We start from the raw sequence: 115,343 nt of genomic DNA, 5'->3' as shown, positions 1-115,343 counted from the left end.
CATGAAAATCCAGCCAGGGTCAGCTGGATTAAAAAATAATGATCTATAAGACAGACTTAAAAGCTTTCACCTGCTATGTACACGTTTCAGGTATGATAGACATAATGGAAAGAAAGGTTGGTGTTCTATGATTATCTCTGAAAACATATTCACCGTTCGTGACTTGACCTATCGTATTCGGTCTGCTGCAATTGGCGATGCCAAGCAGTTATCAGCGCTCAGACTGAAAATTGATGGTGAAACAGAATATTTAGACCGTGAACCAGGCGAAGCCTTTCTTCATGAAAAAGATTTTGAGGTGTTGATTCAAGATGATACCAAAAAAAGCAGGCATTTATTTTTGGTCGCTGATATTGAAGGAGAAATTGTTGGTTTCTCCAGATGTGAGGGACATTCACTCAAGCGCTCTGCTCACAAAGTGACTTTTGGGGTCGCCATTCAAAAGGATGTTTGGGGCTATCACATTGGCAAAGAGCTTTTAGCCGCTTCTATTGACTGGGCTGATCAGCAAGGCATCCAGAAGATGTCACTTCAAGTGCTAGAAACGAACCAAAAAGCCATTCGGTTATATGAGCACCATGGCTTTCTGATTGAAGGGGTATTAAAAAAGGATAAACGTCTGGCAGATGGACTTTATTACAATACTGTTGTGATGGGCAGGCAGCGGCCAAGCTTCTGACTACTTACATCACATAACCCCATACCATTGAAATCGCACTGTATATTAGAAGCAGCCCCATGACATACTGGAACGGTCTTTCATAAGCAGTCAAAAAGCGCTTATACAAAGAGCCAAATAGGCTCCAGCTAAATGTACCGAGAAATCCAATAAGTGCGAGAATCAGCGTCCATATGACATACTGCATATTCGATTGTCCATATGGCAAAACAAATGTTGAAATCACAGTCAATCCATACAAGATCGCTTTTGGGTTGATAAATTGCAGCATCATACCAGGGACAAAATGATTGTAACGATCAAGTGTTTCGTCATCCCCGCCTTTACTTTTCATGATTTTGACCGCTAAATAAATCATGTATGCAGCTCCGATGAACGCCATGACCCAGCCTATTTTCGGCATCACTTGATAAAGAATGATATTAAAGAAGCAACTCAAACACAAAATAACGAGAAATCCGATACCCACACCTAAACAAAATCGAAATGTTTGCTTGACCCCATATTTATTCGTAAAGACCATGGCCATGATGTTGTTTGGCCCTGGGGTAAAGCTGCTCACAAAAGCATAGATCAACATAGAAAGAATCATAGTTGCCGCCTCCCTTGTACGTTATTAAGACTTTAATTACTTTATTGCGTATGTTACGTTTTATTGTAACGTTCGGTCTTTATAAAGTAAATAGAGAAAGGAGTTTTTTTCATGGAAGATGTACAATCGATTATTTCTAAAAATGTGAGGCTTCTTAGAGACCAAAAGAAATTAAGCCTCGAAAAGATGGCAGAATTAACAGGTGTCAGCAAAACCATGATTGGACAAATTGAAAGAGGAGAATCAACCCCTACCATCACGACTTTATGGAAAATCGCCAACGGATTAAAGGTATCTTTTAGTGAGCTCATTCACGCACCACAGCCTGAAATCAAAGTAGTACGCAATGAAGATGCACAGATTTTAACGGAAGATGATGGGCGATATCGCGTATATACGACTTTTCCTTTTGATAACCGGGGGAAATTTGAAGTGTACCGAGTAGAAATTGATCCTGGCGGGTCGCTGCATGCAAATGAACACATTGGCGGGACAGAGGAATTGATTACCGTTTTTGAGGGAGCGCTTGATATATCCATTGGAGATGAGCAATACAGCTTAAACGCCGGCGACTCCATTCGTTTTAAAGCGGACCGTACGCATGCATATAAACAAACCGGAGAACAAATGGTCCGGCTGCAAATGATTCTTTATTATCCTCATGAAAAAAGCTGACAGGCTTGTCCACCTGTCAGCTTTGCATTTTATTTAATTAAATCCTGGATCGCGTACCACTGTTCCAGTAAATGTGACACTATATTTTCCTAATCCCAATTCTTTAATAGAGGTTTGTTTTAAAATACCGACCCAGCCATCCTCTGCATATACAATACTTTCTGGGATGTTTGATGTCGTATATGTTCTTGTTACTGAAACAGTTCGACTGGCCTGAGCCGTTATTTCACTGTTTGTTTGCTCCTTTGCTTCCACTGGAGTAGTTGTGACCCCAGCACCCGTTAAGACAATTGCTCCAACCAAAACAGAAGACATGACCTTTTTCATAAAAAAATCCCTCCCTTTTTTTGTAGAACATAATAACCATACCATAATTCAGTACTTATATAAGATATTTTTTCATTTTTTTGAAAATTATGATATGATTGTCTTATGTTGGATAGAGAGTGTTTTATACTTCTGTGCTTTTATCCTCATCTCATTCCGTCAAACAATTGTGAACGGAGGTGATTTCATGAAAAAATGGCTCATCTGTTTTCAACTTGTTTTTCTCTTCACCTTGACGACCACACCACTTGCTTCTGCTGCTTCATGCCCTTCAGTGAAACCTTGTGTCATTGATCCTTAAGCATCAAAAAGGTCGATCAAGCCTATTCACTTGATCGACCTTTTTCGTTATGCTTGCTCTGCTTCCCAGCGGGCAACCTCTTCTCTTACTTTAGGAGCGACTTCTTTTCCAAATAGCTCAATGGCTTTTAATACTTGATCATGCGGCATTGAACCAACTGGTACATGAAGCATAAAACGCGTGATTCCTACATTTTTTCTTAGGTGAATCACTTTCTCTGCCACTGCATCTGAATCTCCTACATACAGCGCGCCTTCTAACGTTCTCGCTGCATCAAATGTAGAACGAGTATAAGGTCCCCAGCCTCGCTCTCTTGCTAACGTATTCATCACATGCTGTGTGGAAGGGAAGAATTGGTCTGCTGCCAGTTCTGTTTCTTCCGCAACAAATCCATGCGAATGTGACGCCACGGTTAATTTCTCTGGGTCATGTCCAGCGTGCACTGCCGCTTGCTTGTACAGCTGAACGAGCGGTGCGAACTGTCTAGGACTTCCGCCAATGATGGCAAGTACTAAAGGCAGTCCCAATAATCCAGCACGTACGACAGATTCACGGTTTCCTCCACTGCCGATCCAGATTGGAAGCGGATCTTGAACAGGTCTTGGATATACGCCGACATCTTGAATAGCTGGGCGATGCTTTCCGCTCCATGTGACACGCTCAGACTGCTGTAATTTGAGCAACAAATCAAGCTTTTCTTCAAATAATTCTTCATAGTCATCAAGGTCATAGCCAAAGAGCGGGAATGATTCAATAAATGAACCACGGCCTGCCATAATTTCTGCACGCCCGTTTGATAGTCCATCTAGCGTTGCAAAATCCTGAAAGACACGAACAGGATCTGCTGATGAAAGGACTGTCACTGCACTTGTCAGGCGGATATTCTTTGTTTGTGTTGCCGCAGCCGCTAAGACAACAGCGGGATTCGATGCTGCGAAATCCTCACGGTGATGCTCACCTACGCCAAATACATCAAGGCCGACTTGATCTGCTAAAATAATTTCTTCGACTACTTCTCGAATACGCTGTGCGTGACTGACTGTTTTTCCTGTTTGAAAATCAGGTGTTGTTTCTACAAATGTACTAATTCCTAGTTCCATGAGTGGAACCCCCTATCTTATAAGTATGTTACGAATTCAGAGACTGGCTTTCGGTAGCCTCTCGGTTGTCTGCTCTCTACTTTTTCTTTTCCTAGTGTGATCATTAACACGGGAACCAAATCCGACTCGATGTTGAGCACCTTTTTCATGACATCAGGGTCAAAGCCGATCATTGGGCACGTGTCCCAGCCCTTGTTTTTGGCGGCGAGCATAAACAGCATCGCAGATAATGAAGCATTGCGGATTGCCTCTTCTTTCTGAAAATCCGATCCTCTCTGTTCATAAAAGCTCATCGTCTCTCTGACCATTTCTTCGTATTGCTGCGTGTTTAAAATGCCAAGCATTTTCAGACCTTCATAAATGTTCGCCGCTTGCTGATAAGCCTTTGTGTCTCCCAGTACAATGATCGCTGCTGAGGCGGAATGCACTTTATATTGTCCAAATGCAGCTTCTCTTACTTGTTCTTTAAGACCTTCTGTTTGGACGACGACATATTGTGTGTGCTGTAAGTTAAAAGCAGATGGTGCCATTTTGACCTCTTCAAAAATGCTGTTAAGCTCTTCTCTCGAAATCGAGATATTTGGCAAAAAATTTGATGCGGATCGTCTTTCACGTACCAATGTATCAAAGCTGAGAGTCATCTTGTTTCCCCTTTTCGTGAAGTTGTTTTGCACCTAAACCGACTTTTTTTAATAATTCAATGAGCTGTTCTTTTTCTTCTTTTTCAATAAAGGATAGGTTTTGTGAAATGACATCTGTGTGTTTAGGAAAAATGTCGTCAAACAATTGCTTTCCTTTTTCCGTCAGTAATACATGAAATACACGTTTATCAGAGGGCGCACATTGCCTTTTCACGAGCTCTTGTTTTTCTAGTTTGTTCACGACATATGTCATACTTCCACTTGGGATTGACAGGATGTCGCTGATTTTTTGGACGGGATGTGGCCCCTTACTATAGAGCAATTCAAGGATCTGAAAGTTTTCAAATCCGATATCATAACGTTCAATGTCTGTTTGAATATTTGTAAAAAGAGCTTGATAGGCTTTCATCCACACGCGGAATAGCCTTAAGTCTAATTCATGTTCATGCTGCACCATGGCAACTACTCCCTTTTTAAGAAATCCTAAAACTAGGATAAATTTATCCTAACACTAGGATATATGATTGTCAACGAGTTTGTTTCATAAAAAAAAGACCACCTCAAATCAGTGATCTTCTTCTTTTAAGACAAAATGCAATTCAGCTATCTGCTTGTATTGTTTGACTTCTTTTAATGAAAACCTGGATTCTATATCTGCTGGGGAAAACAGGGGAATGCCTCTCCCAATCATGACAGGAGCAATTTGAAGATAAAGCTCATCAACCAATCCTGCTTTTATGAAAAACTGAAGCAGTTCCCCGCCGCCGACAATCCAGATATGCTGACCTTCTTCATGTTTTAATTTTTTCATAAAAGATAAGATATCTTCACGAATGATATGGGTTCCTTTCAAACTGTCTTGTAAAGTACGTGACATGATATAACATGTCTTTCCTTCATAAGGAAACTCATCTGGTGACAGCTGTAGAACCTGCTCATATGTATTTCGCCCCATGATCAGCGTATCAACTGACGCATAAAAGTCATCATACCTCGTTTCTTCTTCGCCCTCTGTTCCTATTAACCAATCGAGCCTGTGATCCTCTCTCGCTAAATAGCCATCGATACTCATTGCCCCATAAAAAAGCAGCTTCCTTTTCTGACTCAATTCCATCACTCCCTTACCTTAAATGAGAACATATATTCTATTTTAATTGTATCAGAAAGGAAAGACAAAGTATATATGGATTTTTCATCATCCGTTTTCATGCCTTCAACACCGTGATTCACTAAGGTATCCTCTTCAAGTAATGATATAATAAAATCAGTTCAATCAATGATCATACTTGGAGGAGAAACTGATGATACGACGACTTGATCATATCGTGTTGACTGTACAACATATGGAGGACACCATTCGCTTTTATACAAACGTATTAGGAATGAAGGAAGAAACCTTTGGAGAAGGCCGTAAAGCGCTTCGTTTTGGTTTACAGAAGATCAATATTCATGAAGCTGGTCATGAATATGAGCCGGCAGCGGCTCACCCACTTCCAGGCTCTAGTGATTTGTGCTTTATCACCGATTTAGATATGGACAGTTTGCTCCTGCACCTTCGCAAGCAAGTAGTTCCTATTGAAGAGGGGCCTGTCAGGCGCACAGGTACATTAGGTCCGGTTGAATCTGTTTATATCCGTGATCCTGATCTGAATTTAATTGAAATATCTCGATATATAGAGGAGGGTGATCCGTCATGACCCGCTTATTTTTGAGACCGATTGAAGAACAGGATTATCTGGGTATTCAAAGAGGATGCCAGCATGAAGAAACACTTTACATGACTGGCACACGAAAAACGTTCACACTAGAAGAAATTCGTTCAGCCTACACCCGATTTTTACAAGATGACAGCAGACGAGATTTCGCCATTTGTCTGTTAGACACGAAAGAAATGATTGGGGATGCGGCGATTGTGGATATTGATCCAATCAATCATACGGCAAGCTTCCGCATTGCGCTTCATGGACCAGAACATTTCCAAAAAGGCTATGGCACCGAAGCTGTCCGAATGGTTCAAGCATTCGCCTTTGAGACATTAGAACTCAATCGCCTTGAGCTCGAAGTCTTTTCCCACAATCCGAGAGCCTTCAGAAGCTATGAGAAAGCCGGATTTCAATATGAAGGAAAAAGGCGCCAAGCGCTTTATTTCAATGGTACCTACTCAGATGTGATCATCATGGGCATCCTTCGTGAAGAATACAATCAGATGAACAGTGGAGATGCCCCTGCTTAAGAAGGGACATCTTTTTTTAAAATTTGAATCGCTGTGACGATGATCAAACAAATCATGGAAGAGAGAACGATAGAGACGCTTGATATACTAAGCGCCATGCCTTCCCATCTGCCAATGAAGAAACTCGCTATCAATAAAACCAATCCAAATAGAATAAAGCATATAGGGAGGATCAGACCCGCATGACGGTTTCTGCCTTTTTTCCCTGCCCACCATGAGAGACACAATACAACGATTGTAAAAATAGCGGTTTGCAGCCAAAACATGTTGTTTCAACTCACTTTCTCTTTTTTTATTTTATGACGATGGAGGTACTTCCAATGAACATGAGACCCATTGAGCAAAAAGACAACCCGTATATCGCAGCGATTATCCGCCAGTCACTAGAATCGGCGAATCTGGCGATTGAAGGAACCGCCTACACTGATCCCCACCTTGACCAGCTGTTCGAATACTATCAATCATTGACTCATGCAGCCTATTGGATTGCTGAAGAGAATGGCGATATTCTGGGCGGCGTAGGCATTGCTCCATTTACTAACGGAATATGTGAATTACAAAAGCTTTATCTGAGTCCAAATGCTCAAGGAAAAGGTGCTGGCAAAAAACTGATGGATACAGCGCTGCAATATGCCTCTACATACTATGAAGCATGTTATTTAGAAACCCGCCAGGAATTAACTGCAGCCACCGGCCTTTATCAGCGATATGGCTTTTCTCTTCTTTCAGAGCCGATTGAAGGCTCTGAGCATTCTGCAATGGATGCTTGGTATCTCAAAACCTTCTCATCATGAGCTGTAAAACAATCGATAGGTTTTTGTCCGCTGAAAGCCTAGCTTTTCTGCCAGTTTGATCGAAGTTAGGTGATGGACATCGCAATCCCAATGCGGTGTCCTCTTATTTTCAAGACAATTCTTGATCATATGCTGACCCGCCAGCTGCGCTAAACCTTTCCCCCGGCAGGCTTCTTCTGTCCAAATATCTATCTCTACACGATCTTCACTTGAAAAAATGGAGACACATTCACTCACCACGTTCTCACCATCTAAGATGGCAACTCCGATTCCTTTTGATAGAAAGCGCGCCGCTCTCCCCCAATAGGCTTCGTAATAGCTAGGCGTGAAAGCCCTGCTTGCATTGATCACCTGTTCTTTTGTCCGCTCTACTCTGTAGCCTGAATGAGACGCAGAAACATAAGATTGTGCTTGCGAAAAAACGTACGCATGTCTTTCCATCTCTTTCAGATGTGATCCAAGACAATTTTTCATCATCACATCTGTCGATTGATTCGCTGAAAATATGGTAAATCGGCCGTTTTGTCTTTTCTGCCTTTCGTAAATATCCACAATAAACGCCGAGAAGTGTGACAGCTCTTCTTCTCTCTTGCCTGCAACATAATAAATGCCGCATGCTGTTTCGAGAAAATAAATACGAGGGTGCACTGCATCATCTACATAAAGATTCCCTTGTATGAAACCATCCATGACCGCATCTACAAACACTGGATATGCCGGATCGATCTGGCGAATCCCTTCTTTTATCGATGCTGTCCTTTGCTTTTCCAAAAGATGCATGGCGCTCCCCTTTTCCAAACATGTTCTTTCCTTCCATTATATATAAAAAAATGCGCGCATGCAGTGACTCTTTGCAACAAATAAAATTCTTTCTCATTTGCTTTCCTCTATTGCTATGCTCATTGTGAAAGGAGGTTTATGAATGAGGGTTTGGTTTTATTTAGAAACAAGAAAAGGTTGTGAAAAGTAAACGTCATCAACCATCCACATGGCACAGGCATTAAAACACCTGAAGCCGCAGTCTTAAAAAAAGAGACCTCGTTTAAAAGGTCTCTTACTTCTTCATTCATTATTCTGCTGCTGTCTCTTCTGTCGCCTTCACCTTCCAAATAAGGGGTAAGCCTACCTGCGAATAAAAATGGGACATGAATATTTTGATCGGATAATATGCCGCCAAGTGCCGGGTCAAAGATCGTACCATTACTTATGTAGGCAGAGTTCATTTTCCTACACATACTGAAACCGCAGTGGAAGAGATAATAAATCACTTGACGCTGAAACTTAACAGAGCAATGTTTCTTGTCATCTTCTCATATGATCATTCTCTCTCTCTAAAAATGAATCACCCCTAATTCTAATGCTGCTTTAATTGCTTCCGCTCTTGAAGTGACCTCCAGCTTTTGATAAATATTTGTTAAATGAGCTTTGACAGTTCTCTCGGAAATCCCCATATCAAATGCAATTTCCTTACTTCGTAATCCTCTAGCCACTGCTTGCAAGACAAGCATCTCTTTTTCAGTCAGCATGTTTATTTCTTTTTTCAAATGGTTCGGAGTCACTTGATACTCTGTTGATTCAAATACCTTAGCAGCGACGTTTGCTTGAAGAAGAATATCTCCTCTGATAGCTGCTTCAATTGTATAAAATAAATTTTCCCTGCTGGCATCCTTTAAAAGATAGCCCTTTGCTCCAAGTTGCAGCCCTTCAATCATTAATTTCTCTTCGTTATAGGTAGTGAGAATCAGGACCGGTACTTTTAATTGAAGAGACTGCATCTCTTTTAGCATCTCAAGCCCACTCATGTTAGGCATGTTGAGGTCAAGTAATACAAGGTCTGGAGCCTTCTCTTTCAAGACATCTAACCCCTTTGCCCCATCCTCTGCTTCACCAACAACATCAAATCGTTGATCTGTCTCAAGAATTAATTTTAATCCTTCTCTAACAACAAAATGATCATCGACAATCACAATTTGATAAGACATTGTTTTTACTCCTTTTTCAAAGGTATGGTTACCGTCACTTGTGTACCTTCATTTTTTTCACTTTTTAAGTGTAGCTGTGCATCAAGCAGTCGGGCTCGTTCTGACATACCTATTAGACCGTAATGCCCGGAAGTGGATTCTTGTTTTTTCTCATCAAAACCCACTCCATTGTCTGTGATTTGCAAGGAGATGTGATCTTCTTTTTGCTCCATCACCAATTCGACTTTACTTGCTTTGGCATGCTTGGCAATATTCGTCAAACATTCACTGACAATGTATACGGTATGTTCGATGAGAAAAGGGGACACTTGATAGGAGACAGCCACTTTTGTATGAACTGGAATATTCGTCGCCGTCATAAACCGATTCACTTCATCTTTCACAGAATCAGCTAAGTCATATTGATCCTGGCTATATGTTCGAAGGTCGTCAATGACCAATCTCGCCTCACCTAATGTCGTCCGCGCATGGCTCATTGAACCTTTAATAATGCTTTGAGCACGCTCAACATTCTGATTCTCTAAATGTGCATGGGCCGCTTCTAGCTGCATAATAATACCTGCCAGTCCTTGTGCAAGGGTATCATGTAAATCTCTCGCCATTCTTTGACGCTCATTTGCAAGTGTCAGCTCTTCCACTTGTTGATGTGCCAATTCAAGTTCCTTTAAAAATGTTTGTGTACGAATTCTAGCTTTGACTTGTCTAAAAAATAAAATGGAGTATGCGATGACTACAATCAGAATCAAAAACAAAATAGGAATGTATACCGTCAAATCATCTGTATCATTGACCAAAATAAGTGCAAGAAAAAAAAGGACATAAAAACTAAGCCCTGTCAAAATCACCTTCAATGTATGATAATATACCCCAATACTTTGCGCAATTAGTACCGGTAACAGACCAATTAAGATCACAGGGGAAGCCGCCTGCATGACTGAAACACAAAGTAGAATCACAATTCCTTGAATCAGAAAATATACCCATGGATTCTGCTGAAACCAGTAAAATGCCCACCAATGCAGAATCAGATGTATGGCAATAAGTGCAGAAAAAAACAGGCCAGAAATTGCTATTGGGGTGGTTATAAACTGAAATATCATTGCTGCAATATAAACAAGAATGACCCATAATAATGTTGGAATCCGCGAATAGATCATTTCATTAAAAGGGTCTACCCGTCGTTTCGCCATAAATAATCACCATCCGAGCCTCATATTCACTCAAAAAATACCGCCCACCCTTTATCGAGGTAATGGCGGTATCATCAATCATACCATGTAAGACTATCAGTGACTAAATCACCTTCTCTTCTTTCTCTCCTTTCTCTTCTTTCTGAGAAATAGACTCACCTTCAATGTCTATACGTGGAAGCCAGCTTTCGAGCCATTTGGGTAAGTACCAAGCAGCTCGTCCGATCAGCATCATACAAGCTGGGATAAAAGTCATTCTTATGACAAATGCATCAAACAGAACACCGAATGCCAACGTTAACCCCATTGTTTTAATGATCAAGTCATCTGCAAAGATAAAACTAGCAAAGACGAGGATCATGATTAAGCCTGCGGCAGTCACTACTCTTCCACTGTGCTTCAAACCTGATACAACGGATTTTTTCGCATCACCTGATAGAAGGAAATCTTCTCTCATTCGACTGACTAAAAAGACTTCATAATCCATTGCAAGACCAAATAATATTCCTGTCACTAGTACAGGCATAAAGTTTAACAATGGGCCATTTGCTGGTATTCCAAACAATGGCGCAAGGTGTCCATCCTGTAAAACAAAGACTGAAAAACCTAGTGTAGCGGTCAATGTCATAAGGAATCCTAAAACCGCTTTTAATGGAACAAGGAAGGATCTAAACACAAGAATCATCAAAATCAAAGCAAATCCAATAATGACTCCTGCAAATTTCGGTAACGCTTCACTGAGTCTATCTGAAATATCTATATTAACTGCCGTAGAACCAGTAACAAGTAATTTCGTATCATACTTTGCAGCAGTTTGACTAGATTCATTTCGTATATCTTTGACTAATTGCTTTGTCGCCTTATCTTCTGGACCGCTTTTCGGTAAGATGGTCAGCATGGCGTACTTACCCGATGGATTAGGAACAGCCGGTGCCACTTGTTTGATGCCATCCATCTTCTCTAATACTTTTGTTGTTTTCTCAATAGATTTCATTGCGTTATTTGCATGGGAGGCATCAATGATAACAACCAGTGGCCCATTAAACCCTTTGCCAAACCCTTCTGCTAACAGGTCATAGCCCTTGCGTTCAGTTGTTTCCTTCCCCTTCATACCGTTATCAGGAAGACCCAACTCCATATGAAGTGCTGGCCAACTAAATAGACCAGTCAATACAATGACACCTAGGATGATTTTACCTGGATACTTTTTGATAAACCTTCCCCAAGCTGTTGTTTCTTCTTTTTGTTGAGATTGTAATTTAGAGAACCATTTATTCTTTCTTGAAGGGCTTACTTTATCACCAAGAATCCCTAGTATCGCAGGAACAATTGTCAGAGACACAAGCATAACTGATAGTACCATGAATGCAGCTACAAGACCCATCACGCCTAAAAATGGTATACCGACTAATACAAGTCCGCATAGTGCAATCACGACGGTGACACCTGCAAACAATACAGCACTGCCTGCTGTAGCAACAGCTCTAGCAGCTGCTTCTTTCAATTCGTAACCCTCTGCTAATAACTGTCGATATCGAGAAATGATAAATAATGCATAATCAATTCCTACGGCAAGTCCAATCATCACAGCTAATGTAAGACTAAATGCAGACATATCAACAAAATTTGAGGTAATTAATATGACCATCACGCCGATTATTAACCCAATGACAGCCGTCAAGATCGGTAGTCCTGCAATCAATAATGAAGCGAAGGTAAAGGCTAAAATAAAGAAGGCCATGACAATACCTATGACTTCCGAAATCCCGCCTACCTCAATTTCTGAGAATGTGACGGAGCCTCCTAATTCTGTTTGGATGCCAGCCTTTCTTGAAATCTTAATACTATCTAATACTTTCTCTTTTGAGGATGCTTTTACCTCACCCGCCTTCACCCGGTATGTAATATCCGCATACCCTATTTTCTTATCTTTACTAATAGCAAATGTCTGATATAAATCCGTCACTTGCTTGACTGCTTTATCCTTTTTGACTTCTTTGATCGTTTCGTTCAATTTATTTTTTACTTTTTTTGTTTCTAATGTTTCGCCCTTAGGTGCTTTAAAGATCAGACGAATCGTCCCGCCATCATCACCTGCTGGGAACTTTTTCTCCAAGAGATCCATTGCCTTTTCTGACTTTGTTCCTGGAATCGACATATCTCCATTAAATGAAACACCTGTCCCTATTGTTGCCGCCACAACAGCTACTAAAACAAATAACCAACCGATAATCATCCGTTTCGGCTTAGAAAAAGCACTTTTTCCTAAATGATATAAAAATTTTGCCATTCACTTACTCCTTTTTCTTCAACTTCATGAACTTCATCTTTTTATTCTAAGCAATGAGATGATCGATTAAAATTGTACTTTCGGGCAAAAAGCACTGTACTTTTAGGCAACAAAAAAAGGGCATCTTCTTAAGATCCCCTTTAAATCGTTTATGAGGCGACTGTTTTTCGTCTCGTTCTGTTGATTTTACCGACAAACATATAGCCATATTTATAATGATTTGCTAACCGAGACAATAGGATAGGTCCAGCAATTGCAAGTGCTGATATTATGAATGTCCCCACAAAGAATGGATAATCTTTTAATTGTCCCCATAGTAACACAGAGATACCTAGAAAATACCCGTGAAGCAAATAGATGGTGAATGAATATTGACTAATGACAGCTACGAAAGGTGGAACGCTTTTTACTTTAGAAAACAAGAGAAAGCATAAGAAGACAATACTGATTGTATAAAGAACAACATCTGGCCTCTTAGAAGAAGGCTCGAAAAAGCCTACATATGTATTGCTTAGAAGGGTCACTGCTGAAATCAGAACAAGTCCATACACGGCATACTTAAAATGATGAAGTCTTGTGATAAACTGCTGATAATTCACTCCACAATAATAGGCTAAACAAAAATAGAATAACCAACCTGGAAATGGAATCCATTCTAAGCCGAACATTGGATTAGGTAATTGAGGTTGTGGGATTTTGACGAGGTTCATGACACTTAAATAACCAACTGTGATGATAAAGGAGATCGGCAATACCCATTTGGCTGAGGTACGCTTAGCCATTTTGTGAAAAAACATATGCAAAAAGTAAAATTGAAAAATAATCAGAACAAAATAACCAATATAATTTCCCAATAAGACATTTGCTGAAGCTCTTTTAAAGAAGTCAGCTGCCCCTCCATTTAACGATGCCGAATGCAAAAAACCATCGACAATCCCAATAAATGCAAATGGAAAAAAGATGGCTTTCACTCTCTTCCACATAAATCCTTTAGGTGTACCATTTGGATAAGAATGCGCCAATAAAAACTCAGAAATGAAAATAAAACTCGGTGTACTGAACATGAGTAGTGCTACAAGAATAGATGATGATTGTGGGCTAGATAAAATGGCTATTGCATGAATGAGCACAACACTCAAACACGAGATACACCGAATATAAAAAATCTCTTTAATTTGCATTGAAAATCCTCCTCTAGCATTTTGGTAAAATATGTATCATGTTAACATGAATAACACCTCATCAACAGGGACCTTGTGATTATTTCAATACTCTATCCACAGGAACAAAAAAAGAGCCCTAGTTAGAGCCCTTAATCAGATACAACCGTCGCCTTCCCCTTCCAAATAAGGGTTAAGCCTAATCCGAGAAATAAGACAACACCTGCGAATAGAAATGGGAAATGTATATTTTGATCGAATAAAATCCCGCCAAGGGCTGGGCCGAAAATCGTACCTAGGCTTGTGTAGGTAGAGTTCATCCCTGCGACAAATCCTTGCTGATTGCCAGCGATTTTTGATAAGAAGGTCGTTAATGCTGGACGCAATAAATCAAACGCTAAGAAAATCACACATGTGACAATGAGGACTACCATAAATCCTGAGACGACAGTTGAAACAAAAGCGAGCACCGCTCCGACAATCAAGCAAAGCTGAATGACTCTTTTTTCCCCGAGGGTATTTACGAGTTTCCCAAACACCAGCACTTGGATGATAACCGCCACAATCGAGCTGACCGTAATAATCACCGCAATATCTTTTGGACCAAATCCAAACTTATGATTTGTAAACAAGCTGAAGACCGTTTCATACGCAGACAGTCCAAACGCGAGGACAAACACAATGATAAAAGCGATGAGATAGCTTGGATTGATCGATTTTTTCAAATCCTTAAAGAAGGTCGATTCCTTCACTTGATCCATCTGCTTCGCTCGCTCTTCTTTTGTTAATGGCTCCTTCAGCAAAAGCATAGACGAAATGACGGCTATAAAGGCAATCCCTGCTGCAAAGAAGAATGGCAGGCGTACACCGTATTCTGCAATAAATCCGCCAATCCCAGGACCGATAATAAAGCCGGTACTAATGGCCGCTGACACATATCCCATTGCCTTTGATCTTTCTTGAACGGTCGTGATATCAGCGACATAAGCAGTGACAGCTGGCATGATAAATGCCGCACTAATACCGCCTAGCAGCCTTGCAAAATACAGCACATACACGTGTGTCCCAAGACCGAAGACGAGTTCTGATAACGCAAATAGAAATAGTCCTGACACAATCATAATCTTTCTTCCATAGCGGTCTACCCATCTCCCTGCAATAGGTGATGCAATGAGCTGAGCCACAGCAAACGCCGCCACAAGGTATCCCATCGTACTCCCTGTTAGATGCATCACATTCATGAATAGCGGCATGACAGGAATAATAAGACCAATGCCTAAAAACGCAATAAATATGTTACTTAATAAAATAACGAGTACAGCTTTTTGCTCACGTATCGGTTTTTGCATGATGTTTGTTTCCCCTTTATTGATTCAATTGTTACTCATGATGGTTGATTCCGTGAATAATCAATGAGATCGCTTGTTTTTGTAATTCTTTTTTCTCTTCGATTGGATCATTTTTATACAACACGTCTAATCCGTAAAAAACGGATAATAATATTTTCACCGTTGACTCGACATGCTGGATCGACCAGCTGCCATCTTTGTTACCTTTAAGTATGATGTCTCTCATCACATCATCAAAGTCGACATCAATCTTGTTCAGCCGTTCCATGACCTCGTCTGATGTAAAGGCACTTGCACAAAATTCCTCACTTGCTCTCATTAATGGGTAGTTAATGCCCATTTGACTGAGCAGCTCTGCAAATCCTGCGAGCTGATCAATAGCCTGGTGCATCGTTTGTTTTTCCTGATGCCACGTCTCCATCATCAAGAGGTGATCCTCTTCCATGATATGAAGGAACAAAAACTCTTTTCCTTTAAAATGGTGATAAAGATTGCCTTTACTCACTTCAGCCGCCTCTAGAATATCTCGCACAGATGTTTCTGAATATCCCTTTTTTGCAAATAAATCACGTGAAGCGGTGACGATTTTTCGCTTCGTCTTCTCGCTCTTTTCAGCCCCGCTTTGTGTACTTGTCATCTTTCACAATCCCTTCTATCTTGCTTTTCTTCATCAGGACAATTCAAAACCGACCAGTTGGTTTATTTTTTATTATAAATGGATCATTCTCAAAATACAATGAAAAAGTCGTCGAAACAATCACTCATGCCACCTCCTTATTTAAATTACCTTAATATTTAACTTCACTTAACTATAAACATTGCCTATAATGGAGTAGAGGTGATGTCATTGGATGCAGAAATCATTCATTACAGTAAAAAAATCATTGAATACTCGAATGCACTAGGCTCCATCTACGTAGAAGAGTATCAACGATTTTTAAAACATGAATATGCAGATTTATCAGCCAAACAAGAGCTGACACTTGAATTATTACGGACAAAAACAAGAACAATCAACGAACTAGCTGATTACTTTTCCATTTCGGCAAGTGCCGCCAGCCAGCTTGTATCAAAGCTTGAACAGCTTGGCTATGTCAAACGAGAAATTAATCCACATAACCGGCGGGAAATCATTGTTGATTTTGCTGAAAAGGGTCATGACTTTCACAAGAATACAGAAGAAATTCAATTGCACCTTATTCAAAAATACTATGCAAAGCTTCCAAAAGAAGATTTAAAAACATTATTGTCTCTATACGAAAAAATCTATCAGATTGCGAAAGAAACGCCTTAATCCGGTGTTTCTTTCTCTGACATTTAAGTTAGATAAACTATTAAGGGGATGAAAGTATGGATAGTATTCATTTACAAGATGGACGTCATATTGGTTTGTGTGAATACGGGGATCTTGAAGGGTTTCCAGTATTCTTTTTTCATGGAACTCCTGGATCAAGAGTGATGTTTTTAGATGATGACCCCATTTCTAAAGAGCTCGGTGTTCGTCTCATCTGTTTAGACAGACCAGGATTTGGTTTATCTACCCCTCAACCTGAACGTACGATTTTAGATTGGGCAAAAGATGTGTTGGAAGTCGCAGATCATCTTGGCGTTCACCATTTTTCAGTGATGGGTGTATCTGGAGGCGGCGCATTCGCTGCTGGCTGTGCTTATCAATTGCCGAACCGAGTCCTTTCAGCCGCTCTGATTTCAAGTACAACGCCATTTCAGGACGGAAAACCGCCTAAAAGTATGCTCAAAGAAAACAAATTGGCTTTTTTCCTCAGTAAGAAGTTCCCTTGGCTATTAAGAGCAAGCTATCGTTCCCAGAAGAAAATGATTGAGAACAAACCAGAGAAATTTAAAAAGCTGGCCAAAAACGGGAACAAGCATTTACATCCATGGGACCGTCAATTTCTTCAAACCGATGAGCAATTAGAGATGATGATGACACATTTACATGAAGCCACTCGTCAATCGGTGGATGAATGTATTCATGAACCAGATTTGCTCTCGCGTCCGTGGGCATTCGATATGAAGGATATTCAAATCCCTGTTGATGTATGGCATGGAAAAGAAGATGCGATGGCTCCGTTTGTCGAAATAGAAAAATTAGCTCCTAGCATTCCAAACGTCAAAACCTATTATATCGATGAAGCGGGACATTTTCTTACAGATGTAGACGATATTTGGCGAGATATTTTACTCTCTTTAAAAACACGTGCAAAAGAGCATCATCAGGAGCACGCATAAAAAAGACCCGAAGCTTCGGGTCCCTTTCTTCATTAATATTTTTCATAATATGTCTGCACTTTACTTGGATCTTTTGTCTTCGTTAGAGCGAGCATAAGCAGAATGCGAGCTTTTTGTGGATTCAATGAATCTGATGAGACAAAGTGATGTTCATCATCCATTTTTTCATGGGTCACAATCCCATTTCCTGCACGGCTTGACCTCACGACGACTACATCTTTCTTTACGGCATCTGTTGCCCCTTTGATGGCTTCAGTTGACATCGTTCCATTGCCTGCTGCGGCAACGACTATCCCTTTCGCCCCCGATTTTACTGCTGCATCATACATGTATTTTTGATCATTTTGATAGCCGTATAAAATATCGACTTGTGGTAATTCTTTTATTTTTGATACATCAAATTCACTTTCAGACGTATGTTTTCTTGTTGGTTCGTTATAAAAGGAAACCACTTCACCAGCAATTTCTCCAATATAGCCTTGCTCAAGAGACTTGAAGGAATCGGTTGTCGTCGTGTTTGTCTTTGTAATAAAACGAGCTGATGCAATTCGGTCATTTAATGTGACCATGACCCCTTTGCCCTTTGCTTCTTTTGTAGAGGCAATTTTGACAGCATGATACAAGTTTAGCGGACCATCCGCACTGATAGCAGATGCTGGACGCATTGAGCCAACGACTACAACTGGTTTATCACTTTTGACAACCAAATGTAAAAAGTAAGCGGTCTCTTCAAGTGTATCTGTTCCATGTGTGATGACAATCCCATCGACTTGATCATCGTTTAAGAGTTTATTGACTCGTTTAGCTAATTTTAAAAGAAGAGCATCATCCACATTTTCACTACCTACGTTCGCCACCTGCTCACCTGTTACGTTTGCAATATCCTTGAGCTGAGGAACTGAAGCAATGACTTTATCGATGCCAAGTGAACCAGATTTATATCCTGTCGTATCTGTATCACTGTCTGAACTGCCAGCAATCGTCCCGCCTGTCGCTAATACCTTAATATTAGACAAGGACTTATTCCCTGTTTCTACGGCTGTCGTTTTGTCCTTTGATTCCTTAGATGCGGTTTCGTTTTCGCTTTGATTTTTCTCTTGGGTACTTGTATTGGCACAAGCTGCTGTCGACATTAATAAAACTGAAAGAAGGACAGCACCTAACCATTTTGTTACGTTCATTCGATCATCTCTTTTCTTAAATGTGATGGATTCAAAGCTAGGTCTCTTTCTATAGGATTTACTTTATACCATTCCTTCATTCATCAGCATGAGGCGAAAGATACAGAACCAAATAAAGGAAAAAAGGGCATTATTACACTTATTTTTTACATCTAAATACCTAACTTTACTTTTTAAAAAGGAGTATTGAGGTTGTTCAATTAAGAATAGTAAACGATGCTAGATCATCAATTTATGATAAAATATAGTGAATTTTACAAAAAGGAGTATACATATTGCAAAAGCTTCAATCATTTCACAAAATCCTAATAACACTATTCCTTAGTTCGATTTTACTCAGTCTGTTCGTATGCTTCTATCCACCGATTCAGGGAGAGCCTGCGTTCATGGTATTTTACGTTCCCATCTTTTTTGTTTGTTATTTCGTCTTTGCGGTTCCTTTGCAGTTGTTGTTTTCTTTGCAACCAAAGGCTTTCCATCCACTTTATCTTGCTGCTTATTTACTGATCGCAATGGTTGTCATGCTTTTTGTGATCGATGGTATTGGGAGTTCAGTATCTATACCTATCATTATCATGAGCAGTCTCATCTACTGGATCTTTGATTCTTTGCTTTATCAAAGAACGCATAAAAAAAACACCTAATGTGAAGGTGTTTTTAGCTGCTCGAGTATATGCTCACAATGATCCAAGTACGCTTGGCTAAGCAGGAAGCCTTTCGGTGCGGCGATCGCTGCTAATGTGATCAGGGCATTGGAATGATGAATGAGCGGATTCAGCATTGAATGCTCTACGTCTCTTATTGTTTGAATATGCAACCATTGAGGTGCTACTTCTTCCTCGTAGATCCTTTTTGTTTCTGCGGAATCTACGTTTCGGTCATTTTGTGCCAAAACCAAATAGATCGGTGATTGGATGCGCTTGATATCTGAAGTGGCATCGGCTTTCATGTTCTTTTGAATGAATTCATAACGATCTTTTGTCATCTCTTGATCGTCCGTTTTCTTTTGATATGTGCGAAATGCTGCGCCTTCTTCTAATAATTTGTTTTGCTCATCTTCTTTTTTGAGTGTTTTTTGAATTTGTTCTTTAGATGCATCCGCTTCTTTTAATGTTTGAAGTGTATTGTACCTTCCCTGTCTCATCCAATTGACAGCAGGCCCGACAAGGATGGAGGCTGTGATATCGGTTCGATCTGTCATTACTTTTGGGATCACCCAGCCCGCTTGGCTTGCTCCCCATAAGATGATTTGTTTTGATTGAAGATTAGGCTCTTTCTTCGCCCATTTGATCACATTCTCTACTTCCTTTGCACGATCATCCATGGATTGATGCAGCCAGTTTCCCTCTGATTGACCCACCCCGGGCTTATCCCATGATATAGACGCATAGCCTTGCTTTGCAAAGCGTTCCATTAAAGGTCTGTATCCTCCGTCATATGTGGCATTTTGTGGACCATCTCCGTGTACAAAAAGGACAATTCCTTTTATTGACTCCTTCTTAGGTGTTGTGACGATACCTGATAATGTCCCATCCGCAGTCTCCATGACGACTTCCTTTTCATTCATAGCAAAGCTGTTTTCATAAAATACAAATGCTGTGATACAAATGAAGGCCGCCACTGCGATGATCAGCCAAATCCTTTTTTTCAATTTCTATTCCCCGCTCTCTGTTCAACTGTGTACACCATGGAATCTTGGTACGTGACAGAGACCGGTACATTCTCATATAAGATCATATAAGAAGGCTGGGCAAACGGAGCTTCGTGTAGAAAAGCCTCAATTTCTTCAATGACTTTCTTTTCATCTTCGGCTAAAAAACTTTTGACCGCGTAAGAACCAGCATCCAGTCTCACATCGTAATCCTGTTCATTTGATACATAATAAGAAATTGTTGAGTCATCTTGCAGATTGATCACATAATATCTCTCCTCAAAAAGAGACAGATCCAGCTCCTTTTGGTGAACGATTTGTTTAAAGTCGAGCTCTGTTTCACTCTTTAGAAGATGATCTGGGATCTGTTTTAAATAACGAATTGGTCGATCTTGAGTCGTTGTTTGATTAAGCTGAAGGCTGTTTTGAATCGACAGCATATGCTCCAGACGCTGTTTCACTTCGCTCAATTCCTGTAGTTGCTTCTCGACCTGATCCAGCATACCTTGATAGGACAGAGTCATACCGGGTTCTTTCGAAAAGCTCTCGCTGATATCTTTTAAAGAAAACCCCGCCTTTTTTAAGAAGAGGATTTGATAAAGGGTGTAAATTTCTTTTTCATCAAATAATTGGTATCCATTTTGAGCGACCTTCGCAGGGCGGACGAGATCCTGTTCTATATAATGACGAAGCGTATACTTTGTGATGTTTAATAGCTTACATACTTCTCCACTTGTTACATACGTCACTAGATTCCCTCCTTGTGTACATAGTCTAAACCATGTGGTTACCACACAGTCAATCATGCCATAAAAAAATCACCGAGGACATCTTCCCTCAGTGATGTGTCATTTCTATTTCATACTTGGACCAGCATGTGAAAAAATCGGATCTTTCAATTCAAAATCAAATGTCTTGCCGTCAACAATACCGACTGTTTTCTCATGATCATACAGCTCGAGCAGACAAGCTGCCATTTCTTTTGATGTATGATATTTCTTGATATTGCCTTCATATTCGAATTGATCTACATCTAATGAACGCTTTGCAAATTCCGATTCTGTTGCAGAAGGTGCTAATATTTTTGCCTGTAACTTAGCTCCCTTTTCTTTCAACTCTAGTGCCAGTCCTTCTGTAAAGGCACTCACGTAAAACTTTGTGGCCGAATAGGTGACGGCATTGCCGACGACTGTATAGCCCGCTCTTGAAGAAATGTTGATCAGCTGAGCCCCTTCTACTTGCTCATAATCACGAACAAATAAAGTGGATAAAATCGTTAAGGCTTCGATATTCAGATGAAGCATATCTCCAATTTTACTTACATCCTGTTCTCCTATCGAGCCGAAATGGCCGAATCCTGCATTATTAATGAAGGTGTCGAGCTCATATTCAGCCAATGATTCATAAAATGAATACACTTGCTCCATGTCGGTTAAATCGACAGACTGTATATTTACTTCGATATCGGGATATTGATCAAGAATTTCCTTCTTCAGTTCTTGGAGTTTCTCGAGCCGGCGTGCAGCTAAAATAAGATTTTTGCCTCGTGCTGCAAAGGCCAGTGCCGCCTCATATCCAATACCTGAACTTGCTCCTGTAATGACTGTATAGCTCATTTTATATCCCCCTATGAACGTCTTCTAACTAGTTAAATTATAACGACAGCACTTCGCTCTAGTCAATTTTGAAGAGAATCACAGGGGTGATTAGCTTGTCTATCTTCATTCATCATGTTGGAGGATGTCATGTTGAGATTTTTTTGTTAATTTGTGAAAAACCAATTGGTAGGAATGTTCGATTAACTCCTCTACAAATGAAGCTGGAATGTCTGCATCAAGGTAGATGGAATTCCAATGAGTCTTATTCATATAATAGCCCGGAATAATCCCCTCATGCATCTCTCTTAGTTCTTCAGCACGTTGAGGGTCACATTTTAAAGTGATCACAGGCTTTCGATTCGCATCCCCGCCCATCATAGCAAACATCTTTCCACCAATATGATATCGATCTGCCTGCCATTCTGGCTGATAATCATGGGTGACTCCTTTTAAAGAAAGGCAAAATGCCTGTAGATTCTCTTTTTCCATTAGATTTGCTCCTTTTTAAGTCGTCTTCTATCTTTCTATTATATCGACAATGAAGGCATATATCTGATTTTTTTCATTCACTTCACAACAATAAAGCACAGACCCGCTGGGTTCTGTGCTTTTCTATCAATGCTTCTTTCTTATTCAAATGCCTTCTTCAATTGATCACTCATGAGATGCCAAGCTTCTTCAGCTATTTCTAAATCTCCGGCATGCGTGAAGGCGTGAGGGACTCCTTTAAACTGTCTGTACGTGACGTCTATCCCTGCTTCTTTTAACTTCTCAGCATATTGTTCGGCTTCTTGAGCTAGCGAATCTCTTTCAGCTGTGATAACGAGAGCTGGTGGCATTTGTGCCAAGGATGAACGATCGGCAAAGATTGGAGAAACGAGCGGATTGCGCGGATCTTGGCCTTGCAGATAGAAGGCATTAAAGAGCCTCGCCATTTCAACTGGGATCGCTTCTTCAAACGCTGGCTTTTGTGCTGGATCAGTGGCTAAATCAAGTGGCGGATAATCAAGCACTTGATAGACAATCGGGAGTTGGTTCCCTTTTTGAATATTTAAGAGACAAGCAGCCGTTGCCAAGTTTCCTCCTGCGCTATGTCCGCCAATGGCTATTGCTTTGGGATCTATTTGAAGCTCATCAGGGTGTTCATACAGCCACTTCAGCACATCGTAGCATTCATGAAGAGCGGCTGGGAAAGGGTGCTCTGGAGCAAGCTGATACTCGACATTGACGACGATACATTGGGCTCGGTCTGCAATGACCGGACACCAGTGGTTATCCATTTCAGCACTGCCTAGAATAAATCCTCCGCCATGTAAATTCACAAAAACAGGAAGCGACTGCTTTGATGTGTTGACCGGCTTAAATACCCATACCTTTGTTTCGCCAGCACTTGTTGGAATGTCATATTCCATTTTGTTCACTTCAGGTGGATGGACTGGTTTTAGTTCCGATTGACTCGGTAATGAACCTTCAGATGGTTGACGTAATGACTCAGCGATTTTGATTTGTTCTTCTAAGTTCATGATCTCAGTCTCCTGTCTTATTTATTTCTTCTTAACTCATTCGTTTCTTTTTCCTCTTTTCCTTCTACTGAATCAGCAGCACATTCACATTGGTTCACTTTTTATCTATCTCCCCATTTTCGCCCTCTTTGAAACAAGCATTGAGAAAATAAAAAAAGCACTGCGGCGCTAAGTCCTCAGTGCTTTTCATCTGTTTTATGAAACTTGCTGTTCTACCTTCACTCGTTTAATGAAGAAAGCGATGATCAAACCAATGACTGTCATGATCACAGCAAAGATAAATGCATGCTGGACGCCATTTGTAAAGGCGAGCAGCTTGTTCATCGGATTTGCAGGATCAGCCACATTTTCCATAAAGCTGCGGGTTCCTGATGAAAGGATTGAAATACCGACCGCAGTACCAATGGCTCCTGACACCTGCTGCAATGTATTCATAATCGCTGTACCATGCGGATATAGCTCTGGCGGCAGCTGATTTAATCCATTTGTTTGTGCAGGCATCATGATCATCGCGATTCCGACCATTAATGTAATATGAAGAGTCACAATGTATCCAATTGATGTATTCACACTTAGATTGGTGAAACCTAACATCGTCGCTGCGACGATCGCAAGCCCTGGAATCACAAGCCATTTCGGTCCAAACTTATCAAATAAACCACCCATGATAGGAGATAGCAGACCGTTGATAATTCCACCTGGCAATAGCATTAAACCTGCTGTAAAGGTCGTTAGTGCCAAGGATGTTTGCAAATACAATGGCAAAATCATCATAGCAGACAGCATCACCATCATACACACTAAGATCAGCAGTAACCCAATGACAAACATCGGATATTTAAACGGGCTTAAGTTCAGCATCGGTTCCTTCATATTCAACTGTCTGAGAGAGAATACAAGAATCCCAATGACACCTACTACAATTGCCACGATCACATGCATACTGCTCCAGCCGCCGCCTTCACCGGCGCTACTAAAGCCATACACAATTCCTCCGAAACCAATGGTTGAAAGCACAATCGATAAGATATCGATTTTCGGTCTTGTTGGCTCAGTAATATTTTGCATGAAGATAAAACCAAAGACGAGTGCAGCTATTAATAGCGGAAGTGAAATCCAGAAAATCCAATGCCACGTCAGCGATTTCAAAATAAGGCCAGAGACTGTTGGACCAACAGCTGGTGCAAACATGATCACAAGACCTATAATCCCCATAGATCTACCTCGTTTATGAGGCGGGATGATTACCAAAATCGTATTGAACATCAATGGAAGAAGCAATGCTGTTCCGACTGCCTGTACGACACGTGCCACCATTAAAATACTAAAGACTGGCGCAACTGCTGCGATAAAAGTTCCAATGATCGAAAAGACGAGCGATGTCATGAAAAGCTGTCTTGTTGTAAACCATTGAAGAATGAGTCCTGAAATTGGTACGAGAATACCAAGTGTTAATAAATATCCTGTTGTCAGCCACTGAGCTGTCGTCGCTTCAATTCCAAAGTCTAACGTTAAGCTTCTCAGCGCCATATTTAGTGCCGTTTCACTGAACAGGCCAATAAAACCGGCTGTGATAAATGAGATAATAATGGGCAGCGTTCGAATATGAGAAGCTGCTGCTTGCTGTTTGTTCATAGTAGGTTGGCTCCTTTTCTTTTTCAAATTAAATCAATCATAGGAAGTAAGGACGGTCAGAAATGAGCCACTTCAATGTCTATTGAAAACAGATAAAATCTGTTTTTCTGCAGCGAATTGAGCGATTTTTTCGATTGAATAACCAGATTCATGAATATAAAACATCAGTTCAGGCGTCATCGGAGAGGACATACAAAGTGTCGTCAGTTCAATATCCTGTATGTTCGCTTCCCCTTTTTCATCTGCTTCTTCTAGCAAATCACGAATCATTTGCCTAAGCGATTGACTGTAATGACAGTCATACACTTTGCTTGTCTGCTCTAAATTCCCAGATATCGTAAGCATCCGAATCCAGTCTAAATGATGACCGACAATGAGATGAATTTCTTCGAGCACATAACGCAAACGTTCACGAACTGGCTGGTCACTGATTTTGCTCAAGTAAAGATGCAAAGCAGGGATCAGCTGTTCAAATCTTTCTCCAAGGATCGAAAGGCACAAATCACTTTTATTGGCATAACGGCGATAAAGAGTACCCTGCCCAACACCAGCTGTTTTGGCAATTTTATGCATGCTGACATTTTCCACACCAAATTCCTGAAACAAAGTAAAAGCGACTTCTTCAATTTCCTTCCCAATATCCTTTTCCATGATGCTTCACCTTCTTTACCTTCATCCATATTGCACTTCTCTCTATGTGTTCAATCAAAACTTTTTGATTTTCATTAGGACAATTGTACCGGTATTATCTTACGGACAACTGTCCGCTTTGTCAATCATTCTTTAGTAAATCGCCTGAAAAAGATCATTTTCTTTCATAACTTCCTATAAAAAAATAGAAGAGTCTAGTAAAATATCCTCTTTAATATCATATATTAGACCGATTTTCCATTTCGAGAGAATCATGTATGATCAATTAAGAAAACGCTTTCAAAACAAGAGAGGGGAATGCCTACATGTCTTACCGTGTGAAACGAATGTTAATGCTGCTTGTCACTGGAATCGTCTTGAGTTTGTCCACATTTACTGCGGGTGCCTCGGCCCAAACAGGCGGGTCGTTTTATGAGCCTTTTAACAACTATAATACGGGGTTATGGCAAAAAGCCGATGGGTACTCGAATGGAAACATGTTTAACTGTACGTGGCGTGCAAACAATGTCTCCATGACGTCGTTAGGGGAAATGCGGTTATCGCTTACAAGTCCTTCCTATAATAAGTTTGACTGCGGAGAAAATCGTTCCACTCAAACATATGGCTACGGGCTTTATGAAGTCAGCATGAAACCAGCCAAAAATGTTGGGATCGTGTCTTCGTTCTTTACTTATACAGGACCGACTGATGGTACGCCTTGGGATGAAATTGACATCGAATTTCTAGGAAAAGATACGACAAAGGTTCAGTTTAACTACTATACCAATGGTGTAGGAAATCATGAAAAGATCGTCAACCTTGGTTTTGATGCAGCAAACTCTTATCACACGTATGCATTTGACTGGCAGCCTAACTCGATTAAATGGTATGTGGACGGACAATTAAAACATACTGCCACTACTCAAATCCCTCAAACACCAGGAAAGATTATGATGAACCTCTGGAATGGTGCAGGTGTCGATGAATGGCTCGGCTCCTATAACGGTGTTACACCACTCCATGCGCATTATAACTGGGTGCGTTACACAAAAAGATAACCACATTACAAAACCTGTGACTTGTCACAGGTTTTTCTTCATTCAAATGGAATTGGTTTTTAGTTGATGAACGAGCTTTTGTTCATAACTGTGGATAATATCTTCATAACTTTCTATCTTGTAATCTAACCGCTTAATCGTCTCTTCGATTTCCTTTTGCTTTTCTACAAGTCTTTCTCTCTCATTGACCAAAATACTTTTCCGCGAGGACAGGGTATGATCCTCGCCCTCGATAAATAAAGCCGTATATTCTCGAAGTGCATCAATTGAGAGACCCGCATTTCTCATGCATTTTATAAATTCAATCCACTGAATATCCTCTTCTGCATAATCACGAACACCGTTTTCATCCCGCCGGATCGGTCGAATTAACCCAATATTCTCATAGTACCTGAGCGTAGCAGTAGATAAATTGAGCTGCTTGGCGGCTTGTGCTATTTTCATTGTTTTCACCCTTCTCTTCTTCTTTCACCTTATGAAAAATGAAATTCCTTCTTCTCATCATCTCCAATTTGATAGAGAACGCAAGATGCTTTTGGCTCAATTCTTTATTTAAGGATGTTGAAAAGCCTGAAGAGGGTTCTCTATTGACTTAGAGTTCACTTTAAGACGTACAGTATAGAAGTAGAACAGAATCTTACTTTTGAAAGGATGATCCAGAATGTGTCAGACGCACCAATCAAACGTTTTAAGTGTTTCACATGCAAAAGCGAATTTTGAACGGACAACCATTGAACGAAGAGCACTTCGTCCACATGATATTTTAATTGATATTCAATTTAGCGGGATCTGTCATTCAGATATCCACAGCGCCTTTGATGAATGGGGCGGCGGTATTTTCCCAATGGTTCCGGGTCATGAGATTACTGGAGTTGTTACGGCTGTCGGTGATGCTGTGACGAAATTTCAGATTGGAGACCGTGTAGGCGTTGGCTGCTTTGTTGATTCCTGCGGCACCTGTGAATATTGCCAAAACGGAGACGAGCAATATTGCACGAAAGGAGTCGTCCAAACCTATAATAGCATTGATTATGACGGAGAACCAACTTATGGCGGCTATAGTCAGAAGATTGTCGTGACAGAGCGCTTTGTCGTCAGCATTCCAGATCAACTATCCCTTGATGCCGCAAGTCCTCTTCTGTGCGCTGGCATTACCACTTATTCTCCGTTAAAGCACTGGAAGGCAGGCCCGGGTAAAAAAGTGGCCATCGTCGGGATGGGTGGACTCGGTCATGTCGCCATTCAATTCGCACGTGCACTTGGCGCTGAAGTCACGGTATTGAGCCGCTCTATGAATAAAAAAGAAGAGGCACTGTCATTTGGTGCAAAAGACTATTTTGCCACAAGTGATCCCGATACATTTAAAACATTAGCCGGTCAATATGACCTCATTCTCAATACAGTCTCTGCCAATATCAATGTAGACGCCTATTTATCCTTACTTCGCGTGGATGGAACCTTAGTGAATGTCGGTGCACCGCCTAATCCAGATCAATTCCATGTCTTTTCATTAATTTCCGGCCGCCGTAGCATTGCTGGTTCACTCGTTGGCGGCATCCAAGAAACACAAGAAATGCTCGATTTCGCAGCTGCTCACCATATCGCACCACAAATTGAAGTGATTAACGCAAGTCAAGTTGATGAAGCGTATGAACGTGTGCTGAAAAGTGATGTGCGTTATCGGTTTGTCATTGATATTTCGACATTATGATCGGATTCTATCTGGAAAGACCAGCTCAATGGCTGGTCTTTTTTAATGGTGGATATCCTGTTTTTCTTGTAGTGAGATTTTAGAGGATATGTTCAAAAATCATCCAACATTTTCATGAAATCATCTCTTTTTTTTAGAACTAAATTTATTGACAAAAAATAAATAAACATGTTATTATTAAAAATTTGATTATTTTATCTCTAAGTGTGGTACCCTTAAAGTAGATACATGATATGGAGGCGGATGATATGTTTCAAATTGGTGATAACATTGTTTATCCAATGCACGGAGCAGGTATAATTGAAGCCATAGAAGAAAAAGAATTTTCTGATGAAAAACAACAGTATTATGTGATTAATATGTCAATCAGTCATATGAAAGTGATGATTCCAACACGGAAAATATCGGGTTCACGCATTAGACCTGTTACAGATATACTGGCATTAAACAATGTGATGGACATTTTCCAGCATGGCAAATCAGAGCAAATACTGACATGGAAAGAACGACATACAATTAATACAAACAAAATAAAAACGGGTAGCATCCAAGACGGTGCTGAAGTTGTACGTGACCTGATGCGTATGAAAAAAGAGAAAGCACTAAATGCAAGTGAAAAGAAAATGCTAGATGATGCCCATGAATTTTTGCTAAGTGAATTAGAGGTCATCAAAGGGATTACAGAAAAACAAATCAAAAGTTTCTGTTAAGAACTCTGCCGCTCTTTTGGGCATCCCTCACCATTTTTGAATTCAAGTTCTCTGACCCACCCTTCAATTAATGAAAGAAAAAAGAATTTATTTAGGCAAATTCCGCATATTGTAAATCCAATATGCTATACTGTTGATAAACCTTTGAAGCATGAATTTTTTTACGATTACCTTGTAACATCTCCCTACTTGTACGCTGAGTAGGGTTTTTTATTGAAGAAATAAATGAAAGCACAAAAAAACAGGCTCTCTACAGAGAACCTGTTTTAAAAAAATGAAGATTAAGCAGTTTTTTGAACGTTAGCAGCTTGAGCTCCACGAGAACCTTGCTCTACGTCAAATGTTACTTTTTGACCTTCGTCTAAAGATTTGAATCCGTCACCTTGGATAGCTGAGAAATGTACGAATACATCGTCGCCTTCTTCACGTTCGATAAATCCAAAACCTTTTTCTGCGTTAAACCATTTTACTGTACCTTGTTCCATGTTTGTTGCCTCCTAGTGCGTTATCACACAATGTATTATACTATCCTTGCCCAAAGTATCCTCAAGACGAAAAGTCTTTCTTCATGCTATCCTTTACGCCGAACAAAAATAATTAATCTTATTGTAACATGATTCGGAAATAATTGCAATTTAGGATTTAAAAGAGCAAAATCAACGATCATACTCAATTTTGTTCTTCTCTGACTTTAAACTATTTTTTTGCAAAAAGGGTGTTCAATCCGAAAGGAATAAACAAGTTTATAACGTCAATCCATTTTTCAGACATCTTTCAGCTTTATTTAAAAGTAAGGAATAACGAAACATTACTGTACTCTTAGAAAATTGATGTCATTTTTATTTTAGTTAAGGTTAGCATCTTTATTTCTATCAATTCTTAAAGTTACTATAAGACTAGCTACGCTGGCTAAAGTTCCTACAACAGAAACAACAATTGTTAAAAAATCTGGAATAAGAAATCCTATTGGAATGAGCCCCAGAAAAGATAGAACAATAAAACATTGGTATACACTAGATATAGTTCTCACAATCAAGTGACTGAAAAAGGACATCACTAAAGGAGGAATGAATAAACATACCATTATTACAATTGATATTATTAAGATGTGAGGCTGATCAAATGAAATGACATGATCCCCAGGGGAATTTTTGGCAGCCACTAGCAAAACAACTATAGACATCATGAGAGTAAGTAAAACTAGAGAAAACCTTTTTATCATGTTATAACTCCTTTGGTTGATCTTAAGCGACTTAATTTCTTTTTATCAAATTATCTCATTATAACCTTTATTTAACAATATGAAAGATGAAAGGAAACTAAAAGCTGAATAAAAGAGCTTATTCAGTTCTTTTATGGACAACAATCACATCATGACTGACAACTATTCTTTAGAGGATAGTAATTAAGATTTCACAGCTAGCATACTATCGATGTATCTTGTTATCACTTTATAGTAAAAGAGCACACAAAAAAAATACCAATGGTACACGACCCTTGGTATTTTTTAGAGATGCCCGAGAGGACTTGAACCTCCACGGGGTTATTCACCCCTGACTCCGATTTGCACATATTTTGCACAAAACCTAATCTATTTCTTTACATTTTCCGACTCAAGTCTGATTAACCAGTTATGAACTAATGAGTTAAATACATCGGGTTGTTCGATTTGCAGGTTGTGGCCAGCCATATCAAGCACTCCAAAGGTTGCCCTTGGATAGTCTTCGATCAGCCGCCACGCATCGTGATATCCAACTACATTGTCTTGACGCCCTGTGATAATGAGCGTGGGATACTGAAATTCAGATGTAATGTCGAAGGTATAGCCATATCCATTTTGAAGAATGTTATTGATGAATTCATGATTTGTTTGTTTTGAAGGAAGGTAAATTTCATCTCGAAACCTCTCCCATTCCGGTTTTCCTTGCACAACTGCCATGGAGCAAAATTCATCCGTCTCCTCTGGAGAGAGTTGTGATATCAAGCTGCTGTCACTTTTTAGAACGGTCTTCTCTGGCACGACTCTTTGATCGAATACAGGTATAGTCATTGGGGCCACAAGTAGTAATCCACGAACGGTTTCTAGGCGTGAATGAACAATACCTCTAGCTATGTACCCTCCATACGAATAACCACAAACAATAAACTGTTCATCAGGGATCATTTCGTCCAAAAGACGCAATACCGCTTCTAACATATCATCAGAATTCTGAATAGATGGATGCGGCTCGGAACGTCCCATACCCGGTAAGTCTATGTATATTCTCTTCCAACCGCTTTGTTTTTCAAATACCGGTTCCAATGCATGTAACATCACTTGATGGTCAAGTGTCCAACCATGTAATATAACGATCGGATATCCTTCTCCAATGACTTTATGGTAAATTGACATGTATTTGCATCCCCTTTTCTAGCGCTTCCCTAGTAATCTCAAGATTTTTTGTTGTTTTTCTTCATCATAGCTTAAAGTGAATAAAATCTTTGTTAGGAAGCTATGCTATGATTCCCTAACGAACTTCTCACGTAGATGGATTTTATTATGACTTTGATTTTTCTAATTGGTTTTCGCCCCATAAAAGAAGTTGTTCAAATATAGGGATCAGCTCTAGTCCTGCCCCAGTCAATGAATATTCTACTCTTGATGGAACTTCATTATACTGAACTCGTTGAACAATTCCGTTTTCAATCAGGTCCTTTAATGATTGATTGAGCATTGTTCCTGTAATTCCATACACTTTACGCTTTAACTCATTATATCGAATCTCCTTGTAACTACATAGTACAGCTAAGATTTTCAAATTCCATTTTCCCGCTAATATATTTAATGCATAATTCGCTGGAGCTATCGCTTTATTCAGCTCACTTTCAGTCATATTTTATCCACCCCTTAGTCAGTTTTTCCTTCCTTAAGCAGTTTATATTGCGTACTTGTTAAATCAATTCCATTTATTATAATCAAATATGTAAACCGTGTCATCCATGTAATAGAGAGCAAAATTGATTATAAAACCCTTCAAGTTAATACTTTTTCAAGGAGATGGAGTGAGTAAATGAAAAATGAAAAGATGCGTGCTGCACAATATTCTAAATATGGATCACCGAATGTTCTTTTTGAAGATTCTATATCAAAACCTGTTATAGAATCTGGAGAAGTACTCATTCGTATACATGGGTCGAGTGTAAACTCTATGGATACACTGTTTCGATCAGGTAAGTTAAAACTATTAACGGGTAATCAATTCCCTAAAGGGACAGGGGCAGATTTTTCTGGAGAGGTTGTTGAAGTAGGATCGAACGTAAAAAGTTATCAATTAGGTGATAAAGTGTGGGGAGTTCTTCCTATGAATCTCAGGAGCCAAATTGGTAGTGCCGCTGAATATGTAGCTATATCACCTGAGAAAATATCTAAAACTCCTACAAAGATTGATCTCATACAAGCCGCGGCATTGCCTGGCGTAGGTGCTACTGCAATTATTGCCTTAAAATATCAAGCTAAACTTAGAAGAGGCGAAAATTTACTTGTACGTGGTGCAAGTGGAGGAGTCGGAAGCATTGCGATTCAAATTGGAAAAATGTTAGGTGCTCATGTAACTGCTCTTGCAAACGAAAAACATCTCACTTTTCTTCAAGAGCTAGGTGCAGACGAAGTACTTGATTATAAAAAGACGTATCCTACTGATCTTAAAAAGTTTGATGTAGTCATGGACACAGTTGGAACTGACCTCAAACATTATAGGCGCCTGCTTACAAAGAACGGAAGAATGATTACTATTGGATTTCCTAGTTTTTCGTCTTTCATATATATATTAGCTTCAACTACTTTCGGTTCTCGTAGAGTTCGCACATTCAGCGCAAACCCCAAAAATGAACTTTTAAAAGAATTAGCATCTTATGTAGATTCCAACAAGGTCAGACCAGTTGTTGATAGCATTTATCTTTTATCTGATGTTGCCAAAGCTCATCATTCCTTAGAAACTGGAGGTGGACGAGGAAAACGTATCATAAATTTACTTGATAACAAATAAACCATCAAATGACATGACATTATTCAATTTTTCTGTTGTAAGAGGTACATGCTTGGTAGCCATTTCAAATCTTCCAGCTCTTCTAAAGTATTCAGCTGCTTCTAATGCAAAGTCTTCAATATCACTATACATTTTCCTGCTTTTTAAGAACCCAAAACATCGGTCTAACAAATGCTTATCTTCTTTTAAATACAGACCTTGAAGAATGTTAAATTTCGAAATATACTCGACATCCATACAATTCAAATATTTTACATGTTGTGATGAATTTGTAATAAAACCAAACTGAGGGGGAAGTATTATGAATAAACTTTACAAGGGATTAATTGTTTCAGTATTATCAATTTCTTCATTAGCTCTTCCAGCTTTAACAAATCAAGCTTCTGCGCAAGAACCTGCAAAAATTCACAATATAGCAAAGCCTACAAATGAAATTGGAACGGTCGATTTCCATATGCTAAGAAACTCAAACGTTGGATTGCTGTATGGCTATACAAGATGGGAAATCATCTCTGGCAGTCACCTTATTAGCATTAGTTCTAGTGGTGTCGTATCTTCTTACTCATCACTTGGCACGGCGTTGGTTTATGCCTATGATATAAACGATAATTACGTCATTTTTAAGATTACAGTTGAACCTCGATAATTAAAAAAGTCCCCTTACTTAAGGTAAATGGACAGATTCATTTAAAAGTGATAAAAAATTAAAAAACCAAAGGTTTACCACCTTTGGTTTCTTAGATGCGGCTGAGAGGACTTGAACCTCCACGGGTTATTCACCCACTAGGCCCTCAATGCCGTGGAAACGGGTTGTCTCCTGCAAACAATCACATCACTTGCACTCATTTGCGCCACATTCACATAAAATCGTCTATTTTCAAATATCGTGGTGAAAATTTGGTGAACCTATATTCTCCCTTATATTACGCTAGTTAAAACCTATATGCGAATATTACCTAAATGAACATAAATACGTATTATTCTATTAAACGTTCGTAATAATTTCATTGGTATCCTAATAAATTTTATATACTTGGGTTAATATATTATATAGTCTTAAATGATAATGCTGTAAGTTAAGAGTTTGAAAGGAGTTAAACTAACATGGAAATCAATAATTTGCTTACTTTACATAACAGACAAGACTTAAGAGATTGGCTTGAGAAACATTTCAACTACGGATGAATATTGTTGGGTTATTGTTAGTATGACGGAACAACCAAATACCCTCCTATATTTAGATGCCGTAGAAGAAGCTTTATGTTTTGGTTGGATCGATGGCATTAAGAAAAAAATCTCAGACACCGAATTGGCTCAAAGGCTTTCTCCACGAAAGAAAAAAAGAGGACTGCTTGTTCTTCCTGACATGAGCCCCGAATCTTTCATTATAGATGAAGAAATTAACACCTTTATAAAAATAGACAAAGAAGTATACAAAAATTTCATTCAACTTCCTGAACTCTATAGACGAATTAGAATTGATACGATACAAAGTTATAAAGATACCCCTGTTATTTACTATAAAAGATTAGATAAGTTTATAAAAAATACGAGAGAAAATAAACTATATGGTCTTTGGAATGATAATGGGCGTCTAATCAACTATTAGAGATAAAAACAGTTACCAAAGTAATTTGGTATCTTAATGATAAAGCATTAATGTTTCCTTTAAAAAGGATGTGTATTTATTAATATAACCTTTTGGTTCAATAATTTTTACTTTGTTACCGAACCCTGAGAGAAACTGATAAGCAAATTGATTTTCAGGTAATTCTATGTTCGCCATGTAAATCCTTTTAGTCTTCTTTACGACAGATTGTCTTCCATACCTTTCAATAAATTGATCTCTAACACTAATATCTATTTGTAATTTTACATTTGCCATAGTCGGTTTTACAACGGGTTGTTTTTCGTTTTTTTCTTTAATGGCATGATCAGGTCTAGGTGTAAAAAATCCTTTCTTCACTATATCTGTTATTCTCGTTAATTTAAATGTTCGATAGTCTTCACGTTCTAAACTATATCCAAATAAGTACCAGTGCATCTCAATTAGCTGTAACTTATAAGGTTCGACTACTCTATGCGTTATATTCCCTTTTTGATCCACATAATCAAACTCCATTAACCAATAATTTTCGATTGCTTGAATGACTAAAGACATTTCCTCATGTAATTGGCTTCTTCCTATCCAATCATAAAAGGTTAGATGTAGTTTAGGTGATAAATCCGCATGACTCATCCCTCTAATTTTTTGTATCGTCATTTGAATGTCATCATTCTTTGTCAACTGCTCAAATCCATCTAGAGCTACAATAATATTCTCAATGTCTTTGTGATTTAATAAACGCTTATCAAATTTGTATTCTTCCATAAGTGCATAACCGCCCTCATGACCATATTTTGCATAAATAGGGATGTTGGCATAATTCAGTGTTTCCATATCACGTTGTATAGTACGTTTTGTTACATCAAAAAGACGACTGAACTCTGATGCTGAAACTACGTCTTTTTGTAGCAATATCATAAGAATTGAAATAAGTCGTTCAATTTTTTGCATAACACCCTCCCATATACGACATAGTGTTGTCACCTATCCTCTATTATACTACTGATATACCAATAAGGAGGCAACAGCATATGAAAGCAATCGCTTATCTACAATTTAATGGAATTGCACAAGACGTGTTAGAATTTTATGAAACAGCATTACAAGGAACAGTAAAAAAGGTCAACTTTGGTGCACTTCCTCAAAATCCATCTGCACCACTTTCGTTAGAAGAACAAGGCATGATTATGGAATCTCGCATTGAGTTTTCAGAAAACATATTAATGATTTCTGATGTATTACCTTCTATGCAAGCTGTAACAGGTGAAGTAACACAAGGAACGAATGTTATTATAAGCGTAATTGATGGAGACCAAGAAACGAACAAAATGTACTTTGATAACCTCTCTAAAGACGGAACGATTATTATGCCGATCTCTTCTGTACCATGGTCATCTAGTTTTGGCATGCTAATAGACAAGTTCGGAGTTATGTGGAAATTCAACAGCGACGCAAGTCAATTTTTAGATAGTTTAGTCTAAAAATAGAAGTTCTAATATTTCAATCCATTTTTAAGGACATTATAAAAAGCTCAGTGAGGAAATATATCACTTAGCTTTTTTAATGTAATCGTGTTCACCTAATATAAAAAAGCAACAAAGCTCTTATGGCTAAGATACTTATCATCTTATTTATTTGTCTGCAATTGAGAGGAGTCGAATCTCCATGAGTTTAACCTCACTAAGCCCTCAATGCCATGGAAATGTGTGTCCCTTATCTAAGCTTTAAGAACTGGTTTAACGTACGTTCTGTATCATCCATGACTTCTTTGATTTTACAAACGTGCGTTCAATATTCCAATGGTGCGTAATGAAGAGTGGGAAAGCAAAAATAAAAAGATTATCGCGCTTTATAAGAAGATTTTAAGAAGTTGACAAAAGCAACTTTTTTTAAAAATTATAGATGGTTTAGTTAAAAAAAAGCAACTATTCTCTGATGTTGTAATCATGGCAAGGCTAAATAAAACCAAATGATGAACATAAACATTCTATTTGAAATAGCCGTAAACCTTAATCGTCCGCTCAATCTATACCATTAAAGGAATTAAACACAATTAATTCGTTATTAAAAGATTTTAAAACAAATGATGTATATACCATCTGCGAACAATTAAATATTTCTGTAGTAAAGATGAAAATTTAAAAGTTATTAGACTTCATGATCTTAGACACTATCACGTCGCTTTATTAATTGATCAGGGAGAAGAATATCATACTATCAAAGAAAGACTAGGACATGCATCTATTCGGACAACAATAGATGTATATGGTCACTTATTTCCTAACAAACAAAAGGCTATGGCTGAAAAATTGGACGACATTATATAAAAATATCGATCTCTAACAAAAAAAGTCCACTTACTTACGGTGAGTGGACAGATTTTGGACAGATTTATTTAGAAGTTATATAAAATAAAAATACCAAAGGTCTACAACCCTTGGTATCATTGATGCGGCCGAGAGGACTTGAACCTCCACGGGTTATTCACCCACTAGGCCCTCAACCTAGCGCGTCTGCCATTCCGCCACGACCGCGTGTATGATGTGCTCATATATTCATAAGTGCACTGTTTGAAAAAACAATGCGGGTGAAGGGACTTGAACCCCCACGTCATAAAGACACTAGATCCTAAGTCTAGCGCGTCTGCCAATTCCGCCACACCCGCGTGACAATGGTGAGCCATGAAGGACTCGAACCTTCGACCCTCTGATTAAAAGTCAGATGCTCTACCAACTGAGCTAATGGCTCATCTGCTATGCAGAAAAACATATAAAAAAATGGCTGGGCTAGCTGGATTCGAACCAACGCATGACGGAGTCAAAGTCCGTTGCCTTACCGCTTGGCTATAGCCCAACGAATAAAAAAAACAAAACATGACCCGTACGGGATTCGAACCCGTGTTACCGCCGTGAAAGGGCGGTGTCTTAACCGCTTGACCAACGGGCCATAAAATAATGGCGGAGAAGGAGGGATTTGAACCCTCGCGCCGCTCGCGCGACCTACACCCTTAGCAGGGGCGCCTCTTCAGCCACTTGAGTACTTCTCCATTATGGCTCCGCAGGTAGGACTCGAACCTACGACCGATCGGTTAACAGCCGATAGCTCTACCACTGAGCTACTGCGGAATAATAAGACATGTTTCATTATATATATGCCAGAAAAATGTGTCAAGAATTTTTAAGCGTTTCATTCCTGCTCAATTTGCGACGGCTTTTATAATTTAACATATACTAATATAACAGTCAAGCCTTTTTCCATGCCATTTGTTTAACTTGGCAGAAAGCCCCCGACCTCTTCAAGTAGACCAAGGGCCTTGATGCAGCCTTCCATGAGATTAAGACAGATGAAACTTTCGCATCCACTTATAAAAAGTACTTCTTGGCACCCCTGCTAGCCTCGCTGCTTCTGACACATGACCTTTCGTTTTATGCAGTGCGTCTATCACTGTTTGCATTTGAATGCGTTCCCTGAATGTGAGTTCTTTTGGAGTCTCGGTACACTCTGCTGGATGCAGCTTCTGCTTTTTCTGATCAACCGCCTCTAATACTGAAGCGTATTGCGATTCACCAATCCATCCGCCTTTCGGAAAGAGGACCCTTAGATGCTCAAACAGATTAAAAAGCTCTCGTATGTTTCCTGGCCAATGATACTCTTGCAATTTCTGAAAAAATGATTCAGGAAACGCTGCATTCCAGTGGTGCTTCTTTTGGTAATAACGATATAAATCATGAATGTCTTCTTTTCTTTCTCTAAGCGGCGGGATATTGATCGGATAGACATGAAGACGGTAATACAAGTCTTCTCGTATTTTTCCTTCCTTCAGCAGTTCGTTCATATTACGGTGAGTCGCTGTAATAATCCGAATATCCAAAGGGATTTCGTGTGTCCCGCCAAGCGGTACGACTGCCCTTTCTTCTATCACCCGAAGAAGCGCTACTTGCATCGCATATGGGATTTCGCCTATTTCATCTAGAAAGAGTGTTCCTTTATGAGCTTGTTCAAATTTGCCTTTAGCTCCGTGACGTTTTGCCCCTGTAAATGCCCCTTCAGCATAGCCAAACAGCTCACTTTCTAACAGGCTTTCAGGAATGGCTCCGCAATTAACAGCAATAAACGGCCCTTTATGCCTTTCACTGGCGGAATGAATGGCTCTAGCGGCGAGTTCCTTCCCTGTCCCTGTTTCTCCCCAAATATACACATGAGCATCTGTTTGTGCTGCTCTCTTCATCTCGTTAAGCGTCTGTTGAAATACCTTACTTGTTCCTGATTCCCCGGGAAATTGAGCAAAAGAAACGGTGATGCAGCTTTTCGCTGCTTCTTCAAGGGAAAGGGACATGCCTAGCATCTTTCCGTCTTGCTCTGATTGAATGATCTGCTTTCCCCGGATAACAAATGGATAATCCTTAAGCCGCTCGACATCCATTCCATACCAGTCTGAAAATCGTTCTCTAATCGACCTGCTGGCAGACACAATTTGCTTTTTTTCATTACAGACCACATACGGTTCGCCTGTTTCCACCTGCTGGAGACAATGAGTGATGAGCTCCAGCTCTCTCCTTTTTTGCTGGACTTGAATTTCTCTCTCGATGGCATAAGCAACCGTTGAAGCCATTCCAAGCATAAAAGGGTGCTTGTTATCCGTCATACAGGAGATGTCAATCACCCCTATGATTGTACCACCTGCATCGCGAATAGGAGCGGCTGAACAACTCCAATGGTGAGAGGCGATAGAAAAATGCTCAGTTCCGTTGATCGTCACCGCTTCTCCGATGACGAGTGCCGTTCCGATCGCGTTTGTCCCTACATCTGTTTCAGTCCAGCGTGAACCCTCCATAAAATTAATTCTTTTTGCTTCCACCATCGTTCTTTCGCTTCCTGTCAGACTTAGCACATAACCGTCTGCATCGATGAGTAAGGCCAGCATGTCAGATTCTTTTAATTGCTGACTGATTTTATTTAAGTAAGGAAGAGCCGCATTTAGGAATAATGAATATTTCTTTTTTTGGGCACTGAAACGCTCCTTTTCTAACAACGACTGTCCTTTATCTAAATACGGATTCACATTTGCCTGTTTACACCTGTGCCATGATTCTACCACTCTCTTATTCAGACGAGACTGATCAAGCAAACCTTCACGAACAAAACGTTTCCACGTATTTAAATAACAAGGCGTCGGATTCATTCCATCCTCTCCTCTAGGGGCTTTTTATTCATTATAGATAATTATAAAAGCGCTTTCAATTATCATTAACTAACCCTAGAAGTCAATCGGATAGAAAAGAAGCCTTTTTCAGCAGTGCACCGCTCGTCCAATGGTTTGCAGAAAGGCTTCGTGTATCGCCTCTGAAAGTGTCGGATGTGCCGCAATAAACTGCTCTAATGTATCAGCGGTCAGCTCTGTATGCATCATCACCGCCGCTTGTCCAATCAGTTCTGTTGCATGCGGTCCGATAATTGAAACACCTAATATTTCTTGATATTGCGGTTCTACAATGACCTTTACGTGACCGGCTGGTTGATTTAAGATTAATGCTTTTCCATTTGCAGAAAATGCACATCTCCCTATCCGAATCTCCTCATATTGTTTTCTAGCACTCTCTTCATTTAAACCAACACTGGCGATTTCTGGAGAGGTGTATATGCACCTCGGAATCACTTGCTCATTGACCTTTACATGCTCACCTGATGCATGGGATGCCGCAACCGTTCCTTCATGAAAGGCAGTATGAGCAAGCTGGACCCCACCTGTCACATCACCGCACGCATAGATATGCGGGAGATTGGTTTGCATATGTTCATTGACGTAGATACCGTTTCTATCAAATTCAATACCAACCTGATCAAGATTCAACTCTCCAAGCCGCGGAGTTCTGCCAATGGCCACTAAGCAAAGATCCGACTGGATTTCACACTGCTCGCCTTGATTATTCTCCACCACTACTTTACTTGAAGAGGAATCAAGCTGCTTGACTGCGGCGGACGTCAAAATGTCTACACCCGTTTCTTCGAGCTGCTCGTGAAGACATTGTGCAATATCACGATCTTCTTCAGGTAAAATGTGCACTGCCCGTTCAACCATGAAAACCTTTGATCCCATTCTGCTAAAGATGCTCGCAAACTCACAGCCGATCACCCCGCCCCCAATGATACAAAGCGAATCTGGAATCGAAGAAAGTGACATGGCATCCTTGCTGTGAATAATCCATTCGCCATCAAAAGGTGCAAACGGTAAAGCAGCAGGCGCTGCCCCTGATGCAATAATGATTTGTTTTGCTTGAATGATTTCAGACTTTCCTTCACTTTCTATCAATAGCTCATGTGCTGATAGAAATGAAGCCTTCCCATTTACCACGGTGACTTTGTTTTTATTCATCAAGTAGCGAACACCATCAGTGAGCTGCTTGACGACAGACTGCTTCCGTTTTTGGACAGCATCCCATTGGATGATAGGCTCATGTTCTGGAAGCTCAATTCCAAAATGTCCCGCCGATTTCACATGCTCATACATATCGGCGCTTTGCAAAAGTGCTTTGGTTGGAATACAGCCCTCATTGAGGCAAGTACCTCCCAGCTGACCTTGATCAATTAACACAACCTCCCTGCCAAAACGGGCGGCTGTTATGGCCGCCACATAACCTGCTGGTCCGCCTCCTATAATGACCAGTGTCATGGTACGTTCACCTTCTTCCTATAAAAGAATGGATATTGGTTCTTCTAAATGTGCTTTGACCGTTGATAAAAATGCGGATGCCGGTGCTCCGTCCAGTACGCGGTGATCAAACGTAAGACTGAGAGGCAGGATGGTCCCTTTGCACAATTCATCCTCTCGATAAACAGGGGTGTCATACATTGTTCCGACGCCAAGGATACCTGCTTCCGGAGGATTCAAAATTGGCGTGAAATGCTCTACACCATAGGCTCCAAGATTGGTCAATGTAAAGGTTGAACCTTGAATTTCATCATGAAGAAGCTTTCCTTCACGTGCTTTTTGACCATACAATTTAATGCTCTTCGCCAGCTCTATCAGCGTTAACCGCTCCGCATGCCGAATGACCGGTACAGCCAATCCGTTATCTAACGCAGCAGCAATCCCAAGATGAACATTCTCAAAGGTTTCCACAACTCCGTTATGATATTGACTGTTCATCGCAGGGTGTTCTAACAACGAAAGGATCGCTGCTTTGGCTACAAAATCGGTGATGGTCAACTTTGTATCGTAACGTGCTATGGCTGTTTCATTCAGCTGTTGTTGTAAGTTTGTAAGTTTTGTCACGTCCGCTTTCATCGTAATGGTTAATTGTGCACTTGTTTGCAGGCTTTCCATCATTCTTGAGGCAATTGTTTTCCGCATCATGTTAATAGGTTGATGCTCTGTTTCGTTTTGTTTTTTCTCTTCTTGTTTTTTCTCTTTCCGTTCAGGAAGCGCATGAAGCACATCCTCTTTCGTAATTCTTCCACCTGGTCCTGTCCCCACGAGCGTATCAATGTCTAGGTTTGCGCTAATCGCCATTTTACGGGCAACAGGTGAGATTTTCTTTCTCTCTTTCTTTGGTTTTGACTGGATGTCTCTATCTTTCTTTTCCTCCACTTGTTCATTTCCTTCACCGATATAGCAGATGACCGTGCCAGGCGGTACACCTTCTCCCTCGGGCACTTTTATATCCAATATGGTTCCTTCAGCAGGTGATTCGATCTCCATTTCAATTTTTTCGGAGTTGATGCTTGCAATGCTTTCCCCTTTATTTACGATCTCACCGACCTCCTTATTCCAGACAGATACCGTTCCTTCTTTCATCGACATGCCCAATTTAGGCATCACAACTTCGACAGCCATCTCCCTCTCTCCTTTCTTTAGTTCAAGATCTTGTCATGGCTCTTGCCAATCATCTCTAATACGGTGTTCACAACTTTATCAGATGTTGGCAGATATATATCTTCAAGAGGTGGTGAAAATGGTACCGGTGTATGAGGAGCCGTTACTTTTTTGATTGGAGCGTCAAGTAAATCAAATCCTTTATCTGCAATCAAAGAAGAGATATCTGCGGCAATTCCGCACCTTGGATTTGCTTCATCGACAATGACAAGTCGATTTGTTTTTTCTACTGAAGTCAGAATGGCCTCTTCATCGAGCGGCGACAAGCTTCTTGGATCAATCACTTCCGCTTCAATACCTTGAGCAGATAATTGCTCTGCCGCTTCGAGTGCTGTATGCACTTGTTTGCCTACTGCAAAGATGGTTACATCAGATCCTTCTCTCTTCACATCTGCTTTACCAAGCGGCAGTGTGTAATACCTCTCCGGCACATCTCCTGTGATATTGTAAAGCGTCTTGTCTTCAAAAAAGATGACAGGGTCCTGATCCTCGATGGCTGCCAGCAGCAGCCCTTTGGCATCATATGGTGAAGAAGGCACAACTACTTTCAATCCAGGGATGCTTGTAAATAGTGCATACAAACTTTGCGAATGCTGGGCAGCTGCTCTAAAACCCGCCCCATGTGTCGTTCGAATCGTGATTGGCACCTCTGCTTTTCCGCCAAACATGTATCGGAATTTTGCGCCTTGATTCAGGACTTGGTCCAGACAAGTACCGATAAAATCATTAAACATAAGCTCCGCAATTGGTCTTAGCCCTGTTGAAGCAGCTGCCATAGCCGCGCCTACATAGCCAGCTTCACTAATCGGCGTGTCAAGGACACGCTCACGTCCAAACTCCTGAACGATTCCTTTCGTTACACCAAGAACACCGCCCCATGCTTCATCATCCTGTAAGTGATCTACATGAGCGCCACCCGCAACATCTTCCCCCATTAAAATGACATCTTCATCTCTTCTCATTGCCAGTTTAATCGCTTCATTCAAAGCACTAGACATGCTGATTTCTCTTGTCATTTCCCTCTCCCCTTTCAGGTTTATTAATATGAAACATACACATCAGTCAGCAATTCAGTATGATCTGGATATTCACTTTCTTCGCTGAATCTCACGGCTTCATCTATCGCTTCTGCTACAGCCGCTTCAATACTTGATATCTCTTGATCCGTTAGCTGCTGCTGCTTTAATAATTCATTTTTAAAAAGAGTGATGGCATCTTTCTCTTCTTGATGTTCGGTTTTTTCTTGATTGGTTTTGTAGCGCTGGGCGTCTCCTTCAAAATGACCATAATTCCGATATGTCATGCATTCAATCAATGTCGGACCTTCTCCATTTTTTGCTCGTTCTATCGCTTGTTCTGCTGCTTGATAAACGGCTGTCACATCTTTTCCATCTACTTGAATACCCGGAATACCATAACTGGCGGCTCGATCCACAATCGATTTGCAGCTTGAAGCATAGGAAAATGGCGTCGCTTCCCCGTAACCATTGTTTTCTGCGATGAAAATGACTGGCAGTTTCCAGATGGCAGCGAGATTGATTCCTTCGTGAAAAGTCCCTTGATTGTTAGCACCATCCCCAAAAAAGCAAACGCTTACATTATCTGTCTTTTTATATTTAGCTGTGAGGGCTGCCCCGCACGCAAGTGGAAAGCCGCCTCCAACAATTCCGTTGGCACCGAGCATTCCTTTATCAAAATCTGCAATGTGCATAGATCCACCTTTTCCTTTACAAAGGCCTGTGGCTTTTCCATAGATTTCTGCCATCATTCCTTTTAGATCACAGCCCTTAGCGATACAATGACCGTGGCCACGGTGGGTACTTGTAATACTGTCTTGTTCATTCAGATGAGCGCAGACTCCTACAGCAACAGCTTCTTCACCAGCATAAAGATGGACAAAACCTGGCAAGATCCCCTTTGTAAAAAGCGTGTGTACTTGATCTTCAAATTGGCGAATTTCCTGCATTTTTCGATACATCCAAACGGCTTTTTCTTTTGTGAGTGCCATTTCCATGATAAAACCTCCTATCTTTTTTGCTTGCACTTCTATACAAGCAAAAAGCGTGCCAACATCACGGCGCTTGAAAGCTTAGGTTTTTGAGCGATTCACACCGATCAAAAAAGAGACAAAATGAGACTTGCGTCTCTATTTGTCTCAATATGTCTACTTCATCTCACAAAAAAAGCATCCCATATAGGTATGCTTATCACTCTGAACCGATTGTACGCTGCCATTTTAATTTTCCTTTGCAGACGCCGCACACATAACGAGAGGTATCAACTCGCCTTTTCCTGATAAAATACTGACCGCATCCTGTGCAGACATATTCTTGCCGTTTCTGTACACGCCGTTTATTTTGTACGGTCTTTAGCGGTGTACAAAAACGCGGGGCTCCTACTTGTTTTAATAACTCTTTAAAGGAACGGTCACGATGCTGATAGCCTTTTCCCTCAAGATGCAGATGATAATGACACAGCTCATGCTTGATGATCCCGATTAATTCTTCTCGTCCATGTTCCTCTAGGTATCGGCGGTTCAGTTCGATATTGTGTGTTCCAAGTAGATACCGCCCGCCTGTCGTTTTGAGACGGTCATTAAAAACAGCCTGATGGCGGAATGCCTTACCAAAGAACTGCTCAGAAATATGCTCTGTTAACTGCTGTAACTCTCTCTCCTTCAATCAAGATCGTTCCTTTCTATAAAAACATCGAACGGGACAATTTCCCCTTTGCATACATTGAAGGTACACCCACTGTTTCGATCAAAGGAGGAATGGGCGATGCCCAACTGGCTGAAAAATCAGATGCAGAAGGCTTTTTTCGAAAAAAATCATTACCAAATCAAGTTGTTGAATCAATGCTGGTACTTCTACAGAAAAAAACATTCAGTCGCATCAAGGCACACCCCATCCTGAGGTGCGCCTCGTTTTTTGTTTACTCTGGTTTCAGCATGGAGAGGGCAACGCGGCCTTTTGCCTGGTCAACGGAGTCCACCCATACAGTCACAATGTCACCAACTGATACAACGTCAAGCGGATGCTTCACAAAGCGGTTGCTGAGCTTGGAAATATGGACAAGCCCGTCCTGTTTTACACCAATATCAACGAATGCGCCGAAGTCTACAACGTTTCTCACTGTACCTTGCAGCTCCATTCCTTGCTTCAAGTCCTCTAATTTCAACACATCTGTTTTTAAAAGAGGTTTTGGTACTTCATCGCGCGGATCACGCTCAGGTCTTGTCAGCTGATCGACGATATCTTGTAATGTAATGATACCAATATCAAGCTGCTCTGCTGCTTCGTCCAGCTTGACCTCTGCGATTTTCTCCTTTAATTGCTCTGTGCCAAGATCATTTGGTGTCATCTTGATCATGCGTAAGAACTGTTTTGTTTCTTTATAGCTCTCTGGGTGAATGCCTGTCCGGTCAAGTGGATCTTGTCCGTCTGCGATGCGCAGGAAGCCGATACACTGCTCATAAGTCTTTGCCCCAAGTCTTGGAATGTCCTTTAGCTCTTTTCTGCTTGTGAATCTTCCAATCTCTTCGCGGCGCTTGATGATATTCCCTGCGACAGCTTTTGAAAGACCTGACACATATTGCAGCAGCGCCTGTGAGGCCGTATTGACGTTCACACCGACTTGGTTGACGACCGTCTCTACCACGAAGGTTAACGAGCTGTTTAATTGTTTTTGGCTCACGTCATGCTGGTATTGGCCCACTCCGACAGACTTCGGATCAATTTTCACGAGCTCTGCTAAAGGATCTTGTAATCTTCGAGCAATGGATATGGCGCTTCGTTCTTCGACTTGCAGGTCTGGAAACTCTTCTCGCGCCAGTGCAGACGCAGAGTATACACTTGCTCCTGCTTCATTCACAATCAAATAGGAGACTGGCTGATCCAGCTCTTGAATGAGGTCTGCAATGAATTGTTCGGTCTCTCTTGAAGCTGTTCCGTTTCCAATCGCAATGACTTCAATGTTAGATGATTGAATGATCTCTTTCACTTTTTGTTTCGCTTCCGCTTTTTTCTGTACAGGCGGGTGCGGGTAAATGACGCCGATATGATGGACTTTTCCTGTATCATCCACGACGGCTAATTTACAGCCTGTACGAAACGCAGGGTCCACTCCAAGTACACGCTTCCCTTTCATCGGAGGCTGAAGCAGCAGTTTTCTTAAATTTTCAGCAAAAATATGAATCGCTTGTTCCTCTGCCTTTTCTGTCAGCTCTTTGCGTATTTCTCGTTCGATGGAAGGCTGAATGAGACGTTTATACGCATCGTCAATTGCCGCTTCGATAAACGGTCTCGCCGTCGTCTGTTTGCCTTTTATGACTTGTTTGTCGAGATAGAAACGAATATTTTCAGCAGGTGGCTCGATGGCTGCCTTTAAGATGCCTTCTTTCTCTCCACGATTGACCGCTAGTACGCGGTGAGGCACTATCTTTTTGATGGGCTCTTGATAATCGTAATACATTTCATAGACATTTTTCTCATCGCTCTCGATGTCTTTTCCTGATGTGACCAGACTTCCCTTTTGGTACGTTTCGCTGCGAATCCATTTCCGCATATCAGGATCATCTGCCAGCTGTTCAGCAATGATGTGCTGCGCGCCTTCAAGTGCCTCTTCTACACTTGTTACTTCCTTTTCTCCGTTGATAAAAGAAGCGGCCTTCTTCTCGATCTCATCGCTTGGCAGGGTGAGTATATATTCTGCCAGCGGCTCGAGCCCTTTTGCTTTGGCTACATTCGCCTTTGTTTTACGTTTTTGTTTGAATGGTCGGTATAAATCTTCGACCTCTTGCAGTTTATGAGCTTGTTCAATTTTTTGTTTTAATTCATCCGTCAGTTTGTCTTGTTCTGCGATTAAGCGAATGACTTCTTCTTTTCGGTTCATGACATTTTGGATATATGTATAGCGCTCTGAAATGGTTTGAATTTGCACCTCATCCAGAGAGCCTGTCTGCTCTTTCCGGTAACGGGCAATAAACGGGACGGTGTTACCATCCTCTAAGAGCTTGATGACACTTTCAATTTGTTTTGTTGAAATCTTTAATTCTGTTGCAATTTGTTTCAATAAAAAGTCAGATGTCTTCATACTTTGCATCCCCTCACTGTGTCTTCTCTTTTAGTGTATCAAAAAAATCGGCAAAACAGAAAAAAGGTCAGCTATTTTACGTGAGCTGACCAAGTACATAGGTGAGATCGTCCTTTTTGTCTTGTGTGTATGTTTCAAGCTGTTTGGCAATGTCTGCAACTGAATGACTATGCTTTAAACACATTCTCATGTTTGGCACATTCAGTCCGTCTGAATACATAATGAATGTCGATCCTTTTTCGTAGGAATAGGTGTATGTTTTATATTTTCTAGGTTTCCCTGATAAGTATCCTGATGTCGGAAGTGGATAAATATAGTCGCCAGAAGGGGCATTCAAGATGAACCGAATATTACCAACCGAACAATAGGTAAACTGCTGCTGGGAAAAATTCACCTTTAATATGGCTACAGTGGCTCCGCGTTTATTTTTCATCGCCTGATTGCATCTGTCGATGAGGGTCGTCATATCCTCATGTCCATATTCTTCGACAATTTCGCTGACTAAAGAAGATGATTCATTGGCGAACTGACCGCTGCCTAATCCGTCTGCCACAGCACAAATTAGTTCTTCATCATCTGCTTTAATAAAAAAACTGTCCCCGCAGCATGATTTCCCTTCTTTATTCGATTGATAGATAATGGCATTCACATGCTCATGCTGTTCAATCTGCTTCATTACCCTAGCTCCATAGACGCATCTTCTGATAATGCATCTCGTAGCTTTTTAACTGCCTTCCGTTGCAGTCTCGATACATGCATTTGGGATATCCCTAGTAAATCGCCTGTTTCTTTTTGACTCTTATTTTGCAAATAAGTCAGATTGATAATCTCTTTTTCCCGATCTGTCAGAACATGAAGCACACTCTCAAGCATCATTTTTTGGTTTACACGTTCGTAGCCCTCTTCCTGTGAGCCAACAACGTCTAAAATGGTGACTGTGCTTCCTTCAGAATCAGCCTCTACGCCTTGGTCAACAGACAGTGCTTGATAGCTTTTGCCCATCTCCATGGTTTCCAGTACTTCTTCCTCTGTCACATCTAGGTATTCTGCAATTTCTTGGACTTGCGGTGATTTTTGCGTCTCTGTTGTTAGATGATCAACAGCCATCTTGATTCTTGGTCCAAGCTCTTTGATTCGCCTTGGTACATGGACACTCCATGTTTTATCTCGTAAAAAGCGTTTGATTTCCCCGATGATGGTTGGAATAGCAAAGGCTTCAAATGATTTACCGACTAGCGGATCGTATCGCTTAATGGCGCCAAGTAAACCAATCATTCCAACTTGTCTGAGGTCCTCATGAAAGCTTTTTCCTTTTGAATATTTTTTTGCCAGCATATCAACCAAGTTTGTATAGCATTCGACCAGCGTGAGCTGCGCCTGCTCATCTTGGTTGGATTGATAGCTTTGGATAAGGCGATCCACTTCATCTTTAGTTAGTTTCATAGTTTTGGATGGTTGTGTCATGGTCAACTCGCTCCCTGTTTAAAAACTTTGTCATCGCAACGGTAACTCCGGAGTTTGCTTGCACCTCGACTTCATCCATCAATGTTTGCATTAAGTATAAACCAAGACCTCCTTCTGCCAATTGATCCACCGTATGAGCAGATGTATACGGCCCTAGGTCTTCCTGCTTTTGCTTAAAGTCAAAGCTACCGCCTTTGTCCGCGACAATGATTTCTAGACGATCCTCGTAGACAAGAAAGCGAACAGCTACCTCTCCATCTTCGCCATTTTCACCTTTGTAGGCATGCTGAACTGCATTTGTACAGGCCTCACTGACCGCAATTTTTAAGTCCTCAATCTCTTCATAGGCATAACCCATTCGACTTGCTACGCCTGAAAGAGTCAGGCGGATGATGCCTACGTATTCTGGTTTCGCTGGGATTTTCATCTCGATTAGATCTACTGATTCGTTCATTGTACCCCACCCTCTGTCTTTGCAGAAATGTCAATGATGTCCTTTAGTCCAGTAATTTCAAACAACCTTACAAGCCGATCTGACAAGTTCTCAAGCTTTAGTGTTCCACCTGCTTTTTGAGCCGCTTTAAACAGCCCAACAAATACACCTAATCCTGTACTATCCATATACGTAACATCCTTCAAACAGATCTCAAGATGCTCTCCCGCCTCGGCTTTAGGCATGAGTGTTTCTCTTAGCTGAGGAGCAGAGTACACATCAATTTCTCCGCTGACACTAATTTTCGTTTTTTGATCTATTTGATGCTCTTTCACTGTCATATTCATTATGCATTCACCTCGAAATTCTTGTTTCCTAGAATTTTATATACCCGCATCTTCACTTTCTAAACCTTTCTTTTGAGCACAAGTAAAGTGAAGTCATCGTGAAGCTGAAAATCTTGTAGCTTGAGTAAGCTGGCATAGATGGCATCGACCATTTCCTGAGCTGAGTAGGGTAGGTGCTCTGCTATAAGCGCTTTGATATCCTCCCGCTCTAAAAAGCCGTCCTCCGACTTAGATTCTGTAACACCATCGGAGAATAAGATCACCATATCTCCTACGTCCAAATGCTTCTCATACTGCTTATAATCAAAATCTGGTGCGATTCCAAGTACAAGCCCTTTTGCATCTAAATCGTAAAATTGGTTCTCTTTATTGCAATAGAAAAAGCCCGGCTCATGACCAGCCGATGCATATTTAAATTCATGCGTTTCTTTATTATAACTGCCATAAAACATGGTGATAAACATACTTGGGTCTACGTTTTGCTCGACAACACGATTAAGGGTTTTCAGCACTTTAGTTGGGCCGCTCCCTGACTCAGGCAAGGAATCCATCGCATATTTAATCATCGACATACAAAGCGCAGCTGGGATTCCCTTTCCAATGACATCTGCGATCGCAATATTAATCGTATCGTGATCCGTTACAAAATGGTAATAATCTCCACTCATCTGTTTTGCCGGTACACTGATCGCCCCAATATCGAACGTATCTCCTTCTGGAATTTTCGTTTCCAGAAGGGTTTGCTGAACATTTGCAGCAATTTCAATTTCAGATTTAATTTCTTGCTGGATGCCTCTAAGTGTTAAATGTTCCTGATAGGCAAGTCCGTACCCAATCATGACTTCAATTAAGAAGTCTAGTGAATGAAAAACATCTTCCGGCAAATCAGGGTAAAGCTCCTGAATCACTTTTCGGTGAACACTCACTATTTCTTCAGGAGGTATTTGATGCTCAATGGTTTTACGGCTAAATTTTTGAGCTTGATAAAGCGATGTTTCAGTTAAATCACTGATATAACGACTGAGCAGCTGATGGTACCGCTGCTCCATTACCTCCTTAAAATCCATGGTTTCCCTCCTAGCGAAGCCACTTAACAGCTTGTATCTCCGTTCCTTGTTCTGGTGCAGAATCTAATTTAAATTCATCCATCAGTCTTCTGACGCCCGGCAAGCCTGCTCCGAGTCCGCCTGATGTAGAAAATCCGTCTTCCATCACTTTACGTATATCCATGATGCCAGGCCCCTCATCGGCTGCGATGACTTTGAGTCCACGCTTTCCGCGCTCCATCACTTCTTCTATACAAATCTGACCTTTACCAGCGTATAAATAGATGTTTCGAGCTAATTCTGAAATGGCCGTCGTAATTCTTGCTTGGTCAACTGTTCCAAAACCAAGTTCTTTTGCAACATTGCGCCCCAATTGTCTTGCTGCGACTATATCCCATTCCGTCAATATTTTCACACAGGATTGGTCTTTCATATCTATTCCCCCAATTCCCGCTTCAGTGTCTCAAGCCCTTGTTCAAGATCTAGTGCTGTTTGAATTTCTTCCAGCGATATACCAAGTTCAATAAGCGTCACAGCGACTGCCGGCTGTATTCCTGTTAATACAACTTTTGCCCCCATGAGCTTGGACATGGTGATCACATCGCCTAATACCTTTGCGATAAATGAATCAATCATATCGACGGATGTTAAGTCAATGACAACACCGTTTGCTCCTGTTTCATGAATTTTATTCAGTAAGTCTTCTTGAAAGTGAAGAGCTGTTTGATCATCAAGCTCCCACTGTATTGAGATCAGAAGACAATTATATAATTTTAAGATTGGAATCTTCGGGTGATTTCTCAATTGGTTATCCCTCCAATGAAACAATTTTTCGATTTGTCATTTCCAAAGCAGTTTGAATTCCTTTTTGAAGGGTATTCTTTGTTGTAACCTGAGATAAATCAATTCCAAGGTTAACGATCGTTTGGGCTATTTCTGGGCGAATACCGACAAGTAAACACTTCGCTCCTACTAATCTCACAGCCTCTGACGCTTGAATGATATGGTGGGCCACCATTGTATCCACGACAGGTACCCCCGTGATATCAATCAAGACGACCTGTGAGCGATGTTTGACGACACCATTGAGCAGATTCTCCATAATTTTTTTCGCACGATCTGTATCAATTGTTCCAACAAGTGGCATGACGGTGATGTGCTCAAATACAGGAATAAGCGGGGCAGAAAGTTCCTGTAGCGCCATTTTTTGAAGGCTGACGGTTTTTTCCCATGAGATGGAGTACTGGTTTAAGATCTCGTTATGGATGGGTGTGATGAATCGATCGATTTGCCAAATGAGGTCATGACTTTCTTGTGTTGTATCTTTGTCATCGTTCATTTTTTCATATAAATGTGTACGGATTTCCGTTAGACCGTTTGCCAGTAACTTAAGTGATATACCCATTTGAACAATTTTTAAAGCAAAATTTTGCACTTTTTCTTCAAAATCCTCACTATACCCCTCTGAAAGAGATGTAATGATCAGTTGAACATATTCCGAACAGATGGTTTCATACATTTTGTCGTTCAGCATCATGTCCGTTTCTTTTTCTCCGAGTCGTTTTAAAATGTCCGTCCACTCATTTTCTAATTCCTTTTGATGCTTTCTTGCAAAAGCTAACACGATATGATTCGACATGTTTTACCCCCTACTTACATTTAAAACTCTTCTTTAGTCTGTCTTCATTATAACGTTAATAAAAATTGAACACAAAAAAAGTTGCTCCCAGTAGAGCAACCATATCTCACCATATTAAAAATCAATAAGAGCCAAACTAACTTGTAAGGCTTCATCAACCTTCTCCATCATCTCATCATCAAGATGTGTGATTTTATCTGTCAATCTTTGTTTATCGATTGTACGAATCTGTTCCAAAAGAATGACAGAATCTCGTTCAAAGCCGTAGCGCTTTGCATTAATTTCGACGTGAGTCGGTAATTTCGCTTTTTGTATTTGGGCTGTTATGGCTGCAACGATAGCAGTCGGGCTAAAGCGATTTCCAATGTCATTTTGAATCACCAATACCGGGCGAACCCCGCCCTGCTCGGAGCCAACAACAGGAGATAAATCAGCAAAGTAAACATCACCGCGTTTAACAATCAAATGTTTAACCCCCGCTGACTAATCGCTCAACTGTATTCTCAGCCTCAAACTCTGCGTATTGTGCCTCTGAAGAGATATTCAGATTAATTTTCGCCATCTCCATGTAGCCGCGTCTCATCGATTCACGATTTTGTCGAATATTACGTTCACGAATATACGTTTTTGTCGCTCGGTAGATCAATTCATTTCTTGTTACCTTATCCTGCTCTGCTACTCGTTCGATCTCAGACATTAAAGCCTCCGGCAGTCGAATCTTCATTTCATTTGTTGCGCTGGATTCAGACAAAAAACATACACCTCCACAAAACTTACGGATACCGTATCGATCCATTCCAAGACTAATCATACCATTATTCAATGCACAAGCAAAGCTGTTTTTTCATGAATTCTTATTAGAACATGAAGCGGCTCGCCACCCGTAAATCAAGATGATAATGGAGTTCCTCTTTCCCATTATACGCTTTTTTCCGAAAATCATACGGTATTTCCAAAATCTCTAAAAAAGGGAGAATGTTTACCCTACTTTTGTCGAATAAAAAAGAACGAAGTCAGTTTGACTATCGTTCTTTTGAATGTTGTTTATAAAAAACTTGGCCCGCCTTGAAGGAGCGGATTCCGCACATGCACTCTTTCGCCGTCCTCTAAATATACTCTTGGGACGCGGTGGCCAATCGAGCAAGTGACTTCATAGTTAATGGTTTCAAGCCTTTTGGCGATTTCATCGACTGATACCATGTCTTCTCCTTGCTTACCAATCAAAACGACCGGCTCGCCTACTGGAAGCTTGTCATTCAGTTCAATCATGAATTGATCCATACAAACCCTTCCTGCGATCTTCCGGCGTTTTCCGCCAACAAGCACTTCCGTTGCTGCCAGCTTCCTGATCCACCCATCTGCATAGCCGACTGGAACCGTGCCGATCCACGTATCTTGATTGGCTGTATACGTCGCCCCATAGCTGACACTCTCACCCTCTTGAATATGCTTTACATGGGCAAGCTTTGTATGAAGAGACATGGCTTCTTCGAGCTTGAAAGGCAATTCATCTTTGATTTCTTCAGACGGTGACAGCCCGTACATACTGATGCCGAAGCGAACCATATTAAACAAAACGTCTTTAAACCTTAAACCTGCAGCACTGTTGGCGCAATGAACGAGCAGCTTGTCCGTATGAAGCGGCTCAAGCAGTGTTTGAAAGGTGTCGACCTGCCGATCAAAGTAGGCTTCATCCTTTTCATCTGCTGTAGCAAAGTGAGTAAATACGCCTTCCAGCTGTAAATAAGATTGCTCGCTGACAAGCTTTTTCACTTCGTTCACTTGCTCTATCGTTTTCACACCTAATCGGTTCATTCCGCTGTCTATTTTCAAATGAAAACGTATCGGTTGTCCCATCTGCCCTTTCACCATTTTGGTGACGTCTCTCAGCCAATCGATGGAGTAAGCGGTCATGATGACATTGTAACGAACGGCGACTTTGACATATTCCGGCGGTACTGCGCCGAGTACAAGTATTGGTGCTTTGATGCCTTTATTTCTTAAAGAAACCGCCTCATCTAAAAAGGCGACGGCTAATACGTCTGCTCCTGCTTTGAGAGCAGCTCTCGCCACTTCTATATCTCCATGTCCATATGCATTGGCCTTCACCACAGCCATCAGTTGAACACTTTGACCGATATGATCTTTCATATGTGAAACATTATGCTTGATTGCTGATAAATTAATTTCTGCCCATGTGTCTCTATAAAAGGCATTTGTGTCCATCCGTCACACTTCCCTATTGAATGATTCAATCCCCTCATATGATACTAAAAATCAAGAATAATGTGAAACAAATCAAAGAAAATCAGCCCATGCATAGGGCTGATGTTTCATTTCTAAGGCTCTCGCCTGAGGTATTTATTTAGCTGACTGGCCTTCTACACTCTTTGCAACCATCAAGAGCTCTTCCTTCGATAGATCACTTGAAGAAATCAAGTAGTCCACTCCGTCAGATGTCCATGAAAGGGATTGATCTGTGAGAACCCCAACTGTCATGCCAAGGTCGACTGGCTCACCGTTCATTGTCACAGGCGTAGATGCTTCAGCGACTCTCGCTTTTTCCTGAATGAGTGTGAAGGATTTCTTTCCGCCATACGTCATGACATAACGCTTACCTGCATCTGTCATCATTTCTTTCTCTTCCATCTTCTTCACACCCTCTGGCATGTCAACTGGTGTTTTCACCGCAAAGCTGTCAGATGGGTCTGCACTTGTGGCAACATCCATTTGAGAGAGTGTCATGTTTTTCTTCTCATCAAATGCATCTTTGTCAAAGGATTTATTGAATTCAAAGTGAGAGAATTCCACTTTCACCATTGGCTTTTTGTCGCTATCCAGTACTTTCACACTGGCAGGCGCCATTGTTTTTTTATGAAAGGTAATCTCTTGGGTAGGCAGCATTTGGTTGTGCTGATAATTGGTTTTGGTTTCAAACACATACTTTGAATCTTTCGCTTTGAACTGAGCGGCACTGTCATTTTTAATGTCCTTCACGAGTGACTCAAATAAGTAGACCTGACTGCTATTATTTGGCCAATCACTGTGGAAACGGAAGCTCTTGTTCAATGAAGGTGTCAGCACAAACACACCATTGCCATTTCTTAAAATGACTTGACTCTGATCCTTTTTCGGATTTTCTAAATAGACACGGTAAAGTTCCGGCTTCTTGTACCAAATTTCTACTTGATACTCCTGTGGGTCATTTCCTGTCTCAATGGTCATTTTTGCTTTGGCTTTGTATGATGTCATTTCCCCTGCCTTTTTGTTTAAATCTCCAACGATATCCTGCTGAGATTTTTGACCGCATGCGGAGAGAATCAGTACAAAAAGGATTCCCGTTACAAGCAAAACAAAGCTTTTTCTCACCCTTTTCAACCCCTTCGTTAATTGTGTTAAAAGGAAGAAACCGCTTGTTTGACTTTAACAGTACGCCTCAAGAGTTAACTGCGTACCGCGAACCATCAAAGCCTGTTAGCAACTCGCCCTTCCTTATCGCACTACCCAATATATGAAGGGGGGACAAACAATATGCAGACTAGCTTGACAACCTTTCAATTAAAACTTGTGCAGCAGCATATTCTTTCGTGTGAGTGATGGACACATGAACCTGGTCACCCTTCGTCTTTTCGCTTTTGATGAAAGGTTTTCCAAGTTCGTCTTTCTGGATCTCCATATCATGAAAGCTTAAATGCCGGCCGATTCCCGTTCCGTATGCTTTAGCGAAAGCTTCCTTTGCTGCAAAACGTCCTGCCAAAAATTCCAGCTGCCTCTTTTCACTGAGTGTGTGAAAGATGTCTTGTTCACTTAACGTTAAAATCCGTTCTGGTAAACGAGGCTGTCTACTAAGCACGCGCGCGAGCCGGTTGATCTCTACTATATCAATACCTATTCCTTTGATCATGAGGTACCTCCTATGAGACTCGTACTAATTTGGATGTTCTCTTCATAAACGTGTTACTATAAACTTACCATTATCTAGTCAAAAGGGGTTTGTTATGTTTATTCGAACGGAGAGCTTTCAACAATTTATTAGATCGTATCCAATCGTCACAACGATCCTTGCTTTGCAATTTGGTCTATGGCTTATATTTGCGCTTCCTATCCCTCTAATACAGCTTGGTCACGACCATCTCGTCGGTTTCAATTATGGTGTAGCTACTGGAGAATGGTGGCGGCTCGTCACACCTATTTTCCTTCACGGAAGTCTGACCCATATTTTGTTCAATTCTATGTCTTTGTTCTTATTCGCTCCAGCGCTTGAGCATTTGCTTGGGAAGGTTCGATTTCTCATTATCTATCTTGGTGCAGGGTTCATTGGCAATCTCGGAACCTATTGGGTGGAGCCTTTAGAGTATGTACATGTCGGCGCGTCTGGTGCGATCTTCGGTTTGTTTGGCGTTTATTTATACCTTGTTCTATTTAAACCGCATATGATGGACCGCGGCAATTCTCAGGTGATCTTAACAATTCTTGCCGTCTCTGTCATCATGACGTTCGTCAACTCGAACATCAATATCATGGCTCACTTATTTGGATTAATCGGCGGCATGCTCCTAGCACCTCTTACGCTATTTTTCCATTCAAAAAAAAGACGCTACTAACCTCATAAAAAAATGTCGATCACTCCTATGAACAGGAAGCGGATCGACATTTTTTGTTTAAGAAGATTTATTTTTTTCATACGAATACCAATCCATTACACGTGCTGCATCTTCTTCCTCAAGGTGATGCACACCAAAGGAATCAAGCAGCGCAGAGGATTTCACAAAGGTGTGAATACTCGCCACTCGGCCTTTCTTTTGGAAGAAAGATTGCGTCATCGTATAGTTTTGCATTCGTTTTCTCAAGACAATGCCAGTGGTTTTGCCAATGCCTCTTGATGTCAGTTGAATCAATGGATCTTTGATCGTATAGCCTGATTGTTTATAAGCTAAATAACCAAAAAACAAAGCAATAGGCAGCGGAATGAGTGCCAAATACCCCCATGGCGGGAAACGGACAGATAGGATTACGCCGACAAGTAATGGCACAAAGCCGAAAGAGATCAGGTAGCGCTTGAGTGAACGCTTTGGCACCTTTTTCAGTTCAGCTTCTGGCGCCAAATGATAATCATCTGTGAATTGAGAGAGCAGTTCGTTGATTTTTTTCTTCCGAATCAGTGGAAATAAGACGGAAGAGGTTTCTTTTTCTGTAATAGAACCTCCTGCACTCACAAGCATCACCGTCGCAAAGCCAAAGGGTTCACGAAGAATATTTTCTTTGATTTTCACTGCTTGAATTCTCGCAAGCGGAATGGTCATTTGATGCCTCTCAATGAGCCCTCTTGTGATGATGATGTCTTTTCCTTTTCGTTTCGCGGTGAAATTCGCATATTGAAGGGCTGTTACCCCAACACTAAGAATCCAAGCAATCAATACGGCAATAAATATGAGAATCGCATAAATCTCAACACTCGCATGACTTAAAAAAGAAAACCGCTTGAGGAAACCGTCCAAAGGAAGAATTTCATCTATTTGTGTGTAAATGGCGAGGCACCCAGAAATAATGACTCCGATCCCGCTGGAAGTGGTCGCAGCCAAAAGCAGCTCTGGTACACCCATTCGGTAGGAAACATTGATTTCTTTTTCTACAGGTTGCTGCGCTGTCAGAGGATCATGCGGGACATCCCCATTTTCATCCATTTCTTCTTGCTGCAAGCTTTTCTTCCGGTTGAAAATCGATTGCTTTAATTGTTCCGCTTCTGCTTTTGTAATCGCCGTCAGACTCACTTCCGGACCGTCTGTTCCGCCAGCTGTTTCGATTTGGACCCGCACCAAACCAAAAATCCGTTGGAAGATACCTTCACTTGTATTCACCGTTTGAATTCGCTCTAACGAAATATATTTTTTCTTTTTTGTGATGACGCCCGATTCCACGCGAAATTCATCCTCTTCCATCCGGTAGGTGAAGCGCCTCCATGCTAAAACGGTTGAAACAGCTTTCCATAAAAGAAGCACACCAAGAAAGATAAATGCATAAAAACGAATGCTCGAATTCGAGTTCACAAAAATAAGCACGAAAAAAGGGATAATGAAGTTTTTAATCATGGATACGGCATCTGATATAAAATCAATGAACATCGAGATTGGATGTACACGTTTTGGTTCAGACATCATCTTCCGTCACCCTTGCTAAACGAGATATGTAATCACGAAGCTCATCTGCTTCTTCTAATTCTAGCGCCGGTATATCATGAACTGTGGCAGCAGTCGATATTTGAACAGATGCCAAACGGTAGCGCCTTAAGAGCGGCCCTTGTGATGTATCGACATGCTGGACACGCACCATCGGTACAATCACACGTGTAACGCGAATGAGTCCATGCTGAATTTCAATTTCATTTTCGAATACTTCGTAGCGCCAGATGCGATGACGTATTTTCGGTATAAGCCAAATGCCAAAAATAACCTGTAAGACCCATAAACCGGCGAGGATGGCGCCAATCCAATATGGCCACTGTAGATAATAACTAGCAACAAATACCCCAATGATGATGAGTAAGAAAATCAATGAGATAATTCCATTTTGAAGACGCCATACCTTTAAACCATTTAAACTAATTTGACGTTGCGGCTGTTTTCTCACATTCTTCCCCCATTCTCTTACTTTTCTATCAATATATTACGAAAGAAAGCCTAAAAAGTTTCAGTAAACCTGTTAAAAAAAGCGAATCCTGCAAAGGATTCGCTTTTAAATTAGCTATTATAAGATTTCTTTTGACGGCGATCGCTAGAAGAACGATTGCGGTCATTTGAAGAACGCTTTTTATCACCGTAAGATGAACGACTTTTTCCGCGATAGCCGCCTCCGCCGCCACCGTCTCTACGTTTAGAAGAGCTGCGGTTGTTACGATTGCGTTTTGAAACCATTGGTGCTTCATCTGTCAAACGAACAGGCGTTGCATCTGGCTCTTTTGTCATCATTTTGATGGCAGCCGCAACCACTGTGACAGAATCATGATCTTCTAGCAATTCAGCAGCAGCTGTCATGTAGAAGTTTAAGTTGTTTTCACTGATGATTGTGCGCAGACGATCAATTGTTACTTGTTGTTGTCCCTCGATTGCCTCATCTAGTGTTGGTTCTTTCATACGATCCATTTTACGTTTAGTTGTTTGCTCAATCGCACGAAGCATATCTTTTTCACGCGGTGTGATAAATGTCACCGCCATACCTGTACGTCCAGCACGTCCAGTACGTCCAATACGGTGTACGTAGCTTTCTGGATCTTGTGGTACGTCAAAGTTATACACGTGTGTTACGCCTGAGATATCAAGTCCACGTGCTGCAACGTCTGTTGCTACAAGCACATCGATTGAACCTTCTTTGAATTTACGAAGCGCAACCATACGTTTCGCTTGAGTCAAGTCACCATGAATTCCTTCAGCTGTATAACCTCTAAGGTTAAGTGCTTCAGTCAATTCGTCAACGCGGCGTTTCGTACGGCCGAAGACAATTGAAAGCTCAGGTGATTGAATGTCAAGAAGACGAGTCAATGTATCAAACTTCTTACGCTCATGGATATCCAAGTAGAACTGTTGGATGTTAGAGACAGTCATTTCTTTCGCTTTTACTTTTACGTGTTCTGGGTTTGTCATGAAACGTTCTGCAATGCGCTTAATTGGTGCAGGCATTGTCGCAGAGAATAAAAGTGTTTGGTGTTCACTTGGTACATTTGAAAGGATCGATTCAATGTCTTCGATGAAACCCATGTTTAGCATTTCGTCTGCTTCATCAAGCACAACAGTTTCAACATTTTGAAGACGCATTGTACGACGGTTAATGTGATCGAGTAAACGTCCTGGAGTCCCTACGATGATATGAGGATTTTTCTTGAGCGAACGGATTTGGCGACCGATATCTTGTCCACCGTAAATCGGAAGTACACGCGCACGCTTGTCTTGGCCAATTTTGTATAGCTCTTCAGATACTTGAATCGCTAATTCTCTTGTTGGCGCAATGATAATCGCTTGGATATTTGGAGACGCTGGGTCAATTTTTTCTACAAGAGGAATACCAAACGCTGCAGTTTTTCCTGTTCCTGTTTGTGCTTGTCCAATGACATCTTTATTCTGAAGACCGAGAGGAATTGTTTCCGCTTGAATCGGTGTTGCTTCTTCAAATCCCATGCGGTTAATAGCTTTCATGAGACTTTCGCTTAATTGAAAATCTTGAAACGTTATAGTCAAATTATTCAAACTCCTTCTAATTGCTGTTTCAGTAATCTCGTGAATGATCATTAAAAACTGCCCTTACCCGAAAGGACAGGTCCATTATATACAAAGCCCGAATTACCCTACCTTATATCTTACCATTACACTATTTGTTTTTCAACAAGACAGAAATGGATATATCTACTGTTCCACAATGACAGATTCACCATCACTTTGATCGCCATCCATCCATTTCCACTTTTCGAACAGTTGAATTTTTCCGTTATCCAACTGCTTAGGTGTAGAATTGCAAGACCCGCTTCTCATGCTGCCGTCTTTGCTGACATGGTGGTATCTAAAATGAAGTGTTCCATCCTCATTTACAGTTCCTACAAGTACACCAGATACAATACTGCCGCCTTGATATGTGCCCGTTAATATATTCCCGTCCTGACGATATTGAAATATGGTGCCTGCCGATACTTCTCCGTTACTCGAATTAGACTGCGGGACAAAGGTTTTTCCGTCGTATTGAAACAACCGAATCAGCCACCTTTTCTTTCCTATTGTACCATAGGCTTGTCACTCATTCGACAAAAATGATGCAATTTTTAACAAGTGGGATTCAATTTATATTAGTTTAGCCACATTTTCGCTTTTCTATAGATTAAATTGTTTTTTTTAGAAATTGCTCTACTTTTTCAAACAATTGCTGTGCACACGGCTCGTGACAAACATGATGTTTACAGTCAGGTAAATAAAACACTTCTTTCTGACGAGACGGGATTTTATGATCAATAAATTGTGCACTTGAAGCTGGCACAATCCCATCGCTTTCCCCTTGAACAATTAACACAGGGAGGTGTAGTTTCTCAAGGGAGCTCTTCGTTTGCTTCACCAGTTTCATAAATTCAACAGCGGCTGACAGCGGTGTGCTCGTTAGCTTATGACGGTATCTATCATACAAAGGATTCGTATCAATCAGCCCAGACAATGATTCTTTCACCAACTGCCTTGTGTCTTGAATCATTTGTTTTGGATTCACATATTTCGCCGCAGCACTTAAAAGGACGAGACGAGCAACTGGATACTTCGCTGCAAGATAAGAAGCAATCATTCCTCCCATGGAAAACCCGATCAAAAAAATGGTATCACATGTTCTGTAAAGAGAAAGAAGTTCTAATTCAGCTGTCGCAATCCATTCTTGATAGAGAATACCTTTTAGCTGAAGTTCATCTCCATGCCCCGGAAGCGTGACAGACTGAACGTTCCAATCTGTCTTCTGCTTTAAATATTGCGCTAGCGGTTCCACTTCATAGGGGGCGCCAGTGAATCCATGTATACATAGACAGCCAATCATTCTGTCACCTTCTTTGCCGCTCACTTTTTATAGCGCAGTAATGACTTCTTCTAATCTCATGCCGCGTGAGGCTTTGATGAGAACAACATCGTCAGGACCTGCTACATCAGCAAGTTTTTTCTTCAGTTTCTCTTTGTCCATAAATGAGGACACGCGCGCGTCACCGAATGATTTCTTTGCTCCTTCAGCGATGAATGCACCTAGGCGGCCATACGTCATCACATGATCAATGAATTCAGGCTTGATGTAGCGGCCTAGTTCATAATGATACGTTTCTTCCTCGCTGCCCATTTCGAGCATGTCTCCAAGGACAAGAATCCTATTTGCAAAGCCGTCCATATCTCCTACAAGATCAATGGCAGCTTTCATGGAAGTAGGACTTGCATTATACGCATCATTGATAACAGTGATTCCTTTTTCTGTTTTAAACAGTTCAAGACGCATTCCTGTTAACTTTGTTTGCATGAGTCCTTGGGCGATTTGTCTTTCATTCAGTCCGAAATGCTGGCCTATGGCAATGGCAGCAAGGGCATTCTTTACATTATGTTTCCCTAATACAGGAATGAGAAACCCCTGGGCATACCCTTCGACCTGAAATTCAGTTCCTTCTGCAAGCTGGTTGATATGCGTTACCTTGATATCACAGTCCTCTGCTTCTCCAAAGGTTTTCACTTGCTGCGAAAGTGCAGTCGCTCTCTCGCGGATCAAAGGTTCATCTCCTAAATAATAAAAGGTACCATCCTTTTTTAGCCCTTTTGTGATCTCACATTTTGCATCAGCAATGGCTTCTCTTGATCCTAAATCTTGCATATGAGATTCTCCGATATTGGTGATGACTGCTGCATCAGGCTCAGCTAGGTTTGACAAGAACTCGATCTCGCCTTTTGCACTCATGCCCATCTCCAAGACAGCTATCTCTGTACCTTCTGGCATCGCAAGAATAGTGAGCGGAAGACCAATATGATTATTAAAGTTACCGTCTGTTTTATGAACTTGATACGTTGTTTGTAAGACGGAATGAATCATATCTTTCGTTGTCGTTTTCCCGTTACTTCCTGTAATACCGACAACACGAGGGTTTTCTTCTTTTAAATATGATTTTGCCAATTGCTGCAGTGCTGTCAGTGTATCGTCGACAAGAATGACAGGTACACCGAACGGTGGATTGGCTTCTTTTTGATTCCAAAGAACGGCTGCGGCTCCAAGCTCCACTGCTTTAGAAGCAAATGTGTGACCGTTAAAATGTTCTCCAATTAAGGGGATAAACAATGCACCTTTTGATACTTTTCGTGTATCTGTCGTCACTCCGTAAATTTGCTCTTCGCCAAAAGCTTGATTAGATAGTGTCCCACCAGCCATTTGGGCGATTTGATTCACTGTACGTTTGATCATGATTTTTTCGCCTCTCTTTCTCATTTCACGTTTGAAGGAAAAGAGACACTACCTAAGGATAGTGTCTGCTTGTTGCTCACATTAAAAAGTCGTTTTAATGGTTTGTTTTTCTTGATGGCGTTCAATTGCAAGTGACACTAGCTTTTCAATTAGCTCTGGATACTCTACACCAGTGTGCTTCCAAAGAAGCGGGAACATACTGAATGGTGTGAATCCAGGCATTGTATTCACTTCATTGATCAACACTTCGCCTTTTTCTGTGAGGAAGAAGTCTGCACGTACAAGACCAGAACCATCTAGGGATTTAAATGCCTTAATCGCCATATCATGAATCGTCTTGTATTCATCTTCTGACACACTCGCAGGAATGATCAAATCTGTATCGCCATCTTCATATTTTGCTTTGTAGTCATAAAAATCTGTTTTAGGTGCAATTTCACCAACGACAGAGCACTTCGGCTCGTCATTTCCTAATACACCTATCTCGATTTCTCTTCCTACGACGCCTTCTTCTACGACCACACGACGATCATATTGGAAAGCCAAGTCGAATGCGGTTTGCAGCTCTTCTTTGCTGCGGCATTTGCTTATTCCAACACTTGATCCCATGTTGGCAGGTTTCACAAAGCATGGATAGCCAAGTACTCGTTCTACCTGTTCTAAGCTGTCTGCTGTGGCTTTCTCATAGTCTTTTTTATTGAAGGAAAGGTGCTTTGCTTGCGCAAGTCCTGCTTGAGCAAAAACATCTTTCATCATGACTTTATCCATACCCGCGGCAGAAGCAAGAACGCCGTTGCCGACATACGGGATATTTAGCAGTTCAAGTAATCCTTGCATCGTTCCATCTTCACCATTTGGCCCGTGCAACAATGGGAAGACAACATCAATCTTCTCATCAGCGGATACAGGCTGTGGAAACATGCTCTCATTTAAAGAAGTTGGTAAAAACGTCTTTGCGTTCTGTTCAAATTGAAGCATTCTGACGTTTGATACTGGTTCAGTGAGTTTTTCTCCTCTTAGCCATTCGCCCTCTTCTGTAATATAAATTGGATGTATATCGAACTTCTCAGTGTTAAGTGCTTTTGTAACTGCAAGGGCTGTTTGCAGTGATACATTATGTTCGGCTGACTTTCCGCCGTAAATCAATCCTAAACTTATTTTCAATGGATACTCCCCCCACTAAAATTCATCTTTACTATCTTATCACTTTCAAGCAAAAATGCTCTAATTAATTTTTGTTGTTACGGAATTGAAATGATTTGTAAAGTTGTAAGCGCCTCCCGAGCATTTGTATGTCATTCGCCTTTATTTTATATTAAAATGACATTGAAAAGGAGTTGTGACAAATTGAAAAAAATCACAAGTACTGAACAATTCAATGAAATCATTCAATCTGACAAAGAAGTCATCGTTAAATTCTTTGCAACATGGTGTCCTGACTGTACAAGAATGGACATGTTCATTCCAGACATCTTAGAGGCGTATGCTCACCATGAATGGTTTGAAATAAACAAAGATGATTTCCCTGAATTAGCAGAAACGTATCAGGTCATGGGTATTCCAAGCCTGTTAATTTTCAAAAATGGCGAAAAAACAGGTCATTTACACAGTGCAAACGCAAAATCACCTGAAGAAGTGACAGAGTTTCTTCAAGGGCACGTTTCTTAAATCGTGAAACGAAGGACATCAGCAAACACTTGCTGGTGTCTTTTTTTCTCCACCACTTACATCAAATCTCTTCATAAGACGAATTGTTCAGTCAAAACGTTTCAATGAGCGAAAGAATGTTTTATATAGAGGCTTCTCTTACGACAAGAAATGACAGAAATTATTTCCTGGGAAAGAATGAGCGTCGACTAGGCTTCGAATTTGTCGATTACGTGAATTTTCTGAATATAATCTTTACTTCCGGCATTGTGCTTTGTATAATAGAGGTGCTAATTGAAAATGATTATCAATTTCATCTATGTGGAATCCTATAGACGTCTATTCTTATAAAGGAGCGATGAGTCACATGTCTAAGAAGAAAATCAAAACGTATCAGCAATTGATTGAAGAAAACAAGAAAGCCATCATGCGCGATCCTAAAATGATGGAAAGTATATACGAAACCATCGACAAAAAGCATCAGAAGCAGCTTGCAGCTGCTGGACGTGAATCATAAACATAAGGGGGAGCAGTCAAAGCTGGCTGCTCCTCTCTTTTGTCTTTTTCAACAAAAAAAGCCGATAAAATCTATGCTGTGATTTTATCGGCTTTTGTTTTAAAGTGATTTCGCTACACGGTCCTGCTTCATTCCTAAATAAATGAGCATATATGTGAGATAACCCATAGTCATTGTTAAACCACCGAAGAAGAACTGAGAAAAGACAGGCTCCTCAAATGTTGTGACAGCTGCAAGTATGATCCAGCTCGCATATAAATAAACCATGAACCATTTCATGTTTCTTTTAAGTGTATACAGAAAGAAAAGACCCGCTAACGAAAAGATCCCCAGCGCTAGTCTGAAATAAATAAGATGATCAAACTGGAAGGCAAAAGACACAAACGAAAACGACAGCAGCAACAAAATGGGTAAAGCCGTAATGAAATTTTTCACGATAGTGCCACCTCCAAGACTCCCTCTTATTATAAGACAAAATCAGCCGGTTATCGTGAAATGCAGACTCGTTTTCACAAAGATGTCACGAATTTTTCTTGTTATTTGACACAATTTTTACACATTTACATCACGCTTCCAAAAAAGAACCCAAGCCGTGCCAACAAAGAAAACAAAATGCGCCCCTACCATAAATAGAGAAAACAAAGGGCTCATGCCATGGAAGGGCGGCGGTCCTTGAAAGCTGTACTGAGTAAAGTCTGTATTAGCAAAAAGCAGGATTTTCCCCCACTGATTTTCTAAAAGAGACATAATAGGCACAAGTGATTTAGCTGCATATAAAACAAAAAACGAGGTCACAAGCGCAACGAGGCTGTTCCTAAACAAGCTGGAACACATAAAAGCGAAGCTTGCCATCATGATCACTTCCACCCACTGAGATCCGATCACAGCAAACGTATGCTGAAATAATCGTCCCGTACTTTCGTCAAATGCAGTACCAAAGAAAATAAAGCCAAATAGGAAAGCAATGACATAATAAAAAACAAACAAATAAATGACCATAAGCACAAGTGTGATGTATTTTGACAGGAAAATTTGCAGCCTTGTTTTGGGCCGTATCAATAAAAACTTGATCGTTCTTTTTTGAAATTCTGTTGAGATCAAGGTCGCGCCAATGACAACCGCGAGCACCTGTAAAATAAACACGACGTTTGTGGAATAAGCAAAATAGTTGGCGACAGTGTCTTGTCCACCAAAGCTGGAGATGACTCGTTTCAACGCTAGAGCCATCGCTAATTGAAACACAACAATCAATCCAAGTGCAATGAACGTGATCTTTTTCCTCGTAATTTTCTTATGCTCATTCTTGATGAGTTGAAGCATCTGCCGTCCCGCCTTCCGTCCATTTCATAAATGCCTCTTCAATTGATGGCTTTTGAGGCGTCATTTCAAGTACAGCAAATCCAGCCAGAACAAGCTGTTTGTTCAGCTCAGGCACTTGGTCTTTGTTCAATTGAAGTAATACATGCGCTCCGTTTCGTTCATATGTATAGGCATGTGTATCAAGCCATGCAGCCGCCTTTTCCACTGGCTGAATATTCATGAGCATCTGTTCTTTCCCCTCTATGTCTCGAAGCATGGCACTGGCTTTGATCTGTCCTTTTTGAATGATGATCATGCGGTCACACAGCTCTTCAACCTCATGCAATAAATGTGTGGCGAATAAGACGGACGTTCCTTCGTCTCTTACTAGCGTTTGCAAGTGCTCCCTGAATTCCTTCATACCTGCAGGATCAAGTCCATTTGTCGGTTCGTCTAAAATGAGCAGGTTCGGCTGATGTAATATGGCTTGTGCAATCCCAAGCCTTTGTTTCATCCCCAGTGAATATGTCTTCACCTTCTGATGAATGGCGTGCTCCAGACGAACTCTTTTCACCACTTCCTGTATTCGTTCCTCTGTCACTCCATCGTGCATCGCCGCATACAGTTCAAGGTTTTCGAAGCCTGTTAAATAAGAATAAAATTCGGGATTTTCTATGATTGCACCAACAGATGACATCGCATTTAGGAAATCCTCATCCTGTGAATATCCATTGATCATGATTCGGCCATTGTTTTTTTTCATCAAGCCAACGATCAAACGAATCAAGGTTGTTTTTCCAGACCCATTTGGTCCTAGTAAGCCGACGATTTCCCCTTTCCCTATTTCTATAGATATATCTTGTAAGATCATTTTCCGGCCAATTCGTTTATCGACTTTCTCTACTTTTAGAACAGCAGATTCCAACGTGGTTCCTCCTTCTGATGTAAAACCTAAAGCGGCAAATAAGACCGCTCATTCTGTTAAAAGTATATCACGCAAGACAAGGGACTCCATGAAAAAAAGGGCTGATCGAGTCAGCCCTTCTTTTACATTACATGGATAGGTTCGGTGATGCTGCGTCTGTCTCGTGTTTTTTCTCCGTTTCTGTCACAATCACCGCACATGCGGCGTCACCTGTAATATTGACAACGGTTCTTGCCATATCTAATAAGCGGTCTATGCCAAGGATGAGCGCAATGCCTTCAACCGGCAGATTCACAGAGTTCAGTACCATAGCGAGCATAATGAGCCCAACTCCTGGCACACCCGCTGTACCGATACTTGCTAAGACAGCCGTTAAGACAACCGTCAGCATTTGGACAAGCGTCAGTTCAACTCCATACACTTGCGCGATAAAAATAGTCGCGACCCCTTGCATAATCGCTGTGCCATCCATATTAATGGTTGCACCAAGCGGCTGTACAAAGCTTGAAATCGGCTCCGGCACCTTCAAACGTTTCTGGGCTGTTTCCATCGAGACTGGGAGGACTGCGTTACTACTTGACGTACTAAATGCGACAACCATTGCTGGAGAAAATCCTTTGAAAAATGCCATCGGATTTCGCTTCGCTAAAATGGCGACAGTTGACCCATAAGTTAGGAAGAAATGCAGCACGAGCGCAACTAACACGACCGAGAAATAAAGGCCCATCGCTTTCATCGCATCAAATCCCTGACTGCCAATGGCAGTTGCGATCAAACCGAATGTTCCGTACGGTGCGAACTTCATCACTATGCCGACAAGGTACATCATTAATTCATTTCCTTGTTCAAACAGCTTTAGCAAACCTTCCGTCTTCTTCCCAAGCATGGCAATGCCAAGACCTAAAAATACACAAAAGACGATGATTTGAAGCATGTTTCCTTCAACTAAAGATTGGACTGGATTGGTTGGGATGATGTTGAGTAGTGTTTCTGCCATTGATGGGGCTTTCTCTGCGGAATAATCAGCTGCTTTCGTATCAAAATGACCGAATGCTCCCGGCTTGATTAATAAGGCTAATGAAATGCCAATGATGATGGCAAAAGTAGTAGTAAGCAGGAAATAAGTAATGGTTTTTACGCCGATTCTGCCAAGCTTTTTCGGATCACCTAGACCTGCTACACCTAGTGTGATGGAAAAGAATACGATCGGCACCACTAACATTTTAATCAGGTTTAAGAAGATTTGACCTAGAGGCGTAAATAGATAAGGGTCTAACACTTTGAATACATTTGGAGCAAAAATGTTAAGCAATAGTCCTGTGATTGCACCTACAAACAAGGCAATAATAATTTTCGTCGCTAGCTTCAATAAAATCTCCCCTTCCTCATCAAAAAAGACCCACAAGAGAGTTTTCTCGTGGGTCTTTGTTTCCATACACGTACCACTGTTTACTCTCTTCACGCCGATGAGGTTAGCTGACGGGTTAGGACGAAGAGATGTCCTTTTTTCTCACAGAGAAAAATTCACCCCAAAAACATGGGTCCCCCATTCCTTTAGAAGGATTAAGCGTGTGGTAATATGATATTTTCATACTATTTATACCTTATTTTCGGAAAATTGTAAACAGGTTCATATGAACTTTTTAATTACTTTCTTCCTTATTCGTGACCTCCAAAATATCTAAAATGAACACAAAGATCGGGATACCAATAATCAGTCCCCAAATGCCGATGTAGTGTTCAGAGAAGATCAGCACAACAAATGTGAAGAAGATAGGGAGTTCTGTTTTTGCTGACATGAGCTTCGGGTTTAGGAAATAGGCTTCAATGGCATGGATGATGACGATCACAAGCACGATATACAGGACATACATGCCGCCTCCAAGCGTATACGCAATGATGCTGAGTGGAATAAGTGAGATAACCACACCTGCCACAGGGATTAAGCCTAGCAAAAAGACCATGACCGCTAATCCAAATAATTGCGGGAATCCCATAATACCTAGCGCAATGGTTGTTAAAACACAGTTAACAGTTGCAATAATAAACTGTGCTTCGAGTACCTTTCCGAACGTTCTGAAAAATTTACGTCCAAAGAAGGCGATTTCGTTATAGAACACAGAGATTTTACTCGTTTTGAACTTGTTCATGAATTGAATGAGGCGTTCCTTTTCGAACAGGAAGAACATGCTTAATATTAAGGACATAATGACCTGGATACTGAACGTACTGAAATCAGTTAAGTATGTATAGAGGAAATTAAACCCTTTCTCAAAGTAAGCTGATATTTTAAAATCTCCGAATACGTTCGTGATGACATCAATGAAGGGTAAATCTTGTGGATGATCTGCAATTTTCTTTCCTAAATGAAATAGCTGCTCCACCTGTTTGGCGATGATTGGCACAAACACGAATCCGCCAACCGTCAATCCACCAGCCAAAAGAATATACAAAATGGTAATAACCGATTTCTGCCCTATTTTAAGGAAGCGACTTAAAAAGCCTCTAATGACCTCTTCTAACCGATTCATCAAAAAGGTGAATATGAAGGTCAAGAGAATTAAATTCATCATTCCTCTTAATAAATATAAGGCTGTGGCTAATACTACAAATACAGAAAACCGCTTAACACCGGGTTTTTCGAACAATTTTAAAAATGCTGCCATTTCGTTATACACCTGCCAGGACTAAAGTCTATTTTTCATTGGATCTGATATACATTATATCGGATCTTTCTGTAAATTATATAACAAAAGGTCAATGAGGTCTTACGATTCGCACTAAATTTATCAAGCTTTCATGTTTTTTCTTTTTTTACACAAGAAAAAACCGAACCCCATGTAGACATAAGGTTTCGGTTTTGGGTTGTTTTTATACTATACAGCTTGCTTTATATTGCGCATTTCTTGAAGGGCTGTTTTGCTCTTCGCTTCGTCAAATTCACCTTCACTTTTCGCCACAACAATTGTCGCGATTCCATTTCCAATGAGGTTTGTGATGGCTCTTCCTTCGCTCATGAATCGATCTACACCAAGCAGAAGTGCAAGCCCCTCTAGCGGAATGACCTGTAGTGCAGCGAGTGTAGAAGCCAGCACGATAAATCCGCTTCCTGTCACCCCAGCCGCTCCCTTTGATGTGAGCATTAGAACAAGGATAATGGTAATTTGCTGGCCGATAGACAAGTCTACACCAAACACTTGCGCTAAGAAGACCACAGCCATCGATAAGTAGATCGAGGTTCCATCTAAGTTAAAGGAATACCCTGTTGGGATGACAAGACCCACAACAGACTTAGAGCACCCGTAGCGTTCCATTTTATCCATCATTCTTGGCAGTACGGATTCTGATGAGCTTGTGCCAAGAACAATTAAAATTTCATCCTTGATAAATCGCAGGTAACCAAACAGGCTGAAGCCATACATTTTACAAATGATATTCAGCACAACGAAGATGAACAGGAACATAGTCAAATAAACGGAGAGCATCAGACTTGCGAGCGGTTTAATCGATGCCAAACCAAAGTGACCGATTGTATAGGCCATTGCCCCAAATGCACCAAGCGGCGCAGCACGCATGATATATCCAATGATTTTAAAGAAAACAAGTGACAGCTTATCAAGCCACTCAATGATTCCTTTCCCCTTCTCGCCAAGTGCAGCAAGCGCAACACCGAATAAAATAGAGAAGAATAAGACCTGTAAAATATCACCCTTTGCAAAAGCATCTACCATGTTAGATGGCACAATGTGTGTGACAAATTCCATCCAGTCGATACCCTGTCCCCCGTTTTGGGTATACTGTGAAACATCCCCTTTTTCAAGCTTGCTATAGTCCAGACCTGCACCTGGCTTCATGATATTGACGACAAAAAGACCGATGACCAAAGCAAGCGTCGTGACGACTTCAAAATAAATAAATGCTTTTCCCCCAACTTTTCCAACCTTTTTCATATCCCCCATCTTGGCAATACCAAGAACAATGGTTAAGAAAATAATTGGTGCGATGACCATTTTAACGGCATTGATAAAGGTGTCACCAAGCGGCTTCATTTCTTTTCCGACGTTTGGCCAAACCATCCCGACAATGATCCCGATAATGACAGCTGCAATCACCTGAAATGTCAGGTTCTTCAAAAGCCTCTTCATAAAAAATCAACTCCCTCACCCTTTGATGTAAACGCTTAACTGTTATCTGTAGCTAAATGATAGCGATTTCATCAAAGGCTGTGAAGCTTATGAACATATCGTACATTTTGGTCTTTTTGGTCTCTTAGTCAGAATGTACGATATATTTATTGACAGGCCGGCCTACCCCGCCATATTGCATATCTAATTTCAGCTCGCCTTCTTTCACTAAGAAGTCTAAATACCGGCGTGCCGTGACACGTGCAATGCCGAGTGCATTGGCAACTTCCTCTGCAGACTGCGGACCTTCCTGCAAGCTCATATAGGCTTTAATTTCATTCATCGTATGCACATTCAGCCCCTTAGGGAGCCAAGTATCTTCCTGCTTAACAGCAGGCTTTCGTATGATATCATCCAGCATCTCCTGAGAAAATTCTGCTGCTGTGCGAATTTTAGATTTAAACGCTTTATAGCTTTCAAGTGATTCTTTCATACGTTCGAACTTAAATGGCTTGATGATATAATCTCGTGCACCATTTTGAAGCATGGTGCCAATCGTCTCTTTGTCCTTTGCCGCAGAAATAACGATCACGTCCACCTGTATCTTTTGCTTTCTAATGTCTTGAAGCGTCTTTACGCCATCTTTTTTTGGCATATATACATCGAGGACAACAAGGTCTGGACGAATTTCTTTGATGAGCTGGATGCCCTGCTCCCCATTACCTGCGATTGCCGCCACTTGAAAGCCAGGAACACTCTTAATGAACTCCTTATTCACTTCTTGCACCATCGGATCATCTTCAATTAATAGCACCTTAATCTGAGTCATCTGTCTCTCTCCTCTATGATCATTGGGAATTCGATTGAGAAGGTGGTACCAATGCCGATGCTTGATGTGACTTCTACATTTCCCATCCCTTTGTCGATAATCGTTTTTACAATATACAGGCCATAGCCTGTTCCGCCTTCTTTGCCGTGTGTGAAGCCTTTATCGAAAATAGAAGGAATCATTTCCTCTTCAATCCCGGAGCCATTGTCTTCAATTAAAATCGCGAGGACATCCTCGGTTTGATCAATACTAATCGAAATGCGTTTTGTGTCTCTTTCAACAGTATCATATGAGGCAAAGGCGTTCTCGATCAGGTTGCCAAGCAGCTTCGTCATATCATGCTGATCTAGACGCTCAGGGAAATCACGCAGACAGCTATGTTCGTCTACTTCGACCTTTATGCCTAGCTCCTTGCCCCTTCTGATTTTGCTCATCAATAATCCCGCAACGGCATCATGCTGTATGACGCGGTGAAGAAAGTCCAGCACATGTTCCTGTTCTTCCGTCGTTTGAAAGGCTAAATCGAGCGCCTGATCGGGTTTACCAAGCTGAATCAGCCCGGCAATCGTATGAAGCTTATTCATATGCTCATGATTTTGCACCCGCAGACCGTCTACAAAGTTCTTAACCCCGGTTAGCTCCTCTGCTAATTTTGCCGCTTCTGTCCGGTCCTGAAAAATGGCGACCGCTCCGATAATTTTCTTTTTCATGACAATCGGAATCCGGCTGCTCATAATCCGCTTTCCGCTCATATGAATTTCTTCATTGTAGACGGGTTCTGCGCGATCAATGATCTCTGGAAGTCTTGTGTCAGACAGCACATCCCAAATATTCCTGCCTACGACATCCCCTGTCACGCCAAAGATTTGCTTCGCCTTTTCATTAAAAATGGTGATCATGTGCTGATTATCAATGGCGATGACCCCTTCATTAATAGAGTGAAAGGTTGCGGTGCGCTCCTCTAGCATTCTGACAATCTCATGCGGCTCCAGCTTAAACATTTGCTGTTTAATATGACGAGCGAGTAAAAATGAACCTACAAGCCCAAAGCTGAGCGTCAGCAAAAGGATCATGAGGATATCCCGCTTCATTTCTCCTAATATATCGATCATACTTGGCAGCGTTCTCCCTACAAGGACGACCCCTGTTTGATTAAATTGATCATCCTTCACTGGATAAAAGGCTCTGATGGCGGTCCCAAGCTCTCCCTCTGCTTCTGAGAAATAAATATGCTCGGCAAAAGCAGGCTCTTCATCTGTCCCCTCCGAACGCTGGCCAATCCTTGCTTTCACTGGATGCGTTAATCTCACATGCTCCATATCCATGACGACAATGTAGTCAGCGTCTTGAATAATCCGAATCTCTTCGATGGCATGCTGTAATCGGTCACGTTTCTTTGTTTGATCAGCTAACGCCTGCTTTACCTCATTCATCTCCGCAACTGTTCTCGCTGTGTTCATGAGCCTTTTTCGAAGCTCTCGTTCCTCTGTTTGCTGGATTCCCCCAACAAGGACAATTCCTCCGATTAAAAGGGCGAAAATGACAACGAAATATGTGAGGATGGTGAGCTTCCATCTAATAGATAATTGTTGTAATTTCAATCGATTTCTCATCATTTTTTTCACCTGTATCTTTACGAATTCTTCCTCGGTCAAGTATGCTTGACATAAGGGGGATCGGACGCATGAAGAATTTACTCGCCTATACACTATTGCTCTTGATCGGTTTTGTAACCGCTTTATACTTTGGTTTCTATCATATGATGCCAAAAGCAGCGACGACCTTTGACGATGAACAGACAGGGCTGAAGGATCAGCTTGTGTTCAAATTTAGCCATGTCGTGGCAGATAATACACCAAAAGGACTTGCCGCAAAGAAATTTGCTGAGCTTGTGCACGAAAAATCCGATGGGAAGATCACCATTCAAATTTTCTCCAACGGAAGTCTTTATTCTGATATAGAAGAAATTAATGCACTCAAAGAGAATCAAGTTCAATTTATCGCACCATCTACCTCGAAGCTCGGCATGCTATCCTCTGAGTGGCTGGCACTTGACCTTCCTTTTGCTTTTTCTAATTATGATGCGGTTCAGGAAGGCTTGCACGGTGCAATTGGACAAAGATTGTTTGGCACCCTGCAAAAAGACGGGCTAAAGGGAATGGCGTATTGGACAAATGGCTTTAAGCAAATCACCTCTAATAAAGGTCCAATCAAACAGCCTAGTGATTTAAAAAACCAATCTCTCCGCATTATGCAAAGCGACATGATTGAAAAACAATTCAAACTTCTTGGCGCAAAGCCCTATCAGGAATCGTTTAATTCGACGTTTCAGCTATTAGAAACAAAAAAAGTAGATGGTGAAGAAAATACCATTTCAAATATTTATTCAAAAAAATTCTATCATATACAAGACTATATGACGATCAGTAATCACGGGTATTTAGGCTATGTGGTCTTAACAGATCAATCCTTCTTTGATCGCCAGACACCTGAAACGAAACGAATTTTACTTGAAGCTATGGAAGAAACAACAGCTTGGAATGAAAAACATGCAGAACAGATGAACAAAGATCAACTGGAGGACATTAAACGGGAATCGCAGATTGCCATTCATGAATTGACGCCAGCAGAAAGACAAAAATGGATGAAAGCCCTCGATCCTTTGTATGAGGAAGCCGAAAAAACCATTGGTTCTACCCTAATCAAACAGATTCGTGAGCTGCGTGCGCGTTATGAACATTCTCCGATCCATGCTTTTCAAGAAGAGGATAAGACCAAATAAAAAATCCCTTTGAGAAAGGGATTTTTTATGCACCAGATTCACTCTGTTCTTGCTGCGTGAGCTCTTCTAATCTTGAGACAATTCTTCGCTTTCGGTATTGCATCATGCCTGTTTCGGCAATACTTTTTAGTTGTGAGCGGTTGGAAACTGCGCCAAATAAAATCCCTGCTACGGGAACAAGCTGAAACAGTTTCTTCCAGCCAAATGAATCTCGGTAATTATAGACTACCTCACGCCATCCTTGGATTTGTGAGAACATGTTTTCGTGTTTCCCTTCGGAAGCATGATAGCTCCTGAGTTCTTTTAATATCGATTTCTTCCCAACCACATCAGCAGAGGTCAACTGTAAGCATTTTATGATGAAGACCCGCTCTTCCTTGTTTTTAGGATCATAGCCATAGGTGACGGCAATATCCTGTAATGTTTTAAGGGAGAGACCAAGTACCGCAGGAATATCTGCAGCCAGTGTAAACATACCACCGACACCCGTTGTCGCCCCTTGTACCGTGGCGAGATTCGTCCTATTTCTCCCCATATGTTCACTAATCGCATCCATGATTTCAATTGGAGCTTTTTCTATATCTTCTATACGCTGAATCGATTCGTCGGCACATTTCTTTTGAAATTGATGGATGATGCCTTTTTCTGATGTCAAATAGGCACCGCCTGATTGAATGTAATGCCCCATTTCATCTAGCAGCACACCGATTTTTTTCTGGATAAAGGCAGGCGTCAGCTTGTCCAGCATTTGAAATGGCAGGCGGCTAAGTTTCTCCCAAAACCATACCTTTTGCTGATCTTTCTCCCACTGTTCAATCTGCTTTAATTGTGCTTTTAGCCACTCTCTTTCCTCCATGCCTTTTTCCTCCTTAGATGCTGCTGAAGTATTTGTTTGTTATTATACACAATCCTTTTCCATCATACGTATAGAACATTGAATCGGTTTCGAAAGGTTTGAAACTTTTTCAAAACGGTTATTGCTTAATACACAAACAAAAAGAGGAGTGATCAACATGTTAGGATTTCTGATTTCATTAGTTGTGGCGATTGTCATCGGCCTTATTGGCAGTGCACTCGCTGGAGGTAGTGTACCAGGAGGATGGATCGGTTCAATGATTGCAGGACTTGCAGGTGCTTGGATTGGTCATGGATTACTTGGAACGTGGGGTCCTAGTTTGGCAGGCTTTGCGATCATTCCAGCAATCTTAGGTGCAGCGATCTTTGTCATCATCTTAAGCCTGATCTTCCGTAGTGTGGGATCAAGGGTATCTTAAAAAAACAAATAACAGAGGAAGCAGTAGGGACACCGTCTATAAAGGCGGTGTTTTTTATGTGTTGGATTGACAAGGTATCTATTTTTTTCACTTACATATGATAAACAAACCTATTAGTTCAGATAGTTGACTTTTCATGAAGATGGGCATATGATGATTAAAAATTGCATCAAGGAAACATTTTGTGCCCAAGCAAAACTTTGTAGAATCTAGGTGATGACATATGACAAACAAATACATCGAGGCACAGGCACACATGTCAGAGGCAGCTGAGCGTGCACTTGAAGGAAAAGTCAAGGGATTTAGAAGACTCCTTCCTTTTCTCGGTCCTGCTTTTATCGCAGCCATTGCTTATATTGATCCAGGAAATTTCGCCACCAACATTGCGGCTGGCTCCAAATATGGATATCTCCTTTTATGGGTCATTCTCATATCAAATCTCATGGCTTTGCTCATCCAGTCTTTATCCGCAAAGCTTGGAATTGCGACAGGCAAAAACTTACCTGAAATCGCACGTGAAGAGTTTCCAAAGCCCGTTTCGATCGGTTTATGGATTCAGGGAGAGCTCGTCATTATTGCCACGGATTTAGCTGAGTTTATCGGGGCGGCACTTGGTTTATACTTGCTCTTTCGAATCCCGCTGCTTGAAGCATCCATTATCGCGGCTATCGGTTCATTTGCGATATTGGAGCTGCAAAGACGAGGATATCGAGCATTAGAAGCAGGTATTACAGGCATGTTGTTCGTTGTCGTGATCGCTTTCGCTGTACAAACCTTTGTCGCCAAACCAGATATCGCAAGTGTCGCTGGCGGACTGTTCATTCCAAAATTTGATGGCGCAGACAGCGTGCTGCTTGCAGCTGGAATTTTAGGTGCCACTGTGATGCCTCACGCAATCTACTTACATTCAGCTTTAACCCAAAGAAGAGTCGTCGGCAGAACGGAAAAGGAGAAAAAGCAGATTTTCCGCTTTGAGTTTTTAGATATCCTCATTGCAATGATCGTCGCCGGGGCCATCAATGCCAGCATGTTGATTGTGGCAGCCGCTTTATTTTATAAAAATGGTCTTTTTGTTGAAGATTTGGATGTTGCGTTTCAGCATTTTGGTACACTCGCAGGGCCTGTATCAGCCATCTTATTTGGTGTAGGTCTGCTTGTAGCCGGACTATCCAGCTCTTCTGTCGGTACATTGTCAGGCGATATCATTATGCAGGGCTTTATTCAATACCGGATCCCGCTGTATGTTCGCCGGCTGATTACCATCATTCCTCCTATTGCGATTATTGCATCTGGAGTGAATCCGACCTCTGCGCTTGTGATGAGTCAGGTCGTCTTATCGTTTGGGATTGCTTTTGCTTTAATTCCGCTCATTTTATTTACAAGTAAAAAACGAATTATGGGTGAATTGACGAATGCCCGCTGGGTGACAGGAATATCTTGGGTGATAGCAGCTCTTGTTGTAGCACTTAATCTCTTCTTAATTGTAGATACGTTTATGTAAAAGACAGTGTTGAGCTGTCTTTTTCTTTCCATTTGGTTATGGTAGAATTCCCCTGAGAGGATGTGGGTACATGTTTGTTTATCAGGATCAAGAGATATCCATGCGGCTGCTTGAGCCAAGAGACGCAAGAAGTCTGTATTTGCTCATCCAGCGGTCGAGAGAGCATTTACGTGAATGGATGCTTTGGGTGGATTCAACACAGACAGAGGAAGACAGTATGGCGTTTATCCAAGGTGCGATGCAGCAAGCGATGCAGAACAACGGTTTTCAAGCGGGCATTTGGTCACATGGAGAACTTGTCGGCATCATTGGCACCCATCAAATTCATTGGATCAATAGAACCGTTTCAGTCGGCTATTGGCTCGGAGAAGGCCATCAAGGAAAAGGCATCATGACAAAAGCATGCCAAGCAGTCATTCGCTATTTATTTGAAGAGTGCGGGCTGCATCGTATCGAGATTAGGGCTGCTGTCGATAACCAGAAAAGCAGACGCATCCCAGAGCGATTATCCTTTTCGCTTGAGGGAATTTTAAGACAATGTGAATGGCTGGGCAATCGCTTTACCGATCATTGTGTGTACGCCCTTTTACAGCCTGAATATATAAAACAAAAAACGCATTCGATGAATCAGCCCACTTAATTGTGTCGATTGCATGAATTATTTTACAAAGTGAAGCTTTGTAGTATCCGTTGTGATCGGCATCTGATAAAATAGAAGGAAAAATCGAGGTATGATGTATGTCTCTTATTATTTTATTTTACTTATGGATTGTCCCTTTGTTATTTGGTATTTTCTTCTCCTTTCTAACAAAGAAAGCCACCTACAAACGCCGCTTTGTCCCATCCTATAGCATGATAGGACTCAGCATCGTTTTTCTCATTCTGGCACTCGTCTTTTCAGCAAGCCATTTTCTATTTATTTGCGGTATGTTCCTATTTGCCACCACCCTTGTTGGCACAGGCATTCCCTTATTCTTAGCCTTTGGAAAAACACCATCCTAAACAAAAACCACCTTTTCACGATGGAAAGGTGGTTTCTTTTTATTGAAGAGGCATTCGGTATGTCATTGTGGCATTTGGATGTTCTTCAATCGTCTTCATCATGTCTTGAAGGATCTCGGCTGCGCGATCATTTGAGTCATACTTGCCGAGCATCTTTGCCCAGGAAGTACTCCCCAAGATCATCCCTTCAATTTTTTTGCCGCTTACTGAGACTTCTTGGACATGAATCAGAGTTTGTTGGTTTTGTGTGAGAATCCATAGCATGGTTGTTTCTCCTTTTTTGTGGTGGTTTGTCAGTAAAGATACACATTTATACTCAACAACGTATCGAAATCCTCTCACTTATTAAGATTATGAACCAAATGTTTCTCAATTTTTATATCGTTACCATAAACTTCAAAATAAGAAAAATCGAATGCTCGAATTTCAATATCAGCTAAAGAGTGTTGAATGCCCTCATCTTCTTCTGTTTCTGGCATTGAATTCAAATCCCATTCAATCTGTAAACCTTTTTGAAATCCTATAAAAACACCTGATTCAAATTGAACAACTTGTCTTACACTATATATCAATTGGTCTGTTGACATTACACTCAAATCTTGGGTTGGAAATAGCTCGAAAAGAGAAGAATGAGTCGAGCCAAAGACATCAAAGACATACCATTGATAATCCTGTTTAAATTCCTTTATACACAATAGAATCTCAGCAAGCTGATCGCCTAAGCAAGATAATTCATCATTAAAATATTCCATACCTCTTATTTTTAATAGAAACTCTGATTCTTTTACACCCATTCAAATCTCCTCCAAATTATTCTTTAAAACTCCATGATCCATCCTTAAAAACCGCAGGATGAGAGTGGGGATTTGTGTGATCACCTCTACCATGATTCGTCCAATCTGTTCTTTGTATCGGCGTACCATCTTTTCCCCATTCGAGGGTTTGAATGTACCCCGCTTTACGCCCTTTCCTATAACCAATTTGCGTATGAGGAAACTGTGAATCTGGTTTATGGACGGTTCCATTGATTAACTTCCCATTCTCGTTTTTTGGTAGACTCGCATTTTTACCATTTTTATCTTTCGGGATATATTTGGGCTTATTAATGGAATCTAAATTACTTTTAATTCCCTTCGCCCCAAACGGCAAAAGCATTCCCAGCGCCGCATTCATACTCGCTTCCTGCTGTTCTTTCGAGACCTTATTTCCAAACATATCACGCCCTGTAATCGCTTCGCTGAAGCCGTTTGTGGCGGTAAGACCATATAAGCCTTTTTGAGATGTTTTTAGGGCGTCAAAAGACTTTTGCGATGTCTTGTAAATGTCGACTGCTCTGACTGCGGCTGATGTGGATTGGGTGGTTTTGTAGACGGCTTTTCCACCTTTGAAAATGCGTCCTGCCCATCCGACGATTGGGATATAACCCGCTGCTGCCATGCCGCCTGCGGCGACGCGCTGACCTGCGGTGAGTTCTTCCCCTGTAATTGGGTCAACGCCAGTTGCGGCTCGTTTTGCATCGTTCACGCCTGTCAATTCATTGACGATATTTCCGCCATAATCGAGTGCTTTTTCATACCAAGGACGGTTGGCGAGTGCTTCTTGTTCCTTTGCGATCTCGCGGGCTTCCTGTTGTTCTTTTTTAATGTTGAGATATTCGGAAGTTTGCTTCTCAATATCGCTTTTTGCCTTGTAGATTTCACTATTTTGATACGCTTTCTTGTCAAAATTCATAGGCGAAATGGCTTTTCCGTCATTTGTGGCATTCATCATTTCCGTATACAATGCCATTGTAGCTTGCTGCTCCGTCTCTGACAAAGCATATTCATCTTTTAAATTTTGATCAAGCTCTCTTAGGTCTTTCACTGTCTTTTTTCGCTCGTCTTCCGCATCTGCAATTTTTTCATCAAAGGTTTGACTATCAAATACCTCCAGTGAAATGAGGTCGTCGATGTCTTGAAAAATCGTTTTAAGCGCCTTTTTTTGATCCTTCACAATGCTTTTGGCATTTTTGATGCCCATATGTACAGCGTTGTCTAAAAAGTGTTCTTCTACAAAGGTTTCGCCGCCAAAACTCGTATCATCAAGTGTCCCAGAAACACCTTCATGAAAGGCTTTTTGCTTATCAATGAAGCTGATAAACATATCTACATTTCCAGCCAGTTCTTTATAAAAGCTTTTAATGTTATCGGCACCTTTTCCAGTGAAATCATCACCGAGGTTTACCACGCCTTGAAGTGTCTTTTTTAAGTCTACCATTTGTTCACGGAGTTCCTGGTAGTGTTTTGCCCTTGCATCCATGGCACTTGTTAGTGCTTTTGCATCAAGTATCTTGCCCAGAAGAAGTCACTCCCTCCATTATTGATCATAAAGTCTATTTTACCTTTCTCAGCGAATTGGAAAAATAGGCTTTAAGTTACAAAAATTATTTCCAAATATTTTAATAGAGATGAAGGCAAGTGACAATTGAAATATTTTTCCTAATCATCGCAAAAAAAGTCAGCCCTCTTTTCAGAAGACCGACTACTTTGTGTTTAGAAAAAGCGTTTGAGGCTTTTCTTGAGTGGAGGGATATCCAGCTCACCTTTTTCAAAGAATTTTTTCAATAAATATTTACTGAAGCCTGCTGCTTGGGTGTAAGTGATTTTCCCAGGTAACGGAGGTTCATTGGCGACAGCGACATCAATAATGACTGGTTTATCGGATTGAAGAGCTGTATCAAAGGCTGGAGCTAATTCTTCATGTGATGACACGGAGATTCCTTTGCCGCCACACGCTTCTGCAAACTTAGCAAAATCAATATCCTCCAGCTCTATACCATAATTTATGTTTCCTTTTACCTGTTGTTCATATTCAATCATCCCTAAATTGTTGTTGTTTAAGATTACGACAACGATCGGCAGCTTATACTTTACAGCTGTCACAAAGTCTTGCATGACCATTGTGAAGCCTCCATCACCACAGACGGCAATGGCTTGTCGGTTCGGTTCATTCAATTTAGCTGAAATCGCACCAGGTAAACCGCAACCCATTGTGGCAAGCCAGCTGGAGATAATGAAATCCTGCTGTTTCATTTCAAAATGACGTGCCATCCATACCGTGACATTACCAACATCAACTGAAAGAATGGCATTGTCCTCGACTGCTTCTTCTAGTCTAGCAATGACTTGCTGCGGTTTAATTGGTGAAGTAGCAACAGATTTTTCTTTATCCATTTCTTCTCGCCACTTCATCATATGCTCTGTACAAGCTTCAAGAAAGCCACGCTGTTCTTTATATTCAATGTAGGAAGTTAGTTCATGCAAACCACTCTTGCTGTCGCTCACAATTCCCACATCTACCGGATACCTTTTGCCGATTTGATCTGGTTTAATATCTAGTTGAATGGCTGGCGTGTCCTCTGGTAAGTAGTCTCTATATGGAAAGGAGGTGCCAAGCATAATTAAAAGATCACATTCTTCCATCGCTTCATATGCCGGCTTCGTTCCAATTTGACCTAAGTTACCTAAAAAGTATGGATGCCTGTCTGGCACAACCCCTTTTGCAGGAAGCGTGATGACGATAGGAGCAGCTGCCTTTTCTGCAAATGAAAGAAGCTCTTCTTTTGCATGTCTTAATCCTTTACCTGCTAAGATGACTGGCTTCTTAGCATTGTTAATCAGCTGAGCTGCCTTTAGCAATTGATCTTTCTTCGCCCGTACTTCTCCCTCAACATAAAGAGGAGATGTATAGACGGGTTTACGCTTTATTTTTTGAGAAAATAAGTCATCCGATACGGTGAGAACTGCCACACCTTTATGGGTATAAGCTGCTTTGATGGCTTGATTCAATAAGTCAGGCAGCGCCTCTGCTGTCTGTACCTGCTGATTAAAGACAGCGACATCGTCAAACATTCGCTCCAATTTGATTTCTTGGAATGTGTCTCTGCCTACTTCGGCCGAAGCAACCTGCCCTGCAATTGCTAAAACTGGTGCACCATCTGCTTTTGCATCATACAGCCCATTTAATAAGTGGACAGCACCCGGCCCAGCAATTGATAAGCAGACACCAAGTTTACCTGTTAGTTTGGCATCAGCCGCCGCTGATAGTGCTGCCACTTCTTCATGTCTCGTTTGGATAAATTTTATTTGACTTGATTCATGCCTAAGTTCTTCAATCAATTCGTTTATACTATCGCCGGGCATTCCATAAATATGTTTCACGCCCCACTCTTCCAGTAGCGCTGTTACTTCTTTTCCTGCGGTTCTTTGCGGCATGTGAGAAAACTCCTTTTTTCTTACTCCATACCACCGCATCCTTTTGATCAAACGTTTCAACCTGCTTCTGCTACTTTTTAAAATGATAGGGCAGGGTTGCCACCACAATATCCCGCTTCCATAATAGGCGGAATCTTAATAAAAAGGCAGATTGATTATGCAAAATGGTGTGCCATCTTTTTTTCGGTATAAATTGTGGCACGAGGACCATCACTTTATATTGATGGGCATTTGCTTTTGTCTCAACTGTCTCAAGAAATTTATCTAGCGGGTGAATGAGGCTTCGATAGGACGAATGCAGCATCACAAGCCGTACACCGCTATTGAGTTTTTCCCAATCTTCTTCAATTTTCTTATCCTTTTCTTTATCAAAGGATACATGAACCGCTATGACTTGCTCTGATAAAGATTTTGCATACTGAACAGATTGTTCAACAACACGTGTGACTCCTGCTATCGGTACGATGACCACATTTCCTTTAATCTCAACTGGCTCTGTTTCATTCAATAAACGCAGTTGTTCTCCAACAGACAAATAATGCTTTTTAATGGAATGAAAGATAAATAAAACAATAGGCAGGAAAACAAATATTGGCCATACGAGATGGAACTTGGTCAAAATGAGAATCATAAAAACTGTAAAAGAAATCAGTGCTCCGACGATATTGATTGGCATTTTCGTTTTCCAGCCCTGCGGTTTTTCACGAATCCACTTCACACACATGCCGGTCTGCGACAGGGTAAATGGAATAAACACACCGACAGCATATAGCGGTATAAGATGTTCTGTTTTTCCATCAAACAACCAGATGAGCAGCATAGAGGCTACGCCTAGAAAGATAATGCCATTAGAGTAACCAAGCCGGTCTCCTCTTACAGTAAACATACGCGGCATATATTTATCCTTTGCTAAATTGACAGCCAATAACGGAAAGGCTGAAAAGCCGGTATTTGCCGCTAATATTAGAATTAGCGCTGTGACTGCCTGAATCACGTAATAGAAAAACGTACGTCCAAAAGTGTCTGACGCAATTTGTGATACAACCGTTTCTTCTGGCTTTGGCGAGATGCCGAAACCAAATGCAAGCAATGTGACTCCCACAAATAAAACAGCTAGCAATCCACCCATCATCAACAATGTTCTCGCTGCGTTTTGTGCAGCTGGTTTTTTAAAGGATGGAATCGTATTTGAAATGGCTTCTACTCCAGTCAGAGCAGAACAGCCAGATGAAAAAGCTTTTAATAACAAAAATAATGTAATGCCTTGTACGTGTGTGCCTACCGCTGTATGTTCAGGTGCTGGCGGTACGCCGCCTGTTAATAATTTGAAACCGCCTACTCCAATTAATATAAGGAGTGAAAATACAAACAAGTATACAGGATAAGCCAGAATAGATGCCGATTCTGTTAATCCACGGAGGTTGAGCACCATAATCACGATGACCAATACAATTGAGATCAAGACATGATATGGATATAGTGTTGGAAAAGCCGATGTGACGGCATCGGTCCCCGCTGAAATGCTCACTGCTACAGTCAAAATATAGTCTACAAGCAATGATCCGCCAGCGATCAATCCCGGTTTTTCACCTAGGTTTCTGCTAGAGACGACATATGCCCCGCCGCCTTCTGGATAAGCATAAATGATCTGGCGGTAAGACAGAATTAACGCCATTAAAAGAATTAATACACAACCTGCAATCGGGAGTGAGTACCAAAATGCTGCTGCACTAACGACAGAAAGAACAATTAAGATTTGTTCTGTACCATATGCAACTGATGATAATGCGTCTGATGACAATAATGCCAACGCTTTGATTTTTGATAGTTTTTGTTCTCCTGCTGCCTGTGATTTTAATGGTTTACCAATTAAAATACGCTTCATCAAACTGTACATGTGATGCCCGCTCCTTTAGTGTCAAACGATTTAAGTTGCAAAATATGGATCGCCAAAAAGACACAGAGGCAATAGAATGCCCCTGTGCCTATTGTTTAGATCACAGGTTGGTCTTTGCTCTCTTTAACGCTTACGAGGTTAGCTGACGGATTCGGGCGCATGAGACTTTGCCCTACCTTAAAAGGATTCACCCCACATGGTGTTTTATACCACCAAAATTGGTTCCCCCGCTCATCGAAATGATTCAGCGATTGGTCTTTTATAAAAGAGATCATACTCCCGTTTGACACCAAAGTAAAGAGATTTTTTCGAGGTCTTTTGACCGTTTATTAATCAGTCTTTTTGCGGTTTTTTCGTACGAAATAAACAATCATCACAACGACAAAAATGATCAATACAGCGATACATGCAAAGTAAATCCAAGAATCACCGACGCCTTGCTTTTCACCTTTTTTAAGATCATTTTTTGCATTGCTGACTGTTTGGTGATTAGAGAACACATCTTTGTTTTTGCTTTCTATTGCAACTGTTGCGGTCTCAGTATTTGTTTGAAGGAATCGAATCACTTCATTTGATATATCAGCGTCAGCTGCCGTCATTCCTGAAAAAACGGTCATGGTTTGTTCTTTATTCCATACGGATGGCTGCGTCCATACAATACGAGCTGTTGTTTCGTTGATCATGCCAAATGAGGATACATCATATTGACCCTTTTTCGCTGGAACGATGAGATCATCTGCTTTTTCTTTTAAAAGAGAGAATGTTTGGATGCCTCCGATGAAAATGAGAGAGTTCTTTTTCAATTGTTCATTTGTCACATTCGATGCTTCAATTAAATGATATTGAGCAGCTTCCGGCTGACTAAATGATTCGGTCAGCATAGCCATTTGATTGATTGAGGCTTGATTGATTTGATCTGGCATAATGATCAATGTGTTTCCTTGCTCCGTTTCTGAAGTGTAAGGAAGCGGCCATGCGGCTAAGTCCGGTGTATCACTAGTTGTTCCTTCTGGTATTTGAAGAGAGCTGTTCTTATCAATGTAAATCCAGCCTTCTTCATCTGTATGTCTACAGGATTCCATGTTTTTAAAACCTGTTGTGACAAACTGTAAGTCCACATATTCGTTCTTTTGAAGCACTTGTGAATCTACTGGAATCGACACATGGTAGAACCCATTCTCATCTTTGTTTCCTAGTTTTGTTAACGGTACGTCGTGCGGTTCGTTATTGATCATCACTGTTAGACGCTCTGCTTTGTTCGCTGGATCTGATTTTTTAAATGATAGATTTAGTTTTGCACCTGATTTTTGTTGAGCCATTAATGCTTTCGGATAATAGTAATGATCAGATGCTGTCTTTTTGGTTCCAACTTTGACATCATCTGCGCCAAAATCTATTAAGGAAATATGGTGAGATGGCTTAGAAGCACTAGCTGTCACCTTTTGCAGCAGCAAGTCGGTTCCAGTGAGCTGACCTGTCAGTTCTGGCTGAGTCAAGACATTGATTTTTTCAGCAATTGTCTTTGGCTGCTTAGCAGTGACAAATAAAATGGGCTGTTCTTTTTTCTTTGCTGTCAGGGTTCTCACCGCTAACGTAAGTTGATCGCCTTCTGTTTTAATTCCAGCCGCCTGCTCGAGCGATTTTATTCGTCCATTCCAGCTTCCTTTTGCTCCAACAGCAATAGTTGGGTGCGCAATTTGCTCGACGTCCTTTTCTTGAACGAGTTTGAGGTCTGCTAGGCGGTCTTTGTTTTTCAACGTACGATATACTTTCATAGCCGCTTCTAATTCAGCCGCTTCTGGTTTATTTGGAATCACAATATCTGTTTGTTCTTCCTGATCACCTGATGGAATAAATGGTGAAGGGAAGCTGTCTAACGTCACGTCTTTCGTTTGAACTCCTTTGAACGCCAGCTCACTTTCAGGATATACTTTCAGCCAATTGGCAGGCGTCTCTTGGTTGATACACACACCTTCTTTTAACACACCATAAAATGCGAGCTGAATTTGATGAGATCCTTTTTTCAGTTGCGTTTTGTTCAATTTGATTTGAATCGATTTTTTTGGGTTTTTCCCTGATACAGGGATCGTTTTTTCAATCTCTCCATCGATCATCACTGTGAAAGACGATGGCGATATTAGTAATGGTGAAGCCTCTATATTTAATGTAAGAGTGCTAGACTCTACTTTTTCTTTCTCCATTTGATAGGAAAATTCAGTGCGGTCTTCTTGACCATACAAGGTCACCACATCTTCTGATAGATGCTGCGTTTCTGTTTGATTTCCTTCTGATGAGTGAACCCAATCGTCTTTCACTTGTACTCGATTGGATTGCGCCATTGCTTGACTTGCCATGAAAAAAGGCTGAATGGCAAGGGATAGCGCTAATATTAAAAACATCCATTTGACCGATTTCAATTTGTCACCCGCTTTTCTTTTGTTGTTGATCGTAACGCTCTGTTTTGTACCATTTCACTTCTTGTTTCAATAATCGGCTCTTCACCTCTACACATAAGGAGTACACGACAAGCGCAATCCATACTTGAGAATAGGTGAAGTACATGAGGACCACAATGAGAATATTTTGTTTGGTGAGCTCTGTTTTCTCAATACTTAATGTAATCATCACTTCTGTTAGAAAGAGGAAGAAGGCTAATCCCCAAAGGATTAGTGCGACAGCCCCTACAGATAAATGAAGATCAACAAATAGGTTTACAATAAAGATGCCATTTGAGAGCAGAACGCCGAAGAAAAATAAGAAATACGTAAAGAAGAAATAAAACAAATCGAAAACCATTCGTTTTCGTTTCAGCTTCATAAACTGCCTTAAAAATTTAAGGACAACATATTGATTCCCTCTAGCCCAGCGCGTTCTTTGCCGCCACCAGACCTTCCATGTCTCAGGCTCTTGTTCCCATGTGATCGCAGCTGGAAAAAATCGAATCACATATCCCAGGTTATACACACGGATCGTTAATTCGGTGTCCTCGGCCAAAGCTTGGACATCCCAGCCGCCGAGCTCTTCTAAAATGTGCCGGCGGATGGCGAAGTTGGTACCTGGTATTGTTGCAATACCAAACCATTTCCATCTCCCGCCCTGCGCCATCCATTGGAAACAGATGGTCTCAATATTAATAAATTTGGTCAGCAAATTTTTGGTTGCATTGATCACCCTGAATTTCCCGACAACAGCGCCTGCTTTTGGGTCATTTAATAATCCAAGAACCAAATGATAGACAGCCTTTGGTTCAGGCATGTTATCTGCATCGTATACGCAAATCACTTCTCCTGTTGAAGCCTTCAAACCTTCATTCAGTGCAGTGGATTTTCCCTTCCCTGCAAATGGCGGCTTCGTTTCAATCATATGGACATGATCATATTGCTCACTGAATGATTGCACAATCTCTCCTGTGCGATCAGAAGAATTGTCATTAATCACAATAATTTCAAGGAGGTGTTTAGGATAAGATAGCTGAACCATCGCTTTTAATGTCTGCCGAATGACGACCTCTTCATTATGAGCAGGAATCAGGATACTGACGGTCGGCAGCTCTTTCCCTTGTTTTGTCCATTTAGGCAGCACTTTTTCATAGGTGAGGTAATGCTGAAAGCCGCCCTGCATGAGAAACATGTGGTATAGAAGCATGATCCAAATGAGCATTAATGAAAGATAAAATAAGACATCAGCCACCTAATTTTCTCTCCTTAAAAATTCGTTTTTTCATTGTCAGTCTTAAATACAATGTGTATAAAGCAAATGCCGCAATAAACAGCATGACCACGACCGTGAGAATTCTCAGCATATTTTCCATGCCACTTCGTTTGACTGTTTTTGTTTCGGCGATGTTGGATTCCTCTACTTGAATATGTCCATTCCCAGATGTTTGGATTTTTACATGTGCAGTTTGGACCGTCTGTTTTGTTTTCTTTACATCCAGCCATTCGCTAGAAGGGATTGCCTCCATCTGTGTGATCAAATCCTGTAACCCTGCTATCCCTAACTCCACGTCATAGGACAGCCCGATTGCGGCTGATTGCAGATGCTGCACGGATTGAATCGTCTGTTCAGTTAAAACATTTGAACCTTCTTTGTCAGACACTTGCTCAACTTGCTGCTGAGGATATAAGGTCATGCCGTGTAACATGGCAGGAGACGTCACGAGCGGCGATGCACCGGCTGTTTTCCAAGTGCGGTCTGACAGCTGCACCTGTCCAAATAGACTGGACACATGCTTTGAAATTACTTCATAACCTTTTTGTGATATCGCATCATGCGGCACCTCGAACGCAAGAGGATATAAGCCTTGCCTAGCAAGAAGCTCAATGCCCTTTGTCAGTTTCTTTTCTGTATAGGCGACTTCTTGCTGCTGATTCAATTTGGTATACGTATGAAAGTCTTTTTCATTTGGGAATTGGCTTTTACTTTGTTTCTTCTCTGCATTTTTTGGATCATTTGTCGTGATGGGCTGATCATATTTTGCATCCCAGAACTCAAATCCCTGACCAGATTCCTCCGTTCGATACGTACGGCTAAAGCCATGAAGAATGATACTCGCTCCATTTTCTTGCAATTGTTTTAACACATTCACGAGCTTCGGGCGGTCGCTCAGTGTGACTTCATCACCTGTTGCTCGATCTATCCAAACAGGGGTCACTGCAATTTGATAAGGAATATGCTGTGCGGATACGTATTGTCCAAGTTCTAGTAGCTTCTTCTCGTCACTTGCTGGACTGATGTTCCCGAGCATTAAGTATTTTGTCTTCATTTGCACAGAAGATGGCATGTATTTTTCTAGCACTTCTGCAAGAAGCTTGTTGTGTTGCACGACATCTAAGATACCGATATATGCCGTACCTTCTTTTGTCTGAGTCACAAATGGCAGATCAGATTGACGTTTTTTCACTAGAAATTCATTTTCCAAGTCTGTCCCTCGAACCGTTAACACATTAATCCTTCTCTCTAGCTGACGGTATGTCTGATCATGTGTATGTTTCAATTGACTGATATGATCTTGTTTGTGAAAAGTAAGCTTGGAGAATGGGCGAAGCTGTTCCGCATTGTATCCAATGGCGATGAATTGCTGTGATTCGTTCATCGCACGAATGGTTTGTTTTGACAGGGTTCTCTTTATTTCTCCAAGATAAATGACTTGCTGAAATTCATTCATCCTCTTTTCAGCCAAATGTTCATCAGATACAATCGTCATCTGTTTTGAAAAATGACCGGCGAGTAGCTCCAGCATATGAACGGCTGGAGTCACTTCCCCCGATGGTGTGGAATAAACGATCAGTGTATTTGGCTGCGTGACGAGCGCATCGGCTGAAGCCATGTGTTTAAACGAAAGAATCGAAAAAAGCGTGATCATCAAACAACATTTCATCAAAGAATTAAAGTTCATTCATCATCATCTCTTTTTCTAGTTCTTCTAAAAACTGCTCTGGCGTACGATAATCCGAGCTGCTTGTTAAATGACAGACATGAAATGTCAAGGTCACTTCACGACCGTTTAATAGGACATGCGTTTGCAGTTTATCCTTTAGCTTAACAAGGACAACTGACACATTTTCTTCTGGTGTATGGGTTAGCAGCAAGCCCATTCGTTCTTCAGATAACCGAAATTTTTTATCGGTTTCTCTTACGCTTTCGCGTATCTTGAGACTTAATTGCTGAAATAGATGCTGCATTTCTTTTTCTCCATATAACGATTTGAATTCCGCTGCGTAATTCATATGAAGAAGGATAAAGACAAATGGCTGTTTGTACCGTTCTGCCCGTTTCATTTCCTCGGATAATTCGAGCTTCATCCGCTCAGCATTGTCAAATCCTGTTGTCGAGTCAATCGCCACAAATTGTTTGATGGCCTGCTTTTGTTGTTCAATGGTGTGACGCAGCGTATTGATCCGTTCATGCAAGCTTCCCGCTGAAATAGCGAAAAAAAGAAGTGCTACGCCCCAAATTACTACATCTTGCAATGTTTGATTTGAAAAAAGGGAATTTTCATGACCAAGCTCTGTAAAGAACATGACGCTTCCAATAAAGAACAAAAACAGTAAGGTGAAAATTAATGCTGGTAGGATACCAAATAAAATACCACAGCCTAACACGACAAATGTCAGTGCGATGATCATAAAGCTCTCCGCATCTTGTACGTTAAGGTAGCCCATAAACAAAATAAGGCCTGCAAACGTGAGGAGCAGAGAATAGTACAAGCGATACGTGTTACTGAACAACCGATTCATTTAGAAGCTCCCTTTCTGCAATTAAAGGCAATAAGTTATCAAATGAGTGTGTCTCTTTTTCGTTCATGTATCCTCCGTAATAAGGCTTGAGAGGATCTTGAGTTTGTAATTCTTTCATGCGGTGATAGACAGTCTTTGCGAATTTCAGCTCGTTTTGTTTAAGGGCATACAAAATGACGAGTGCATATACCGAAGGCGATTCATATGTGACAGATGGCTTCAATGTGCTCAGTTTGTATCTTCCGTACAGTTTGCCTTCTTGTTTAAACGACGTTTTAAGCCATTTCATGATCTCGGACGTATTCACCTTTGCATGATATGCATGTAAAGCTGTATAAAGTTGATCGATCATATTGATTTCTTGATCGAATGAATAGGTTTTTTTCTTTATGTCATAGGATTTAGGAAAGAATCCTTTTTTTCTCGATGCTTGTTTTAGAATGGCTAATTGGTTACTGGTCATTTGTTTCGTGAATATTTGGAGGGATTCCAATTCTTTGATTGCTTTTGGGTCTATATATGAGAGTGTGATTGTATGTGAAGTTCGATTGGTTGATGCATCATAATAATCGGACAATATGCCTTTGAACATGTTTTTTTCTTTTAACGCTTGAGCGATTTCTTTTGCTGTCGTTTGATACGCTGACTTCTTCCACAAATGATTTGCCTTTTGAAGTGCCGTCACTACACGTAAATCATCGACTAAAGCATTGGCCTTATTTTTTTGATCGGATTCAATTTGCCAGCTGAGAAGATGATGGTCTAGTAAAAATTGATCTTGCAGAACATCAAATTGTTGGTCAAATGAATTTTGATCTTTTTTTCGAACAAGATAATCCATCCAAAGTCCAAGTGATTCAGATAAGTAGATGTGCTGCTCTGCAAAAGAGGTGCGAATTAAGCCTTGATCTGTCATTAAGTGGTGAGTGATAAAATATTCTCCAGGCAAAACGGGCTGAGATGATACTGGATCAGCTGATTCTTTCTGCTGTTCCCAGGTACATCCGCCTAGTAGAATGACAATGAGTAAAACAATTGCTGTACGATATATGCGTGTATGCATTCGTGTCCCCTTTCAATTCCGCGTTCTCTAAGCATCTAACGATTTATTATAGAGCGTTTTTGTTTAAATTTAAATGAATATTTTATGCCAAATTACGAGCCTTTTCGCATATTTATTCCCATTTTCAGAAAAAAAATATGTCTATATACTTAATAATACTGAAAAACCCATGCGTTTCCGCACGGGTTTTTATAGAACTATTGATCTAATTTTAACTTCTTTAATTGTTCAGCTAGTGCGTTATTAATTGGTTCTTCCACTTTCTTTTGTTTCTTCATATATTTAGACACATCGTGCTTACTGGCTTTCTTTTGATTGGATTGAGATTTGCGTTTTTCGAAGACAGACAGTTTTTCTCTATGGCCGCATACACAAGCAAAGATTTTGCCATCGCCTTCTCCGCGCAGCTCGAGCTTTTTATGACAGTTCGGGCAGCGTGCGTTTGTTTTCTTCGCCACATTTTTACGATGGCCGCATTCTCGGTCCTGGCAAACGAGCATCGTGCCATGTTTTCCATTCACTTTCAGCATGAGTTTACCGCAGTCTGGACAATGGGTGCCAGTGACATTGTCATGCTTAAAGGTCTGGTTCGTCTGTTTGATTTCAGATACAGCTTGTTTGGCATATGACTTCATTTCACTCATGAATTGAGAAGCTTTCAATTGCCCTTTGGCGATTTTAGAAAGCTTTTGTTCCCATTCCGCTGTTAATGCAGGAGACTTTAAGTCCTCAGGCACTAACGAGAGCAGCTGCTTCCCTTTCGATGTGATGAAAATGTCTTTGCCCTTTTTCTCGATTAAGAAGCTATTGAACAGCTTTTCAATAATATCGGCTCTTGTTGCTACTGTTCCTAGTCCACCTGTTTCACCAAGGGTTTTCACTAAGTCCTTTTCCTCGTTCTGCATAAATGCCGCTGGGTTTTCCATAGCAGATAATAGGGTCGCTTCATTAAAACGTGCAGGAGGTTTCGTTTCTCCTCTTGTCTCTTTCAGCTGTCGTACATCTAGTGACTGTCCTTCTGAAAGCAGCGGCAAATGTTGATCTGCCTCGGCTGATTCCTCTTCTTCATATGAGTCATCGTACACGGCTTTCCAGCCAGCTGCTTGCACGGTTTTCCCTTTTGCTGTGAACGTTTCACTGCCTATTTTGGTGATGACCGTTGTTTCCTCATACTCGAAAGGATTCATGAGTACCGCAAGGAAACGTTTGGCAATGAGGTCATATAATTTACGCTCTTTATCGCTTAATACTCCTGGGTACAGCTCTTCCTCGGTTGGAATAATCGCATGGTGATCTGACACTTTGGCATCATTGACGAAGCCTTTGTGCGCTTTCACACCTGATTGTAAAATCCGGTTCACATGCTGGGCGTACGGTCTGACGTTCATTCCTTTTAAACGATCTTTTAATGTAGGAACGATATCCGCTGAAATAAATCGTGAATCTGTACGTGGATATGTTACGAGCTTATGCTGCTCATACAATCGCTGAAGCGTAGATAATGTTTCTTTGGCTGAAAAACCATAGCGTTTATGTGCATCACGCTGCAATTCAGTCAGATCGTACAGTCCCGGTGCAAAAGCTTTTTTTGCTGTTTTTTTCAACGCATCAACCACTGCTGGTTTTCCTTCGCAGGCTGCCAAGCGCTCTTTGATCACACTCTCTTGGAATGTCCGATTTTGCTTTGTTTTGGCATCCTGCCATGTCAAAGTCAGTCCATCTACTTGTGCAGTCAATCCATAGAACGGCTTCGGCTGAAATTGCTGAATGTCTTCTTCTCGTTTGGCGATCATGGCGATCGTTGGTGTTTGCACCCGTCCGCAGGAAAGCTGTGCATTGAACTTCGTTGTCAGCGCTCTTGTTGCGTTGATGCCGACAATCCAGTCTGCTTCTGCACGTGCAACGGCTGAGCGATACAGGTTATCGTATTCTTTGCCGTCTTTTAATCGTTTGAAGCCTTCTTGAATGGCTTTGTCCGTGACAGATGAGATCCATAATCGTTTCAAAGGCTTTTTCACATGCGCTTTTTCAAGAATCCATCGAGCGACAAGCTCCCCTTCACGTCCAGCATCTGTTGCGATGACAATGTCTTTGACATCTTTCCTCGCAAGCTGCGCTTTCACTGATTGGAATTGTTTTCCTGTCTTTTTCATCACCACAAGCTTAAGCGGTTCGGGAATGATTGGTAAATCCTCTAAACGCCAGGATTGAAATTCTTTTCCGTAGCCTTCTGGATCAGCCAGTGTGACCAAATGGCCAAGCGCCCACGTCACAATGTATTGATCTCCTTCTAAAAAGCCATTTCCTTTTTTATGACACTTCAGCACACGTGCAAGATCACGTCCGACCGAAGGTTTCTCTGCTAATACAACTGTTTTTGACACTAGATTTCACATCTCTTTCTTCTATCCATCCTTTTATTATAGCAGACGTGGAGATGTGGTTCTAATGACGGATTATTTCTTCAATCGTGTGATGATTTCGTTTGTGACTTCTTGCGTTTGATAGGCGCCACCGATGTCTGCCGTTAAAAAGCCATCTGCTGTGACTGATTCGATGGTTTCGAGCAGATGTGTGCCCAGTTCTTCCTCTCCGAAATGATCCAGCATGAGTTTAGCGGTCCAGATTTGACCGATTGGGTTGGCGATTCCTTTTCCCGCAATGTCTGGAGCTGATCCGTGTACAGGCTCAAACATGGATGGGTATTTACCATTTACATTAATGTTGGCGGCAGGCGCTACGCCAATACTTCCCATAATGGCGGCCCCAAGGTCTGTCAAAATATCACCAAACAAATTACTGGCCACAATCACATCGAATTTTTCTGGTCTTGTTACAAAGAAGGCTGAGAGCGCGTCAATGTGCTGTGAGTCTGCTGTCACCTCTGGATAATCCTTTGCTACGTCTTGAAACACTTCATCCCAAAAAGGCATGGTATGAACGATCCCATTCGATTTGGTTGCACTCGTCACATGCTTTCGTCTTTTTTCTGCTAATTGAAAGGCAAAACGCATCGCACGCTCTGTCCCTTTTCTTGAGAACACCGCATTTTGAACTGCAAGCTGATCTTCCCCTTGATACATACGGCCTCCAATTTCACTATATTCACCTTCACCGTTTTCTCTGACAACTAGAAGATCGAAATCCTTTGGCTGAGCAAGCGGTGAGCGAATGCCGCTAAGCTGTTTTGCAGGTCTGATGTTTATCACCTGTTCAAATTCCCGCCTAATCTTAATAAGCAGTCCCCAAAGTGATACGTGATCCGGCACTAAATTGGCATCTCCGACAGCCCCTAAGAAAATGCTGTCAAAGGCTTTCAATTGATGTAATCCATCCTTTGGCATCATCTCGCCATGCTCTAAATAATATTCACAGCTCCACGGAAAATCCTGAAAGGTAAAAGACAGACCGCCATGCACTCCTGATACCGCTTTCAATACTCGTATGGCTTCAGGTACAACTTCCTTCCCAACCCCGTCACCTGGTATCGCCGCAATTGAAACATGCTTCATTTATTTCTCCCCCTTTATTGTCGGTCGACCGTCGACCGTTTAAGTTTGAGTTTACTAGAGAGTGCATGTTCTTTCAATGGATAAAGGCGCTTTTTTGATCAAAGCGCCTGTTTATCCTGCAAAAGCATCGAGGGTTTCTCCTTCTTCCTCTTCGTACCTTTTTTATCTGAAAGCAGCAGTCCGCCTAAGGTCAGTGCCGTTCCAAGTACAGACATGAGGGTCAATCTCTCATGAAGAACGATCATTGAAATGACCATCGTAATAATAGGAACGCCATAAATATACACACTCGCTTTCACCACACCGAGCGTTTTCACTGAAAAACTCCATGTGAGAAAACAAATAGCAGATGCGAACAGGCCTAAAAACAATAAGTGAAAGGCAAACGACGGGTTCGTCAATCGCTCCCAGTCTATACGAATTTTAAAGTGCCAGATCAGGGGAAGCATCCAGAGTAAGCCGTAAAAAAAGACACGTCTCGTCACTTGAATGATATGGTATCCATATTGATTGATGATTTTCGATAAAATAGAATAGAAGGCCCAGACAATGGTCGCCGTTAATGCTAGCGCATCACCGATTGGATTCAATTGGAACGTCGTCATTCCATTAAAGCTAATCAGGACAATTCCTGTCATCGCGATGAAAAAGCCTATGAAAAACCGGCGATGCAAAGGCTCATCTTTCAATAAAAAATAAGCCAATAAAAATGAGAAGAATGGTACAACTGAGCTGATGACACCTGCATTCGAAGCAAACGTATAGGTGAGTGCGACATTTTCTAAAAAATAGTATAAGACCACACCACATAAACCTGCGAGCGCAAACATCAATTCATGCTTTTTACGCTGCACCTTCATAGTGACCGGATAGATCATCATCAGAGCGAGATATCCAATAAAAAAGCGGAAAAATAATATTTCTGTTGGAGAAAAAGCCGTTAACAATATTTTGGTTGAGATAAAGGTTGATCCCCATAGAAAAATGGTGAACATGGCCGCCAGATGACCAAGAAGCTGTTTATTTTTCATCTGCTGTTACCTGCTTTGTGAAAATTTGCTGATATTGCCCTGGTGTGAGCCCAATAAATTCTGAAAAGAAATGACTCAAATGACTTTGATCAGAAAAACCGGTGGAGACTGCCGCATCTACAGGCTTCACTCCTTTGGCGAGAAGCTCCTTCGCATAATTCACTCTCACTGTTTGTAAATAACGATACGGCGTGATCCCTCTGTACTTTGTAAAAGCACGCAGAAGTGAGTATTTATTCATGGATACAAGCTCTCCTAAGTCGTCTAACGATATATTTTCCGTAAGGTGTGTTTCAATATATTGCTGTACGTCTTGGACTTTTTGTTCGGCGGCATGTACTACTGACGCTTTTTCCTCTGATGTATCAGCGTAGGCTTCAATCAGCTGCTTCATAAAGAAATAGAACGTTTCCTGTTTATTCAAAGCTGGGGCTTCTTCTGTCATCATTTGATGAAGATCATATAACGGCTTTGTCAGTTCACTTTGTGAAAACACAGGAGCTTTAAAATGCGGCTTGTGCTGAAACATCTTCTCTATCACATCTGCTTCAATATTTAAACAACGATAATCTAGTGTACTGTGATCAATCTGCTCGCATGCATGATTGTCATATGGATTGAAAAGAAGAATGTCTCCCTTTTCAATGATGTATTCTTTATTTTGGCAGATCAAACGTCTTTGACCATCCTCAATAAATCCAATCACATAGTATGTATGAAAATGATTCGGGAACTTTTGCATGATGCCATGAAAGCGATACGCCTCTATTTGCAAGTCCTGATCAAAATGTACCGTTCGTTCCTCTTGTGTTTTCATGTCGATCCCCTCTTTCACTGAACTGATCATCAGTGTAGCACACCCTTTTTCTCTTGAATTGTACGATATTGACTTTTCCGCTGCAGGCTTGCCTAGAGGGAAAAACTTGGATAACATGAGACAAAAGATGATGTGTAAATGAGGGAATGACAGGATGAATTCATTCGAGATGGAAAGACCAGCACCATACCATATGCAATTTTATGAACAGCTGAAGCAAATGATATTTGATGGACAGTTTCAGCCGGGGGAACGCATCAATGAGACACAGCTTGCCAAACAATTTGGTGTAAGCCGATCACCAGTGAGAGAGGCAATGAGACTTTTAGAAAAAGATGAGCTCTTGATCGCTGATCATCGGTCGGGCTACTCTGTCTATACGTTAACGGAAAAAGATGTCGAGGAGCTTTATCAAATTCGGATCGCCCTAGAAACGCTTGCTGTTGAGCTTGCATGCAAGGAAGCCTCGCAAAGAGAGCTGGAGGAAATTGGGCATGTCCTCACGCAGGCAGACGAAGCAATCAAACAGCAGCTGCCATCTAAAGACATCGTCCAGTTACATGAAGCCTTTCATCAAAAAATCATTCTAGCGAGTCACAATCACCGCTTATGTAAACAATTGAATCATGTGAATGCACTCATTCATTTTTGCCGCATCTTTCATTTTAGCGGCGGGGCGCGTGCTGAGACGATTCAAACAGAGCATGCTGCCATTTATTCTGAAATGAAAGAGCGCCGCTCCACAGAAGCCGTCCAAGCAATGACGAATCATTTGTTACATGATGTGATGCACTTAAAGCAAGTACTCTCTGAAACAAACACGGATTAAGTGATTTTTCCTTTTTCCCATTTTTTAAGCATTACATGAACATATTTTGAATTTTTCGTAGATTTTAGCATGTCCAGACGATCTTTCGTTTATATTAGAAGATGAGAAACTAGCTTTTATACAGGAGGATTTGTTTATGCATACAAGTATTAGCCGTCTTCGAAAGGCGGGTTTTATTGAGGGTATGTCTCTTTTAACCCTTCTTTTAATTGCCATGCCTCTGAAATATTTTGCGGATATTCCGATGGCAGTCACCATTGTAGGCTCTCTTCATGGCGCATTGTTTGTCATCTATATGCTGATTTTGGCATATGTGACCTTTAAAGTTCGCTGGCATTTGAAATGGTCGATCGCTGGTTTTTTTGCGGCGTTCATTCCTTTCGGCAACTTCGCCTATGATAAGGTGCTCCGCCAGTATGATACAAAAGCTTAATCAAAAAGGGCTAAAACGAAATTCATTTTAGCCCTTTTTCTACACACTGAAGTATTTTTTAAATCGAGGCATATTTCACTATGGCTGCTTGACGCGTCATTTCGTGATATGCCACCCATAATTCATCACCTGGCAGTACGCTGGTGATTGGATCGATTGGCTGTTTCACTTCATACATCATGCCATCTCGCTCAATCTGAATGATCGCTAGCGGCTGGTTGCCGATGACACCAGCAAATGCGACATGGGTCACTTTTGCACTTCCTTGTTTCTCTTGCATGAGACTGATTTCTTTATCCAGCTCTTCTTGTTTTGTCTGCATCGTGATTTGAGTTCCTGGCGAGACATCCATATGATCAGGGATGAATTGACTGACCGTTTTTGTGATGGACTGATCTCCGCTAGAAACCGTCACATCTAGCATGATCGGCTTCTGACCATGAATCGTGACTGGATATTGCTTCACCCGCTGGATGGTTCCTGTTAATGTCACGTCTTTCCCCGATCGATTCCGAACTTCATGGCCATAGGCTGCCATTTTCAACTGACCGCTAATGTCGACGAGGTCGGCTTTTTCTCCTGTTCTAAATTCAAAACCAGCGGCTTGAATCATCGGAATGGTATACCTTTTCTGATCTGTTTCAAATGTAAGCGATAAGACAGTGCCTCGTCCTACGGTTCCATATGATTCTATATTTCTTAAAACAGCGCCTTTGATGAACTTTGGCTCACTTGTCTGTGAGAAGTCCCCCTCTTTTAAGAGCATCGCCTTTTTCTTCTTCGGATTGTAGAGAATGGCGATACGCTGACCCGGCTGCGGTATTTGGGTGTAGGATACAACCGTTTTAGCTGCCTTCTCGATATTTTCCCCATCATATTGAAATTGCAGCTGCATTTTGACAAGCGGCTGTTCGTTGATGTAGGTACCCGTTTCTTTGACAGATACAATATTGGCTTCTAATGTGACACTGTCTTTCATCTTGTTCTTTCTCACCAGTCTCAAAATCGGCGGTAGGAAGATGGCTAGCACAAATAACAGCAGTGGAATAAACAGCCATATCGCCCAGTTGAGAATGAGCGGTCCGCCTTTCATGACATATTGCATAAAGGTGTCTACAGACGTTTGGTGAGCAGGACTGGCGTTTTCGATTGAGATCATTTTTTTCAAAGGAAATTCCTTTAGCTCTTTGCTCTTCGTCTCAAATGCACCCGTTAATTGATTGTCGATTGAATAATAGATCCAATCGCTTTTCACATTTTTATTGAAAGAGAGTCCTTCTCTTTGTAACGTTTCATATGAAAAGGACTGCAAAAGTTTGCTGACGGACGTCGTCTTATTCGTGCGGTGGTTATAAATATAACCAGTCAGCTTGCCTTTTGCTTCGTCCTTTACTGTAGAGCCTGCAAGAAGAACTTCTTCTTCATTAAGCTGGTAGATAAGGGTTTGATAAATCGGTTTTGGTGTTGGGACGACTTCCCCAAGCCTTCCCTCTGCATTCACTTTCCTTGGTCTTTTTGGATAGTTAGATTCGACAGCGACTGCAAAGTTTTGGGATGTTCCGATCGTTTTTTCCAGCTGCTGCTCCACTTTATCTTCAATGAGGCTAAACGGTTCAGCGTTTTTGGAGACATAGACCCCAAGCTGATTCTTATCGTTTGAGACTCCGCTGACATATGCCTTCTGGTCATTTTTCAAAGTCAATTCAAATATAGGAATAGGCGTCTGTCCTCTAAAGGAATTCATGACAACATCCATAGAGACTGGCCTTGCTGGCAGCTTTAGCTCGCTTAGATTGTGCACATGAAACTGACCATCCTTTAGCTCACCAAGGACTGCAGCGGCGCCTTCCATTTCTCCTGTAAACACAAGCCGTCCATTCCATTGATATGTATTCGTTTTTAAAAACGAGGGTATCTGTAGATTTTGCTTAACGAGCTCTTTCCTTTCTCCGCTTGGCGTTAGTTTCTCGATCAACAGCTGCCCGTCTTTATTTTTTAAAGCAAGTAAGAGATTGTTACCTTGAATGGATGGCAGCATTTCATTAAACGAATCGCTTGCTGTCGTCCATTCACTGATTCTTTTTCCTGATTGAGGATCATACATTCCAAAATGGAGCTGCTGGTCTTTTGATACAGCACTCACCACTCGTTTTCCTTCATCAAATGTAAATATTCGTTTGACGTCATATTCCGTCACTTTCCCTGCTGACAAATCATCTTGGTAATGGTTCCACACCAAGACACTAAGAATGATCGCTGGAATAAAGAAGACAATATATCTGAGAAAAATCACTGGTATTCTTTTCACTTGATCGCTTCCTTTCATGAGGTTCCTTTATCTTATACGTCAGTGCAACGAGAATGTTTCATGCTAGAAGAATACCATTCCAGCCTTTAAGTTCCATATTTTACAAACTTGGTAGTTTGCGATAAAATCTAATCAGATTCGAAAAAAGGATGTTATCACAATGAGTAAGCTATCATCGATCATTCTAGCGGCTTGGCTGCGTGTTCCCCGTTGGTTCAAGCAATGGGTGCTCGTATCCATTTCCATTTTCTTTTTTTATATGTGTTTTGTAAAGGGGCTGACTAGCTGGCATACCTTGCCGCCCATCACTTTACTATCATGTATCATCGGTTCCTTCTTCATTTGGCTATTATGGCTAAAAGGTCAAAAAAATAAATGAAAGGGGGAAAATCATGAAAGAATCCATTAGTTATTTTGCTATCTCTTTTGTTCTGCAATGGGTTTGGTTTGGCATTGTGCACCCAAATAGAGGCGTGACACTATTGGACATGTTCATTTTTTCTATTTTGTTTGCGGTGATGTTCTTTTTTATTCAGAAGATTTGGCGTTATCAGAAGAAAGGAAGAAGTGAGTGATCATGAAATGAATCCAATGAAAAAGGCTGCCAAATAGATGGCAGCCTTTTTCTTGCTTTTTTCATGCAAATAAATAATCAATGTGTGATCTCCGTTACGGAGTGTATGAATTAAGATTCGATCATATCAGTGTGTCATATGTGTTCCGAGTGAACCTACGTTTGAAAGTAAACGCCATGGAAGTTCTGGATAACAAGACAACGAAAGCCCTACCTCTCATTCGTCCTTACGGCTCCGAAGCCGTGCCAGTGTGAATTGTAAATCAAAACGTCTTTTTTCCACTCTTCCGCTTTTATAGGGGGCGGGTGCAGAAGGAAAAGAATAAGTTTGTTCGCTTTGACAGCGTCTCGTTCTTATCTAGTAGAAGCTCTATTGCTTCTCATTATGTCATAGAAAAAAGAAAGTTTACTTTCTTTATTTATTTGCTTATTTCAACACTTAATATAAAACTATAACACATCCCCCCATCTTACGCAAGTGTTAAAGTGATAATTCAGCTGGAGTACGGTTTCCTTCATTCATGTAACGAATAGATGTTGGATCAATCTTCAGAATCACTAGGTTCGGATCATCTTTTCCTTTAAACCATTTCTCCATCTCCTCAGACCAAAGGCGGTCGATCAGTTCTGGATCATCGGTTAATGTGGCGGTACCTGCGATTTCTGCATACGTGTCACCGAATCCTTCACCTGAATAACCAATGAGAATATGGACATTCGGGTTTTTTTCAATTTCGTCTGCTTTATGTGTTTCTTTGCTCGTTGGTGTATATAATGTCAGTCCCTCATGGAAAAAAGTCATGTAGCGGGTATGCGGCTTATCCTGTTCAACGGTCGCTAGTGTTCCGACCTTTTGTTCATCTAATAGATTGAGTACCTTTTGTTTTAATTCTTCTTGTGACATATCGTTTCACTCCTTCAAATTTCATCCGTACTCTTAGGTTTCCACGACAATCCATTCATTAAACAAAGAAATGTGTTTTTCATAAAAAGAGATCTTCTGGCTGATGCTATAGAAAACAGGCTCAATGAAGGGAGAAGTTGAACATGCATCATGAAACGATGTTCCATTTAAGTTCACTTGTCATTGCGGCAGTTGTTGTGGGCATTATCGTATGGTCTGTCTCATCTGTGCAGAAAAATCGCAAGAAATACTAAACACACCGCCCAATCAGGTGGGCGGTGCGCTATTGATCATGTATTCATAAAGGAACCGCCGTTGACGTGAAGTGTTTGTCCTGTCATATAAGACGATTCGTCAGAAGCAAGCAGCACATAGCAGCCGACATGCTCTACAGGCTGTCCTGGTCTTCCCATTGGGGTTTCTGCCCCGAAGCTTTCCACACGATCCTCATCAAATGTAGATGGAATGAGCGGCGTCCAAATTGGACCTGGCGCTACACCGTTCACCCGAATCCCATCCTTCACAAGCGACTGTGCCATAGAACGCGTAAAGCCATTGATAGCGCCTTTTGTCGCCGTATAATCAATCAGCACTTTGTTGCCTCGATATGGGTTAATGGATGTTGTATTAATAATTGTACTTCCTGGTTTTAAGTAATCCAGTGCTTTCTTCGTAAAATAAAAATAGGAATAGAAGTTGGTTCTAAAGGTTTGGTGAAGCTGTTCACTAGATATATCCTGAATCCGTTCTTTCGGATGCTGTTCAGCCGCATTATTCACTAAAATATCTAATTGCCCAAAGGCTTCAACTGTTTTTTCTACCGCTTTCTCGCAAAAGGCTTCGTCACCGACATCTCCTGCAATCGTTAAACATTTGACGCCTTCCTGTTCTACGCGCTTTTGCGTATCCTTTGCATCCTCATGTTCATTTAAGTACACAATGGCGACGTGTGCCCCTTCTTTTGCATAGGCAACAGATACAGCACGTCCAATTCCACTATCTCCGCCTGTAATCAGTGCGACTTTCCCTTTGAGCTTGCCAGACCCTTGATATGATTCATCCTCAAAGATCGGCGCAGGATTCATTTCCCTTTCACTGCCTGGCTGCTGATCCTGTGTTTGGCGCGGAATGCCATTTGTTAAATATTCACGTAAATCCATGTGTAAGCTCCTCCTTGATTTGTTGATGTATCCTTTCATTACCACCTCATTTTTCCACTCAAACATCCTTATGTGGCACAGATGCGTTTTGAAAATCGGCATGTTTCATGATGGATAAAATCGGTTACATGATCATTAAAAAGGAGCGTTCTCACATGCTGTCAACCATTTCGAAAACCTTTAGCAAACCAAAAGGCTGGCTCGGAAGCATTGCAGGCTTCATTATGGCAAATGAAAATAAAGCACTGAATCAGTGGGCGATCCAGCATTTAGATTTGTCAGATGGTGAAAACATTTTGGAAATCGGCTATGGACCCGGCTACAGCATCAAGCATATGCTTAAGCATTATGAAGGTCTCCATATAGATGGACTAGATGCTTCCTCGACCATGCAGGAGCAAGCACAGTCCCGCGTAAACAAACGGTCAATGGACAAACAAGTCCGGCTGTATGTAGGAAAAATCGAGAAAACACATTTGCCGGGAAAGCAGTATGACAAAGTACTGTCTGTGAACAACTTTACGATTTGGGATGATCCAAAGACTGGCCTACTCAACCTTTATCACACGTTGAAACCCGGCGGAAAACTCGTCATTGTGATGCAGCCAAGAGAAAAAGGTGCTGATGCGAGCCGGACAAAAGAGATGGGTGAAAACATATTGAATGATTTACAGTTTGCGGGGTTTGACCATTTTTCTGTTGAGTATGAGGAAATTCGTCCAACGCTTGCTGTCTGTGTCACAGCCAAAAAGCCGAGAAGCGAATAAGCTCTCGGCTTTTTTCTTACCACTTTGCCTCTTTGACAAATTGATAGAACAGCTGATGCAATTTCTGTTCAATGTCTTCCTTTAACCCATGACCATAAAGCGTCATGCTTTCCTCACTTTCAATGATGGATGAACTGATCAAACTAAACATTTCTGAACCTTCCTTGCCTAGCTCTTGCGGCGCCAGCATCATGAGCATTCGTGACATCTGCTGCTGCCCGCCGTCCATGCTTTTGACCTCGTATGCCTGATCAAGATCATAAATATGAAAGATGGGTTCCTTGATGAACGTATGCTTTAAATGAAAAAGAGCAAATTCTGTACCAGGAATCCCTAAACCACCTTGCTGTTCACGTTCTAGTAAACCACTTGCTACCTCATCCGCATGTGTGATAAATCCTTCCTCTTCAAGCTGACGAAGCAGCTGACTGATTGTTGCCTCATGCTGCGGCATCGCCTTTCTATTGTCGATGGTGAAATGGTACAAGATGCTGCGAATCACAGACATGTAATTCGTCACCCGCTCTGCAACCGCCATCATATTAACGGATTCTTGTACCGCTTCTTTGGCAGCTTCTTTCATCCTTTTTTTCTCAATCATATAAGGGATCTTTCGTTTAATATGAGCCTTCACACGCATAGCATCATCCTCGTTTAAGAGCGGACTGACCATGATGTAATCGATATGCTCATATGGGATAGGGACGGTCGAGACAATCATGTCATAGCTTGATGCATCGATTTCTTTTAGCTCCATCAAGGAAGACAGATCGAATTCGGCGATCTCTGGCAATTCTTTTTTTAACCGAGATGCGAGCATTTTAGAGGAACCGATCCCGCTTGAGCACACGACCAATGCATGAATGTTCGTTTCTTCTTTTTTGATCTCAAGCACTGAGCCAAAGTGAAGCACAATAAAGGCGATTTCATCCTCTGGAAATTCGATCTCTGGAAAGAAACGTTCGACTCCTTCTTCAATCGCCATGAAAAGTAAAAAGTAGTCCTTTTTAATTTGTTGTGTAAGTGGATTGTAGATTCTCATCTTTTCCTTTAAACGGTTCATGGCAGGTTCAAGATGAGACACGAGTCCCTCATACAATGAATCATTCTCATTTAAATGATAGCCAGTTTTATTTGAAATAAAATCAATGAGCTTCTTCGTTCTAATCGCGATATCCAGCTCGATTTCATCAATACGGTATTCTGCCCCAAAGCTGCGGTTTGCACTGCGCAGATGGATCGTCATATATCCGACCTCTGCTTCAGGGATCTCGACATTAAACATGCGTTCAAGTGCTCTTGCGATTCGCAGTGATGATTCAAATTCTTTCGTCCGCTTTAGTTCAAGCAGCTCTTCCTCTTCCATTCGAATGGTTTCGCCAAGCTGAATCCGTTCGATAGCATAGGTTAAGTGAACGACAAGCGCAATATAGGCACTATCAGATAAAGAGAGTGACAGTCGATTTTTCAAATGAAAGAGAAGTCTTTCTACCTTGAGCAGCTGCCCTCTGCTGACAACGCCAAACACTTTTTCCGTCGCTTTCGTTCGTTGCTTGATATTCATTTCAATCGTTTCTAAAAATAATTGAATATCGAGCCGGTCGACAATGAGGTTGCCGACAATCTTTCGTTTTGCTTCCTCCGGTCCTTTTAATTCAATGCCATACCCGCGTTTTCGGATCAGTTGCAAACCGTATGGCGCGATCCACTCCGTCAGTTCATCTAAGTCATAGCTGATCGTCGCATTTGTGACCTGCAAATCGGAAGCGAGTGTATATAATTTCACCGGTTCCTTTGCTTCAAGCAGCGCACATAATATTAAGAGCTTCCGTTCATCAGAGCTATATTCAATTTGATCCTCATTTGACATATGAGCAAGAAGCCGCTGTTTATCCTCCTGTTCACCGACTGCCTTCAAGCCTTTCCCCGGCTGTTTATCTAGTGAAAGATCATAATTCTTTAATATGGGTTTAATCGATTTTAGTTCTCTATGAATCGTTCTTGTACTCACCTGAACAGAATCGGCTATCTCACGAATCGTGACATAACGATTTTGCTGAATGATGTATTTGATGATCTTCTGTTCTCGTGCCGTTATGTACATGAAATGCCTCCTTCTGCAAAAATAGGTCTATTGTCGTACCCTAATATAAAACGCTTTCAACAAAAGATGCAATCTTAAGTTGATCTGACTTTGGCACATCAGCTGTGACAAAATTAAATACAACGTCTGATCATACATTTCTCCAAAATGACGGTCCATAATCCTTTTGATGAAATTGAACCTTTTGTTCATGAAAAGGCAGTGAACCCCCAGCTTTTAAAGAATACGTCGGATTGTATATTGGAGAGCCAAAGCAATAATCCATCGTTCCTTCTTCCGGACGGAAGATGACGGTTCGCATTGTTCCAAACAGCTCCTCATAATTGTGCACAGCCAGACCATCAGGATATTCTGTCTGAAACAGCTTAACAAGAGAATCACTTGTTTGTTGTTCTTTTAATGCCTCTATTAGCATGTCATATCTGACAACAGAATGATGTTTCGTCACCCCTTTTGCTGTTTGATCAGCAAGCGGATGATTTGTGGCTGCAATATAACCTTCCTCCGGTCTTCTCACCATTTTACGGCCATCAATGATTTCAATCACAGCCGCTTCTCCTTTTCGATCAGTAAGCATGAGGTGGACATTTGAGGCAACGGGCATTTCCTGAATAGAGCGAATGGCTTCCTCAACCGTTCTACAGGTTTCCAGAACAGATCGAATCACATGATACACTTGCAAGCCGGCAACTGCTGGAGGCTTTAAACCGGGTTCATTTCCAACCGGCGGACCACATGCAGAGAATGTGACAGAAAGACCATGCTCATTCATCCCATCAGATCTGCCAAACAAAAGCAGCGACGAGCCTGTATGATATGCCAAGCCCTTCACATGTGTCGTCACAAGACGCATATCATCAAATATCGGAGAGAAATCATAGTTACGCAGCATGACCGTTTGTTGACCTGTCTCCATATTTCCCTGCCTCACGCAGTGGGAACAGCCTGGCTGTAGATGAGATGAATAGAAAAAGGTCAAATAGCGCTCATCTAATTGCAGTTCATCACAAAATCCAGCAATCTCTTCTTCTAACTGAGGAAGATAAGGGCGCATCAGCTGCTTCGTTTCTTTCACAGCCTCTTTTGCAAGCGGTTCTGTTCGAATGTATTGTGTCTGTAGCCATTGCTTTTTCTTCATCCAGACAGCCTGCTGCTTTCCCACTTCATAAGCGGTTCCTTTCATTTCTTGAAAATATGCACTGATTTCCTCCATGCCTGCACACCTCTTTCGCTTTCGTTTCTTTTATCATATCGAAACCCTCCTTCATTTAAAAGGATGAAAAAAACTGCAATCCCAATGGATTACAGCTGTTTACAGGATTGTTGAAACAATGCTTTTGCCATTGCTTCATATCCTTTATGGTTCGGATGAAATTGATCAATCGATAAGTACTCATTTTCATGTCCTTCAAACGCCCGGTACACATCCACAACCTCTACATGCGGATTTGCAGCAAGCGAGCGAAGCTGATGATTGTATTGCTCAAGCCACCGCCCGGCTATAGGTATTTGCGGAAAAGGATTATATAAATTCATGAGATACACGCAATAGGGCTGCTTCTGCCCTCTTTTGATCTGAGCGATTTCTTGAATCATTTTGCTGAAATTTGCTTGGCAATGCAGCGTCGCTTGCAGCAATTTCTTTTCATCTTCACCCTTTTCATACTGCTGAATCGCTTGAACAAGGTCATTCCCACAACCTGTGATGGTGATGATGTCAGCTGCTGCAATAGCACGCCTCACATCAGATCGTTTGAACAGCTGTAAAATCTGATCTGTTGTTAACCCTGACTTTGCAAATACAGACAGCTCGACTGGCGTATGTGTCTTTTTTTCAAGCATCCACTGATACCGCTCTGCGAAGCCTCCACCAAATAAACGTGCCCCCACTCCAACTGTTAAGGAATCTCCAATCGCAACATAGGATCGTCCCACTCTTATCCCTCACTCTCTCCTGCCTTCTCTTATATATACGAAATCGGAGAACAGATGCTTGTAGCAGATGACTTAGAGGCATTCATCTTTTTTTCATGAGACGTCTTTACAAACTCTTTACTTGCGAGATCGACTGATTTTTTGTTCAATAAGAATAGGTTGAGATCATGAAATTTGCACCTGCATGCGTTCCAGAAAAATTGACAAACTTTTTATCTTGATTTCGAGACTTTATACCTTGACTTCAAACTACATTGTGATTACAATAAAAATATCAGTTTTTATGTAACTGTGCTTGTTACATCTTTTTCGTAGCATTCCACTATGATTAAAGATGCCACATATTCAGTGTATCTTTGGGATACGCTAAAAAAATCACTGAAACAGAAAGGATTGAATGAACATGGCAAAAGTTTTATACATCACTGCACATCCGCATGATGAAACAGTTTCTTACAGTATGGCTACTGCTAAAGCATTTATCGAATCTTATAAGGAAGCAAACCCAAGTGACGAGGTTGTACATATCGATTTGTACAAAGAAAACATCCCTCACATTGATGCAGATGTATTCGCTGGCTGGGGCAAGCTGCAATCAGGTGCTGGTTTCGATACACTTTCAGCTGAAGAGCAAGCGAAGGTTGCTCGCCTAAACGAATTAAGCGATCAATTCGTTTCTGCTGACAAATATGTATTTGTTTCACCACTTTGGAACTTCTCATTCCCACCAGTTCTTAAAGCATACATCGACTCTGTTGCTGTAGCTGGTAAAACATTCAAATACACGGAGCAAGGTCCTGTTGGATTATTAACAGACAAAAAAGCTCTACACATCCAAGCACGTGGCGGATACTACACTGAAGGTCCTGCTGCTGAACTTGAAGCAGGCCACCGTTACCTTGGTACAATTGCGAGCTTCTTCGGAATTCCTTCTTTCGAAGGTCTTATCGTTGAAGGTCACAATGCTGAACCTGCGAAAGCAGAGCAAATTAAAGCAGATGCAATCGAACGTGCAAAAGCTTTAGGTAAAACTTTCTAATAAACTGAACGCGAAAAGCCAATGATCTTAACGGTCATTGGCTTTTTATTTATCTAGATGAAAGCCTAATTCTCTGGAGATACCGCTCGCGGCTTTTTTGACTTGTTCAATTAAGTATGGAAGACGTTCCTTTTGATAACCCGCTTCAAACCCAGCAATGCTAATTCCTGCTGCGACTTCCCCAAGGTGATTGAATATAGGTGCTCCAACCGCAGCTGTATAGTTTTCAAGCTCCGAATAACTTAACGTATAGCCCCGCTCATTTGATTCTTCCAGTATGTTTCGAAGAACCTCTTTATCTGTAATGGTTCCGATTCCGATTTTCCCTAGCTCAATCGAATCGATATAGGCGAGTCTCTCGTTCTCTGGCAAAAAGGAGAGAATACTTCTCGCACAAGCACCCGCATATAAAGGAGAGCGCCTGCCGACGGCGGTGTAAAGACGAACAGGCTGCGTCCCTTCAATTTTATCCACGTAAATGGCTTCGTCTCCTTCACGAACGATGAGCTGTACAGCTTCTCCCACTTCATCCCGCAAGCCTTCCATAAATGGTCTTGCAATTCTCCGAATATCAAGGCGATCCGCCACAAGCTGACCGTATTCTAGAAACATCAGTCCTAACCGATAAGCACCTGAATCTTGCTTTTCTAATAACCCCATATCGGTTAAAGAGCTCGCCATGCGGTGCACAGACGTTTTCGGCATGCTGGAAAGCTCGATCATTTCATTTAACGTTAATTGGTCACGAGCGATAAACAGCCGCAAAATCTCCATTGATTTCACGACGGTTTTATTTGTATTTTGCATGGCCATCCCCTTTTCTAAACGAATGCTTCCAGCTTGATTCTAGCAGCAAGCTCCTTCAGTTCTGCTTCTTGCTTAAATAGCGCCTGCTCCGCGTCCTGATGGTCGATTCGCTTAAAATACAAATTCGCCCCGGGCATCGCTTGTGCTATGAACGGCAGATCGACCGTCGCAACTTCTCCAATCCGCGGGTATCCGCCTGTTGTTTGCCGATCTGCCAGCAGAATAATCGGCTGACCGTCAGGAGGAATTTGAATAGAACCAAAGGCAACCGCCTCTGAAATCAATTCAAGCTTTTCTTTTAAATGAACCGGCTCCCCCTTCAAGCGGCAGCCCATGCGATCTGATTGAGGCGTGACCTGGTAAGGCTGTTCAAAAAAGGTGTGTTGAGATGTTTCTTGAAAAAAAGAAAGGTGTCTCCCTGGCAGCACCCGAATCACGGGCGATTTCCGCAGCGGCAAAAAATGTGTATGACTTACAGTCCAATCGGGTGCGCTGTACGCCGACTGCTTCAGATTGCTTTTGAGTCTATCAGACAATCGATCCGCTACGATTAAAGGCTTTCCAATGGACAGGACGTCTCCTTTTTCAAGCGGACGTCCGTTCAGTCCACCGATTCCTGCTCTCACATAGGTGCTTTTGCTCTCCATCACCGGCTCTACATCGAATCCGCCTGCCACAGCAAAGTAAGCGCGGCAGCCTCTTTTACAAGGTCCAAAGGTGATTGTGCTTCCTGCTCGAATAAAAAGCGGCTTCCATAAAGGGGCTGGCTCTCCATCGATGTCGATCTCTACATCAGCGCCAGTCACTGCAATAAGCGCATCCTTGTGACATGTCAACACAGGACCCGGCCCCATTAATGTGATTTCCAGTACGGCTTCGTTTTCCTCGTTGCCTGTGAGAATGTTGGCAATTCTAAGCGAGAGCGCATCCATGCCGCCGCTCGTTAAGACGCCATACTTTTGATAGCCTTTCCGCCCTTTATCTTGAATGGTTGTGAACATTCCTGGCTTGATGACATGAATACTCAACGTTCTGCCTCCTTCATGCTGAAAAATTCCTTTTCAGACATTTGGACAAATCTGACCTCGTCCCCTGCTCTCAATAGACTCGGGACTTTCTCGTCTGGTCGAAAGAGTGGCAGCGGTGTTTGTCCAATGAGCTGCCAGCCGCCAGGTGTGGAAATGGGGTAAACGCCGGTCTGCTTTCCCGCAATGCCGACAGATCCTTTTGGAATGGACATTCTTGGTGTTTCCCTGCGCGGGGCTGCGATCTTTTCAGACAGCCCGCCTAAAAACGGAAACCCTGGGGCAAATCCAATCATATAGACAAGATACGTCCCTGCGGTGTGAATACGCACGACTTCTTCTGGTGTTAAATGATTGATCCGGGCGACTTCTTCTAAATCAGGACCCAGCTCTCCCCCGTAGCAGACCGGTATGTCGATGGTGCGGCGCTTAGCCTGAACCCCCTCCTGCCATTTCTCTTCAAGGAGTGTTTCAATATAGCTTTTCACCCATTCATAGGGGGACAAATCTTGTTGTTGAAGATGGGCAGATTGATAAACGGTATACGGCTCGTAGAAAACAGTCACGTTTGTAAAGGCTTGAACAGCTTCCACATATCCGGCAAATGGATGCTGTTCAATACAAGAAAACAGCTGCACAACACGCTCATGAATTTCTTCACATATATCTGCTCCTGCTTGAATAACAATCGCTGCATCTCCTAACGGGTGGAAGGTGATAGAATTTTTTATTGTTGAAAATGCCACTTGAGGACCCCTCTCTTTCTAAAGCACACCAAGCTGTTGATCACGTTGATCTGTGATGAACATATGCCCAGGTGCATGGGTAATCGCAATGTCTGGTTTTGTATGCATGACAATGGCTTGCGGCGTCACCCCACATGCCCAAAACACCGGGACCTCTCCTTCTTTGATCACAGATGGTTCTCCAAAGTCCGGCTGATCCACATTGTCAATTCCGATCATCGCTGGGTCACCTATATGAATGGGGCCACCATGAACTGACGGGAACCTAGACGTCACTTGTACACTTCTTGTGATCTGATGCGCCGGAATGGGTCTCATGCTGACGACCATCGGGCCATGAAATGCCCCCGCCCTTTCACAAGTGATATTCGTTTGATACATCGGAACGTTATGGCCGTTTTCAATATGGCGAACAGGGATATCATTCAGCATGAGCGCATGCTCAAACGTAAAACTGCAGCCGATGAGAAAGGCAACCATATCGTCCTCCCAATAAGCAGAGATATCTGACACCTCTTCTTGAAGAATCCCTTTTCGGTAAACACGGTATTTAGGAAAGTCCGTACGAATATCCGCTTGAGGTGCAGACCGTCTCGGCATTGGATCACCCGGCTCCAGCACATCAAGCAAGGGGCATGCAGCCGGATTGCGCTGACAAAACAACAGGAAATCAAAGGCAAGTTCCTTTTTGACGATCATTAAGTTGGCTTGAGCATATCCCTCTGCTAGGCCTGCCGTTGGCCCTGTGATTTCTTTTTTACGAATCAACTCTCTGATCTGTGAAGGCTCATATGTTTGATAGATATTCATTCGATTCAGCTCCATAGTTTTGGAATTTCATTGATGATGGTATATCCGCCCATCATTGCCATGATGACAACTACAAATGCGCCTGATACTGTCAAAAAGGATGGATGTCGATAATCCCCGACAATGTCTTTCTTATAAGCCGCTACCAGCAAGGTGCCAAGCGCGAGCGGTAAGATTAATGCATTGATTGCCCCAACTAATATCAATATGTTCACAGGTCTTCCGATCGTAATAAAACAAATGGTCGAGAGGGCAATAAAGCCGATGATAATGCCACGTTGATTTTGCTCAATTTTTGGCGAGAAGGTTTTAAAGAAGGAAACTGATGTATATGCTGCTCCAATGACGGACGTAATTGCCGCAGCCCACATAATAATGCCAAACATTTTATATCCGATATTTCCTGAAGCTAGTTGAAATACAGAGGCAGGCGGGTTAGATGGATCAATCTGCAAGCCTTTTGCGACAACTCCTAATGTAGCAAGAAAGAGTGCTACACGCATGATGGACGTAATGAGGACACCGAAAATAGAGCTTTTCGTCACTTGGGGCAATGCTTCCTTCCCCTTAATACCTGCATCCAGCAAGCGGTGTCCGCCAGCGAAGACGATATAGCCGCCTACTGTTCCGCCTACAAGTGTCACAATGGATAAAATATCAATTTTCTCTGGGACAAATGTTCTCACTGCCGCTTCTCCAACTGGCGGTGCTGTTGAAATCGCCACATACAGCATCAGACCAATCATGACAAAACCCGCTATCTGTGTGAAACGGTCCATCGCTTTTCCAGCCTCTTTGATCACAAAGATCAGAATAGCAATAGCAGCACTGACCCCTGCACCGATTCGCGGATCGACTCCGAAAATGACCTGAAAACCGAGACCAGCACCAGCGATATTTCCGATGTTAAAGGCAAGTCCCCCAATGACAATCAAAACGGCCAGGACATAGCCGAGACCCGGCAGAACCATATTTGCAATATCCTGCCCTCGTTTTTCTGACACAGCGATGATGCGCCATACATTCGTTTGCGCAAAAATATCTAACAAAATAGAGATGAGAATGACAAACCCAAAGCTAGCCGCCAGCTGCTGTGTAAAGACAGTCGTTTGTGTTAAAAATCCCGGTCCGATGGCGGACGTCGCCATTAAAAAGGCTGCGCCCATCAGCATAGACCGGTTCCCCTTTGGTGCCTTCGTGTGCTTGACTTCCTCTTTTTTCATGCTGTTTCCCCCTTGATGACGATTTTTATTGAAAGGCTTTGAGATGAATGCTCGCTTCTTTTAGCTTTGATGTAATAGTTTTGGCAAATTGGAGCGCATGGATGCCGTCTCCATGAATACAGACAGTATCCGCTTTAAGCGAAATGTCTTCCCCTTGAACGGTATGAACCTTCCCTTCTCTCACCATACGAACGACCTGCTGAACGGCCAGTTCATCGTCTTCAATGAGTGCGTGT

119 protein-coding genes, 7 tRNA genes, 3 pseudogenes and 2 riboswitches (2 of these 131 running past the window's edge) are annotated in these 115,343 nt (G+C 41.4%); of the genes and pseudogenes, 31 read left to right on the top strand and 98 right to left on the bottom strand.

Annotation, left to right across the window (positions count from 1 at the left end; all coding sequences use genetic code 11):
* Positions 1-5 carry the 3' portion of a LysR substrate-binding domain-containing protein gene (locus tag MHB79_RS02855; RefSeq protein WP_322000128.1) on the top strand. Its footprint begins 889 nt before the window's first position, so 5 of the gene's 894 nt are visible here — the last part of the coding sequence; its start codon lies off the left edge, out of view; the stop codon is at positions 3-5.
* Between the two features lie 122 nt (positions 6-127).
* Positions 128-679: a GNAT family N-acetyltransferase gene (locus MHB79_RS02850; RefSeq protein WP_137055590.1), complete on the top strand. Its 552-nt coding sequence runs from the start codon at positions 128-130 to the stop codon at positions 677-679.
* 4 nt (positions 680-683) lie between these two features.
* Here MHB79_RS02850 and MHB79_RS02845 read toward each other — a convergent pair whose 3' ends face one another.
* Complete coding sequence (locus tag MHB79_RS02845; RefSeq protein ID WP_003214091.1) at positions 684-1,271, bottom strand: LysE family transporter; 588 nt, start codon at positions 1,269-1,271, stop codon at positions 684-686.
* A 111-nt stretch (positions 1,272-1,382) separates the two neighbouring features.
* Between MHB79_RS02845 and MHB79_RS02840 the strand changes: the two genes are divergently transcribed.
* Complete coding sequence (locus MHB79_RS02840; RefSeq protein WP_003214401.1) at positions 1,383-1,946, top strand: helix-turn-helix domain-containing protein; 564 nt, start codon at positions 1,383-1,385, stop codon at positions 1,944-1,946.
* A 33-nt stretch (positions 1,947-1,979) separates the two neighbouring features.
* Here the strand turns inward: MHB79_RS02840 and MHB79_RS02835 are convergent, their stop codons facing one another.
* From MHB79_RS02835 to MHB79_RS02815, 5 genes are all read right to left on the bottom strand, one after another.
* The gene (locus MHB79_RS02835) at positions 1,980-2,273 is read right to left on the bottom strand and encodes a hypothetical protein (RefSeq protein ID WP_044140610.1); all 294 of its coding nucleotides are present in this window, start codon (positions 2,271-2,273) and stop codon (positions 1,980-1,982) included.
* Between the two features lie 348 nt (positions 2,274-2,621).
* Positions 2,622-3,674 (bottom strand): LLM class flavin-dependent oxidoreductase, encoded by a 1,053-nt coding sequence (locus MHB79_RS02830; protein WP_050945655.1) that lies wholly within the window; start codon positions 3,672-3,674, stop codon positions 2,622-2,624.
* A 17-nt stretch (positions 3,675-3,691) separates the two neighbouring features.
* Positions 3,692-4,315 (bottom strand): nitroreductase family protein, encoded by a 624-nt coding sequence (locus MHB79_RS02825; protein ID WP_340988906.1) that lies wholly within the window; start codon positions 4,313-4,315, stop codon positions 3,692-3,694.
* Positions 4,299-4,772 (bottom strand): MarR family winged helix-turn-helix transcriptional regulator, encoded by a 474-nt coding sequence (locus tag MHB79_RS02820; RefSeq protein WP_003213943.1) that lies wholly within the window; start codon positions 4,770-4,772, stop codon positions 4,299-4,301. Before MHB79_RS02820 ends, MHB79_RS02825 begins: the two co-directional genes overlap by 17 nt.
* Positions 4,773-4,880: 108 nt before the next feature.
* Positions 4,881-5,423 (bottom strand): dihydrofolate reductase family protein, encoded by a 543-nt coding sequence (locus MHB79_RS02815; protein WP_003214351.1) that lies wholly within the window; start codon positions 5,421-5,423, stop codon positions 4,881-4,883.
* 193 nt (positions 5,424-5,616) lie between these two features.
* Between MHB79_RS02815 and MHB79_RS02810 the strand changes: the two genes are divergently transcribed.
* Together MHB79_RS02810 and MHB79_RS02805 are read left to right on the top strand one after the other, a co-directional pair.
* Positions 5,617-6,012, top strand: a complete 396-nt coding sequence (locus tag MHB79_RS02810) for a VOC family protein (RefSeq protein ID WP_340988903.1) — start codon at positions 5,617-5,619, stop codon at positions 6,010-6,012.
* The gene (locus MHB79_RS02805) at positions 6,009-6,548 is read left to right on the top strand and encodes a GNAT family N-acetyltransferase (RefSeq protein ID WP_050945653.1); all 540 of its coding nucleotides are present in this window, start codon (positions 6,009-6,011) and stop codon (positions 6,546-6,548) included. The genes MHB79_RS02810 and MHB79_RS02805 overlap by 4 nt, the downstream gene beginning before the upstream one ends.
* On the opposite strand, the gene MHB79_RS02800 is transcribed toward MHB79_RS02805, so the two are convergent.
* Positions 6,545-6,814, bottom strand: coding sequence for a YesK-like family protein (locus tag MHB79_RS02800; RefSeq protein WP_106030202.1), 270 nt, complete (start codon positions 6,812-6,814; stop codon positions 6,545-6,547). The two genes, MHB79_RS02805 and MHB79_RS02800, sit on opposite strands and share 4 nt — an antisense overlap.
* A gap of 54 nt (positions 6,815-6,868) precedes the next feature.
* Here MHB79_RS02800 and MHB79_RS02795 point away from each other — a divergent pair, with 54 nt between their 5' ends.
* A complete protein-coding gene (locus tag MHB79_RS02795; RefSeq protein ID WP_137055586.1) occupies positions 6,869-7,342 on the top strand; it encodes a GNAT family N-acetyltransferase in 474 nt (157 codons plus the stop codon).
* On the opposite strand, the gene MHB79_RS02790 is transcribed toward MHB79_RS02795, so the two are convergent.
* The 8 genes and pseudogenes from MHB79_RS02790 to MHB79_RS02760 all read right to left on the bottom strand — a co-directional run bounded on the left by MHB79_RS02790 (position 7,337) and on the right by MHB79_RS02760 (position 15,950).
* Entirely contained in the window at positions 7,337-8,122 is a 786-nt protein-coding gene (locus MHB79_RS02790) for a GNAT family N-acetyltransferase (RefSeq protein WP_340988900.1), read from the bottom strand. The genes MHB79_RS02795 and MHB79_RS02790 overlap by 6 nt on opposite strands.
* A 289-nt stretch (positions 8,123-8,411) precedes the next feature.
* A pseudogene (locus MHB79_RS19000) lies at positions 8,412-8,565 on the bottom strand (MFS transporter); the annotation flags it as partial.
* A 108-nt stretch (positions 8,566-8,673) separates the two neighbouring features.
* Positions 8,674-9,324, bottom strand: a complete 651-nt coding sequence (locus MHB79_RS02785) for a response regulator transcription factor (RefSeq protein ID WP_340988898.1) — start codon at positions 9,322-9,324, stop codon at positions 8,674-8,676.
* 5 nt (positions 9,325-9,329) lie between these two features.
* Complete coding sequence (locus MHB79_RS02780) at positions 9,330-10,514, bottom strand: sensor histidine kinase (RefSeq protein ID WP_253621813.1); 1,185 nt, start codon at positions 10,512-10,514, stop codon at positions 9,330-9,332.
* Between the two features lie 103 nt (positions 10,515-10,617).
* Entirely contained in the window at positions 10,618-12,804 is a 2,187-nt protein-coding gene (locus MHB79_RS02775; protein WP_340988895.1) for an MMPL family transporter, read from the bottom strand.
* A gap of 149 nt (positions 12,805-12,953) precedes the next feature.
* Positions 12,954-13,985 (bottom strand): acyltransferase family protein, encoded by a 1,032-nt coding sequence (locus tag MHB79_RS02770; protein ID WP_340988893.1) that lies wholly within the window; start codon positions 13,983-13,985, stop codon positions 12,954-12,956.
* A gap of 131 nt (positions 13,986-14,116) precedes the next feature.
* Entirely contained in the window at positions 14,117-15,313 is a 1,197-nt protein-coding gene (locus MHB79_RS02765) for an MFS transporter (protein WP_340988891.1), read from the bottom strand.
* Between the two features lie 31 nt (positions 15,314-15,344).
* Positions 15,345-15,950 carry a TetR/AcrR family transcriptional regulator gene (locus MHB79_RS02760; RefSeq protein WP_106033097.1) on the bottom strand — a complete coding sequence of 202 codons (606 nt, stop codon included), beginning with the start codon at positions 15,948-15,950 and terminating at the stop codon, positions 15,345-15,347.
* A 204-nt stretch (positions 15,951-16,154) separates the two neighbouring features.
* On the opposite strand from MHB79_RS02760, the gene MHB79_RS02755 reads away from it, so the two are divergent.
* Positions 16,155-16,607, top strand: coding sequence for a MarR family winged helix-turn-helix transcriptional regulator (locus MHB79_RS02755; RefSeq protein ID WP_050945644.1), 453 nt, complete (start codon positions 16,155-16,157; stop codon positions 16,605-16,607).
* 56 nt (positions 16,608-16,663) lie between these two features.
* Complete coding sequence (locus MHB79_RS02750; protein ID WP_340988888.1) at positions 16,664-17,563, top strand: alpha/beta fold hydrolase; 900 nt, start codon at positions 16,664-16,666, stop codon at positions 17,561-17,563.
* Positions 17,564-17,595: 32 nt separating this feature from the next.
* Here the strand turns inward: MHB79_RS02750 and MHB79_RS02745 are convergent, their stop codons facing one another.
* The 8 genes from MHB79_RS02745 to MHB79_RS02705 all read right to left on the bottom strand — a co-directional run bounded on the left by MHB79_RS02745 (position 17,596) and on the right by MHB79_RS02705 (position 25,802).
* Positions 17,596-18,744: a type II asparaginase gene (locus MHB79_RS02745; protein ID WP_268459887.1), complete on the bottom strand. Its 1,149-nt coding sequence runs from the start codon at positions 18,742-18,744 to the stop codon at positions 17,596-17,598.
* A 640-nt stretch (positions 18,745-19,384) separates the two neighbouring features.
* Entirely contained in the window at positions 19,385-20,395 is a 1,011-nt protein-coding gene (locus MHB79_RS02735) for an alpha/beta hydrolase family protein (protein ID WP_340988886.1), read from the bottom strand.
* Entirely contained in the window at positions 20,392-21,144 is a 753-nt protein-coding gene (locus MHB79_RS02730; RefSeq protein ID WP_161522987.1) for a helix-turn-helix domain-containing protein, read from the bottom strand. The genes MHB79_RS02735 and MHB79_RS02730 overlap by 4 nt, the downstream gene beginning before the upstream one ends.
* A 105-nt stretch (positions 21,145-21,249) precedes the next feature.
* On the bottom strand, positions 21,250-22,011 hold the full coding sequence (locus MHB79_RS02725; protein WP_050945638.1) for an SDR family NAD(P)-dependent oxidoreductase: 762 nt from the start codon (positions 22,009-22,011) through the stop codon (positions 21,250-21,252).
* A gap of 105 nt (positions 22,012-22,116) precedes the next feature.
* The gene (locus tag MHB79_RS02720) at positions 22,117-22,482 is read right to left on the bottom strand and encodes an MmcQ/YjbR family DNA-binding protein (RefSeq protein WP_003213869.1); all 366 of its coding nucleotides are present in this window, start codon (positions 22,480-22,482) and stop codon (positions 22,117-22,119) included.
* Between the two features lie 140 nt (positions 22,483-22,622).
* Entirely contained in the window at positions 22,623-23,516 is an 894-nt protein-coding gene (locus MHB79_RS02715; RefSeq protein WP_212046667.1) for an alpha/beta hydrolase, read from the bottom strand.
* A gap of 195 nt (positions 23,517-23,711) precedes the next feature.
* Positions 23,712-25,151: a DHA2 family efflux MFS transporter permease subunit gene (locus MHB79_RS02710; RefSeq protein ID WP_050945631.1), complete on the bottom strand. Its 1,440-nt coding sequence runs from the start codon at positions 25,149-25,151 to the stop codon at positions 23,712-23,714.
* 72 nt (positions 25,152-25,223) lie between these two features.
* Positions 25,224-25,802: a TetR/AcrR family transcriptional regulator gene (locus MHB79_RS02705; RefSeq protein WP_050945624.1), complete on the bottom strand. Its 579-nt coding sequence runs from the start codon at positions 25,800-25,802 to the stop codon at positions 25,224-25,226.
* 305 nt (positions 25,803-26,107) lie between these two features.
* Here MHB79_RS02705 and bglS point away from each other — a divergent pair, with 305 nt between their 5' ends.
* Positions 26,108-26,839: a beta-glucanase gene (gene bglS, locus MHB79_RS02700; RefSeq protein ID WP_003214284.1), complete on the top strand. Its 732-nt coding sequence runs from the start codon at positions 26,108-26,110 to the stop codon at positions 26,837-26,839.
* Between the two features lie 42 nt (positions 26,840-26,881).
* Here the strand turns inward: bglS and MHB79_RS02695 are convergent, their stop codons facing one another.
* Positions 26,882-27,283, bottom strand: coding sequence for a MerR family transcriptional regulator (locus MHB79_RS02695; protein WP_113386745.1), 402 nt, complete (start codon positions 27,281-27,283; stop codon positions 26,882-26,884).
* Between the two features lie 217 nt (positions 27,284-27,500).
* Between MHB79_RS02695 and MHB79_RS02690 the strand changes: the two genes are divergently transcribed.
* Both MHB79_RS02690 and MHB79_RS02685 read left to right on the top strand, forming a co-directional pair.
* Positions 27,501-28,550: an NAD(P)-dependent alcohol dehydrogenase gene (locus MHB79_RS02690; RefSeq protein ID WP_003213908.1), complete on the top strand. Its 1,050-nt coding sequence runs from the start codon at positions 27,501-27,503 to the stop codon at positions 28,548-28,550.
* 248 nt (positions 28,551-28,798) lie between these two features.
* Positions 28,799-29,260: a CarD family transcriptional regulator gene (locus MHB79_RS02685; protein ID WP_106030184.1), complete on the top strand. Its 462-nt coding sequence runs from the start codon at positions 28,799-28,801 to the stop codon at positions 29,258-29,260.
* 281 nt (positions 29,261-29,541) lie between these two features.
* On the opposite strand, the gene MHB79_RS02680 is transcribed toward MHB79_RS02685, so the two are convergent.
* The 4 genes from MHB79_RS02680 to MHB79_RS02665 form a co-directional block, all read right to left on the bottom strand.
* Positions 29,542-29,745, bottom strand: coding sequence for a cold-shock protein (locus MHB79_RS02680; RefSeq protein WP_003214229.1), 204 nt, complete (start codon positions 29,743-29,745; stop codon positions 29,542-29,544).
* 359 nt (positions 29,746-30,104) lie between these two features.
* Complete coding sequence (locus MHB79_RS02675; protein ID WP_113386744.1) at positions 30,105-30,482, bottom strand: hypothetical protein; 378 nt, start codon at positions 30,480-30,482, stop codon at positions 30,105-30,107.
* 369 nt (positions 30,483-30,851) lie between these two features.
* On the bottom strand, positions 30,852-31,652 hold the full coding sequence (locus MHB79_RS02670) for an alpha/beta fold hydrolase (RefSeq protein ID WP_310026154.1): 801 nt from the start codon (positions 31,650-31,652) through the stop codon (positions 30,852-30,854).
* Positions 31,653-31,797: 145 nt separating this feature from the next.
* The gene (locus MHB79_RS02665; protein WP_310026151.1) at positions 31,798-32,133 is read right to left on the bottom strand and encodes a winged helix-turn-helix transcriptional regulator; all 336 of its coding nucleotides are present in this window, start codon (positions 32,131-32,133) and stop codon (positions 31,798-31,800) included.
* A 177-nt stretch (positions 32,134-32,310) separates the two neighbouring features.
* Between MHB79_RS02665 and MHB79_RS02660 the strand changes: the two genes are divergently transcribed.
* The 3 genes and pseudogenes from MHB79_RS02660 (at position 32,311) to MHB79_RS02650 (ending at position 34,894) form a co-directional block, all read left to right on the top strand.
* Positions 32,311-33,285 carry an NAD(P)-dependent alcohol dehydrogenase gene (locus MHB79_RS02660; protein WP_310026148.1) on the top strand — a complete coding sequence of 325 codons (975 nt, stop codon included), beginning with the start codon at positions 32,311-32,313 and terminating at the stop codon, positions 33,283-33,285.
* A gap of 301 nt (positions 33,286-33,586) precedes the next feature.
* Complete coding sequence (locus MHB79_RS02655; protein ID WP_034620217.1) at positions 33,587-33,931, top strand: hypothetical protein; 345 nt, start codon at positions 33,587-33,589, stop codon at positions 33,929-33,931.
* A gap of 458 nt (positions 33,932-34,389) precedes the next feature.
* Positions 34,390-34,894 (top strand): annotated as a pseudogene (locus tag MHB79_RS02650) (YdeI/OmpD-associated family protein).
* 33 nt (positions 34,895-34,927) lie between these two features.
* Here MHB79_RS02650 and MHB79_RS02645 read toward each other — a convergent pair.
* Positions 34,928-35,842 (bottom strand): helix-turn-helix transcriptional regulator, encoded by a 915-nt coding sequence (locus tag MHB79_RS02645; RefSeq protein ID WP_340988881.1) that lies wholly within the window; start codon positions 35,840-35,842, stop codon positions 34,928-34,930.
* An 80-nt stretch (positions 35,843-35,922) separates the two neighbouring features.
* Here MHB79_RS02645 and MHB79_RS02640 point away from each other — a divergent pair, with 80 nt between their 5' ends.
* Positions 35,923-36,372, top strand: a complete 450-nt coding sequence (locus MHB79_RS02640) for a VOC family protein (protein WP_340988879.1) — start codon at positions 35,923-35,925, stop codon at positions 36,370-36,372.
* A gap of 621 nt (positions 36,373-36,993) precedes the next feature.
* A pseudogene (locus tag MHB79_RS02635) lies at positions 36,994-37,218 on the top strand (tyrosine-type recombinase/integrase); the annotation flags it as partial.
* Positions 37,219-37,341: 123 nt separating this feature from the next.
* Here MHB79_RS02635 and MHB79_RS02630 read toward each other — a convergent pair.
* The 13 genes from MHB79_RS02630 to MHB79_RS02570 form a co-directional block, all read right to left on the bottom strand.
* Positions 37,342-37,425 (bottom strand) — tRNA-Leu (locus MHB79_RS02630).
* A gap of 48 nt (positions 37,426-37,473) precedes the next feature.
* Positions 37,474-37,556 (bottom strand) — tRNA-Leu (locus MHB79_RS02625).
* A gap of 7 nt (positions 37,557-37,563) precedes the next feature.
* Positions 37,564-37,639 (bottom strand) — tRNA-Lys (locus MHB79_RS02620).
* Between the two features lie 30 nt (positions 37,640-37,669).
* A tRNA-Gln gene (locus MHB79_RS02615) sits at positions 37,670-37,744 on the bottom strand.
* Positions 37,745-37,765: 21 nt separating this feature from the next.
* A tRNA-Glu gene (locus MHB79_RS02610) sits at positions 37,766-37,837 on the bottom strand.
* Positions 37,838-37,846: 9 nt separating this feature from the next.
* Positions 37,847-37,937, bottom strand: a tRNA-Ser gene (locus MHB79_RS02605).
* 4 nt (positions 37,938-37,941) lie between these two features.
* Positions 37,942-38,016, bottom strand: a tRNA-Asn gene (locus tag MHB79_RS02600).
* A 209-nt stretch (positions 38,017-38,225) separates the two neighbouring features.
* Entirely contained in the window at positions 38,226-40,073 is a 1,848-nt protein-coding gene (locus MHB79_RS02595) for a sigma-54-dependent Fis family transcriptional regulator (protein WP_340988877.1), read from the bottom strand.
* A gap of 108 nt (positions 40,074-40,181) precedes the next feature.
* A complete protein-coding gene (gene lpdA / locus MHB79_RS02590) occupies positions 40,182-41,561 on the bottom strand; it encodes a dihydrolipoyl dehydrogenase (RefSeq protein ID WP_340988875.1) in 1,380 nt (459 codons plus the stop codon).
* 18 nt (positions 41,562-41,579) lie between these two features.
* Positions 41,580-42,725 carry a dihydrolipoamide acetyltransferase family protein gene (locus tag MHB79_RS02585; RefSeq protein WP_340988873.1) on the bottom strand — a complete coding sequence of 382 codons (1,146 nt, stop codon included), beginning with the start codon at positions 42,723-42,725 and terminating at the stop codon, positions 41,580-41,582.
* Between the two features lie 17 nt (positions 42,726-42,742).
* On the bottom strand, positions 42,743-43,780 hold the full coding sequence (locus MHB79_RS02580) for an alpha-ketoacid dehydrogenase subunit beta (protein ID WP_310026137.1): 1,038 nt from the start codon (positions 43,778-43,780) through the stop codon (positions 42,743-42,745).
* A 23-nt stretch (positions 43,781-43,803) separates the two neighbouring features.
* Entirely contained in the window at positions 43,804-44,778 is a 975-nt protein-coding gene (locus MHB79_RS02575; protein WP_310026135.1) for a thiamine pyrophosphate-dependent dehydrogenase E1 component subunit alpha, read from the bottom strand.
* A gap of 193 nt (positions 44,779-44,971) precedes the next feature.
* The gene (locus MHB79_RS02570; protein ID WP_003214448.1) at positions 44,972-45,445 is read right to left on the bottom strand and encodes a SprT family protein; all 474 of its coding nucleotides are present in this window, start codon (positions 45,443-45,445) and stop codon (positions 44,972-44,974) included.
* Positions 45,446-45,544: 99 nt separating this feature from the next.
* Here MHB79_RS02570 and cmpA point away from each other — a divergent pair, with 99 nt between their 5' ends.
* On the top strand, positions 45,545-45,679 hold the full coding sequence (gene cmpA, locus MHB79_RS02565) for a cortex morphogenetic protein CmpA (RefSeq protein WP_012009003.1): 135 nt from the start codon (positions 45,545-45,547) through the stop codon (positions 45,677-45,679).
* Between the two features lie 19 nt (positions 45,680-45,698).
* Here the strand turns inward: cmpA and MHB79_RS02560 are convergent, their stop codons facing one another.
* The 14 genes from MHB79_RS02560 to acpS form a co-directional block, all read right to left on the bottom strand.
* Positions 45,699-47,858 (bottom strand): Tex family protein, encoded by a 2,160-nt coding sequence (locus MHB79_RS02560; RefSeq protein WP_340988868.1) that lies wholly within the window; start codon positions 47,856-47,858, stop codon positions 45,699-45,701.
* Positions 47,859-47,934: 76 nt separating this feature from the next.
* Positions 47,935-48,534 (bottom strand): PP2C family serine/threonine-protein phosphatase, encoded by a 600-nt coding sequence (locus MHB79_RS02555; RefSeq protein ID WP_003214034.1) that lies wholly within the window; start codon positions 48,532-48,534, stop codon positions 47,935-47,937.
* Positions 48,534-49,322 (bottom strand): RNA polymerase sigma factor SigB, encoded by a 789-nt coding sequence (gene sigB / locus MHB79_RS02550; protein WP_003214304.1) that lies wholly within the window; start codon positions 49,320-49,322, stop codon positions 48,534-48,536. Before sigB ends, MHB79_RS02555 begins: the two co-directional genes overlap by 1 nt.
* Positions 49,288-49,776, bottom strand: coding sequence for an anti-sigma B factor RsbW (gene rsbW / locus MHB79_RS02545; RefSeq protein WP_003214356.1), 489 nt, complete (start codon positions 49,774-49,776; stop codon positions 49,288-49,290). The genes sigB and rsbW overlap by 35 nt, the downstream gene beginning before the upstream one ends.
* Positions 49,773-50,102, bottom strand: coding sequence for an anti-sigma factor antagonist (locus tag MHB79_RS02540; RefSeq protein ID WP_003213847.1), 330 nt, complete (start codon positions 50,100-50,102; stop codon positions 49,773-49,775). The genes rsbW and MHB79_RS02540 overlap by 4 nt, the downstream gene beginning before the upstream one ends.
* Before the next feature lie 59 nt (positions 50,103-50,161).
* On the bottom strand, positions 50,162-51,169 hold the full coding sequence (locus MHB79_RS02535) for a PP2C family protein-serine/threonine phosphatase (protein WP_137055564.1): 1,008 nt from the start codon (positions 51,167-51,169) through the stop codon (positions 50,162-50,164).
* 10 nt (positions 51,170-51,179) lie between these two features.
* Positions 51,180-51,581: an anti-sigma regulatory factor gene (locus MHB79_RS02530; RefSeq protein WP_003214085.1), complete on the bottom strand. Its 402-nt coding sequence runs from the start codon at positions 51,579-51,581 to the stop codon at positions 51,180-51,182.
* 2 nt (positions 51,582-51,583) lie between these two features.
* Positions 51,584-51,952: an RsbT antagonist protein RsbS gene (gene rsbS / locus MHB79_RS02525; protein ID WP_003214235.1), complete on the bottom strand. Its 369-nt coding sequence runs from the start codon at positions 51,950-51,952 to the stop codon at positions 51,584-51,586.
* A 4-nt stretch (positions 51,953-51,956) separates the two neighbouring features.
* Positions 51,957-52,787: an RsbT co-antagonist protein RsbRA gene (locus MHB79_RS02520; protein ID WP_003214372.1), complete on the bottom strand. Its 831-nt coding sequence runs from the start codon at positions 52,785-52,787 to the stop codon at positions 51,957-51,959.
* 114 nt (positions 52,788-52,901) lie between these two features.
* On the bottom strand, positions 52,902-53,252 hold the full coding sequence (gene ndoA, locus MHB79_RS02515) for a type II toxin-antitoxin system endoribonuclease NdoA (RefSeq protein ID WP_003214169.1): 351 nt from the start codon (positions 53,250-53,252) through the stop codon (positions 52,902-52,904).
* Positions 53,253-53,256: 4 nt separating this feature from the next.
* Complete coding sequence (locus tag MHB79_RS02510) at positions 53,257-53,538, bottom strand: hypothetical protein (protein WP_003214273.1); 282 nt, start codon at positions 53,536-53,538, stop codon at positions 53,257-53,259.
* Positions 53,539-53,831: 293 nt separating this feature from the next.
* Positions 53,832-55,013, bottom strand: a complete 1,182-nt coding sequence (gene alr, locus MHB79_RS02505; RefSeq protein ID WP_284905680.1) for an alanine racemase — start codon at positions 55,011-55,013, stop codon at positions 53,832-53,834.
* 135 nt (positions 55,014-55,148) lie between these two features.
* On the bottom strand, positions 55,149-56,165 hold the full coding sequence (locus MHB79_RS02500) for a LolA family protein (protein WP_106030172.1): 1,017 nt from the start codon (positions 56,163-56,165) through the stop codon (positions 55,149-55,151).
* 160 nt (positions 56,166-56,325) lie between these two features.
* Complete coding sequence (gene acpS, locus MHB79_RS02495; protein WP_050945549.1) at positions 56,326-56,691, bottom strand: holo-ACP synthase; 366 nt, start codon at positions 56,689-56,691, stop codon at positions 56,326-56,328.
* Between the two features lie 94 nt (positions 56,692-56,785).
* On the opposite strand from acpS, the gene MHB79_RS02490 reads away from it, so the two are divergent.
* Positions 56,786-57,391 (top strand): rhomboid family intramembrane serine protease, encoded by a 606-nt coding sequence (locus MHB79_RS02490; RefSeq protein WP_050945548.1) that lies wholly within the window; start codon positions 56,786-56,788, stop codon positions 57,389-57,391.
* A gap of 57 nt (positions 57,392-57,448) precedes the next feature.
* On the opposite strand, the gene MHB79_RS02485 is transcribed toward MHB79_RS02490, so the two are convergent.
* The 7 genes from MHB79_RS02485 to MHB79_RS02455 form a co-directional block, all read right to left on the bottom strand.
* Positions 57,449-58,945 (bottom strand): PH domain-containing protein, encoded by a 1,497-nt coding sequence (locus MHB79_RS02485; protein WP_340988865.1) that lies wholly within the window; start codon positions 58,943-58,945, stop codon positions 57,449-57,451.
* Positions 58,935-59,414, bottom strand: a complete 480-nt coding sequence (locus tag MHB79_RS02480; protein WP_003214135.1) for a PH domain-containing protein — start codon at positions 59,412-59,414, stop codon at positions 58,935-58,937. Before MHB79_RS02480 ends, MHB79_RS02485 begins: the two co-directional genes overlap by 11 nt.
* Before the next feature lie 110 nt (positions 59,415-59,524).
* Entirely contained in the window at positions 59,525-61,015 is a 1,491-nt protein-coding gene (gene cshA / locus MHB79_RS02475) for a degradosome RNA helicase CshA (protein WP_003214093.1), read from the bottom strand.
* Between the two features lie 165 nt (positions 61,016-61,180).
* Complete coding sequence (locus tag MHB79_RS02470) at positions 61,181-61,519, bottom strand: hypothetical protein (RefSeq protein WP_003213982.1); 339 nt, start codon at positions 61,517-61,519, stop codon at positions 61,181-61,183.
* Positions 61,520-61,646: 127 nt separating this feature from the next.
* Positions 61,647-62,339: an alpha/beta hydrolase gene (locus tag MHB79_RS02465; protein WP_003214409.1), complete on the bottom strand. Its 693-nt coding sequence runs from the start codon at positions 62,337-62,339 to the stop codon at positions 61,647-61,649.
* 27 nt (positions 62,340-62,366) lie between these two features.
* A complete protein-coding gene (locus MHB79_RS02460) occupies positions 62,367-63,731 on the bottom strand; it encodes a UDP-N-acetylmuramoyl-tripeptide--D-alanyl-D-alanine ligase (protein ID WP_335365563.1) in 1,365 nt (454 codons plus the stop codon).
* Between the two features lie 81 nt (positions 63,732-63,812).
* Positions 63,813-64,895 carry a D-alanine--D-alanine ligase gene (locus MHB79_RS02455; RefSeq protein ID WP_340988862.1) on the bottom strand — a complete coding sequence of 361 codons (1,083 nt, stop codon included), beginning with the start codon at positions 64,893-64,895 and terminating at the stop codon, positions 63,813-63,815.
* A gap of 183 nt (positions 64,896-65,078) precedes the next feature.
* Here MHB79_RS02455 and MHB79_RS02450 point away from each other — a divergent pair, with 183 nt between their 5' ends.
* Positions 65,079-65,399 carry a thioredoxin family protein gene (locus MHB79_RS02450; protein WP_034663973.1) on the top strand — a complete coding sequence of 107 codons (321 nt, stop codon included), beginning with the start codon at positions 65,079-65,081 and terminating at the stop codon, positions 65,397-65,399.
* 346 nt (positions 65,400-65,745) lie between these two features.
* Positions 65,746-65,895: a Fur-regulated basic protein FbpB gene (gene fbpB / locus MHB79_RS02445; protein WP_003214266.1), complete on the top strand. Its 150-nt coding sequence runs from the start codon at positions 65,746-65,748 to the stop codon at positions 65,893-65,895.
* 99 nt (positions 65,896-65,994) lie between these two features.
* Here fbpB and MHB79_RS02440 read toward each other — a convergent pair whose 3' ends face one another.
* The 8 genes from MHB79_RS02440 to MHB79_RS02405 form a co-directional block, all read right to left on the bottom strand.
* Entirely contained in the window at positions 65,995-66,330 is a 336-nt protein-coding gene (locus MHB79_RS02440; RefSeq protein WP_340988860.1) for a hypothetical protein, read from the bottom strand.
* 117 nt (positions 66,331-66,447) lie between these two features.
* Positions 66,448-67,215 (bottom strand): ABC transporter permease, encoded by a 768-nt coding sequence (locus MHB79_RS02435; protein ID WP_212046680.1) that lies wholly within the window; start codon positions 67,213-67,215, stop codon positions 66,448-66,450.
* A complete protein-coding gene (locus MHB79_RS02430) occupies positions 67,193-68,119 on the bottom strand; it encodes an ABC transporter ATP-binding protein (RefSeq protein WP_340988857.1) in 927 nt (308 codons plus the stop codon). Before MHB79_RS02430 ends, MHB79_RS02435 begins: the two co-directional genes overlap by 23 nt.
* Before the next feature lie 127 nt (positions 68,120-68,246).
* Complete coding sequence (locus MHB79_RS02425) at positions 68,247-69,488, bottom strand: dicarboxylate/amino acid:cation symporter (RefSeq protein ID WP_340988855.1); 1,242 nt, start codon at positions 69,486-69,488, stop codon at positions 68,247-68,249.
* A gap of 78 nt (positions 69,489-69,566) precedes the next feature.
* Positions 69,567-69,699, bottom strand: a riboswitch (cyclic di-AMP (ydaO/yuaA leader).
* Positions 69,700-69,762: 63 nt separating this feature from the next.
* Complete coding sequence (locus MHB79_RS02420; protein ID WP_340988853.1) at positions 69,763-70,785, bottom strand: AI-2E family transporter; 1,023 nt, start codon at positions 70,783-70,785, stop codon at positions 69,763-69,765.
* A gap of 210 nt (positions 70,786-70,995) precedes the next feature.
* Positions 70,996-72,264, bottom strand: coding sequence for a C4-dicarboxylate transporter DctP (gene dctP / locus MHB79_RS02415; protein ID WP_003214472.1), 1,269 nt, complete (start codon positions 72,262-72,264; stop codon positions 70,996-70,998).
* 124 nt (positions 72,265-72,388) lie between these two features.
* Positions 72,389-73,072 carry a response regulator gene (locus tag MHB79_RS02410; protein ID WP_058015377.1) on the bottom strand — a complete coding sequence of 228 codons (684 nt, stop codon included), beginning with the start codon at positions 73,070-73,072 and terminating at the stop codon, positions 72,389-72,391.
* Positions 73,069-74,688, bottom strand: coding sequence for an ATP-binding protein (locus MHB79_RS02405; protein ID WP_412056555.1), 1,620 nt, complete (start codon positions 74,686-74,688; stop codon positions 73,069-73,071). The genes MHB79_RS02410 and MHB79_RS02405 overlap by 4 nt, the downstream gene beginning before the upstream one ends.
* A 68-nt stretch (positions 74,689-74,756) precedes the next feature.
* Here MHB79_RS02405 and MHB79_RS02400 point away from each other — a divergent pair, with 68 nt between their 5' ends.
* Positions 74,757-75,854: a DctP family TRAP transporter solute-binding subunit gene (locus tag MHB79_RS02400; RefSeq protein ID WP_137055552.1), complete on the top strand. Its 1,098-nt coding sequence runs from the start codon at positions 74,757-74,759 to the stop codon at positions 75,852-75,854.
* 25 nt (positions 75,855-75,879) lie between these two features.
* Here the strand turns inward: MHB79_RS02400 and MHB79_RS02395 are convergent, their stop codons facing one another.
* Positions 75,880-76,710 carry an EcsC family protein gene (locus tag MHB79_RS02395; protein WP_050945536.1) on the bottom strand — a complete coding sequence of 277 codons (831 nt, stop codon included), beginning with the start codon at positions 76,708-76,710 and terminating at the stop codon, positions 75,880-75,882.
* A 157-nt stretch (positions 76,711-76,867) separates the two neighbouring features.
* Here MHB79_RS02395 and MHB79_RS02390 point away from each other — a divergent pair, with 157 nt between their 5' ends.
* From MHB79_RS02390 to MHB79_RS02375, 4 genes are all read left to right on the top strand, one after another.
* On the top strand, positions 76,868-77,128 hold the full coding sequence (locus MHB79_RS02390; protein ID WP_003214275.1) for a GlsB/YeaQ/YmgE family stress response membrane protein: 261 nt from the start codon (positions 76,868-76,870) through the stop codon (positions 77,126-77,128).
* Between the two features lie 223 nt (positions 77,129-77,351).
* The gene (locus tag MHB79_RS02385) at positions 77,352-78,629 is read left to right on the top strand and encodes an Nramp family divalent metal transporter (RefSeq protein WP_003214137.1); all 1,278 of its coding nucleotides are present in this window, start codon (positions 77,352-77,354) and stop codon (positions 78,627-78,629) included.
* A gap of 70 nt (positions 78,630-78,699) precedes the next feature.
* Positions 78,700-79,269: a GNAT family N-acetyltransferase gene (locus MHB79_RS02380; protein ID WP_003213957.1), complete on the top strand. Its 570-nt coding sequence runs from the start codon at positions 78,700-78,702 to the stop codon at positions 79,267-79,269.
* A gap of 98 nt (positions 79,270-79,367) precedes the next feature.
* Positions 79,368-79,631: a hypothetical protein gene (locus MHB79_RS02375; RefSeq protein WP_003214365.1), complete on the top strand. Its 264-nt coding sequence runs from the start codon at positions 79,368-79,370 to the stop codon at positions 79,629-79,631.
* Between the two features lie 39 nt (positions 79,632-79,670).
* On the opposite strand, the gene MHB79_RS02370 is transcribed toward MHB79_RS02375, so the two are convergent.
* From MHB79_RS02370 to MHB79_RS02305, 14 genes are all read right to left on the bottom strand, one after another.
* Positions 79,671-79,895: a hypothetical protein gene (locus MHB79_RS02370; protein WP_003214145.1), complete on the bottom strand. Its 225-nt coding sequence runs from the start codon at positions 79,893-79,895 to the stop codon at positions 79,671-79,673.
* A 74-nt stretch (positions 79,896-79,969) separates the two neighbouring features.
* Entirely contained in the window at positions 79,970-80,425 is a 456-nt protein-coding gene (locus MHB79_RS02365; protein ID WP_284905686.1) for a hypothetical protein, read from the bottom strand.
* Between the two features lie 16 nt (positions 80,426-80,441).
* Positions 80,442-81,929 (bottom strand): ribonuclease YeeF family protein, encoded by a 1,488-nt coding sequence (locus MHB79_RS02360; protein WP_445661248.1) that lies wholly within the window; start codon positions 81,927-81,929, stop codon positions 80,442-80,444.
* 233 nt (positions 81,930-82,162) lie between these two features.
* On the bottom strand, positions 82,163-83,884 hold the full coding sequence (locus MHB79_RS02355) for a pyruvate oxidase (RefSeq protein WP_340988849.1): 1,722 nt from the start codon (positions 83,882-83,884) through the stop codon (positions 82,163-82,165).
* A 70-nt stretch (positions 83,885-83,954) separates the two neighbouring features.
* A complete protein-coding gene (locus MHB79_RS02350; protein ID WP_003213937.1) occupies positions 83,955-85,781 on the bottom strand; it encodes an APC family permease in 1,827 nt (608 codons plus the stop codon).
* 112 nt (positions 85,782-85,893) lie between these two features.
* Positions 85,894-86,041: riboswitch (cyclic di-AMP (ydaO/yuaA leader) on the bottom strand.
* Positions 86,042-86,110: 69 nt separating this feature from the next.
* Positions 86,111-88,198: a cellulose biosynthesis cyclic di-GMP-binding regulatory protein BcsB gene (locus MHB79_RS02345; RefSeq protein WP_340988846.1), complete on the bottom strand. Its 2,088-nt coding sequence runs from the start codon at positions 88,196-88,198 to the stop codon at positions 86,111-86,113.
* A gap of 4 nt (positions 88,199-88,202) precedes the next feature.
* Positions 88,203-89,441, bottom strand: a complete 1,239-nt coding sequence (locus MHB79_RS02340) for a glycosyltransferase family 2 protein (protein ID WP_249118349.1) — start codon at positions 89,439-89,441, stop codon at positions 88,203-88,205.
* A 22-nt stretch (positions 89,442-89,463) separates the two neighbouring features.
* A complete protein-coding gene (locus tag MHB79_RS02335; protein ID WP_340988844.1) occupies positions 89,464-91,179 on the bottom strand; it encodes a DUF2334 domain-containing protein in 1,716 nt (571 codons plus the stop codon).
* A complete protein-coding gene (locus tag MHB79_RS02330) occupies positions 91,169-92,020 on the bottom strand; it encodes a GGDEF domain-containing protein (protein ID WP_137055627.1) in 852 nt (283 codons plus the stop codon). The genes MHB79_RS02335 and MHB79_RS02330 overlap by 11 nt, the downstream gene beginning before the upstream one ends.
* On the bottom strand, positions 92,001-93,083 hold the full coding sequence (locus tag MHB79_RS02325; RefSeq protein ID WP_106036112.1) for a glycosyl hydrolase family 8: 1,083 nt from the start codon (positions 93,081-93,083) through the stop codon (positions 92,001-92,003). Before MHB79_RS02325 ends, MHB79_RS02330 begins: the two co-directional genes overlap by 20 nt.
* Before the next feature lie 197 nt (positions 93,084-93,280).
* Positions 93,281-95,467 (bottom strand): DNA topoisomerase III, encoded by a 2,187-nt coding sequence (locus tag MHB79_RS02320; protein WP_340988841.1) that lies wholly within the window; start codon positions 95,465-95,467, stop codon positions 93,281-93,283.
* Positions 95,468-95,539: 72 nt separating this feature from the next.
* Positions 95,540-96,595 (bottom strand): tartrate dehydrogenase, encoded by a 1,056-nt coding sequence (locus MHB79_RS02315; RefSeq protein ID WP_340988840.1) that lies wholly within the window; start codon positions 96,593-96,595, stop codon positions 95,540-95,542.
* Positions 96,596-96,693: 98 nt separating this feature from the next.
* The gene (locus tag MHB79_RS02310) at positions 96,694-97,626 is read right to left on the bottom strand and encodes a DMT family transporter (RefSeq protein ID WP_106033007.1); all 933 of its coding nucleotides are present in this window, start codon (positions 97,624-97,626) and stop codon (positions 96,694-96,696) included.
* Positions 97,616-98,443, bottom strand: a complete 828-nt coding sequence (locus MHB79_RS02305) for a helix-turn-helix domain-containing protein (RefSeq protein WP_106036163.1) — start codon at positions 98,441-98,443, stop codon at positions 97,616-97,618. Before MHB79_RS02305 ends, MHB79_RS02310 begins: the two co-directional genes overlap by 11 nt.
* 154 nt (positions 98,444-98,597) lie before the next feature.
* Here MHB79_RS02305 and MHB79_RS02300 point away from each other — a divergent pair, with 154 nt between their 5' ends.
* Both MHB79_RS02300 and MHB79_RS02295 read left to right on the top strand, forming a co-directional pair.
* Positions 98,598-99,272: a GntR family transcriptional regulator gene (locus tag MHB79_RS02300; protein WP_003214154.1), complete on the top strand. Its 675-nt coding sequence runs from the start codon at positions 98,598-98,600 to the stop codon at positions 99,270-99,272.
* 136 nt (positions 99,273-99,408) lie between these two features.
* A complete protein-coding gene (locus MHB79_RS02295; protein WP_003214125.1) occupies positions 99,409-99,705 on the top strand; it encodes a DUF3817 domain-containing protein in 297 nt (98 codons plus the stop codon).
* A gap of 58 nt (positions 99,706-99,763) precedes the next feature.
* Here the strand turns inward: MHB79_RS02295 and MHB79_RS02290 are convergent, their stop codons facing one another.
* On the bottom strand, positions 99,764-102,013 hold the full coding sequence (locus MHB79_RS02290; protein WP_340988839.1) for a hypothetical protein: 2,250 nt from the start codon (positions 102,011-102,013) through the stop codon (positions 99,764-99,766).
* Positions 102,014-102,173: 160 nt separating this feature from the next.
* Here MHB79_RS02290 and MHB79_RS02285 point away from each other — a divergent pair, with 160 nt between their 5' ends.
* Together MHB79_RS02285 and MHB79_RS02280 are read left to right on the top strand one after the other, a co-directional pair.
* On the top strand, positions 102,174-102,392 hold the full coding sequence (locus MHB79_RS02285) for a hypothetical protein (RefSeq protein WP_003214476.1): 219 nt from the start codon (positions 102,174-102,176) through the stop codon (positions 102,390-102,392).
* A gap of 13 nt (positions 102,393-102,405) precedes the next feature.
* The gene (locus MHB79_RS02280) at positions 102,406-102,588 is read left to right on the top strand and encodes a hypothetical protein (RefSeq protein ID WP_106051290.1); all 183 of its coding nucleotides are present in this window, start codon (positions 102,406-102,408) and stop codon (positions 102,586-102,588) included.
* 480 nt (positions 102,589-103,068) lie between these two features.
* Here MHB79_RS02280 and MHB79_RS02275 read toward each other — a convergent pair whose 3' ends face one another.
* Together MHB79_RS02275 and MHB79_RS02270 are read right to left on the bottom strand one after the other, a co-directional pair.
* Positions 103,069-103,491 carry a pyridoxamine 5'-phosphate oxidase family protein gene (locus MHB79_RS02275; RefSeq protein ID WP_003213986.1) on the bottom strand — a complete coding sequence of 141 codons (423 nt, stop codon included), beginning with the start codon at positions 103,489-103,491 and terminating at the stop codon, positions 103,069-103,071.
* Between the two features lie 290 nt (positions 103,492-103,781).
* Positions 103,782-104,651 (bottom strand): SDR family oxidoreductase, encoded by an 870-nt coding sequence (locus MHB79_RS02270; RefSeq protein ID WP_003214206.1) that lies wholly within the window; start codon positions 104,649-104,651, stop codon positions 103,782-103,784.
* A gap of 155 nt (positions 104,652-104,806) precedes the next feature.
* Between MHB79_RS02270 and MHB79_RS02265 the strand changes: the two genes are divergently transcribed.
* Positions 104,807-105,418: a class I SAM-dependent methyltransferase gene (locus tag MHB79_RS02265; protein ID WP_340988836.1), complete on the top strand. Its 612-nt coding sequence runs from the start codon at positions 104,807-104,809 to the stop codon at positions 105,416-105,418.
* 16 nt (positions 105,419-105,434) lie between these two features.
* Here MHB79_RS02265 and MHB79_RS02260 read toward each other — a convergent pair whose 3' ends face one another.
* From MHB79_RS02260 to MHB79_RS02250, 3 genes are all read right to left on the bottom strand, one after another.
* On the bottom strand, positions 105,435-107,522 hold the full coding sequence (locus MHB79_RS02260; RefSeq protein WP_340988834.1) for a BglG family transcription antiterminator: 2,088 nt from the start codon (positions 107,520-107,522) through the stop codon (positions 105,435-105,437).
* Positions 107,523-107,652: 130 nt separating this feature from the next.
* Positions 107,653-108,735 carry a C45 family peptidase gene (locus tag MHB79_RS02255; protein ID WP_310026056.1) on the bottom strand — a complete coding sequence of 361 codons (1,083 nt, stop codon included), beginning with the start codon at positions 108,733-108,735 and terminating at the stop codon, positions 107,653-107,655.
* Between the two features lie 89 nt (positions 108,736-108,824).
* Positions 108,825-109,457: a GDSL-type esterase/lipase family protein gene (locus tag MHB79_RS02250; protein WP_253621848.1), complete on the bottom strand. Its 633-nt coding sequence runs from the start codon at positions 109,455-109,457 to the stop codon at positions 108,825-108,827.
* Positions 109,458-109,860: 403 nt separating this feature from the next.
* Between MHB79_RS02250 and MHB79_RS02245 the strand changes: the two genes are divergently transcribed.
* Positions 109,861-110,496, top strand: coding sequence for an FMN-dependent NADH-azoreductase (locus tag MHB79_RS02245; protein WP_003214444.1), 636 nt, complete (start codon positions 109,861-109,863; stop codon positions 110,494-110,496).
* 45 nt (positions 110,497-110,541) lie between these two features.
* On the opposite strand, the gene MHB79_RS02240 is transcribed toward MHB79_RS02245, so the two are convergent.
* The 6 genes in view from MHB79_RS02240 to MHB79_RS02215 are tightly spaced (at most 25 nt apart) and all read right to left on the bottom strand, a layout consistent with a single transcriptional unit that may run on beyond the window.
* Positions 110,542-111,303, bottom strand: coding sequence for an IclR family transcriptional regulator (locus tag MHB79_RS02240; RefSeq protein ID WP_050945516.1), 762 nt, complete (start codon positions 111,301-111,303; stop codon positions 110,542-110,544).
* A gap of 14 nt (positions 111,304-111,317) precedes the next feature.
* Complete coding sequence (locus MHB79_RS02235; RefSeq protein WP_340988832.1) at positions 111,318-112,331, bottom strand: 5-oxoprolinase subunit C family protein; 1,014 nt, start codon at positions 112,329-112,331, stop codon at positions 111,318-111,320.
* The gene (gene pxpB, locus MHB79_RS02230) at positions 112,328-113,074 is read right to left on the bottom strand and encodes a 5-oxoprolinase subunit PxpB (RefSeq protein ID WP_212046383.1); all 747 of its coding nucleotides are present in this window, start codon (positions 113,072-113,074) and stop codon (positions 112,328-112,330) included. The genes MHB79_RS02235 and pxpB overlap by 4 nt, the downstream gene beginning before the upstream one ends.
* An 18-nt stretch (positions 113,075-113,092) precedes the next feature.
* On the bottom strand, positions 113,093-113,884 hold the full coding sequence (locus MHB79_RS02225; RefSeq protein ID WP_340988831.1) for a putative hydro-lyase: 792 nt from the start codon (positions 113,882-113,884) through the stop codon (positions 113,093-113,095).
* 5 nt (positions 113,885-113,889) lie between these two features.
* Positions 113,890-115,107, bottom strand: coding sequence for an NRAMP family divalent metal transporter (locus MHB79_RS02220; RefSeq protein WP_340988830.1), 1,218 nt, complete (start codon positions 115,105-115,107; stop codon positions 113,890-113,892).
* 25 nt (positions 115,108-115,132) lie between these two features.
* On the bottom strand, positions 115,133-115,343 hold the 3' portion of the coding sequence (locus MHB79_RS02215) for a LamB/YcsF family protein (RefSeq protein WP_003214363.1). 548 nt of this gene lie beyond the right edge of the window; only the last 211 of its 759 coding nucleotides appear in the window; its start codon lies off the right edge, out of view — the gene reads right to left on this strand; its stop codon occupies positions 115,133-115,135.

Origin of the sequence: Bacillus sp. FSL M7-0558 (assembly GCF_038003245.1) — a bacterium.
In the GTDB taxonomy this organism is placed as follows: domain Bacteria; phylum Bacillota; class Bacilli; order Bacillales; family Bacillaceae; genus Bacillus; species Bacillus pumilus.
This window is presented reverse-complemented; position numbering and strand designations above follow the sequence as displayed.

What these genes read in the sequence shown, in the direction of transcription:
- MHB79_RS02850 (WP_137055590.1), top strand. Translation starts at nt 128, where the DNA reads ATGATTATCTCTGAAAACATATTCACCGTTCGTGACTTGACCTATCGT.
- MHB79_RS02845 (WP_003214091.1), bottom strand. Translation starts at nt 1,271, where the DNA reads ATGATTCTTTCTATGTTGATCTATGCTTTTGTGAGCAGCTTTACCCCA.
- MHB79_RS02840 (WP_003214401.1), top strand. Translation starts at nt 1,383, where the DNA reads ATGGAAGATGTACAATCGATTATTTCTAAAAATGTGAGGCTTCTTAGA.
- MHB79_RS02835 (WP_044140610.1), bottom strand. Translation starts at nt 2,273, where the DNA reads ATGAAAAAGGTCATGTCTTCTGTTTTGGTTGGAGCAATTGTCTTAACG.
- MHB79_RS02830 (WP_050945655.1), bottom strand. Translation starts at nt 3,674, where the DNA reads ATGGAACTAGGAATTAGTACATTTGTAGAAACAACACCTGATTTTCAA.
- MHB79_RS02825 (WP_340988906.1), bottom strand. Translation starts at nt 4,315, where the DNA reads ATGACTCTCAGCTTTGATACATTGGTACGTGAAAGACGATCCGCATCA.
- MHB79_RS02820 (WP_003213943.1), bottom strand. Translation starts at nt 4,772, where the DNA reads ATGGTGCAGCATGAACATGAATTAGACTTAAGGCTATTCCGCGTGTGG.
- MHB79_RS02810 (WP_340988903.1), top strand. Translation starts at nt 5,617, where the DNA reads ATGATACGACGACTTGATCATATCGTGTTGACTGTACAACATATGGAG.
- MHB79_RS02805 (WP_050945653.1), top strand. Translation starts at nt 6,009, where the DNA reads ATGACCCGCTTATTTTTGAGACCGATTGAAGAACAGGATTATCTGGGT.
- MHB79_RS02800 (WP_106030202.1), bottom strand. Translation starts at nt 6,814, where the DNA reads ATGTTTTGGCTGCAAACCGCTATTTTTACAATCGTTGTATTGTGTCTC.
- MHB79_RS02795 (WP_137055586.1), top strand. Translation starts at nt 6,869, where the DNA reads ATGAACATGAGACCCATTGAGCAAAAAGACAACCCGTATATCGCAGCG.
- MHB79_RS02790 (WP_340988900.1), bottom strand. Translation starts at nt 8,122, where the DNA reads ATGCATCTTTTGGAAAAGCAAAGGACAGCATCGATAAAAGAAGGGATT.
- MHB79_RS02785 (WP_340988898.1), bottom strand. Translation starts at nt 9,324, where the DNA reads ATGTCTTATCAAATTGTGATTGTCGATGATCATTTTGTTGTTAGAGAA.
- MHB79_RS02780 (WP_253621813.1), bottom strand. Translation starts at nt 10,514, where the DNA reads ATGGCGAAACGACGGGTAGACCCTTTTAATGAAATGATCTATTCGCGG.
- MHB79_RS02775 (WP_340988895.1), bottom strand. Translation starts at nt 12,804, where the DNA reads ATGGCAAAATTTTTATATCATTTAGGAAAAAGTGCTTTTTCTAAGCCG.
- MHB79_RS02770 (WP_340988893.1), bottom strand. Translation starts at nt 13,985, where the DNA reads ATGCAAATTAAAGAGATTTTTTATATTCGGTGTATCTCGTGTTTGAGT.
- MHB79_RS02765 (WP_340988891.1), bottom strand. Translation starts at nt 15,313, where the DNA reads ATGCAAAAACCGATACGTGAGCAAAAAGCTGTACTCGTTATTTTATTA.
- MHB79_RS02760 (WP_106033097.1), bottom strand. Translation starts at nt 15,950, where the DNA reads ATGACAAGTACACAAAGCGGGGCTGAAAAGAGCGAGAAGACGAAGCGA.
- MHB79_RS02755 (WP_050945644.1), top strand. Translation starts at nt 16,155, where the DNA reads ATGTCATTGGATGCAGAAATCATTCATTACAGTAAAAAAATCATTGAA.
- MHB79_RS02750 (WP_340988888.1), top strand. Translation starts at nt 16,664, where the DNA reads ATGGATAGTATTCATTTACAAGATGGACGTCATATTGGTTTGTGTGAA.
- MHB79_RS02745 (WP_268459887.1), bottom strand. Translation starts at nt 18,744, where the DNA reads ATGAACGTAACAAAATGGTTAGGTGCTGTCCTTCTTTCAGTTTTATTA.
- MHB79_RS02725 (WP_050945638.1), bottom strand. Translation starts at nt 22,011, where the DNA reads ATGAGCTATACAGTCATTACAGGAGCAAGTTCAGGTATTGGATATGAG.
- MHB79_RS02720 (WP_003213869.1), bottom strand. Translation starts at nt 22,482, where the DNA reads ATGGAAAAAGAGAATCTACAGGCATTTTGCCTTTCTTTAAAAGGAGTC.
- MHB79_RS02715 (WP_212046667.1), bottom strand. Translation starts at nt 23,516, where the DNA reads ATGAACTTAGAAGAACAAATCAAAATCGCTGAGTCATTACGTCAACCA.
- MHB79_RS02710 (WP_050945631.1), bottom strand. Translation starts at nt 25,151, where the DNA reads ATGAACAAACAGCAAGCAGCAGCTTCTCATATTCGAACGCTGCCCATT.
- MHB79_RS02705 (WP_050945624.1), bottom strand. Translation starts at nt 25,802, where the DNA reads ATGGAAAAGGATATTGGGAAGGAAATTGAAGAAGTCGCTTTTACTTTG.
- bglS (WP_003214284.1), top strand. Translation starts at nt 26,108, where the DNA reads ATGTCTTACCGTGTGAAACGAATGTTAATGCTGCTTGTCACTGGAATC.
- MHB79_RS02695 (WP_113386745.1), bottom strand. Translation starts at nt 27,283, where the DNA reads ATGAAAATAGCACAAGCCGCCAAGCAGCTCAATTTATCTACTGCTACG.
- MHB79_RS02690 (WP_003213908.1), top strand. Translation starts at nt 27,501, where the DNA reads ATGTGTCAGACGCACCAATCAAACGTTTTAAGTGTTTCACATGCAAAA.
- MHB79_RS02685 (WP_106030184.1), top strand. Translation starts at nt 28,799, where the DNA reads ATGTTTCAAATTGGTGATAACATTGTTTATCCAATGCACGGAGCAGGT.
- MHB79_RS02680 (WP_003214229.1), bottom strand. Translation starts at nt 29,745, where the DNA reads ATGGAACAAGGTACAGTAAAATGGTTTAACGCAGAAAAAGGTTTTGGA.
- MHB79_RS02675 (WP_113386744.1), bottom strand. Translation starts at nt 30,482, where the DNA reads ATGATAAAAAGGTTTTCTCTAGTTTTACTTACTCTCATGATGTCTATA.
- MHB79_RS02670 (WP_310026154.1), bottom strand. Translation starts at nt 31,652, where the DNA reads ATGTCAATTTACCATAAAGTCATTGGAGAAGGATATCCGATCGTTATA.
- MHB79_RS02665 (WP_310026151.1), bottom strand. Translation starts at nt 32,133, where the DNA reads ATGACTGAAAGTGAGCTGAATAAAGCGATAGCTCCAGCGAATTATGCA.
- MHB79_RS02660 (WP_310026148.1), top strand. Translation starts at nt 32,311, where the DNA reads ATGAAAAATGAAAAGATGCGTGCTGCACAATATTCTAAATATGGATCA.
- MHB79_RS02655 (WP_034620217.1), top strand. Translation starts at nt 33,587, where the DNA reads ATGAATAAACTTTACAAGGGATTAATTGTTTCAGTATTATCAATTTCT.
- MHB79_RS02645 (WP_340988881.1), bottom strand. Translation starts at nt 35,842, where the DNA reads ATGCAAAAAATTGAACGACTTATTTCAATTCTTATGATATTGCTACAA.
- MHB79_RS02640 (WP_340988879.1), top strand. Translation starts at nt 35,923, where the DNA reads ATGAAAGCAATCGCTTATCTACAATTTAATGGAATTGCACAAGACGTG.
- MHB79_RS02595 (WP_340988877.1), bottom strand. Translation starts at nt 40,073, where the DNA reads ATGAATCCGACGCCTTGTTATTTAAATACGTGGAAACGTTTTGTTCGT.
- lpdA (WP_340988875.1), bottom strand. Translation starts at nt 41,561, where the DNA reads ATGACACTGGTCATTATAGGAGGCGGACCAGCAGGTTATGTGGCGGCC.
- MHB79_RS02585 (WP_340988873.1), bottom strand. Translation starts at nt 42,725, where the DNA reads ATGGCTGTCGAAGTTGTGATGCCTAAATTGGGCATGTCGATGAAAGAA.
- MHB79_RS02580 (WP_310026137.1), bottom strand. Translation starts at nt 43,780, where the DNA reads ATGACAAGAGAAATCAGCATGTCTAGTGCTTTGAATGAAGCGATTAAA.
- MHB79_RS02575 (WP_310026135.1), bottom strand. Translation starts at nt 44,778, where the DNA reads ATGGAAATGGCACTCACAAAAGAAAAAGCCGTTTGGATGTATCGAAAA.
- cmpA (WP_012009003.1), top strand. Translation starts at nt 45,545, where the DNA reads ATGCCCAACTGGCTGAAAAATCAGATGCAGAAGGCTTTTTTCGAAAAA.
- MHB79_RS02560 (WP_340988868.1), bottom strand. Translation starts at nt 47,858, where the DNA reads ATGAAGACATCTGACTTTTTATTGAAACAAATTGCAACAGAATTAAAG.
- MHB79_RS02555 (WP_003214034.1), bottom strand. Translation starts at nt 48,534, where the DNA reads ATGAAGCAGATTGAACAGCATGAGCATGTGAATGCCATTATCTATCAA.
- sigB (WP_003214304.1), bottom strand. Translation starts at nt 49,322, where the DNA reads ATGACACAACCATCCAAAACTATGAAACTAACTAAAGATGAAGTGGAT.
- rsbW (WP_003214356.1), bottom strand. Translation starts at nt 49,776, where the DNA reads ATGAACGAATCAGTAGATCTAATCGAGATGAAAATCCCAGCGAAACCA.
- MHB79_RS02540 (WP_003213847.1), bottom strand. Translation starts at nt 50,102, where the DNA reads ATGAATATGACAGTGAAAGAGCATCAAATAGATCAAAAAACGAAAATT.
- MHB79_RS02535 (WP_137055564.1), bottom strand. Translation starts at nt 51,169, where the DNA reads ATGGATTTTAAGGAGGTAATGGAGCAGCGGTACCATCAGCTGCTCAGT.
- MHB79_RS02530 (WP_003214085.1), bottom strand. Translation starts at nt 51,581, where the DNA reads ATGAAAGACCAATCCTGTGTGAAAATATTGACGGAATGGGATATAGTC.
- MHB79_RS02520 (WP_003214372.1), bottom strand. Translation starts at nt 52,787, where the DNA reads ATGTCGAATCATATCGTGTTAGCTTTTGCAAGAAAGCATCAAAAGGAA.
- alr (WP_284905680.1), bottom strand. Translation starts at nt 55,013, where the DNA reads ATGGACACAAATGCCTTTTATAGAGACACATGGGCAGAAATTAATTTA.
- acpS (WP_050945549.1), bottom strand. Translation starts at nt 56,691, where the DNA reads ATGATCAAAGGAATAGGTATTGATATAGTAGAGATCAACCGGCTCGCG.
- MHB79_RS02490 (WP_050945548.1), top strand. Translation starts at nt 56,786, where the DNA reads ATGTTTATTCGAACGGAGAGCTTTCAACAATTTATTAGATCGTATCCA.
- MHB79_RS02485 (WP_340988865.1), bottom strand. Translation starts at nt 58,945, where the DNA reads ATGATGTCTGAACCAAAACGTGTACATCCAATCTCGATGTTCATTGAT.
- MHB79_RS02465 (WP_003214409.1), bottom strand. Translation starts at nt 62,339, where the DNA reads ATGATTGGCTGTCTATGTATACATGGATTCACTGGCGCCCCCTATGAA.
- MHB79_RS02460 (WP_335365563.1), bottom strand. Translation starts at nt 63,731, where the DNA reads ATGATCAAACGTACAGTGAATCAAATCGCCCAAATGGCTGGTGGGACA.
- fbpB (WP_003214266.1), top strand. Translation starts at nt 65,746, where the DNA reads ATGTCTAAGAAGAAAATCAAAACGTATCAGCAATTGATTGAAGAAAAC.
- MHB79_RS02435 (WP_212046680.1), bottom strand. Translation starts at nt 67,215, where the DNA reads ATGCTTCAACTCATCAAGAATGAGCATAAGAAAATTACGAGGAAAAAG.
- MHB79_RS02420 (WP_340988853.1), bottom strand. Translation starts at nt 70,785, where the DNA reads ATGGCAGCATTTTTAAAATTGTTCGAAAAACCCGGTGTTAAGCGGTTT.
- dctP (WP_003214472.1), bottom strand. Translation starts at nt 72,264, where the DNA reads ATGAAGAGGCTTTTGAAGAACCTGACATTTCAGGTGATTGCAGCTGTC.
- MHB79_RS02410 (WP_058015377.1), bottom strand. Translation starts at nt 73,072, where the DNA reads ATGACTCAGATTAAGGTGCTATTAATTGAAGATGATCCGATGGTGCAA.
- MHB79_RS02405 (WP_412056555.1), bottom strand. Translation starts at nt 74,688, where the DNA reads ATGATGAGAAATCGATTGAAATTACAACAATTATCTATTAGATGGAAG.
- MHB79_RS02400 (WP_137055552.1), top strand. Translation starts at nt 74,757, where the DNA reads ATGAAGAATTTACTCGCCTATACACTATTGCTCTTGATCGGTTTTGTA.
- MHB79_RS02395 (WP_050945536.1), bottom strand. Translation starts at nt 76,710, where the DNA reads ATGGAGGAAAGAGAGTGGCTAAAAGCACAATTAAAGCAGATTGAACAG.
- MHB79_RS02390 (WP_003214275.1), top strand. Translation starts at nt 76,868, where the DNA reads ATGTTAGGATTTCTGATTTCATTAGTTGTGGCGATTGTCATCGGCCTT.
- MHB79_RS02385 (WP_003214137.1), top strand. Translation starts at nt 77,352, where the DNA reads ATGACAAACAAATACATCGAGGCACAGGCACACATGTCAGAGGCAGCT.
- MHB79_RS02380 (WP_003213957.1), top strand. Translation starts at nt 78,700, where the DNA reads ATGTTTGTTTATCAGGATCAAGAGATATCCATGCGGCTGCTTGAGCCA.
- MHB79_RS02375 (WP_003214365.1), top strand. Translation starts at nt 79,368, where the DNA reads ATGTCTCTTATTATTTTATTTTACTTATGGATTGTCCCTTTGTTATTT.
- MHB79_RS02370 (WP_003214145.1), bottom strand. Translation starts at nt 79,895, where the DNA reads ATGCTATGGATTCTCACACAAAACCAACAAACTCTGATTCATGTCCAA.
- MHB79_RS02365 (WP_284905686.1), bottom strand. Translation starts at nt 80,425, where the DNA reads ATGGGTGTAAAAGAATCAGAGTTTCTATTAAAAATAAGAGGTATGGAA.
- MHB79_RS02360 (WP_445661248.1), bottom strand. Translation starts at nt 81,929, where the DNA reads ATGGATGCAAGGGCAAAACACTACCAGGAACTCCGTGAACAAATGGTA.
- MHB79_RS02355 (WP_340988849.1), bottom strand. Translation starts at nt 83,884, where the DNA reads ATGCCGCAAAGAACCGCAGGAAAAGAAGTAACAGCGCTACTGGAAGAG.
- MHB79_RS02350 (WP_003213937.1), bottom strand. Translation starts at nt 85,781, where the DNA reads ATGTACAGTTTGATGAAGCGTATTTTAATTGGTAAACCATTAAAATCA.
- MHB79_RS02340 (WP_249118349.1), bottom strand. Translation starts at nt 89,441, where the DNA reads ATGCTCATTTGGATCATGCTTCTATACCACATGTTTCTCATGCAGGGC.
- MHB79_RS02335 (WP_340988844.1), bottom strand. Translation starts at nt 91,179, where the DNA reads ATGAACTTTAATTCTTTGATGAAATGTTGTTTGATGATCACGCTTTTT.
- MHB79_RS02330 (WP_137055627.1), bottom strand. Translation starts at nt 92,020, where the DNA reads ATGAATCGGTTGTTCAGTAACACGTATCGCTTGTACTATTCTCTGCTC.
- MHB79_RS02325 (WP_106036112.1), bottom strand. Translation starts at nt 93,083, where the DNA reads ATGCATACACGCATATATCGTACAGCAATTGTTTTACTCATTGTCATT.
- MHB79_RS02315 (WP_340988840.1), bottom strand. Translation starts at nt 96,595, where the DNA reads ATGAAGCATGTTTCAATTGCGGCGATACCAGGTGACGGGGTTGGGAAG.
- MHB79_RS02310 (WP_106033007.1), bottom strand. Translation starts at nt 97,626, where the DNA reads ATGAAAAATAAACAGCTTCTTGGTCATCTGGCGGCCATGTTCACCATT.
- MHB79_RS02305 (WP_106036163.1), bottom strand. Translation starts at nt 98,443, where the DNA reads ATGAAAACACAAGAGGAACGAACGGTACATTTTGATCAGGACTTGCAA.
- MHB79_RS02300 (WP_003214154.1), top strand. Translation starts at nt 98,598, where the DNA reads ATGAATTCATTCGAGATGGAAAGACCAGCACCATACCATATGCAATTT.
- MHB79_RS02295 (WP_003214125.1), top strand. Translation starts at nt 99,409, where the DNA reads ATGCATACAAGTATTAGCCGTCTTCGAAAGGCGGGTTTTATTGAGGGT.
- MHB79_RS02285 (WP_003214476.1), top strand. Translation starts at nt 102,174, where the DNA reads ATGAGTAAGCTATCATCGATCATTCTAGCGGCTTGGCTGCGTGTTCCC.
- MHB79_RS02280 (WP_106051290.1), top strand. Translation starts at nt 102,406, where the DNA reads ATGAAAGAATCCATTAGTTATTTTGCTATCTCTTTTGTTCTGCAATGG.
- MHB79_RS02275 (WP_003213986.1), bottom strand. Translation starts at nt 103,491, where the DNA reads ATGTCACAAGAAGAATTAAAACAAAAGGTACTCAATCTATTAGATGAA.
- MHB79_RS02270 (WP_003214206.1), bottom strand. Translation starts at nt 104,651, where the DNA reads ATGGATTTACGTGAATATTTAACAAATGGCATTCCGCGCCAAACACAG.
- MHB79_RS02265 (WP_340988836.1), top strand. Translation starts at nt 104,807, where the DNA reads ATGCTGTCAACCATTTCGAAAACCTTTAGCAAACCAAAAGGCTGGCTC.
- MHB79_RS02260 (WP_340988834.1), bottom strand. Translation starts at nt 107,522, where the DNA reads ATGTACATAACGGCACGAGAACAGAAGATCATCAAATACATCATTCAG.
- MHB79_RS02255 (WP_310026056.1), bottom strand. Translation starts at nt 108,735, where the DNA reads ATGGAGGAAATCAGTGCATATTTTCAAGAAATGAAAGGAACCGCTTAT.
- MHB79_RS02245 (WP_003214444.1), top strand. Translation starts at nt 109,861, where the DNA reads ATGGCAAAAGTTTTATACATCACTGCACATCCGCATGATGAAACAGTT.
- MHB79_RS02240 (WP_050945516.1), bottom strand. Translation starts at nt 111,303, where the DNA reads ATGCAAAATACAAATAAAACCGTCGTGAAATCAATGGAGATTTTGCGG.
- MHB79_RS02225 (WP_340988831.1), bottom strand. Translation starts at nt 113,884, where the DNA reads ATGAATATCTATCAAACATATGAGCCTTCACAGATCAGAGAGTTGATT.
- MHB79_RS02220 (WP_340988830.1), bottom strand. Translation starts at nt 115,107, where the DNA reads ATGAAAAAAGAGGAAGTCAAGCACACGAAGGCACCAAAGGGGAACCGG.